The 94422-nt window shown below is 62.8% G+C and carries 85 protein-coding genes, 4 tRNA genes, 1 other RNA gene and 1 pseudogene; 57 read left to right on the plus strand and 34 right to left on the minus strand.

Annotated features, from left to right (window positions below):
- The 3 genes from QKD99_RS06640 to QKD99_RS06650 form a co-directional block, all read left to right on the plus strand.
- On the plus strand, nucleotides 1-206 hold a 206-nt coding region (locus QKD99_RS06640), incomplete at its 5' end, for a hypothetical protein (RefSeq protein WP_347951053.1).
- Nucleotides 207-374: 168 nt separating this feature from the next.
- Entirely contained in the window at nucleotides 375-1298 is a 924-nt protein-coding gene (locus tag QKD99_RS06645; RefSeq protein WP_347951054.1) for a DUF418 domain-containing protein, read from the plus strand.
- 2 nt (nucleotides 1299-1300) lie between these two features.
- Nucleotides 1301-2323, plus strand: a complete 1023-nt coding sequence (locus QKD99_RS06650) for a trypsin-like serine protease (protein WP_347951055.1) — start codon at nucleotides 1301-1303, stop codon at nucleotides 2321-2323.
- On the opposite strand, the gene QKD99_RS06655 is transcribed toward QKD99_RS06650, so the two are convergent.
- Nucleotides 2320-3348 carry a prephenate dehydrogenase gene (locus QKD99_RS06655; RefSeq protein ID WP_347951056.1) on the minus strand — a complete coding sequence of 343 codons (1029 nt, stop codon included), beginning with the start codon at nucleotides 3346-3348 and terminating at the stop codon, nucleotides 2320-2322. The two genes, QKD99_RS06650 and QKD99_RS06655, sit on opposite strands and share 4 nt — an antisense overlap.
- 39 nt (nucleotides 3349-3387) lie before the next feature.
- Here QKD99_RS06655 and QKD99_RS06660 point away from each other — a divergent pair, with 39 nt between their 5' ends.
- The 6 genes from QKD99_RS06660 (at nucleotide 3388) to tgt (ending at nucleotide 8806) form a co-directional block, all read left to right on the plus strand.
- Nucleotides 3388-3867 (plus strand): tRNA adenosine deaminase-associated protein, encoded by a 480-nt coding sequence (locus QKD99_RS06660; RefSeq protein ID WP_225746105.1) that lies wholly within the window; start codon nucleotides 3388-3390, stop codon nucleotides 3865-3867.
- Nucleotides 3868-3892: 25 nt separating this feature from the next.
- Nucleotides 3893-4324: a nucleoside deaminase gene (locus tag QKD99_RS06665; RefSeq protein ID WP_284766170.1), complete on the plus strand. Its 432-nt coding sequence runs from the start codon at nucleotides 3893-3895 to the stop codon at nucleotides 4322-4324.
- Between the two features lie 51 nt (nucleotides 4325-4375).
- Nucleotides 4376-4576 carry a CsbD family protein gene (locus QKD99_RS06670; protein ID WP_005323174.1) on the plus strand — a complete coding sequence of 67 codons (201 nt, stop codon included), beginning with the start codon at nucleotides 4376-4378 and terminating at the stop codon, nucleotides 4574-4576.
- Between the two features lie 89 nt (nucleotides 4577-4665).
- Nucleotides 4666-4753, plus strand: a tRNA-Ser gene (locus QKD99_RS06675).
- Nucleotides 4754-4955: 202 nt separating this feature from the next.
- Nucleotides 4956-7559 carry an MMPL family transporter gene (locus QKD99_RS06680; RefSeq protein WP_347951057.1) on the plus strand — a complete coding sequence of 868 codons (2604 nt, stop codon included), beginning with the start codon at nucleotides 4956-4958 and terminating at the stop codon, nucleotides 7557-7559.
- A 2-nt stretch (nucleotides 7560-7561) separates the two neighbouring features.
- Nucleotides 7562-8806, plus strand: a complete 1245-nt coding sequence (gene tgt, locus QKD99_RS06685) for a tRNA guanosine(34) transglycosylase Tgt (protein ID WP_284816135.1) — start codon at nucleotides 7562-7564, stop codon at nucleotides 8804-8806.
- Here the strand turns inward: tgt and QKD99_RS06690 are convergent.
- Nucleotides 8791-9465, minus strand: coding sequence for a queuosine precursor transporter (locus QKD99_RS06690; RefSeq protein ID WP_179387271.1), 675 nt, complete (start codon nucleotides 9463-9465; stop codon nucleotides 8791-8793). The two genes, tgt and QKD99_RS06690, sit on opposite strands and share 16 nt — an antisense overlap.
- 33 nt (nucleotides 9466-9498) lie before the next feature.
- Between QKD99_RS06690 and gluQRS the strand changes: the two genes are divergently transcribed.
- The 3 genes from gluQRS to QKD99_RS06705 are packed head-to-tail and all read left to right on the plus strand — an operon-like array spanning nucleotide 9499 to nucleotide 12330.
- On the plus strand, nucleotides 9499-10392 hold the full coding sequence (gene gluQRS, locus QKD99_RS06695; protein ID WP_297553494.1) for a tRNA glutamyl-Q(34) synthetase GluQRS: 894 nt from the start codon (nucleotides 9499-9501) through the stop codon (nucleotides 10390-10392).
- An 11-nt stretch (nucleotides 10393-10403) separates the two neighbouring features.
- On the plus strand, nucleotides 10404-11984 hold the full coding sequence (locus QKD99_RS06700) for a sodium:proton antiporter (RefSeq protein WP_347951058.1): 1581 nt from the start codon (nucleotides 10404-10406) through the stop codon (nucleotides 11982-11984).
- Between the two features lie 10 nt (nucleotides 11985-11994).
- On the plus strand, nucleotides 11995-12330 hold the full coding sequence (locus tag QKD99_RS06705; protein ID WP_005323168.1) for a hypothetical protein: 336 nt from the start codon (nucleotides 11995-11997) through the stop codon (nucleotides 12328-12330).
- 88 nt (nucleotides 12331-12418) lie between these two features.
- On the opposite strand, the gene QKD99_RS06710 is transcribed toward QKD99_RS06705, so the two are convergent.
- Nucleotides 12419-12507 (minus strand) — tRNA-Ser (locus QKD99_RS06710).
- Nucleotides 12508-12685: 178 nt separating this feature from the next.
- On the opposite strand from QKD99_RS06710, the gene ffs reads away from it, so the two are divergent.
- The 6 genes from ffs to recR all read left to right on the plus strand — a co-directional run bounded on the left by ffs (nucleotide 12686) and on the right by recR (nucleotide 18219).
- An RNA gene (gene ffs, locus QKD99_RS06715) (signal recognition particle sRNA small type) lies at nucleotides 12686-12784 on the plus strand.
- 60 nt (nucleotides 12785-12844) lie between these two features.
- Nucleotides 12845-14116 carry an aminotransferase class I/II-fold pyridoxal phosphate-dependent enzyme gene (locus tag QKD99_RS06720; RefSeq protein ID WP_347951059.1) on the plus strand — a complete coding sequence of 424 codons (1272 nt, stop codon included), beginning with the start codon at nucleotides 12845-12847 and terminating at the stop codon, nucleotides 14114-14116.
- Nucleotides 14001-14660: a hypothetical protein gene (locus QKD99_RS06725; protein WP_347951060.1), complete on the plus strand. Its 660-nt coding sequence runs from the start codon at nucleotides 14001-14003 to the stop codon at nucleotides 14658-14660. Before QKD99_RS06720 ends, QKD99_RS06725 begins: the two co-directional genes overlap by 116 nt.
- Before the next feature lie 18 nt (nucleotides 14661-14678).
- A complete protein-coding gene (locus tag QKD99_RS06730) occupies nucleotides 14679-17060 on the plus strand; it encodes a DNA polymerase III subunit gamma and tau (RefSeq protein WP_347951061.1) in 2382 nt (793 codons plus the stop codon).
- A gap of 63 nt (nucleotides 17061-17123) precedes the next feature.
- Nucleotides 17124-17492: a YbaB/EbfC family nucleoid-associated protein gene (locus tag QKD99_RS06735; RefSeq protein WP_005327377.1), complete on the plus strand. Its 369-nt coding sequence runs from the start codon at nucleotides 17124-17126 to the stop codon at nucleotides 17490-17492.
- A gap of 70 nt (nucleotides 17493-17562) precedes the next feature.
- On the plus strand, nucleotides 17563-18219 hold the full coding sequence (recR, locus tag QKD99_RS06740) for a recombination mediator RecR (RefSeq protein WP_005323161.1): 657 nt from the start codon (nucleotides 17563-17565) through the stop codon (nucleotides 18217-18219).
- Nucleotides 18220-18242: 23 nt separating this feature from the next.
- On the opposite strand, the gene QKD99_RS06745 is transcribed toward recR, so the two are convergent.
- The 7 genes from QKD99_RS06745 to leuA all read right to left on the minus strand — a co-directional run bounded on the left by QKD99_RS06745 (nucleotide 18243) and on the right by leuA (nucleotide 27948).
- Nucleotides 18243-19346, minus strand: a complete 1104-nt coding sequence (locus QKD99_RS06745) for an HNH endonuclease signature motif containing protein (protein ID WP_347951062.1) — start codon at nucleotides 19344-19346, stop codon at nucleotides 18243-18245.
- 109 nt (nucleotides 19347-19455) lie between these two features.
- Entirely contained in the window at nucleotides 19456-20229 is a 774-nt protein-coding gene (locus QKD99_RS06750) for a glutamine amidotransferase (RefSeq protein ID WP_347951063.1), read from the minus strand.
- Entirely contained in the window at nucleotides 20222-21499 is a 1278-nt protein-coding gene (locus QKD99_RS06755) for a MurT ligase domain-containing protein (protein WP_150851661.1), read from the minus strand. The genes QKD99_RS06750 and QKD99_RS06755 overlap by 8 nt, the downstream gene beginning before the upstream one ends.
- A 27-nt stretch (nucleotides 21500-21526) precedes the next feature.
- Nucleotides 21527-22825 (minus strand): DNA polymerase III subunit epsilon, encoded by a 1299-nt coding sequence (locus QKD99_RS06760; RefSeq protein ID WP_347951093.1) that lies wholly within the window; start codon nucleotides 22823-22825, stop codon nucleotides 21527-21529.
- A gap of 198 nt (nucleotides 22826-23023) precedes the next feature.
- Entirely contained in the window at nucleotides 23024-25183 is a 2160-nt protein-coding gene (locus QKD99_RS06765) for a hypothetical protein (RefSeq protein ID WP_347951064.1), read from the minus strand.
- Nucleotides 25184-25293: 110 nt separating this feature from the next.
- Nucleotides 25294-26073, minus strand: coding sequence for a hypothetical protein (locus tag QKD99_RS06770; protein ID WP_347951065.1), 780 nt, complete (start codon nucleotides 26071-26073; stop codon nucleotides 25294-25296).
- Nucleotides 26074-26130: 57 nt separating this feature from the next.
- Nucleotides 26131-27948 (minus strand): 2-isopropylmalate synthase, encoded by a 1818-nt coding sequence (gene leuA, locus QKD99_RS06775; RefSeq protein WP_284766143.1) that lies wholly within the window; start codon nucleotides 27946-27948, stop codon nucleotides 26131-26133.
- 217 nt (nucleotides 27949-28165) lie between these two features.
- Between leuA and QKD99_RS06780 the strand changes: the two genes are divergently transcribed.
- Nucleotides 28166-29293 (plus strand): mannosyltransferase family protein, encoded by a 1128-nt coding sequence (locus QKD99_RS06780; RefSeq protein ID WP_347951066.1) that lies wholly within the window; start codon nucleotides 28166-28168, stop codon nucleotides 29291-29293.
- Here the strand turns inward: QKD99_RS06780 and QKD99_RS06785 are convergent.
- The gene (locus QKD99_RS06785; RefSeq protein WP_284766141.1) at nucleotides 29290-30168 is read right to left on the minus strand and encodes a DMT family transporter; all 879 of its coding nucleotides are present in this window, start codon (nucleotides 30166-30168) and stop codon (nucleotides 29290-29292) included. The genes QKD99_RS06780 and QKD99_RS06785 overlap by 4 nt on opposite strands.
- Before the next feature lie 230 nt (nucleotides 30169-30398).
- Between QKD99_RS06785 and QKD99_RS06790 the strand changes: the two genes are divergently transcribed.
- A complete protein-coding gene (locus QKD99_RS06790; RefSeq protein WP_179387282.1) occupies nucleotides 30399-31664 on the plus strand; it encodes an aspartate kinase in 1266 nt (421 codons plus the stop codon).
- 34 nt (nucleotides 31665-31698) lie between these two features.
- Nucleotides 31699-32730: an aspartate-semialdehyde dehydrogenase gene (locus QKD99_RS06795; protein ID WP_284816012.1), complete on the plus strand. Its 1032-nt coding sequence runs from the start codon at nucleotides 31699-31701 to the stop codon at nucleotides 32728-32730.
- A gap of 99 nt (nucleotides 32731-32829) precedes the next feature.
- Here QKD99_RS06795 and QKD99_RS06800 read toward each other — a convergent pair whose 3' ends face one another.
- Both QKD99_RS06800 and QKD99_RS06805 read right to left on the minus strand, forming a co-directional pair.
- Complete coding sequence (locus QKD99_RS06800; RefSeq protein ID WP_347951067.1) at nucleotides 32830-34242, minus strand: hypothetical protein; 1413 nt, start codon at nucleotides 34240-34242, stop codon at nucleotides 32830-32832.
- A gap of 284 nt (nucleotides 34243-34526) precedes the next feature.
- Nucleotides 34527-35069, minus strand: a complete 543-nt coding sequence (locus QKD99_RS06805; protein WP_284766139.1) for an RNA polymerase sigma factor — start codon at nucleotides 35067-35069, stop codon at nucleotides 34527-34529.
- 106 nt (nucleotides 35070-35175) lie between these two features.
- Between QKD99_RS06805 and QKD99_RS06810 the strand changes: the two genes are divergently transcribed.
- On the plus strand, nucleotides 35176-36726 hold the full coding sequence (locus QKD99_RS06810) for a catalase (RefSeq protein WP_347951068.1): 1551 nt from the start codon (nucleotides 35176-35178) through the stop codon (nucleotides 36724-36726).
- 91 nt (nucleotides 36727-36817) lie between these two features.
- Here the strand turns inward: QKD99_RS06810 and QKD99_RS06815 are convergent, their stop codons facing one another.
- The gene (locus tag QKD99_RS06815) at nucleotides 36818-37414 is read right to left on the minus strand and encodes a hypothetical protein (protein ID WP_347951069.1); all 597 of its coding nucleotides are present in this window, start codon (nucleotides 37412-37414) and stop codon (nucleotides 36818-36820) included.
- An 86-nt stretch (nucleotides 37415-37500) separates the two neighbouring features.
- On the opposite strand from QKD99_RS06815, the gene QKD99_RS06820 reads away from it, so the two are divergent.
- Both QKD99_RS06820 and QKD99_RS06825 read left to right on the plus strand, forming a co-directional pair.
- The gene (locus QKD99_RS06820) at nucleotides 37501-38949 is read left to right on the plus strand and encodes a hypothetical protein (protein WP_347951070.1); all 1449 of its coding nucleotides are present in this window, start codon (nucleotides 37501-37503) and stop codon (nucleotides 38947-38949) included.
- Between the two features lie 456 nt (nucleotides 38950-39405).
- Entirely contained in the window at nucleotides 39406-40770 is a 1365-nt protein-coding gene (locus QKD99_RS06825; RefSeq protein WP_347951071.1) for a citrate:proton symporter, read from the plus strand.
- A gap of 35 nt (nucleotides 40771-40805) precedes the next feature.
- On the opposite strand, the gene QKD99_RS06830 is transcribed toward QKD99_RS06825, so the two are convergent.
- Together QKD99_RS06830 and QKD99_RS06835 are read right to left on the minus strand one after the other, a co-directional pair.
- Nucleotides 40806-40882: transfer RNA gene (locus tag QKD99_RS06830), tRNA-Pro, on the minus strand.
- A gap of 78 nt (nucleotides 40883-40960) precedes the next feature.
- Nucleotides 40961-41851, minus strand: coding sequence for a metallophosphoesterase (locus QKD99_RS06835; RefSeq protein ID WP_284769178.1), 891 nt, complete (start codon nucleotides 41849-41851; stop codon nucleotides 40961-40963).
- Nucleotides 41852-41884: 33 nt separating this feature from the next.
- Here QKD99_RS06835 and QKD99_RS06840 point away from each other — a divergent pair, with 33 nt between their 5' ends.
- Nucleotides 41885-42349 (plus strand): GatB/YqeY domain-containing protein, encoded by a 465-nt coding sequence (locus QKD99_RS06840; protein WP_347951072.1) that lies wholly within the window; start codon nucleotides 41885-41887, stop codon nucleotides 42347-42349.
- A 27-nt stretch (nucleotides 42350-42376) separates the two neighbouring features.
- Here QKD99_RS06840 and QKD99_RS06845 read toward each other — a convergent pair whose 3' ends face one another.
- Nucleotides 42377-44884 carry a transglycosylase domain-containing protein gene (locus tag QKD99_RS06845; protein WP_347951073.1) on the minus strand — a complete coding sequence of 836 codons (2508 nt, stop codon included), beginning with the start codon at nucleotides 44882-44884 and terminating at the stop codon, nucleotides 42377-42379.
- A gap of 144 nt (nucleotides 44885-45028) precedes the next feature.
- Between QKD99_RS06845 and QKD99_RS06850 the strand changes: the two genes are divergently transcribed.
- From QKD99_RS06850 to QKD99_RS06865, 4 genes are read left to right on the plus strand one after another with little or no spacing between them, the layout of a single operon-like run.
- Nucleotides 45029-45352 carry a WhiB family transcriptional regulator gene (locus QKD99_RS06850; RefSeq protein WP_005323132.1) on the plus strand — a complete coding sequence of 108 codons (324 nt, stop codon included), beginning with the start codon at nucleotides 45029-45031 and terminating at the stop codon, nucleotides 45350-45352.
- A 45-nt stretch (nucleotides 45353-45397) separates the two neighbouring features.
- Nucleotides 45398-45556: a DUF4177 domain-containing protein gene (locus QKD99_RS06855; RefSeq protein ID WP_005323131.1), complete on the plus strand. Its 159-nt coding sequence runs from the start codon at nucleotides 45398-45400 to the stop codon at nucleotides 45554-45556.
- Nucleotides 45557-46015 (plus strand): RidA family protein, encoded by a 459-nt coding sequence (locus QKD99_RS06860; protein WP_198492395.1) that lies wholly within the window; start codon nucleotides 45557-45559, stop codon nucleotides 46013-46015. It begins immediately after the preceding gene.
- Nucleotides 46016-46033: 18 nt separating this feature from the next.
- Nucleotides 46034-46849: an MBL fold metallo-hydrolase gene (locus QKD99_RS06865; protein ID WP_284815682.1), complete on the plus strand. Its 816-nt coding sequence runs from the start codon at nucleotides 46034-46036 to the stop codon at nucleotides 46847-46849.
- Nucleotides 46850-47067: 218 nt separating this feature from the next.
- On the opposite strand, the gene glxR is transcribed toward QKD99_RS06865, so the two are convergent.
- A complete protein-coding gene (gene glxR / locus QKD99_RS06870) occupies nucleotides 47068-47751 on the minus strand; it encodes a CRP-like cAMP-activated global transcriptional regulator GlxR (protein ID WP_005323128.1) in 684 nt (227 codons plus the stop codon).
- Between the two features lie 340 nt (nucleotides 47752-48091).
- Between glxR and nth the strand changes: the two genes are divergently transcribed.
- Genes nth through QKD99_RS06890 form a run of 4 tightly spaced genes read left to right on the plus strand, consistent with a single transcriptional unit; the run spans nucleotide 48092 to nucleotide 51273 of the window.
- Nucleotides 48092-48748, plus strand: coding sequence for an endonuclease III (nth, locus tag QKD99_RS06875; RefSeq protein ID WP_347951074.1), 657 nt, complete (start codon nucleotides 48092-48094; stop codon nucleotides 48746-48748).
- 9 nt (nucleotides 48749-48757) lie between these two features.
- Complete coding sequence (locus tag QKD99_RS06880; protein WP_347951075.1) at nucleotides 48758-49321, plus strand: TlpA disulfide reductase family protein; 564 nt, start codon at nucleotides 48758-48760, stop codon at nucleotides 49319-49321.
- A complete protein-coding gene (locus QKD99_RS06885; RefSeq protein ID WP_347951076.1) occupies nucleotides 49318-50019 on the plus strand; it encodes a CoA pyrophosphatase in 702 nt (233 codons plus the stop codon). The genes QKD99_RS06880 and QKD99_RS06885 overlap by 4 nt, the downstream gene beginning before the upstream one ends.
- 57 nt (nucleotides 50020-50076) lie before the next feature.
- The gene (locus QKD99_RS06890) at nucleotides 50077-51273 is read left to right on the plus strand and encodes a MarP family serine protease (protein ID WP_347951077.1); all 1197 of its coding nucleotides are present in this window, start codon (nucleotides 50077-50079) and stop codon (nucleotides 51271-51273) included.
- On the opposite strand, the gene QKD99_RS06895 is transcribed toward QKD99_RS06890, so the two are convergent.
- Nucleotides 51270-52184, minus strand: coding sequence for an alpha/beta hydrolase (locus tag QKD99_RS06895; protein ID WP_239278481.1), 915 nt, complete (start codon nucleotides 52182-52184; stop codon nucleotides 51270-51272). The two genes, QKD99_RS06890 and QKD99_RS06895, sit on opposite strands and share 4 nt — an antisense overlap.
- 121 nt (nucleotides 52185-52305) lie before the next feature.
- Nucleotides 52306-52812, minus strand: a complete 507-nt coding sequence (locus tag QKD99_RS06900; protein ID WP_239278546.1) for a phage holin family protein — start codon at nucleotides 52810-52812, stop codon at nucleotides 52306-52308.
- A 105-nt stretch (nucleotides 52813-52917) separates the two neighbouring features.
- On the opposite strand from QKD99_RS06900, the gene QKD99_RS06905 reads away from it, so the two are divergent.
- Nucleotides 52918-53634 (plus strand): oxidoreductase, encoded by a 717-nt coding sequence (locus QKD99_RS06905; RefSeq protein ID WP_239278483.1) that lies wholly within the window; start codon nucleotides 52918-52920, stop codon nucleotides 53632-53634.
- Here QKD99_RS06905 and QKD99_RS06910 read toward each other — a convergent pair.
- Nucleotides 53631-54509 (minus strand): HAD family hydrolase, encoded by an 879-nt coding sequence (locus QKD99_RS06910; protein ID WP_347951078.1) that lies wholly within the window; start codon nucleotides 54507-54509, stop codon nucleotides 53631-53633. The genes QKD99_RS06905 and QKD99_RS06910 overlap by 4 nt on opposite strands.
- Before the next feature lie 1016 nt (nucleotides 54510-55525).
- On the opposite strand from QKD99_RS06910, the gene ssd reads away from it, so the two are divergent.
- The 8 genes from ssd (at nucleotide 55526) to QKD99_RS06950 (ending at nucleotide 60484) form a co-directional block, all read left to right on the plus strand.
- Nucleotides 55526-56593: a septum site-determining protein Ssd gene (gene ssd, locus QKD99_RS06915; RefSeq protein ID WP_347951079.1), complete on the plus strand. Its 1068-nt coding sequence runs from the start codon at nucleotides 55526-55528 to the stop codon at nucleotides 56591-56593.
- Nucleotides 56590-57768 carry a TadA family conjugal transfer-associated ATPase gene (locus QKD99_RS06920; RefSeq protein WP_347951080.1) on the plus strand — a complete coding sequence of 393 codons (1179 nt, stop codon included), beginning with the start codon at nucleotides 56590-56592 and terminating at the stop codon, nucleotides 57766-57768. The genes ssd and QKD99_RS06920 overlap by 4 nt, the downstream gene beginning before the upstream one ends.
- Nucleotides 57761-58549: a type II secretion protein F gene (locus tag QKD99_RS06925; protein WP_284820801.1), complete on the plus strand. Its 789-nt coding sequence runs from the start codon at nucleotides 57761-57763 to the stop codon at nucleotides 58547-58549. Before QKD99_RS06920 ends, QKD99_RS06925 begins: the two co-directional genes overlap by 8 nt.
- Nucleotides 58546-59142 (plus strand): type II secretion system F family protein, encoded by a 597-nt coding sequence (locus tag QKD99_RS06930; RefSeq protein WP_284820802.1) that lies wholly within the window; start codon nucleotides 58546-58548, stop codon nucleotides 59140-59142. Before QKD99_RS06925 ends, QKD99_RS06930 begins: the two co-directional genes overlap by 4 nt.
- A 24-nt stretch (nucleotides 59143-59166) precedes the next feature.
- Nucleotides 59167-59355: a DUF4244 domain-containing protein gene (locus QKD99_RS06935; RefSeq protein WP_005327144.1), complete on the plus strand. Its 189-nt coding sequence runs from the start codon at nucleotides 59167-59169 to the stop codon at nucleotides 59353-59355.
- Nucleotides 59356-59410: 55 nt separating this feature from the next.
- Entirely contained in the window at nucleotides 59411-59725 is a 315-nt protein-coding gene (locus QKD99_RS06940) for a hypothetical protein (protein ID WP_005323101.1), read from the plus strand.
- A complete protein-coding gene (locus tag QKD99_RS06945) occupies nucleotides 59718-60044 on the plus strand; it encodes an Rv3654c family TadE-like protein (RefSeq protein ID WP_284820803.1) in 327 nt (108 codons plus the stop codon). Before QKD99_RS06940 ends, QKD99_RS06945 begins: the two co-directional genes overlap by 8 nt.
- 242 nt (nucleotides 60045-60286) lie before the next feature.
- Nucleotides 60287-60484 carry a hypothetical protein gene (locus tag QKD99_RS06950; protein WP_005327148.1) on the plus strand — a complete coding sequence of 66 codons (198 nt, stop codon included), beginning with the start codon at nucleotides 60287-60289 and terminating at the stop codon, nucleotides 60482-60484.
- Between the two features lie 7 nt (nucleotides 60485-60491).
- Here QKD99_RS06950 and QKD99_RS06955 read toward each other — a convergent pair whose 3' ends face one another.
- Nucleotides 60492-62855: a DEAD/DEAH box helicase gene (locus tag QKD99_RS06955; protein WP_347951081.1), complete on the minus strand. Its 2364-nt coding sequence runs from the start codon at nucleotides 62853-62855 to the stop codon at nucleotides 60492-60494.
- A gap of 176 nt (nucleotides 62856-63031) precedes the next feature.
- On the opposite strand from QKD99_RS06955, the gene QKD99_RS06960 reads away from it, so the two are divergent.
- The gene (locus QKD99_RS06960; RefSeq protein WP_204610420.1) at nucleotides 63032-63235 is read left to right on the plus strand and encodes a cold-shock protein; all 204 of its coding nucleotides are present in this window, start codon (nucleotides 63032-63034) and stop codon (nucleotides 63233-63235) included.
- A gap of 44 nt (nucleotides 63236-63279) precedes the next feature.
- Here QKD99_RS06960 and QKD99_RS06965 read toward each other — a convergent pair whose 3' ends face one another.
- Nucleotides 63280-63909: a DedA family protein gene (locus tag QKD99_RS06965; protein ID WP_200435935.1), complete on the minus strand. Its 630-nt coding sequence runs from the start codon at nucleotides 63907-63909 to the stop codon at nucleotides 63280-63282.
- 248 nt (nucleotides 63910-64157) lie between these two features.
- Between QKD99_RS06965 and topA the strand changes: the two genes are divergently transcribed.
- Together topA and QKD99_RS06975 are read left to right on the plus strand one after the other, a co-directional pair.
- Entirely contained in the window at nucleotides 64158-67133 is a 2976-nt protein-coding gene (gene topA, locus QKD99_RS06970) for a type I DNA topoisomerase (RefSeq protein WP_347951082.1), read from the plus strand.
- A gap of 18 nt (nucleotides 67134-67151) precedes the next feature.
- A complete protein-coding gene (locus QKD99_RS06975) occupies nucleotides 67152-67748 on the plus strand; it encodes a hypothetical protein (RefSeq protein WP_347951083.1) in 597 nt (198 codons plus the stop codon).
- Here QKD99_RS06975 and QKD99_RS06980 read toward each other — a convergent pair.
- Together QKD99_RS06980 and QKD99_RS06985 are read right to left on the minus strand one after the other, a co-directional pair.
- Entirely contained in the window at nucleotides 67698-68936 is a 1239-nt protein-coding gene (locus tag QKD99_RS06980) for a DUF418 domain-containing protein (protein WP_347951084.1), read from the minus strand. The genes QKD99_RS06975 and QKD99_RS06980 overlap by 51 nt on opposite strands.
- An 11-nt stretch (nucleotides 68937-68947) precedes the next feature.
- Nucleotides 68948-70480, minus strand: coding sequence for an adenylate/guanylate cyclase domain-containing protein (locus tag QKD99_RS06985; RefSeq protein ID WP_284844304.1), 1533 nt, complete (start codon nucleotides 70478-70480; stop codon nucleotides 68948-68950).
- On the opposite strand from QKD99_RS06985, the gene QKD99_RS06990 reads away from it, so the two are divergent.
- Both QKD99_RS06990 and QKD99_RS06995 read left to right on the plus strand, forming a co-directional pair.
- Nucleotides 70479-71717 carry a DNA polymerase III subunit delta' gene (locus QKD99_RS06990; RefSeq protein ID WP_239278500.1) on the plus strand — a complete coding sequence of 413 codons (1239 nt, stop codon included), beginning with the start codon at nucleotides 70479-70481 and terminating at the stop codon, nucleotides 71715-71717. The two genes, QKD99_RS06985 and QKD99_RS06990, sit on opposite strands and share 2 nt — an antisense overlap.
- 76 nt (nucleotides 71718-71793) lie before the next feature.
- Nucleotides 71794-71869: transfer RNA gene (locus tag QKD99_RS06995), tRNA-Thr, on the plus strand.
- 69 nt (nucleotides 71870-71938) lie between these two features.
- On the opposite strand, the gene QKD99_RS07000 is transcribed toward QKD99_RS06995, so the two are convergent.
- Nucleotides 71939-73561, minus strand: a complete 1623-nt coding sequence (locus QKD99_RS07000; protein ID WP_284844306.1) for an AMP-binding protein — start codon at nucleotides 73559-73561, stop codon at nucleotides 71939-71941.
- A gap of 151 nt (nucleotides 73562-73712) precedes the next feature.
- Between QKD99_RS07000 and QKD99_RS07005 the strand changes: the two genes are divergently transcribed.
- The 3 genes from QKD99_RS07005 to QKD99_RS07015 are packed head-to-tail and all read left to right on the plus strand — an operon-like array spanning nucleotide 73713 to nucleotide 76280.
- Nucleotides 73713-74528 (plus strand): GDSL-type esterase/lipase family protein, encoded by an 816-nt coding sequence (locus QKD99_RS07005; protein ID WP_347951085.1) that lies wholly within the window; start codon nucleotides 73713-73715, stop codon nucleotides 74526-74528.
- Nucleotides 74529-74580: 52 nt separating this feature from the next.
- The gene (locus QKD99_RS07010) at nucleotides 74581-75666 is read left to right on the plus strand and encodes an S-(hydroxymethyl)mycothiol dehydrogenase (RefSeq protein ID WP_200435940.1); all 1086 of its coding nucleotides are present in this window, start codon (nucleotides 74581-74583) and stop codon (nucleotides 75664-75666) included.
- Nucleotides 75666-76280, plus strand: coding sequence for an MBL fold metallo-hydrolase (locus QKD99_RS07015; RefSeq protein WP_005323087.1), 615 nt, complete (start codon nucleotides 75666-75668; stop codon nucleotides 76278-76280). Before QKD99_RS07010 ends, QKD99_RS07015 begins: the two co-directional genes overlap by 1 nt.
- Nucleotides 76281-76283: 3 nt before the next feature.
- Here QKD99_RS07015 and rfbA read toward each other — a convergent pair whose 3' ends face one another.
- The 7 genes from rfbA to QKD99_RS07050 form a co-directional block, all read right to left on the minus strand.
- The gene (gene rfbA, locus QKD99_RS07020) at nucleotides 76284-77132 is read right to left on the minus strand and encodes a glucose-1-phosphate thymidylyltransferase RfbA (RefSeq protein WP_284815646.1); all 849 of its coding nucleotides are present in this window, start codon (nucleotides 77130-77132) and stop codon (nucleotides 76284-76286) included.
- Entirely contained in the window at nucleotides 77133-78488 is a 1356-nt protein-coding gene (gene rfbD / locus QKD99_RS07025; RefSeq protein ID WP_347951086.1) for a dTDP-4-dehydrorhamnose reductase, read from the minus strand.
- Nucleotides 78489-78490: 2 nt separating this feature from the next.
- Complete coding sequence (rfbB, locus tag QKD99_RS07030; protein ID WP_347951094.1) at nucleotides 78491-79486, minus strand: dTDP-glucose 4,6-dehydratase; 996 nt, start codon at nucleotides 79484-79486, stop codon at nucleotides 78491-78493.
- Nucleotides 79487-79550: 64 nt separating this feature from the next.
- The gene (locus tag QKD99_RS07035) at nucleotides 79551-81029 is read right to left on the minus strand and encodes a DUF222 domain-containing protein (RefSeq protein ID WP_347951087.1); all 1479 of its coding nucleotides are present in this window, start codon (nucleotides 81027-81029) and stop codon (nucleotides 79551-79553) included.
- Nucleotides 81030-81169: 140 nt separating this feature from the next.
- Nucleotides 81170-82495 (minus strand): M1 family metallopeptidase, encoded by a 1326-nt coding sequence (locus QKD99_RS07040; protein WP_347951088.1) that lies wholly within the window; start codon nucleotides 82493-82495, stop codon nucleotides 81170-81172.
- A gap of 45 nt (nucleotides 82496-82540) precedes the next feature.
- Nucleotides 82541-83620: an alpha/beta hydrolase family protein gene (locus tag QKD99_RS07045; protein ID WP_347951089.1), complete on the minus strand. Its 1080-nt coding sequence runs from the start codon at nucleotides 83618-83620 to the stop codon at nucleotides 82541-82543.
- A gap of 51 nt (nucleotides 83621-83671) precedes the next feature.
- The gene (locus tag QKD99_RS07050; RefSeq protein WP_347951090.1) at nucleotides 83672-85048 is read right to left on the minus strand and encodes an alpha/beta hydrolase family protein; all 1377 of its coding nucleotides are present in this window, start codon (nucleotides 85046-85048) and stop codon (nucleotides 83672-83674) included.
- Nucleotides 85049-85582: 534 nt separating this feature from the next.
- Here QKD99_RS07050 and lpdA point away from each other — a divergent pair.
- Complete coding sequence (gene lpdA / locus QKD99_RS07055; RefSeq protein ID WP_005327177.1) at nucleotides 85583-86995, plus strand: dihydrolipoyl dehydrogenase; 1413 nt, start codon at nucleotides 85583-85585, stop codon at nucleotides 86993-86995.
- A 126-nt stretch (nucleotides 86996-87121) separates the two neighbouring features.
- On the opposite strand, the gene ramB is transcribed toward lpdA, so the two are convergent.
- The gene (gene ramB / locus QKD99_RS07060) at nucleotides 87122-88531 is read right to left on the minus strand and encodes an acetate metabolism transcriptional regulator RamB (protein WP_347951091.1); all 1410 of its coding nucleotides are present in this window, start codon (nucleotides 88529-88531) and stop codon (nucleotides 87122-87124) included.
- Nucleotides 88532-88900: 369 nt separating this feature from the next.
- Here ramB and QKD99_RS07065 point away from each other — a divergent pair, with 369 nt between their 5' ends.
- The 6 genes and pseudogenes from QKD99_RS07065 to QKD99_RS07090 all read left to right on the plus strand — a co-directional run.
- Nucleotides 88901-89656: a succinate dehydrogenase cytochrome b subunit gene (locus tag QKD99_RS07065; RefSeq protein WP_239278512.1), complete on the plus strand. Its 756-nt coding sequence runs from the start codon at nucleotides 88901-88903 to the stop codon at nucleotides 89654-89656.
- A 15-nt stretch (nucleotides 89657-89671) separates the two neighbouring features.
- Nucleotides 89672-91687, plus strand: a complete 2016-nt coding sequence (locus tag QKD99_RS07070) for a fumarate reductase/succinate dehydrogenase flavoprotein subunit (RefSeq protein WP_284769392.1) — start codon at nucleotides 89672-89674, stop codon at nucleotides 91685-91687.
- Nucleotides 91687-92436 carry a succinate dehydrogenase/fumarate reductase iron-sulfur subunit gene (locus tag QKD99_RS07075; protein WP_005323073.1) on the plus strand — a complete coding sequence of 250 codons (750 nt, stop codon included), beginning with the start codon at nucleotides 91687-91689 and terminating at the stop codon, nucleotides 92434-92436. The genes QKD99_RS07070 and QKD99_RS07075 overlap by 1 nt, the downstream gene beginning before the upstream one ends.
- 56 nt (nucleotides 92437-92492) lie before the next feature.
- Nucleotides 92493-92867 (plus strand): hypothetical protein, encoded by a 375-nt coding sequence (locus QKD99_RS07080; protein ID WP_049377823.1) that lies wholly within the window; start codon nucleotides 92493-92495, stop codon nucleotides 92865-92867.
- A gap of 284 nt (nucleotides 92868-93151) precedes the next feature.
- A pseudogene (locus QKD99_RS07085) lies at nucleotides 93152-93674 on the plus strand (IS6 family transposase); the annotation flags it as partial.
- Between the two features lie 428 nt (nucleotides 93675-94102).
- The coding region (locus QKD99_RS07090) for a pentapeptide repeat-containing protein (protein ID WP_347951092.1) at nucleotides 94103-94422 on the plus strand (320 nt) is incomplete at its 3' end.

Below are 94422 nucleotides of genomic sequence, written 5' to 3' on the forward strand. Positions count from 1 at the left end.
TAAGTTCCGCTTCTATGAAGACCTCCTCGCTTGTTTCCGGCCTCATCGCCGGCGTCATCCTCGGCCTTATGCTGTGGCTGGGCTCTGGCATGTTCTGGCTCTTTTTGGCCGGCTTGGCTATCGGCATCGCCGCAGCCCCGCTTCTAAAGCTGGTCGCCGATCCTTCCCGTTCGCGCAAGCGCCGCGATAGTTCCTTCCGCGACTAGGTCCGCCGACTAGGTCCGCACAAGTCTCATGCAATCCACTTATAAAATGCAGGACACGTATAAAATATTTGCAGCAACCTTCCAGACAGGCTTAGTAGAAAAAGAAAGTCTTTATTAACAAGGGGAGCGCGGCGACGCGTTCCCCTCCGTCTTGAAGGAGAACGCTAGGTGTTAGCACCCTCGCGCATTGTAGGGCTCGATATAGCCCGCTCACTTGCGATTATCGGCATGATAGTTCTGCATATGGCCTCCTTGGTGTGGCATACCAAGGTCATTTTAAATGGCTTGCCCGCAGCACTATTCGCCGTTCTGGCCGGCGTCACGTTGATGCTTATTTCCCGCGATTTCACGGCGACCACGTTCCTGCGCATCGTCGCCCGCGGCTGCATAATCACACTTATCGGCCTCGCCCTGCTGCCCTTGGGTGGCGAGATCCAAATCGTCCTCGTGGTCATCGGCATCACGATGATCCTGGTGTCCTGGGTCCCGCCGCTGCGCTGGTGGTGGAAGCTCCTGCTTCTCGCCGCTGCTACCGCCGCCGCGACCATAAAATATGCGCCGCTGACCCTTCCGCAGGTCTATCCGCTGCTGGCCTATTGTGCCTATTTCCTTGCTGGCATGCTGCTCTATGAGATCTATATCCGCAGCGCCCGTGCCGCTGCCCAGTGGGTGTCCACCGCCATCGCCGCGGCCGTTGCGGCAGCCGGCTTTTACTTCCGCTTCACCCCGGATATGCCTGGCTGGTTGCGCTTTACCGGCCACACCGGCGTGCTGGGAGAGATCGTCCTATCCATCGCCGTCGCCGCCATCGTCCTCCATCTATGCCTGCTTATCGGTCGAGCGGTGCCTAAGCTGGCGTATCCCTTTGCTGCGCTGGGGGCGATGTCGCTGAGCATCTACATCCTGCATGTGCTCACCGCTTATTACTGGCAAAGTCACGTCTCCCTCCACAACACCGGGTGGGCCTGCGCGTTTATCGCCCTCTTCCTTGTCCTCGCGAGCCTATGGCGCCGCCTGATAGGGAAGGGGCCGGCCGAATGGGCCGTCGCTAAGATCATCGCCATCGCCGTTCCTGCCGGAAAGAAGGACTAATCATGCAGCACAAAATCTTCCCCGCCCTGCTTACCGCCGGCATCGTGGCATTAACCGCCGCCCCTGCCAGCGCCCTCGAACACGGCGAGCCGGCCCAAGACTCAGCGGAGTCTCGCACCGTGGCGCAGTTGAAAATCGGGCGCGTGGGCAGCTTCGGCGATTGCACCGGCACCCTCGTAGCCGCCCAGTGGGTGCTTACCGCGCGCCATTGCCTCGAGTCCGTCAACAATGAGGGCACGCAGGCCCGCATCAATGGCACCACTTACGACGCCGATTCGTGGGCGCTATCCCCGCTTTCCGACGCCGCCCTTCTCCACCTCACCACCCCCGTCACCGACACCACCCCGGCCGAGATTTCCACTCAGGTGCCAGAACCTGGCCAGCGCGGCACGCTTTATGGCTGGAGCAGCAGTTCCTCCATGGCGCGCCGCGGCCAGCTGCCGCAGGCGGAGATGGAAGTGGCTGAGCTCCTCGGCGCCGGCCCTGCTGGCCCCGCCAGCTCCACCGAACCAGGTGCTGCAGACGCCTCCGAGGTTGCCGCCGAGGACGCCGCTGGCGGAGAAAGCATTCCCGCGGCCGAGGCCATGCCGGGGCTCAGCGCACCAGAGGGGACAGAAAGCGTACCGGCCGGCGAAGCGATGCCGCTGATTGAAAGCGCGATCCTCGATGTGCACTCCACCGGCCGCGCAGGCATGCAGGGCGGCGACTCCGGCGGGCCTTTCTTCGTAGACGGAAAGCTTGCCGGCTTGGCCACCGCGGGAACGGCGAATGGGGATCCGGACTTGCCCTCGCCAAGCGCGGCAATCACCACGCTGGCCGGCACCAAGGACTGGATAGAAGGCGTGGTGAGCGGCCGCGATAAGGAAGCAATCCTTACCGCAGAGACCACCCCTGAACCGCCGAAAACCCCGCAGACCAGTGCAGATCGTGCGGGGATTTATGGGGGCATAGCCGCCCTCGGCCTGATCGCCGCCGCGGTGCTGGCGCGGATTCCCCGCCTGCGCAACCGCGGCCGCAAAGGCTAGAAAATCTCGATGCGTCCGCCCAGGGACTCGGATTGGCGCAGCTGTGCCACCCACTTCGGGCCGCCTGGGTGCAGGCGCAGCACCGGGCGGGAAGAAATCTTGACCGGGGAGACCGATTCCTTGCGCGCGCCGGAGCGGGCATCGATGCGGGTGCGGGCGCGGTAGCCGGCGTCGGTAAGCTCAGCGATGGAAGGCTCAGGGGAGTCGAGCTTCTCGCGGGCGTCGTGCAGCAAGTCCAAGGCCTCGTCCAATGCCTCCACCAACGCCGGCGCATTGGTCTCGCACATCTGCTGCACCAGCTCCGGGTGCGTACCGGCCACGCGCGTGGCGTCCTTGAAAGAACCGGCAGACAGGGACTGCGCCAGGATTCCGCCGTTATCGCCCACCACGGCGAGGATCTCCGCAAAGACGTGTGGCAGGTGGGAAATGCGCGCCACCGCGGCATCGTGATTAGCCACGCGGATAGGCACCGCCTCTGCGTGCACCATCTGGGTCATGCGCACGACCTCGGTAAAGGTCTCAATCCACTGCTTCGGAATCTTTTCCCCGCGCGCCTCACACTCGGCGGCATAGTCATAGGTAATGCCCCACGCCGCGCGGCGGAACAGGTCCTTCTGCGAGTTATCCCAACCGGACTTGGAGGTGCCCGCCATCGGGTGCCCGCCCACGTAGCGCGATTCCATGCCGCGTTCGAGGACCTGCTGGCGTACCGCAGTCTTTACGGAAACCACATCTGTAATGCCGCAGTTAGGCGCGTGCTCCTGGATGGCATCGAGGACCTCGCCCACCGCGGTCATGGGAACAGCGATGACGATGAGCGCATCTTCGGCTTCCGCGCGGGTCAAAATAGCGGGTAGATCATCGGTGACGTCAAAGCCCTGCTTTACTGCAGTGCGGGCGCCGGATGTGGAGTGGTTATATCCAAAAACGGGGTGTTTATATCCGGCTAGATCGCGCAGCAAAGAGCCGCCGATGAGGCCGAGACCGATTATGCAGATAGGGCGTTGAACATCTTGAGAACTCACGGTGACAATTGTGGCACAACACGACTAATCTCACGAGGTATGAGCAACGAAAATTACTCCTTCGCGGTAACCGTCGCCCGCAACGCAGGCCAATGGCTGGTGCGCAGCTTCAACGATGACTTTGAGGATCCGCAGACCTCCATCAATGCGGTGCGCAGCCTGCGTTCCGAGGGTGCTGCGTTCGCGCTGCTGTGCGTGGAGGATGCCTATTTTATTGCCGTGCGCCCAGTGCCGGGCGGGGTGAAGATGCTCATCTCGGATGCTACCTATGGCGTAGACGATGACTTCGCCGCCGATTTCATGGATATCAACGACCATGAAATCCCGGATGTGGACCCCGAAGAGGCCGATCCTTATGGCGAGGGCGATTTCGATATCTTCGCCGACCTTGGCCTGTCCGAGGACCAGGTGGGCTACATCATCGACAATGATGAGGACTGGCCTTCCGATATGTTGCTGCGCATCGCCGGCGAGCTCGGCTTTGGTGATGAGTTGGAAGACGTCATTGTTAACGCCTGAGCTCTTGCTGCGCGCTGAGGCTCGGATGCGCCGCGCCCTCGACGTCGCCAAGCGTACGCCGGCCGGCGACGTCCCCGTGGGTGCGGTGCTTTACGACGCCACCGGAACCGAACTTGCCACCGGCGTCAACCGCCGCGAAGAGCTTGCGGACCCGACCGCCCACGCCGAGGTCGAGGCCATTCGCCAGGCCGTTCGCGTGCACGGCGATGGCTGGCGGCTTTCCGGCTGCGAACTCGTCGTCACCCTAGAACCCTGCGCCATGTGCGCCGGCGCCTTGCAAGCTGCCCGTGTTTCTTCCGTGGTCTTTGGCGCCTTCGAGCCCAAGACCGGCGCGTGCGGCTCGCTTATCGATGTCCTGCGTGCCCCCACCGCCCCCTTTACCCCGCAGGTCCGCGGCGGCGTGCTCGAAGACGAATGCGCTGGGTTGCTCCGAAACTTCTTCGACGGCCTGCGCTAAACGTGCGTACACTGGTTGTCATACAACAACCGTCTACTCAAAGGAGTGAACATGGGCGATTTGGAAAACAAGAAGGATGGCCTTGTAGGCAAGGCAAAGGAAGCCTACGGCGAAGCTACCGACAACAAGGACGTAGCTAACGAGGGCAAGGCCGACCAGGTCACCTCCGAGGCTAAGGACAAGCTGTCTGACGCTGCCGAAGGCATCAAGGACAAGGCCAACGAGGTTATCGGTGGCCTGAAGGACGACTAATCCTCGTCCCCGTTTCTCATATCGCTGCGCTGGCACCCCGCCGGCGCAGCGATTTTGTCGCTCGGGCCCACTCCCGTAATCTGGAACGCGGTGGCGTGTCCGAGCGGCCGAAGGTGATCGCCTCGAAAGCGATTGTTGGGTAACCCCCAACCGCGGGTTCAAATCCCGCCGCCACCGCACCGGGATCCCGGCCTGTTTGCGCAGGTCGGGATTTTGTTTTGCCCATTTTTCCGGCAGGCGCGGGGAATCCGGCTGGCTGGCCGCCAGCTGTGAAAACTGGGACGCAGGTGGCTTCGTGATAGGGGATTGTGGGGTAAGGCCACTACACTAGGGCAAAGTTCAACCCGTCCCCCACGCGAATGCGAAGGTACATCTACCCGTGGCTAAACTGCTTTATCGTCTTGGGCGCTGGTCTTTCCTCCATAAGTGGAAGGTCATCGTGGCATGGCTGCTGCTGCTCGCCGCCGTCGGCGGTGCCGCCGCCTTGCTGATGAAACCGATGACGAGCGAGTTCTCCATCAAGGGAACCCCGTCCATCGACGCCACCTACAAGACCATGGACCTCTTCCCAGAGGGCGGCAATCCTGCCAACTCGCCCTCGGTCAACGTGGTCTTCAAGGCCCCAGACGGCCAGAAGCTTTCTGATCCCGCAAACCGCGAGGCCATCGACGCCACCATCTCCTACCTCGAGGACAACCTAGAGATGGGCGATACCACGCGCTTTGGCAACCCGCTTGAGGTCTCGCCTCGATTGCAGGATCAGGTCATCCACCAGTTCACGGACATGGGGCTGCCGGAAGCATCCGCCCGCGCGGACGCGGACAACCTCGCCATGGTCAATGATGAGGAGACCATTGCCTATACCACCTTCAATTTCGACGCCGAGTCGCCCTATAGCGTGGAGCAGGCCGATAAAGACACCGTTACCGAGGCAATGAATATTGCCCGCGACCGCGGCCTCACGGTAGAAGGCAATGGTGCCGGCTTCGGCGATGAAATCGCGGTCAATTCCACCTCTGAGATCATCGGCCTCGGCGTTGCCTTTATCGTGCTCATCTTTACCTTCGGCTCCCTGGTGGCCTCGGGTATGCCTTTGGTGTCCGCCGTCATCGGCGTGGGACTAGGCGCGCTGGGCATGTTCATTGCCACCCACTGGATTGAGCTCAATAATATGACCCCGGTCCTGGCCATCATGATTGGCCTTGCCGTGGGCATTGACTATGCGCTGTTTATCCTGTCGCGCTACCGCGCCGAGCGTCGCCGCATGGACGGGCCAGATGCCGCAGGCATGGCGGTGGGCACGGCTGGCTCCTCCGTGGTCTTTGCCGGCGCGACCGTCTTTACTGCGCTTTTTGCGCTTCTCATTGCGCGCATTGGCTTCCTGACGGCAATGGGCTTGGCCGCCGCCGGCACCGTCGCCATCGCCGTATTGGTGTCGCTTACGCTCATCCCCGCGATGCTGGGCGTGCTGGGGGATAAGGCCTTCAATGGCCGCATCCCCGGCGTGGCCGGCAACCCGACCCGCAAGGGCAAGCGCCGCCGTGGTCCCACCATGGGCAACCGCTGGGTGCGCCTGGTCCAGAAGGTCCCCGGCCTGGCCATGGCGCTGGTTGTCCTCTCCCTGGGCGCGATGACCGCGCCGGTGCTCGACATGGAACTCGCCCTTCCGGCCGATACCACCTCCAATCCCGATACCACCCAGCGCAAGGCCGCCGACCTCATGTCCGAGGGCTTCGGCCCCGGCGTCAACGGCCCCTTCCTCGCCGTGGTTGATGCCCACACGGTCAACGCGGAGGCCGGCGCCCTCGCCCCGCTTGTCGACGCCCAATCTCAGCCCGAACCAGCCCCCGCGCCCGCCCCCGCACCAGATGCGGAGGCCGCGCCCGAGGGCGCTGCACCAGAGGATGTTGCGCCGGAGGACGCAGCCCCTGAGCAGCCGCAGCCGGACCAGCCCGCGGCCGAGGCCGAGCCGGAGATTGCCCCGGCCGCCGAGGTAGTAGACACCTCCGCAGACGCTGCGGACAATTCCTCGCCGGAGGATAAGGCCGCGCTCGCGTCCTTCCTATACACCGCGGACCAGCTTAAGGGGCTGGGCGGCGTGAAGCACGCGCAGATTGTTGGCCTGAGTAAGGACCAGCGCGCCGCGCAGATCATGGTCACCCCAGAAACCGCGCCGACGGACGCCGCGACGGTCAACGTCGCGCACGCGCTGCGCTCGGCCACCAGCGAGATCGAAGACGCCACCGGCACCGACATCGGCCTGACCGGCTTAACCGCCGTGCAGCTCGATATCACCGAGCGCCTCGAGGAAGCCATGGCGCCGTACCTGGCCATCGTCGTGGGCCTGGCCATCGTGCTACTGCTGTTGGTCTTCCGCTCCATCCTGGTGCCGCTGGTTGCGGGCCTGGGCTTCCTGCTGTCCGTCGGCGGCGCCTTCGGCCTGACCGTGCTGGTCTGGCAGGAAGGCCTGTGGAACCTAGTTCCCGCGCCGGGCCCGCTGATTTCCTTTATGCCCATCTTCCTCATCGGCGTGACCTTCGGCCTAGCGATGGACTACCAGGTCTTCCTGGTCACCCGCATGCGCGAGCATATCTCGCGGCATCCGGAGGGCACCGGTGGGCGATATAGCGCCGTCGACGAGGCCACCATCACCGGCTTTACCCAAGGCGCCCGCGTGGTCACGGCCGCGGCCATCATTATGATTTCGGTCTTCGTGGCCTTTATTAACCAGCCCCTGCCCTTCATCCAGATTTTCGGCTTTGCCTTGGCCGCCGGCGTGCTTTTCGACGCCTTCTTTATCCGCATGACCCTCGTCCCCGCCACCATGTTCCTCATGGGCCGCGCGACGTGGTGGATGCCGAAGTGGTTGGCGAAGATTCTGCCCACCCTGGACATCGAAGGCACCGCCCTGGAAGAAGAATGGGAAGCTAAACACGCCACCACGGCCCCAACCCCTAGCCCTGCAGACAAGGAAGAAGAGTAAAGATGGACTTGAGCTTCGACGTCGGCAAGCGCCTGCCCGAAGGCCCCGGCAAGCACGGCCGCAGCGGTGTCATCCACACTCCGCACGGTGATATTCGCACCCCGGCCTTCATCCCAGTAGCCACCAAAGCCACGGTCAAGACGCTTACCCCGGAACAAATTCGCTCCACTGGTGCGCAGGCCATCTTGTCGAATGCGTACCACCTCTACCTGCAGCCGGGCCACGACATCGTGGACGAGGCCGGCGGCGTGGCCGAGTTTGAAAACTGGCATGGCCCGACCTATACCGACTCCGGCGGATTCCAGGTCATGTCCCTGGGCGTGGGCTTCAAAAAGGTCCTTGCGATGGACGTTGCGGATCTCAGCGATAAGGACATCCGCGCCGCCAAGAAGGAACGCATGGCGCAGGTGGACGAGGATGGCGTGGATTTTAAATCCGTCATCGACGGCTCCAAGCACCGCTTTACCCCCGAGAAGTCCATGCAGATCCAGCACGGGCTGGGCGCAGACATCATGTTTGCCTTCGACGAACTGACCACGCTGGTTGATACGCGCACCTACCAGGAGGAATCCGTCGCGCGCACGCACCGCTGGGCTAAACGCTGCCTGGATGAGCACGATCGCCTCACCCGCGAGCGCGCCCACCGCCCGAAGCAGTCGCTGTGGGGTGTTGTCCAAGGCGCGCAGTACGAGGACCTGCGCCGCCAGGCCACCCGCGGCCTGCTCGACCTCGACCGCGCCGCCCGCGAGGACGGCAAGCGTGGCTTCGGCGGCTTCGGCATCGGCGGCGCGCTGGAAAAGGAAAACCTGGGCACCATCGTCGGCTGGGTCTGCGATGAGCTACCCGAGGACAAGCCGCGCCACCTGCTCGGCATCTCCGAGCCGGACGATATCTTCACCGCCGTCGAGGCGGGCGCCGATACCTTCGACTGCGTGGCTCCCACCCGCCTGGCGCGCCGCGGCGGCGTCTACACCCTTGACGGCCGCATGAACCTTACCAATGCGCGCTTCAAGCGGGACTTTGCCGGCGTTGACGAGGAATTCGGCGGCTACGTATCCGAGAATTACTCCCGCGCCTACCTGCACCACCTGCTCAAGGCGAAGGAATTCCTCGCCGGCACGCTGTGCACCATCCACAACGTGGAGTTCATGATTCGCCTGGTGGATAATATCCGCGCCGCCATCGACGGCGGCTACTACGAGGCCTACCGCGATGAATTCCTCGGCCGGTACTACGCCGGCAAGTAGTCCTCGCGCTTCTTTACCCACTTAATGACCGCGGCCGTCACCGGCAGCATGACGGCCTCCATCAGGGTCTTCCATACGAAGCCCACGATGACGTAATTGATGAACCCGCCCACGGTGTCTACGCCGATAACCGGCGCGGCGATGGCGCAAAAGAGCAGCGTATCGCCGAACTCGCCCACCACTGTGGAGGCGATAAGGCGCGCAAAGAGGCCCTTTTCGCCGGAGCGCTTCTTCATCGCGGTTAGCGTCCAGGCATTCAGCAACTGGCCCACCAGGTAGCCGGCCAGCGAGGCGGCCAGGATCTGCGGCATCAGGCCGAGCGTGGCGGCGAAGGCCTCCTGGCCCTCGTAGAAATCGGCCGCCGGCAGCCAGATGGCGATATAGAAGCACACGGCCGCCAGAATTGCCATCGCGAAGCCGATATAGACCGCGCGCCGGGTGGACTTGAAGCCGTAGCACTCGGAGAGCACATCGCCGACAATATAGGCCAGCGGGAAGAGGAAGAAGGCGCCGTCGGTAACCAGCGGGCCGAGCTGCACGCCCTTAGTGGCGTTGATATTAGAAATCAGGAAGGTCACCACAAATACGGTGACCAGCCAGGGGTAGAGGGTGGAGCGGACGGGAATGAAGCGCACCTCAGCGCCGTTCGATTTTTCCATGCCCGCCATTGTGCCAGCCCGTAGACTGTGGGCATGAATTCCGCGACCACCGGCGCCGGCCGTTACGCTCCAAGCCCGTCGGGCGATCTGCACTTTGGCAACCTCCGCACGGCGTTTCTGGCGTGGCTTTTCGCCCGGTCGACGGGCAGGCGCTTTGTGGTGCGCGTGGAGGACATCGATAAGCAGCGCTCCTCCCAGGAGTCGGCCGAGCGCCAGCTGGCGGATCTGCGCGCGCTCGGGCTGGACTGGGACGGTGAGGTCATCTACCAGCACGACCGCGACGCCGCCTATGAACAGGCTCTGGCCCAGCTGCCCACCTACGAGTGCTATTGCTCCCGCAAGGATATCCGTGAGGCCTCCCGCGCCCCGCACGCCATTCCCGGCCAGTACCCGGGCACCTGCCGCAACCTCACCGAAGACCAGCGCGCGGTCAAGCGTGCCGAGCTTGCGGCCCAGAATCGCCAGCCTGCTCTTCGCCTGCTTGCCGACGCCCCCACATTCACCATCCACGACGCCCTCCACGGCACCTATACGGGCGACGTGGATGACTTCATCCTGCGCCGCGGCGGCCAAGACACCGGCTGGGCCTATAACTTGGCTGTCGTCGTCGACGATGCCTATCAAGGCATCGACCAAGTGGTCCGCGGCGATGATCTGCTCTCCTCCGCGCCGCGCCAGGCCTACCTCGCCTCGCTGCTCGGCATCGAACCGCCGGAGTATATCCACGTCCCGCTCGTGCTCAATGCATCCGGCGAGCGTTTGGCTAAGCGCGATGGGGCGGTGACCATGCGGGAGATGGGGGAGGAGGGGGACGTCGTCAAGCAGCTGGCGGCCTCGCTGGGGTACAAGGCTCACAGCGCCGCGGATCTGCTCGCGCAATTCGCGCCCGATCGACTCAGCCCTGAGCCTTATATCTGGCGCGGGTAAAATCTGAGCCCATGGAAGTTCTACTGGTGCTCATTGGGCTCATGCTGCTGACCGTGTTCGTCGTCGCCATCGGTGACAAGATTGGGCTGCCGTGGCCGGCCCTGCTGACGATCATCACCGCCTGCGCGGTCTTCGTGCCCAGCCTGCCCCAGTTCGAGCCGCCCACCGAGCTCATCCTGCCCATCTTCCTGCCGCCGCTGCTGTGGGCGCTGGCCCGGCGCACCTCGTGGGGTGTTATCCGCGAGCAATGGGTGACCATCTTGAGCCTGTCCGTGCTGCTGGTGGTCGCCACCACGCTGGCCGTAGGTTTTACGGCCTATGCCTTCCTGCCCGGCATCAGCCTGGCCGCAGCCATCCTCATCGGTGCGGCCATCGCCCCGCCGGACCCCGTCGCCGTTGACGCCGTGGCCGAGCCCGCCGGCATCCCGCGCCGCATCATTACCACCTTGCAGACCGAGGGCCTGTTTAATGACGCCGCCTCCATCGTCGCCTTCAACCTCGCGCTGACGGCCGTGACCCAAGGCGATGAGCTCTCCTTCGGTGGCGGCGTGCTCAACTTCTTCTACTCCGCATTCGTCGCGGGCGGCCTCGGCTGGGGCGTCGGCCGGCTGGTGGCGCTGTTTATCACCCACGTCCACGACGTCACCGCGCGCAACGCGTTGACTTGGGTGACGCCGTTTGCGGTCTACCTCATCTCGGAGGAACTCGGCGCCTCCGGCGTTATCGCCGTGGTCATAGCGGCCGTGGAGCTTAATTCCCGTGCCGATATCCAGGCCGAGGACCGCCTGTCCGGCCAGGCCTTCTGGGAGACCATCGAGCTGCTCTTTACCGGCGTGGCCTTCGGGCTCATTGGCCTGACGGTCAATACCGCCATCGGCGAAGTGGGCTCGGACCTGTGGCACTCCGTGGTGGTGGGCGTCATCTTGTCCCTTGTGGCCTTCGTCGTCCGCTTGGTGTGGATGTACATCTATTACCGCATCAACGTCTCCCGCGGCCGCCCGCGCGTGGCGCCGCTGCGCCTGCAGGAGGTGCTGCTGATGACGTGGTCCGGCATGCGCGGCCTCGTCACCCTGGCGCTGGTTTTGTCCATCCCGGCCGGCGTGTTCAGCTTCCACCACGAGCTTGCCGTCATCGCGCTGACCGTCTTGCTGGTCACGATGGTGGTGCCCGGCCTGCTGCTGCCATGGCTGATGGAGCGCCTCGACCTTACGGAAGCCTCCCAGATTGCCAGCGATAAGATGCGCGCCGCCGTGGTGAGTCGCGCGCGTGCGGCCAGCATCGAGGCCCTGTCGCACTTCCGGCCGGACGGCCACATTACTGCCGACGCCGAAAAGGTCGACCCCGAAATTTCCGCCAACGTTATCAAGTGGTTCGAGGACCGGCTGGGCGATGGCGAGGATGTCTCCGATGATTCCCGCGTACAGCGCGCCTGGCAGGCCCGCCACGTGGCGTTGGAGGCCCGCCGGACTGCCCTGGCGGCCGCACAGGAGGAGCTGCTGCGCATGCGCGGCTACCGGGCCTATAATCCGGCCATCGTGGATGAGGTGCTCGAGGAAATTGACCGCATGGTCTTGGGCACCAAGCGCCACTAGGCTGGGCGGCATGGATCCCTTCGATTATGCGCAGCTTGAGGACGCGCTGGATTACCTCTACGACTTCCTTGACCAGGACCTAGCGGACCGCGTGCGCGCCGAGCGCGAATATGTTCCGGCCGGGCTGGAGGGCCTGCTTGCCGACGACTCCCTCGACGACTATGTCTGGCTCTGGATCAAGGACCCAGGCCCGAATGGCTTCCGGCAATACCTGCGCGATGGGGGCTATTCCGAGGCCGAGGTCTCCCAGGCTTTCCTCTGGGCGCGCACCGAGTGGGGGATGAATACGCCGCCGCACGTCGCGTGGCTGAAGGCGGATGGCTACGAGCCGCCGGTCATCGATTAGGGGTAGCGGCGTCGGCAAGCGCGGTCGCGCGCCCGTATACAACAAAAATCCCGGCTCCGTGCGGTGAAGCAGGAGCCGGGATTTCCTTTGGCGGAGGATGTGGGATTTGAACCCACGAGGGGCGTGAACCCCGCACGCGTTCCAGGCGTGTGACATAGGCCGCTAGTCGAATCCTCCGAGAAGAAACATTAGCAGCCGTGGCAATTATTTTACCAATCGCCAGGTCAGGGCCTATTTCTGGCGATCTAATGCCGTTTGTGTCGGATGGTCCTTGGGTTGCGCGCCGGTGGGCGGTGGTAGCCCGTGCGGCCGGAGGCCCATTTGGCTAAACCGGCGCGCGGGCGTTAAAGTATGGGGCAGGATTCCGCGTGGCGTCCATCCTCTGAACTCCCCCAGGGCAGGAATGCAGCAAGGGTCAGGAGGCTCTGGCGGGTGCGCGGGGTCCCCTTTTTGTATGGCGTGCGTTACTATTGGGGGCTAAAAGTCGCCCTATACATGGAAGGTAGACATACGCATGTCGCTTCTTACTTTGGAATCGTCCGAACTCGCGGAGCTCGCCGCCCAGGTCCGTAAAGACTACGAGGACCTTAAGGCTAAGGGCCTGAAATTAGATCTGACCCGCGGAAAGCCGGCCAAGGCACAGCTGGACCTCTCCAATGATTTGCTGGCGCTGCCCGGCCTAGGCCATTACACCGACGCGGCCGGAAACGACCTGCGTAACTACGGCAACCAAAAGGGCATCAAAGAACTGCGCGATATCTGGGGCAAGCTGACCAACATGGACCCAGAGCTGCTGGTTGCCGCAGACTCGTCCTCGCTGAACATCATGTTCGACCTGATTTCTTGGGCGTTTCTCTTCGGCACCAATGATTCCGCACGGCCGTGGAGCAAAGAAGAAAAGCTTAAGTGGATCTGCCCGGTGCCGGGCTACGACCGTCACTTTGCCATCACGGAGCAATTCGGCTTCGAGCTGGTCACGGTGCCAATGGAGGAGGACGGGCCGGATGTAGAGGCCGTCGAAAAGCTGGTGGCGGATCCGGCAGTCAAGGGCATGTGGGTAGTGCCGATGTTCGCTAACCCCACCGGCGCCGTGATTTCTGAAGACAAGGCCCGCCGCCTCGCCCGCATGGAGGCCGGCGCGCCGGACTTCCGCATCGTGTGGGATAACGCCTACGCCGTGCACACCCTGACCGAGGACTTCCCGGAAATCCTGCCGATTCTGGATATCGCTGCGGAAGAAGGCAACCCGAATCGCTTTTGGGCCATGTCTTCTACCTCGAAGATCACCTTCGCGGGCGCGGGCGTGGGCTTCTTCGGCACCTCGGAGGACAACCTCGAGTGGTACCTAGAGCACGCTGGCATCCGCGGCATCGGCCCCAATAAGATTAACCAGCTGGCGCACCACGAGTTCTTCGGCTCCGCCGAGGGCGTGCGCGCGGTGATGCGCCGCCACGCAGCGCTGATTAAGCCCAAGTTCGATGCCGTGCTGCGCATCCTGGACAAGCGCCTCGGCGAGTACGAGGTGGCGCAGTGGACCAACCCGAAGGGCGGCTACTTCATCTCCCTCGACGTCGTCGACGGCACCGCCAACCGCGTCTGGGAGCTCGCGCGCGATGCCGGCATCCTGCTCACCCAGGCCGGATCCGCCTACCCTTATGGCCAGGACGACAATGACCGCAATATCCGCCTCGCCCCAACCCTGCCGCCGCAGGAAGAGGTCGAGGCCGCGATGGACGGCGTCGCCACCTGCGTCCTGCTCGCCGCCGTGGAGAAGCTGGGAGCCTAAAATCAACGCCGACGAGTCTGCCCTGTGGCTGAGCGAGATTATCCCGGCGCCGCTGGAGTTCCGCTACGTCGATAAGCGCCGGCTGGGCCTTGCCTCGCTTGCCGACGCCCAATCGCTCGCCCTCACCACCACCTTCAACACCACCGACACCGGCCTGCAAAACCAGGACGACGGCACCGATGTGCGCTGCGAGCTGCTCACGGTGGCGCGCACCGGGCAGCCCGAGGTGGCCGCCGCCATCAACGCCGCGGCTGACACCTTCGAAAAGGCCGACGGCCTGCTGCCGGCGCAGCCGGGCGTGATGCTGCCGTCCATCCTCGATGTCCCAGATATCACCGTGCACCACGGCCTGTTCATTGCGCCGTACCTGTGGGGCGGGCAGACCCCGCAGTTTCGCGAAGAGGGCCGCCTGACCCTCATCTTGCAGTTGGTCATGCTGACGGATTCGGAATATGCGTTTGGGGTAGAAGAGGGCGTCGGCAAGCTGCAGGCGGCGGTGGCCGAGCAGGGCATTGACCTGCTGGACTGGTCGCGCGAGGGTTAGCCGGTAAACTGGCTAACCGTGGCTTTATACCGGAAATATCGTCCAGCAACGTTCGCGGAGGTCGTGGGCCAAGAGCAGGTCACCACGCCGCTATCCGCCGCCCTTGATGCAGGGCGCATCAACCACGCCTACCTCTTTTCCGGCCCGCGCGGCTGCGGCAAGACCTCCTCGGCGCGGATTATGGCCCGCTCGCTCAACTGCGAGCACGGGCCGACCTCGACGCCGTGCGGCAAATGCGATTCCTGCGTCTCCCTCGCCCCCGGCGGGCCCGGCAACCTGGACGTGACGGAGCTCGACGCCGCCTCGCACAACGGCGTGGAGGACATGCGCGAGCTGCGCGACCGCGCCTACTACGCGCCGGCCGAATCGCGCTACCGCATCTTCATCATTGACGAGGCGCATATGATCTCGCCCTCCGGTGCGAACGCGCTGCTCAAGGTGGTGGAGGAGCCGCCCGAGCACGTCATTTTCATCTTCGCGACCACGGAGCCGGAGAAGATCATCGGCACCATTCGCTCGCGTACCCACCACTATCCCTTCCGCCTGCTGACCCCGCCGGCCATGAAGGGCCTGCTGCAGCGCACCGTTGCGGCCGAAGGCGTGCATGTCGAAGACGCCGTGTACCCCATGGTCATTGAGGCGGGCGGCGGTTCCCCGCGCGATACTTTGTCTCTGCTGGACCAGCTGCTGGCCGGCGCCGGGCCCGATGGCCTGACCTATGACCTTGCCCGGCCGCTTTTGGGTGTCACCGATGTCTCGCTGCTTGACGACGCCATCGAAACCCTCGCCAACCAAGACAAACCCGGCCTCTTCGCGATGGTCGACCACGTCATCGAGGCCGGCCACGACCCGCGCCGCTTCGCCGTCGATTTGCTTGACCGTTTGCGCGATTTGATGATCCTGCAGGCCGTGCCCGGCGCCATCGAGGCCGGACTCGTCTCCGCGCCTACCGACCGCGCCTCCGTGCTCACCGCCCAGGCGCAGCGCTTTTCCGGCCCGCAGCTGACTTACCTGGCCTCCACGGTCAACGACCGCATCAGCGACCTCACCGGTGCGACTTCGCCGCGCCTGCTGCTAGAAATCATGTGCGCGCATCTGCTTATCGGGTCCACCGGTCCGGCTGCTTCCGCGCCAGCACCCGCAGCGGCTACCGCCCCCGCTGCCAACGCTTCCGCGGTCTCGCCCGCGCCAGCTGGCCCAGCGACCCCGGGCGGTGCTCCCGCAGCCAACTCTGCCGTCGCCGGTGCTCAAGACCCCCAGTCCGCCGCGGCCGCCATCATCGCTCGCCGCCGCGCCAAGTCCCAGGAGCAGCAGACCTCTGCCCCTTCTTCTGCTCCAACCTCTGCACCGGCCGCTCAGCCGCAGGCCCCGTCCCAACCGGAATCCCAACCGGAATCGCAACCGGATGCGCAGCCGAAGGCGCAACCCGAGCAGCCGGCAGCCGCCGAGGCGCACAGCACGCAGAAGCCTCAGAACCAAGAGCCGCAGCCGAAACCGCAGCAGCAAGAGGCTGGGGACCCGTGGCAGCGTGAGCGGAAAATCCCGCAGGCAGAGGTGCCCGAGCAGCAATCGGCGCAGTCGGCGCAGAGCGAGGCGCCGCACTCAGCGCCGACTCAGGAGAAGCATCGCGAGCCACTAGAGAAGCCCGTACCGTCCCGCGCGGAGGAATCTGCCCAGGAAACCAAGCCGGAGTCTGGGGCGGAGTCTGGCGCAGAGAAGGCGTCGGAAATGGCGCAGCCGCAGGCGGCGGAGGAGCCGGCGGGCGACTTCGCAGAGGCCGTGAGGGAGAAATGGGTGGCGTTGAGGGGGAGCGTCGGAAAGCGGAATAAGGTGGCCGAAATTATGCTGGCCGAAGCCCGCGTGCTTGGCTTCCGCGATGGCACCCTGACGCTGGGACACACCACCGGCGCGCTGGCCGAGCGCATCAACGCGCCCGCCAATAACGCCGTCATCGTGGAGGTGCTCAAGGAGGAGTTCCAGCGCGATGTGGCCGTGACCTGTGTGGTGGGCACCGACCCGAAGACCGCCGGTTTCGATGCCCCGCGGCCGCCGCAGCGCAAAGAAGCGTGGAAGCCTAATCCGCCGGCGCGCGAGCCTGCCGACGACCAGGAGGCGGAGAGTAAACCGGAAAGCGCGCCCGGGTGGCGCTCGCGCATCGCACGGGCGACGCAGGCTGCCAAGCAGCGCGATGAATCACAGTTCAGCAACGGCGTGCCGCTGCCGCCCGAGCCTGAGCCGGACTTTGCCGCTCCGCCCGAGGAGCCGCCGGCCTACACCCGCGACGACGAAGAGCGCGACATGATGGAGGCCGCGCAGTCGACCGGCGAGATGGATCATCGCAGCGCTACCGAGGTAGCTATGGAGCTGCTGGAGCGCGAGCTGGGCGCCCGGCGTGCCTAACCCAGCGAGCACGGTACACTCGGGCGGTAGCGAAATTTACAGTTGAATTAGAAAGGAAACAACATGGCTGACCAAGACCCAATGCAGCAGGCAAATGACATGAACGACCTCATCGCGCAGGCCGCGCAGGTGCAGGCAGACCTGCAGAAGGCGCAGGAAGAAATCCTCGCCACCAACGTCGAGGGCCAGGCAGGCAATGGCCTGGTTAAGGTGACCATGACCGGCGGCGCCGAGCTCGTGGACCTGCAGATCGATAAGTCCGTCGTGGACCCAGAGGACGTCGATACCCTGCAGGATCTGGTCATGGGCGCGTTCAAGGAGGCCCACGCTGCGGCCGGCCGCCTGGCACAGGAAAAGATTGGCCCGCTGTCCCAGGGCATGGGCGGCCAGGGTGGTCCGTCTTTTGAGGATGTCTTCGGCGGCAACCAGTAGCCCGCGCGATACGATAAAAGGCCGTTGCCCCGGGTGGGGCCGCGGCCTTTTGCTGATTTGGGAGTAATTGATGTTTGAAGGACCTCTGCAAGACCTCATCGACGAGTTTTCGCGCCTGCCGGGCATCGGCCCGAAGTCGGCGCAGCGCATCGCGTTTCACGTTTTGCACATGGAACCCGAGGACATCGAGCGGCTGCAGAACGCATTGGGCGCGGTGCGCGATGGCGTGACCTTCTGCCGCATCTGCTGCAATATTTCCCGCGAGGATGTCTGCCGCATCTGCATTAATTCGCAGCGCGACGCCTCGACCATATGCGTGGTGGAGGAGCCGAAGGATATCCAGGTCATCGAGCGCACCGGCGAGTATGAGGGCCGTTACCACGTCTTGGGTGGCGCGCTGGATCCGCTGGCGAATGTGGGCCCGCGCGATTTGAATATTTCCACGCTGCTGCAGCGCCTGGGCGGCGTGCTGCCGGATCGCGAGCTGGCGGATTCCACCCCTGAAGCCCCGCTTTACGACGCCACCCCCACCATCCACGAAGTTATTCTCGCCACCGACCCCAATACCGAGGGCGAGGCCACCGCCGCATACCTGGTGCGGTTGCTGCGTGACTTCCCTGATTTGAAGATCACCAGATTGGCCTCCGGCATGCCGCTCGGAGGCGATCTGGAGTTCGTGGACGAGCTCACCTTGTCCCGCGCGCTCTCTGGCCGCCTGACCATTTAACGCGGGGAATCCGCAAGCGCGGGCTAGGGGACGGCGGCCGTGGGCCCGGTTCGCGCGCGGCCGGTGAACACCGGCGGGCCGTGCGCTCTGCTGGCCGTCCCGTTATCTGCGCTGCTGTGTATACCGCTGTGGCCGCTATGCATGCTGCTATGCGGGCTGCTAGGCGTAGCGTTGTGCCGGCTGGCGGGCGGGAGCCAAGCGATTCGACCGTTGACGCGGGCCATGCGGCCGCGGCCCGGCAGGCCGTTGATGGAGTTGTGATACGGGCAGAGCAGCGTCATGTTTTCGGGGTGGGTGAGGCCGCCGCGGGAGTATTCGATGAGGTGGTGGGCTTGGCATTCGGAGGCGGGGCGTCGGCAAGCGGGCCAGGCGCAGCGGGCGCCTTCGGCCTCGAGCATGCGACGCTGCTTAGGGGAGGCATGCCGGGTGCGGTAGAGATTGACGGGGCCGCGCTCGGGATGGATGAGCGTGAAAAGGCCGGCGCCGGCTAGGGTGCGGCGGACGAGTTCGGCGCCGGTGATGGTCGCGCCATTGGTCATCGCGAGGCGGATGTCGTCGCCGTCGCCTGTCAGGATTTTCAGGTAATCCGGCAGCTCCATGATGACATTTGTGGTCACGGTCGCGGGCGCGGCGGCGCGGGAACCGGTGAGCCAGGCCAGCGGGTCGGACTTGGCGGCGGCCCAGATATCGGCCATCTGCGCGGCGGGGCCGGTGAAACTCAGGGTAGTTTTCTCGCCGTGCATGATACGGCGGCCGCCGTCCTCGCGCTCGGGCGGCGGGTTGATTTCGCGCAGCAGCCGAGTCGCCGCGCGCGAGACCTGCGCGGTGGTGCCGGCGGTGGCGCACAGCTTCTCGCGAAATTGCCAGCGTTTGGTGGGGTCAGAAATGCCGCGCGAGCGGCGGGCGATGAGCGCGAGGGTCTCCAGGCTGTGCTGGTTGCGGCGCGCGGCGGCCAGGGCGCGGGATTGGTAGCGCGAGTGGCTGGTGGGCGAGAGGAAGGCCGCGGCGGTGCGGCGCAGGGTGCGCGCTTGGTCCGCGGGCAAGGGCAGGCTGGAGGCGGCGTGGGCCTCTTCGAGAAGTTCCACGCCGCGCTTAGCGATGTCGCCCAGCTGCTCCAATAACGTCATGCCCCGCAGCCTATGGGTGGGGGCAAGCCGCTACAAGGGGTGGCGGCCGAGCCTGTGGATAACTCGGGGGTTTCGCGGCCGCCGGGCGAAGTTATCCACAGGTGTGGGCTTATCTTTGGGAGCGCGGGGGCTCGGAGGCGTTGAAACGTTCGATGCGCAGGCGGTCGACGGCCGGGATCTCAATCGGCTCGAGGTCCGCGAGGGCCACGCCCATGGCTTGGGCGAGGAGGAGATCCGCCAACTGCGGGTTTCGGGCCAGTGCTGGGCCGTGCATATAAGTGGCGATGACGCTGCCTTGGACGGCGCCTTCGTAGGTGCGCTGGGCGGAGCCGTCGCTGAGGTCGGCGGTGGCGGCCTGGTCGGCATTGCCATTGCCGCGGGTGAGCGTGCCAAGCGGCTGCGCGGACGGGCCGAGGATGGTGGCACCCAGGTGGTTTTCAAAGCCGGTCAGCGGCTCGGTGAGGTCCGCGGTGACACCGGCGCGGGTGGGCTCGGAGGCTACCTCGCCGATGGCGCGGTCCTGCATGCCGGCCGTGGTGGCGTCGAGCAGCCCGACGCCGTCGACGATGCGGCCGGAGGCGCGGAAGGATTCGCCCAGGACCTGCAGGCCGGCGCAAATGGCAAAAATGGGGCGGCCTGCGTTAGCGGCGCGGGTAAGGCCACCATCGGAAATCAGGTGGTCCGCGGCCAGGATCTGCGCGGTATCTTCGCCGCCGCCGAGGGTGTAGATATCCAGCGTCTCGGGCACGGGCTCGCCCAAGCGGATGGGGTGAATCTCCGCCTCGAAGCCGCGCATGCGGGCGCGTTGGCGCAGGACGAGGGCGTTGCCGTCGTCGCCGTAGGTACCGAGGACGTCGGGAAGCACTAGGCCGATATTAAGCATTGGTGGCCTCCTTGGAAAGCGCCTTCTTCAAATCGCGGAAGGCGGTGTAGTTGGCGAGGACCTCGATGCGGCCCTCCGGGCAGGCGGCGAGCGCGTCCATAGGGTCTGGGATGAGCTCGTGGGAGATATCCGCGTAGACCAGGCGCACGGCGAGGTCGGTGCCGCGCTCGCCGGCGGCCTTGACGCTTAAGCCATTGAAGCCTTCGAATTTCACGTCCCAGAGCCAGGACATGTCGATGCCATCGGCCACCTGGCCGTTGGTGGCGATGACCAGGCCATCGGCGCTGCGGTCCACCATGGACAGGGCTTCTTGCCAGCCAGCTGGGTTCTTGGCCAGCAGCAGGCGAATTTCGCGGCCCTTCCAGTGGATGGTGGAGTAGCGGCCGGCGACGTCGTCGATTCCCTCGGCGGCCGCAATGGCCTTGTCGAGGTCCACACCGAAGCCCTGCACGGCCGCAGCAATGGCTTGGGCGGCGTTGCCCCGGTTCGCGCGGCCGGGCAGCGCCAGGTTCAGCGGACGCTTGGCGGTCGGGGTGATGATGCCCCGCTTATCGACGCCCCAGGTAGGCTGCGGCCGGCGGAATTCGCGGCCGTCGGCAAGCGGCTTAACGGCGTACCAGTCATCCTCGGTGCGCACGACGTGCCCGCCGGTGCGCGGGCAGGTGACGGAATCGCCGAGCCAGCCGGCGCCGGCCGAGACCCAAATGACATTCTTGGCGTCATAGGCCACGGAGGTCATGAGCACGTCGTCGCAATTGGCGATGACGAGCATGTCTGGGTGAGCCTCCACGGCGCCGCGCAGTGCGCGCTCAATCTTGTTGATTTCACCCACGCGGTCCAGCTGGTCGCGGGTGAGGTTGAGCAGGACCAGGGCCTGCGGGTTGAGGTTATCGGCCACGTGGGGCACGTGGAGCTCGTCCACCTCGAGGACCAGGTGCGAGGCGTCCTTGCCGGCCATGAGGGCGGAGATGATGCCGGCGTCCATGTTGTCGCCGCCGTCGTTGGTGGCTACGGTGTGCTCGGCGCGGACCGCGGCGGCCAACATGCGGGTGGTGGTGGACTTGCCGTTGGTGCCGGTAACCAGCACGGCCGGGCGTCCACCGCCCAGGTTGGTCATGATGGAAGGGTCAATGGCATTGGCGATTAGGCCACCGATCATTCCGCCGGCGCCACGGCCGGTGGCGCGAGAAGCGGTGGTGGCCAGCTTCGCGGCGGTAGTGGCGGTGGTGGTGCGCAACTTTTTCAGCGCACCCGGGACTCTAAAACTCATGTCCCCTAGGGTAGTCGGGCGGGCGGCTTAGTCGTTCTTTTTCGCCGCCGAGCCGCCAGAATTTCGTCGGCCCCTGCCGCGACCACCGCGGCCGCCGCGGCGCCGGCGCCGCTTGTTGTTCTTCCCGCCGCCCTTTTTGTTGTGCTGCGGCGAGCATTGGGCGCGCGGCGCAGGCTTAGCGGATTCGGGTTCGGGCTCGGCGTCTTCGATGCGCGTGAGGGCGTCAAGAAACGCCGCGTCCGACATCAGCGGAATGCCCTTGCGGTGGGCGTGCATGGGCTTTCCCACCAGGTCCGTGGTGACATTGCAGATAACCAGCGAGGACTCGCGGGTAAGCTTTTCCGAATAATTGAGCTCCTCGCGCATGAGCGCGGCGATGATGGTGTCCGGATCCTCGAGGATTTCCGGTGCGACCACGATTTCCATTCCGCGGCGCAGCTCCTTGCCCGGTTCGTATTTGCCGGGATTGTGGTGCTGGACGGGGGCCTCGGCGGCGTCGACGCGCACGTGGGAGCGTTGCAGGCCGAAGCGATCGGCGCGCACGTCCTCGGGCGCATAGCTGCGCACAGTGCTGCCTTCTTGCTGGCGGTAGAGCGCGATGAGCAGCTCGGTGTCCTCGCGTGAGGTTTCCGGCTCGGGCCGGCCGGCGCGCTCCACCGAAGCTTTCGGCGTGGCGTCCAGGCCGCTCTGCTTGGCGACGCCCCCCAACCGCACATCATTCGACCGCACCTGCTGCGCATAGGAGGTGGCCAAGGTATCGATAATGCGCACCGGCGTGGGGACGTGACCGACCTTTTGGCGGCGCCGGCGGCCCTTGTTGCGGCCGCGGTTGCGCGCACGGTTTTGGCGCGCGGCGGCCATCATCGCGCGGCGGGCCTCGGCAACGATAAAGCCCCAGGTATAGGGGAGATCGTGGACGATGAGCGTGCGGCCGTCGATAAGCTTGTCCAGCGATTTAAGGATCTTGCCAAAAGCTGGTGCCTGCTCAATATCGGTGGTGCTCAGCCCGTGGAGGTGGCGCGGTCCGGCATCGATATCGGGCTTGAGGACGGCATGGAAGAGCTGGCCTTGTTCGCCGGCGTCGTTGAATGCGATGGCGTCGATAGTCACGATGCGCCCCGTGCTGGGGTGGATGCCGGTGGTCTGTAGGGTCAGCGCCACGTAGGGGTAGTCGGCCGCATCGGTGGATGAGCCGGCTTGCTGCTGCTGTGGCTTTTGGTTAGCCGCATCCGGCGCGGCAGGTCGCTCATGACGGGCAGGTGGGTGCGGCTTCGGCTTCGGTTTTGGCTTGGGCTTTGCGGCGTCCGGTTCGCCGGACGGTCGCACCGCGCGGCGCGGCCGGGCGCGTCGCTGTTCTGTGCCCGGTTTGGGCGCTGTGGACCTGGCCGCGTGGCGCGAAGCCACCGTCGCGGGCGACGGCGCTGGGGCCGACGCCGGCGTGTGCTGCGGGGAGGGGCCAGGTGTGTTGTTCATTAAACTCAGTGTAGTATCCCGCAATTCGCGCAGGGGGACAGGGCGCGCCGCTTAATTCTCCACGACGATGACAATGACCTTCGGCGGGGTTGTTGGCTCTTCGGGCTCCTCAGGTCGCCCCGGTTCCTCCGGCTGCTGCGGTTCTTCCGGCTCGAGCGGTACCAGGGGCACCTCCGGTCCATCCGTTGCGCCGCGGTATGTAGTCGGCAGTGCCGGTTCAGGTTCTACGGTGATCTCTGGTTCTGGCTCCGGGGTGGGCTCGAGCTCAGGGCCAGGAATTGTCGTCGTAGGTGCAGTGGTCTCCGGCTCTGGCGTTGGTTCGAGCTCGGGACCTGAGATAGTGGTATCCGGCGCCGGCTCGGGCTCGGACTCCGAGGTCGGCAACGGAGACGTCGTCGTAGGCGCGGTCGACTCCGAGGGCTTTGGTTCCGAAGACTCAGGCGCTGAGGTGGGCGTAGACGGGTCTGCAGCCTGGGTCGGCTCAGACGTTGGCTCGCTCGTGGCAGAACTGGTGGCGGAGCTGGAAGGCTCTGCGGTCTGCTTTTCCGTCGAGGCTGCGGTGGTAGTTTCAGTCGTCGTTTCCTCGGAAGTTGTCTTTTCCGAGGTAGACGCGCTTGAGGTCGGCAGATCGGACGGCTCGGCAGGCGAGGATGCCGCAGAGGACGGCTCCGCAGATGTCGTGCTCTTCGTGGACTCCGTGGTCTGGGAAAGCTCGGCAGACTGGGAGGACGAGGAGGTTGCGGTCGGTCCCTTGGCTGCTACCTCGGGTGCGGGTTCCGAGCTGGAGGATGGCGTCGAGGCAGGCGTGGTCCGAGACGGTGCCGGTGCCGGGGCTGGGGCCGAGGCGACGTCATTGGCTGCGGCCATGGCGGCAGCGGTCGCGGCGGAGGCGGCGCGGGAAATTGCCTGGGAATCCTCGCCGTGGTGGCCGCCGCGGGGTTCGCTGTGGTGGCCACGTCGGTTGTCGGCGGCAGGGGCTTGGGCGCGGTCAGCGTGAGGAGAATGCGTCGCGCTGGGCTTCTTCGTGGTTTGCGAAGTGGAGGGGGCGTCGGCAAGCGGGGGCTGAGCTGAGGTACCGCTGGTGGGGCCGGCATCGTGGATGCGCGGCGTGGCGGGGTGCGCGGGGCGCTTGGGGCCATTGCCGTCGAAGTGGGAAGAATCGAGGGAGGAATGGTTGTCTTCCGGAGCGGGCGCGGTGGAATGCGTGTTGGTGTCTGAAAGGGCTTCGTCCTCGCTCAGCAGGTTGGTGGCTACGGTGGCACCGCCACCAACGAGCACGGCGACGCCGGCTGCGGCCAGCAGGTTCGAGGTCACGGCACCGGATGCGCCGGCAGCACCGGCGGCAGAGGTGACGCTGAAACCGCTGGCTGCGGAGGTACCGGCGGTAGAGACGCCGGTAGCGGGGCCGCCGGGGACAGCGGATGCAGCCTGAGCGCGAGCTGCGGTAGCAGCGGACATGATGGCGGTGCCACCGGCGACGACGCCCAAAATTAGGCCCGCGTGGTGCTTGTTGGCGGCGTTATGCGCATAAATGGTGAGCGCGGGGCGGTCATCGGCGTTGTAGTGGAAGTAACCGTGGGCAATGGCGAGGCGGCCGGTCTTGGTGCAGTCGAGGACGGCGGGGGCGATCTCGCGGGCGGCTTCCCGGGGAAGGGAGCCTAAGAAGGTGCTATTGATATAGACGTCGACGGTATTGCGGCGCAGGAAACCGCGGGTGCGCAAAGAAACGAGGTAGTGCTCGTCGGTGTGCGGAAAGGCGGTGACGTCCTTGGAAAACTCCGTCAGCGTGGCGGTGGTCTCGCCGGGCAGCATGGTCCAGCGCTGCGCCGGCGGGTTATTGGCGGGAATGCACAGGTGCGGCGCCGGCAGGAGCAGGTTCAGTGTGGGCCAGTCTTCCCCAGAGGCATCCGTCATGCTCACATGGGCGGTGGCGCGTGGGTGCAGGCCGGCGCTGAGAATCCAGTCAAAGAGGGCATAGGCCTGGGAATCGGCAGCACTGAGGTGGCCCACAAGAGAGTCACCGATCCGAATCGCGAAGCCTTCCTCGGCGGTGCGGGGGCCGAGCTCCGCGGAAAGGTAACCGTTTTCCGCGGCTGTGGATTCGAGCAAATCGCTGAAAATCTCTGGCGACACATCCGCAATAGGCAGGTTATGGATCACGCCAAAACCGTGGTCAGGGACCACGTAGGTGGCGGAATCCAGCGAAGTCATTGGGGCCTTTCCATGCGAAACAATAGTAACTTTGCATTTTAAGCACCGCTAGGGGCGTTTTCCAATTTCCCAACCCGGCGAGAAAGGGATGTTATCCTGCCCAAAAGTTCCTACAGAATAAAAATAAGTACGGCGATAAGCACCGCAATTACCAGAAGGGCAATGAGGGTAGGCCACCACTGCTGGCGGCGCGGTGTGGAGTCATCGACGTTGACGGCGCGAAAGCTTGTGGTTTCGAAGGTTTCGGTGGCGGCGGGGGAGGTAGGGGTGGCGTCGGCAAGCGAGGCTTCCTTTGAATCCGGCAGCGGCGCACCCGCATAAATACTGAGCACCCGGCCGGCGCTGCGCGGCGCATGGTAGGCATGGGCCAGGGTTGTGCCCTGCTTGGCGACGTCCACCCCATCCAGCCGCCCCACCCACTGCGGGCCCAAATAAGCATCGGCGCCGGATCCGGTGGTGCTGGGTGAGAGCGTCACCAACACGTGCATGCGCGCGTGGGCAGGAATATCTAAATCCGCGGGCAGGTCGGTGATGTTGATGGGTGGGGCATAGCCCAGCATCGTCCACGGACCGGCCGGCGGGTTATTGGCCGGCAGGCAGAGGCCCGGCCGAGGCAACAGCAGGGATAGGGAACCATCGGGCTGCGGCGCGGCCGTAGCTGCAGGAGTGAGCCCAGCGCGAAAAAGCAGATCTATCTCGGGGTATTCGGCGCGGTCTGCGCTGGTGATGTGCCCGATGGGGGAGTCGGTGCGCACCTCCAGGCCACCGTCCTCGCGGGGCGCCAAGGTGACGGTGAACTCCTGGTTTTCCTTCGTCTGCGCACCATAGACGGGCAGGGCCTGCACGGCGCCCAAGCCGCGGTGCGGAATGAGGTAGGTAGAAGAAGGCATACCCACCCTTCTACCACGCCAGGGTGCGGCACTGGTGTGCAGCACCGGCGACCGGGCTTAGGCCAGGGCGCGATTGACGGCGGAGTTAATTGCGTTAATGGAAGCCCGCGTGGTGGATCCGGCGATGCCGGCGCCCCACACCTTGTTCTGGTTAACGTCGGCTGCGATATAGCAGGCGGCCTCGGCGTCGTCGCCGGCGGAGCGGGACTGCTGGGAGTATTCCATGACCTCGAAGTCGATGCCCAGGGATTCCAGCGCGTTGGCATACGCCGCGATGGGGCCGTTGCCGGTGCCGGAGACGGTGGACTTTTCCCCGCGGAAGGTCACGGTGGCGGTCACGGCAGCGTCCTCCTCGTCCGTTGGGGCATTGTCCATATGGAAGGACGCTAGGGCCAGTGGAGTCTCGCGGTCCAAGAACTCGGTGGCAAAGATGTCCCACATGTTCTTGGAATTGACCTCGCCGCCCTCGGAGTCGGTGATTTCTTGTACCACGGTGGAAAATTCCGCTTGCATGGCGCGCGGCATATTGATGCCGTGGTCGGTCTTCATGATGTAGGCAACGCCGCCCTTGCCGGACTGGGAGTTGACGCGGATGACCGCCTGGTAGTCGCGGCCCACGTCCTTCGGATCGATGGGCAGGTAGGGAACCTCCCAGATGGCCTCGCGCAGTTCTTCCCACGAGACCTCGGTATTGTTCGCACCGGGGCGGATGGTAGCCGCCAGTGCATCGAGGCCCTTGTTGATGGCGTCTTGGTGGGAACCGGAAAAGGCGGTAAAGACCAACTCGCCGCCATAGGGGTGGCGCTCCGGCACGCGCAGCTGGTTGCAGTATTCGACGGTTTCGCGGATCTGCGGCAGATCGGAGAAGTCAATCTGTGGGTCCACGCCTTGGGTGAGCATGTTCAGCCCCAGGGTGATGAGATCGACGTTGCCGGTGCGCTCGCCGTTGCCAAATAGGCAGCCCTCGATGCGGTCTGCGCCGGCCATAAAGCCCAGCTCGGCGGCGGCAATTCCCTCGCCGCGGTCATTGTGCGGGTGCAGCGAGAGTAAAATGTCCTCGCGGCGGGCCAAATTGCGGTGCATCCACTCGATGGAATCGGCGTAGACATTGGGCGAGATCATCTCCACGGTGGAGGGCAGGTTGATGATCATCGGATTATCCGGGGAGGGATCCATGATTTCTACTACCTCATCGCAGACCTCGCGGGCGAAGTCCAGCTCGGTGCCGGTGAAGGATTCGGGGGAGTACTCCCAGCGCCACGTGGTATCCGGGTAGTCCGCAGCGATGGACTTGATGAGTGCGGCGGCGTCGGTAGCCAGCTTCTTAATGGCGGGCTTGTCCTTGCGGAAGACCACTTGGCGCTGCAGCTTCGAGGTGGAGTTATAGAAGTGCACGATGACGTTTTTGGCGCCCTCGCAGGCCTCAAAGGTGCGGCGGATCAGGTGTTCGCGGGCCTGGACTAGTACCTGGATGGTGACGTCATCGGGAATCTTATTGCCCTCGATGATTTCGCGGACGAAGTTGAAATCCGTTTGGGAGGCGGACGGGAAGCCGACCTCGATTTCCTTGTAGCCCATTTTGACCAGCAGGTCGAACATGCGGTGTTTGCGCTCTGGGCTCATGGGATCAATGAGCGCTTGGTTGCCATCGCGCAGATCCACCGCGCACCACTGCGGGGCGTGCGTGATTTTCTTGCTGGGCCACGTGCGGTCCGGCAGATCGATGTCTTCCACCTCGATGGCGAAGGGCTGGTAACGCTCGTGGGGCATGGCGGAGCCGCGCTGCTTATTCCACGCGGGCTGTCCCTCGCGGCGTGGGCCGTTGGGGGTGGTGATATCGCGAGGGGCGCTGATAAAAGAGTCAGTGGGGGACATGGTGCGGTTTCCTTGTCTGTGGTGTCTGTGGGGAGACGGCCAGCTGGGCTTGGGTAGCCGGACTCCGCGACGGGGCGCTGGCCAGTGCTTAGGCCGAAATCCCGCCGCGGCAGATAAGGAGTAGGTCAATCCGCTGTGTCATATCGGTCACACTACAGGCTCTCTCACTATGTGGCAAGAGATTTCATTCAATGAGACGCGACGGCGGTACGGTACTATGCCTTTCGTGTCTACTGCCCGCCATTCCGCATCCAACTCGTCGTCCATACTGCGCTCCTTGTGGGCGCCTGCCGCGCTCGTTGCGCTCATCGGAGCCGCAGTGCGCGTGGGCGTGCTCGCGGCGGTGGCCGCCGTGCAGGACGATAAGCTCTGGGGACTGCTCAATAAGTGGGACGCCAAGCACTACGTAGAAATTGCCCGCGGCGGGTACTTCGGTGCGGATATCTCTACGGATGGGCCGGTCCATGAGACAACCATGGCCTTCTTTCCAGGCTTTCCCTTCCTGGTGCGTGCGGTAAGCGGCATCTTGGGAACCGGTGAGGCTGGCACTGCCATCGCGCTCAACGTGCTCTTTAGCATCGCGCTGGCCGCCGGGGTGATGGCCCTAGCCGCGCAGATGGGCATGGGAAAGTGGGCCCAAGTGCTCAGCGCCGTAGTGGTAACCAGCGCGCCGATGTCCATCGTGTTTTCTATGCCGTATACCGAGGCGCTTTTCGGGGCACTGGCTATCTGGGCGGTAGTGGCGCTGGTGGGCGAGCGCTGGTGGGCCGCCGCGGCGTATATCTTTGTGGCCGGGCTCGTGCGCCTTACCGCGGTGGACCTCGTTGCGGTCTTTGGGCTTATGGTGCTGGTGCGGGCCCGAAAGGACTGGCGAGCCTGGGCCGCGGTGGCGTTTTCCGTCGTGCCGCTGGTGGGCTATTTGTGGTGGTCGAGCAGCCACTTGAAAGATGTCGGCGGTTATTTTGGTATCCAGAAAGAACATTGGAATTCCGGCTTTGATGGCGGCAAAGCCACGGCTATGTGGTTGTGGGAGACGCTGACTGGGGCCACCAATGGCGGCTACCTGCTCAGTGCCGGCGTCATGATCGCTGCCCCGGTATGCCTGGTGCTGGCATGGCGTCGCCTGCCGTTGGCGGCCTGGCTATTTTCCGCCGTCCTCATGGCCAATGTGCTGCTTTCTGATGGCATCATGCACTCGCGGCCCCGGCTGCTCCTGCCGGCGGTGATCGTGTTGTTGCCGTGGGTGAAAAAGGGGGCGTCGGCAAGCGTGGCGGTTATTGCCTGGGCCCTGTTTGGCGCGTGGTTTTCGGCCTATATGCTCGGCGTATTTGAGTGGGCCATCTAACCGCGCTGGCTCACCGGGCTGCGGGAGAGCACGATGGTGGACAGCACCATGACGGTTAGGGCGATGAGCATAATTGCCCAACCGACGGCCGTATCGATGAGGAATTTCTCTCCCAGGACCATGTATCCCAAGCCGAAGGCCACGATGGGCTCAAAGATGGTCATGGCCGGCAGGGAATGGGCCAGGGGGCCGGCGTTGAAGGAATATTGCTGTACCACCGTGCCGGTGAGCGCGAGGCCGATGAGGCCGTAGAACTGCCAGCTCGCCAATAGGGTGGCGAGGCCTTCATGAGTGAAAATATCCACCACGGCCTTAGAAAGCAGGGCGACGAAGCCATAAATAACGCCGCAGGCCGTGCCCAATGCCAAGGGGCGCTGATCCGGTAGCTTTGCGGCCGCCGCGCCGAGGATTGCGAGGGTGGCTAACCCTATGAGGAGCGCCGGCCACCAATCGCTCCATTCTGGGCGGGGATTGCCGGCAACCGGCCGGCCGTAGATGACCATGATGCCCACCGCAATGGTCAGCGCAATGGACCAGAAAACCTCGTGGAAGGGCATCTTACGGCCGGAGTACCATGCCGAGAGCGGCAGGGTAAACATCAAGGACAGCACCAAGATGGGCTGGACGACCAGCAAGGTGCCGAAGCCGAGCGCGATAACCTGCAGGCCGTAGGCGCCAATCGCGGCCGCGGTGCCCACCCACCACAAGGGGTTAGACATGGCGGCACGCATGACCGAATCATCGGCGTCGAGGGCAATGCGGTGGCGGACGACCGTGCCCCAAGCAACCGTCAGCGCGGATGCGAGCGCGAAAAAGATGGCGAGGAGGTTGCTTAACACCCGCTCAACGGTAGTAAAGATTCCTGTTATATGCATATTCTGCGCTGCATGGCGCGCGTTTTTCTCTATAGGGGGACGGCCGGCGCATGGCGCGCTTTACGCTCGGGGTGTGTGAATAAAAAGCAAGCATTGTCTAGGAATTATGATGAGGACTAGGCCCCTGCGGGGTAGCATGGGTATTTGACTAATGACCGACAGGTATTTCTGGCGGTGTGCGGACGCACGCGCCAGGGGTGCCTTGAAAGACGAAAGGCGGCATCCTTACCGTGGCCCTGATCGTGCAAAAATATGGCGGTTCATCCCTCGAATCCGCAGACCGCATTCGCGCCGTTGCGGAACGCATCGTGGCCACCAAGAAGCAGGGCAATGACGTCGTCGTGGTGTGCTCCGCCATGGGCGATACCACCGATGAGCTGCTCGACCTTGCCGCCCAGGTCAACCCCGTGCCACCACGGCGCGAAATGGACATGCTGCTGACCGCGGGCGAGCGCATCTCCAATGCGCTGGTGGCCATGGCCGTGGAATCCTTGGGTGCTCATGCCCAGTCCTTTACCGGCTCCCAGGCCGGCGTGCTCACCACCGAGCGCCACGGCAATGCCCGCATCGTGGACGTTACCCCAGGCCGCCTGACCGAAGCTCTCGATGAGGGCAAGATCTGCATCGTCGCCGGCTTCCAGGGAGTTAATAAGGAATCGCGCGATGTCACCACGCTGGGCCGCGGCGGTTCCGATACCACCGCGGTGGCGCTAGCAGCCGCGCTGAATGCGGACGTGTGCGAGATCTATTCCGATGTCGATGGCGTGTATACCGCAGACCCGCGCATCGTCCCAGACGCGCAGAAGCTAGAGAAGCTCTCCTTCGAGGAGATGCTGGAGATGGCCGCGGTAGGTTCCAAGATTTTGGTTCTGCGCAGCGTGGAATATGCCCGCGCGTTCAATGTACCCTTGCGAGTTCGCTCGTCTTATTCAAATGACCCCGGCACCCTAGTGACCGGATCAATGGAGGATATCCCTGTGGAAGAAGCAGTACTAACTGGTGTAGCAACCGATAAGTCCGAGGCAAAGGTCACCGTCCTGGGCATCCCGGACCGCCCCGGGGAGGCAGCGAAGGTTTTCCGTGTCATTGCCGATGCAGAGATCAATATTGACATGGTCTTGCAAAACGTCTCCTCCCTGGAGGATGGCACCACCGACATCACCTTCACCTGCCCGCGTGCTGACGGTCCACGCGCCATGGAGCTGTTGACCAAGCTGAAGTCCGAGGGCGGCTGGGCCAATGTGCTTTACGACGACCAAGTGGGCAAGGTCTCCCTCGTCGGTGCCGGCATGAAGTCCCACCCGGGCGTTACCGCCGAGTTTACCGAGGCCCTGCGCGACGTTGACGTCAATATGGAGCTCATCTCCACCTCCGAAATCCGCATCTCCGTGCTTACCCGCGAGGCTGACCTGGATAAGGCAGCTCGTGCGCTGCACGATAAGTTCCAGCTTGGTGGCGAAGAAGAAGCCACGGTTTATGCTGGAACCGGACGTTAAATACCTAAAAGCAACTACAGAGGATTTTTAAGTCATGACCACTGTTGCAGTCGTAGGCGCTACCGGCCAGGTCGGCCGCGTTATGCGCTCCATCTTGGAAGAACGCAATTTCCCGGCGGATAAGGTGCGCTTTTTCGCCTCGTCTCGCTCCGCCGGCACCGAGCTGGAATTTCGCGGCGAGCAGATTACCGTAGAAGACCTTGCTGAGGTCACCGAGCAATCCGTTGCTGATGTCGATATTGCCTTGTTCTCCGCCGGTGGCTCCACCTCTCAGCAGTGGGCCCCGGTATTCGCCGCGGCCGGCGCGACCGTGGTGGATAATTCCTCGGCTTACCGCAAGGACCCAGAGGTTCCCCTCATCGTTTCCGAGGTCAACCCCGAGGCAGTCAAGAACACCCCGAAGGGCATCATTGCTAATCCGAACTGCACCACCATGGCGGCCATGCCGGTGCTGAAGGTCCTCCACGACGCCGCTGGTCTGAATAAGCTCCACGTGTCCTCCTACCAGGCTGTGTCTGGCTCCGGTCTGGCAGGCGTGCAAGCGCTGGCCGCGCAGGTCTATTCCGTTGGTGAGCACAATGTGGGCTTGGTCCACGATGGCTCCGCGCTCAATGACGAAGACTTTGGCCCGTACGTGGCACCTATCGCCTATAACGCCCTGCCGATGGCTGGCAACCTCGTTGATGATGGCTCTCTGGAGACCGATGAGGAACAAAAGCTGCGCAACGAATCCCGCAAGATCCTGGACATTCCGGAGCTGAAGGTAGCGGGCACCTGCGTGCGCATCCCGGTCTTCACCGGCCACACTTTGACCATTCACGCCGAGTTCGATAAGCCCATCACCCCAGAGCAGGCCACCGAGCTTTTGGGTGGCGCTCCGGGCGTTACGCTTGCCGACGTCCCCACTCCGCTCGCCGCCACCGGCATCGACGAGTCCTTGGTCGGCCGCATCCGCCAAGACCAGACGGTGGACGATAACAAGGGCCTCGTGCTCGTCGTCGCCGGCGATAACCTGCGCAAGGGTGCTGCTCTTAACACCATCCAGATTGCAGAGCTGCTCGTCTAAGCCCACACCAGTGCGCCGCAAGGCACAATAAAAAGCTCGGCGCCTCCTTCCTAGCTACGGGAAAGGGGGCGCCGAGCTTTTGCGCTGCAGGCGGAGGAGTTAGTTCTCAGAGACCGGCTTAGCAGTTCCGGTGCCGGTGCCCTTGGCGCTACCCGCCGCGGAATCCTTCTTGCCAAAGTCGAGGTCGCTAGTGGACGACGGAACCTCCGGCTTGGTGTGCTGCACGTAGGTCACGGACGGCTCCGGATCTTCGCGGTCATACTCAATATCATCATCATTTTCGAGCTCCTCGTGGATCTCTTCTGCGATATTGGTGACGAACTCGGTGGTTTCCATATTGGATGCTGCAGCCAGCTTGCGCAGCTCGCGCTCGTTCTTCTTGGTAAAGCGCTTGCGCGGGTCCAGGCGGCGGGACACCAGCTCGTGGGCGCGCATGCGGCGGTCGGACTCGTCCGCGAGCTTGCTGCCGTTCTTGATGCGGTTAAAGACCATTACCACGATCATCAGCAGTCCGAGGTAGCCCAGGATTGGGTAGACGTTGCTGACCAAGGCCTGGAAGCCCACGAAGGACAAGATGAAGCCGATGATGCAGGCGCCGGCATAAACCGGGTAGAAGCGCTTGGGGTTATTGCGGGTCAAGCGCTTGCCCAGCGCGTAGAACATGCCGATGGCGGTATTAAAGACCATGCCGTAAATGACAAAGGTCATCAGCACGCCCAAGACTGGGTGGATGCTGGTAATCAGGCTCAGTACCGGCATGTCCTGGCCGTTGACGGTCTCTGCCTCGAAGAAGAGGGCGAATACCAACAGTGCCAACAGGATGAGATAGAGCAGGCCGCCAATGAGGCCACCGACGCCAACTGCACGGTTATCCAGGAAGTTACCGCCAATAACGATGGACATGGATACTGCCGTCATCACGTTCAGGCCGGTGTAGTTCAGTGCGGCTAGCCACCAATTAGGCAGCGAGGTATCAACATTATTGACCGCCCAGTCATTCATGGCAGAGAAATCAACGTCCGCATTCAAGATGGTGTAGCCGGTGGCAATCACCACGAAGATAATGATGAATGGGGTGATGGTACCGATGACCGCAGTTACTCGGTCGACATCCATCAGGCCGACGATCAGCACCAAAATCAGCATGGCGGTGGCGCCCACCCATACTGGGATGGACGGGAACTGCTGATTGATATTCGCACCGCCGCCGGCGAACATGACGAAGCCGATGGCGAACAGGGTCACCAGGGTGGACCAGTCCAAAATCTTGGCGGTAAACGGCGATGCGACCTTGTCGTAGACAGCGGTATGCTCCTCGGCTTGGAAGTACGAGCCGAGCTGCAGGATGGATACGCCGGTGATCATCATCAAACCAGCGGCCAGGGCGATGCCCCACAGGCCCCAGTTACCAAAGGCCACGAAGTACTGCATGGCCTCTTGGCCGGAGGCAAAGCCTGCGCCCACGACGACGCCGATAAACGCCATGGAAATTCCGATTGCGCGTTTTAACATGAAAGGGAGAAACTCTCTTACTCACACGCGCCGGGCCCGGCATTGGTATCGCGCGGGCCCGGATCGACGGTCGATTTATCACGTGTGTACACGTCTAATAAACCACACATCGGACAGATATTTCGGGCAAGAATCGCCCCAACTGTGGCCTCATTTACCCCGGCCGTGGCGCGTAAAGCGCAGCTAAGTGCCAAAATTTGGGGCCCGTGGGGCACAAGGTAACCAGAGCGTAACAATTTGGGAGTGAAATTAACTCCGCAAGCCCAGGGGACTATTTGGGGGTATTACCCTGTCCCCGCGATGAGATCCTTGCGGGCGCGCGCCACGCGGGAGCGGATGGTGCCCACGCGCACGCCAGCAATCTTGGCCGCCTCCTCATAGGTATAGCCCAGCACTTGGGTAAGGATGAGGGCTTCGCGGCGGTCGGCCGGGAGGGCGTCGATAAGCGTACGGGCATCGATCCAGTCGCTCCACGCCGCGGAGTCTTCCGGCGCCGCACCCATCGCGTCCTCATACTCCGTGGCAGACTTTCGCGGCCGGGCCATATCGTGGCGAATATTATCCACCCACACGCGCCGGGCCAAGGAGAGCAGCCACGTGCGCGCGGAGGACCGCGCCGCAAACCGCGGCAAGGCGCTGATGACGCGCAGATAGGTCTCCTGGGTGAGATCGTCAGCCCCCTCGGGCCCGCCCAAGTGCGCCAGCAAACGCCACACATCATCCTGGGTGGCCTTGATAAACTCCGTCAGTGCCGCGCGGTCGCCGCGACCGGCCCGAAGGGCAAGGTCGGTGACGCGGGCGTCGTCTGCTGCGGAGTGGTGGGTCACCTGAATGAATCTACCAGCACCCCTTACTCTCTTTGTCGAGCCCTGACAACCGTGCAAAGTTTTGCCACACTGGAGCGAACTGACCGCGAATTGCCAGGAGGCAAGAATGAGTGAATTTACCGCTGATGACATCCTGAACAAGGGCCAGCGCGCCGCTGGCAAGGGAAATACCACCCGCCCCTCGGGCCAGCCGGTGCCGTCCGAAAACACCTCGGTGACCGCCGGCCAGCAGGGCCCGGTGGCGCTGAATGATATCCACCTCATTGAAAAGCTCGCGCACTTCAACCGCGAGCGCGTGCCGGAGCGCACGCCGCACGCTAAGGGCCACGGCGCCTTCGGCGAGCTGCACATCACGGAAGATGTCTCTGCCTATACCAAGGCCAAGGTCTTCCAGAAGGGCACCGTTACCCCGATGATGGGCCGCTTTTCCACCGTGGCTGGCGAGCAAGGCTCCCCGGATACCTGGCGCGATGTGCACGGCTTTGCCCTGCGTTTCTACACCGAAGAAGGCAATCTCGACATCGTGGGCAATAACACCCCGGTCTTCTTCATCCGCGATGGCATTAAGTTCCCAGACTTCATCCACTCCCAGAAGCGCCTGGGCACCAATGGCCTGCGCGATGCCGATATGCAGTGGGACTTCTGGACCCGCAACCCGGAATCTGCACACCAGGTCACCTATCTGATGGGTGACCGCGGCACCCCGAAGTCCACCCGCCACCAGAATGGCTACGGCTCCCATACCTTCCAGTGGGTCAATGAGAAAGGCGAGGCTTTCTGGGTCAAGTACCACTTCAAGTCCCGCCAGGGCGTGGAGAACTTCACCGATGAAGAGGCCACTACCACCGCCGGCCAGAACCCGGATTGCCACCGCGAGGATCTCTACAATGCCATCGAGGAAGGCAACTACCCGATCTGGGACGTGAAGGTGCAGATCATGCCGCTGGATGAGGCGGAGAATTACCGCTTTAACCCCTTCGACCTGACCAAGGTCTGGTCTAAGAAGGACTACCCGCTGCATGATGTGGGCTACTTTGTGCTCAACCGCAATCCACGCAACTTCTTTGCCCAGATTGAGCAGGTGGCGCTCGATCCTTCCAATATTGTGCCGGGCGTTGGCCTATCCCCAGACAAGATGCTGCAGGCTCGCGTCTTCGCTTATGCTGACCAGCAGCGCTACCGCATCGGACCGAACTATAAGCACCTGCCGGTCAACCAGCCGCAGAACGTGGACCAGGTCAATACATATGAGCATGAGGGGCCGATGCAGTACCTCTTCAACGCTCCGGAGGACCCGGTTTATTCGCCCAACCGCCATGAGAAGGGCACGGGCGTGCTTGACGACGCCGCTGTAAACGACCGCTCCCAGCTGGAGACCACCACCGCGGCGGAGCTCTACATCAATCCGGAGTCTCACGGCAGCGACCTAGTGCGTGCACCGTACGTTCGCCACGCCGAGGACGATGACTTTGTCCAGGCTCGCGACCTGTACGAGAACGTCTATGACGATGCCGCCAAGGAGCGCCTGGTCACCAATATCACCAACGCGATGGCCGGTGTATCCGAGGAGACCGAGCAGCGCGTCTACGAATACTGGACCAACGTGCACCCAGCCCTTGGCCAGCGCGTGCGCGAAGTCTACGCCGAAAAGAAGTAAGCTTTCCCCGGCAGCGCCTCTGCGCTAACGACACCGCCCCCGTACCGAGTTGCTTTACTGCACGGTATGGGGGCGGTTTCTTGCTGTGCGGCTAGTCGCAGCGGCGCATCTTTTCCGTAACAAAGGCGGGAGCGCCCTCGGCGGCCCACTTATCCACGTCGTAGCACGGGGCGGCCATGCCGGAGGTTGCCGTGCCAATGGATTCAATGGCTACCCACTGGCCGCCCTCATAGCGCGCCCAGGCAGTCCAGTCCGTGCTGTCTTTGCCAAAGTGGGCCCACTGGCCATCGCAATTACTAACTCGGATATTGGTCATGGTGGGAGCTGCGGGCTGTAGCGCTTCTGGGGAGCAGTCGCCGCGGCCGGTGTCGGCGGGTACGGCGGCTGGGGCTTCGCTTTCCGCGTTGCCGGAATCCGCGGTCTCCTCAGCGGGAGCTGCCTCCGCAGAAGTAGGCTCGGCCTCCACAGTCTCGGTGGCGGTGTCTTCGGCTTCCGAGGTTGCGGGCTCGCTCGTGGTTTCTTCGGACGAGGTCTCCGTGGCCGAGGAGCTTGTGGCGGTGGCGTCGGAGAACTCCGGTTCTGCGGACGTATCGGCATCGTTGGAGCAGGCAACAAGGCTGAAACACAGCGGTGCGATGACCGCAGCGGCGAGGTAGCGGGAAGGGGCTAGGGAATAAATGTGGGACATGCCATATATCGTAGAGGAACTGCCATTGCGGGGGTGCTCGGCGCGCCTGCAACAGGGGAGTGACCTGCAAGGATAGGTTCAGTACTATGACCTCACGCCTTGCCTCCCCAGACGCTGCGTCCCCCTCCCGGTGGCGCAGCGTCCTCTTGATCCTCCTGCTCGCCCTGCCGCTCATTATCGGCGCTGCGGTGGCGGGCCTTGCGCAGTGGGAACCCGCCCACACCTGGTCTAGCGCCGCGCAGCCGTTTGGAGCGCCGCGGGAAAATTCCGCCTCGCCAGAGGTGAAGGAAGCCGCCGAGGCGGCCAGCCGCGCGCAGGCACAGGCGAGCATGCTTAAATCGGGTGCCACGCAGCTTGATGACGGCACGGGAGAGCTGAATAAGGGGGCGGATGAGCTCGGAGGGGGCGTCGACAAGCTGGCGACGGGCTCCCAAGAATTGGTAGCCGGCCTCAATCAGCTGCAGTCCGGAACTAATACGCTCGGTGGCGGTGCAACGGAGCTGGCCAATGGTGTCGGCGGTGCCGTGGACCAGGTGGTGGGCCTCGGTGTCGTCCAGGGGCAGATTCTGCAGGCCATCGATGGCACGATGCGCGACCTGGAAGGAAATAAGTCCAAGGAAGCGAAGGAAATTCGCTCGCAGCTGGGCGATCTCCGTGCGCAGGTGAATAATTTCCGCCTGGATAATTCGGTGACCGATCAGCTCAAGAAGCTCAAGGATGGATCGCGCGATCTGTCGAATCAGTTGGCGGTCAACGGCTATGCCTATCACGATGGCGTGAATCAGGCTGTCTCTGGCGCACAGGAGCTCAATGAGGGAATTGCGGAGCTGAACAAGCGCGTTGGTGAGGCGCAGGAGGGCGTGGACAAGCTTGATGACGGCGCAGGCAAGCTCTCCACCATGGCGGCCCAAAACCAGACCAATGTGGGTGAAATTCAGCGTGCCCTGCCGCCGGCGCATACCGCGACCGACGGCCCGGCACATCTGCTCAGCCCTATCGTGGCGATGCTGGTCTCCGCCCTGGTCTTGCTCGCAGGCGCCGCGGCCGGTGTGGCCTGGCAGGTGGGATTCCGCCCATGGCTGACGGTCCTCGGCGGCACGCTGGCCGCGGTCGCCATTGGGGAAATCCTCCTCTTTGTGCTTGCCACCGGATTTACCCCTGTGGCGGCGGTGTGGGCCGGCGCGGCGCTCCTTCTAGGCGCGCTGTCCATGGCGGCCATCACCCGCGGCCTACTCGGGCTATGCGGCATTACTGCCGGCAGCATCCTCGCGGCGCTGTTTGGCATCGGCCAGACCGCGCTGGTGGGATGGCTGTGGAAATCCGCGGCAATTGCCGGTGTTTCTAAGGTTTGGCAGATTGTTTCTAATCTTTTGCCGCTGAATTGGACTACCGCGGCCGTTACAACGGCGGGCAACGAAGGCGAGCCGGCCATCCTGTGGACCGGCGTTGCGGTATTGCTCGCCATCACTCTCATTGGGCTGAGTGCAAAGTGGTGGGCTCCATCCACAGGAAAAACCAAACCGACGGTTCATTAAGTCTGAAAAAACACACCTAAGAATAGAAAATATTGGTGGAAGCTGGGAACTTTGATTCGCGCTACCGTTTGCATTGCGCAAGTGCTACAGTTGGTCTTGCTCACAAAGCCTACTTAGGGGGTAGGCGAACGGTTTCTCCAATCCGTTGTGAGTGATAGGGAATAGGGACGACGCGGCGCTGTAGGGGCACCGCGTCGTTTCCCATATGTGGGGGTCTAGCTGCAATTTTTGCGGAAAAATCCGTGTAATTCCCAGAATGCTTTTGCTGCAGTGGGACTTTTTCAGGCATTGCGAACTGCTTCGTGGTGGCGATTATCTATAGGTAATTCAATTTAAATCGGTGTGGACTTTGGGGGTAGTAGTAGCGTTGTCGATAGCCGGGGGTTTAATCTGAGTCACACTCGCTTGTATTCGTAGCGTAGGACATGGTGAGTTGTCGACTTTTGAAGGAGCACTATGCAGACCCCGCTCGGGCTCACAGCCATGGGCCTCATCATCATTTTCGTGACGGTGGGAATTTTGATCCGCGGCCGAGTAAATCCCATCATCCCCATGACGCTGGTACCCGTAGTTGGCGCCTTAATATGTGGATTTGGTCTAGGTGAAATATCTGACTTTTTCAGCGAGGGCTTAAATTCCGTCATCAACGTCGTGGTGATGTTTATCTTCGCCATTATCTTCTTCGGCATTTTGCAAGACGTCGGCCTGTTTACCCCAGTCATTCGCGCGCTCATCAAGGCCACCCGGGGAAGGATCATGGCCGTAACGCTGGGCACTGCGGCGATTGGTGTAGTGGCGCACCTTGATGGATCGGGTTCAACTACCTTCCTTATCACCATCCCGGCCCTGTTGCCGCTCTACCGTGCGCTGAACATGTCGCGCTACGTGCTCATTACCATTGTGGCGATGGCCGCCTCGGTCATGAACATGGTTCCTTGGGGCGGCCCGCTGGGCCGCGCCGGTGCTGTGGTCGATCAGGAGCCCAATGCCATCTGGGTGCAACTCCTGCCTATTCAAGGCGTGGCGATTGTGCTGGTATTCCTCTTGGCTGCGCTTTTGGGGTGGTGGGAACAGCGCCGCGTTGCGGGGCTACGCGAAAGCGGCGAATGTGCAGGCGGTACTGCAGTGGACGTTAACGCATTGGCCGATGAATTCGCTGCTGCACAGGTGCGTGAACAACATAAATTGGGCTACCACATCCGCACAGGGCGCTGGGTAACCGTGGTCAATATCGTCGTTGCACTTGCCGTTTTGGTGGCCTTGCTCTCGGGCGTAGTCCCGCCCGCCCCAGCCTTTCTCATTGCCACGACCATCACTCTGGCTATCAACTTCAGCGGTCCCATGGAGCAGGGTGAGGCCCTGCGACGGCACGCGCCCAATGCCTTGGCCATGGCAGGCGTTATCCTTGCAGCCGCGATGTTCTTGGGTGTCCTCAATGAAACCAAGATGCTTGAGGAAATCGCACTGACATTAGTGAACGTTCTACCAGAGGGCGTCGCACCACACCTGCACGTGATTGTGGGATTCTTTGGTGTGCCACTTGATTTGTTGACCTCGACGGATGCTTATTACTTCTCAGTGCTTCCAATTGTTCAAGGCACCGTTGAGAGCTTTGGAGTCAGCGGTATGGGTGCGGCCTGCGCGCTCATTATCGGCAATGTGGTGGGTACCTTCGTCTCACCCTTCTCGCCTGCACTTTGGCTGGCGCTGGGTCTTGCGGAAGGTCAGATGGGAAAATATCTCAAGCTGGCTTTCCCGATTGCGTGGATTTTCTCCGCCATCTTGGTTGCCGTGGCGCTATTTACGGGAATGCTGGCGTAATAACGAAAAAGGCCCGCAGCAAAGCTGCGGGCTATTGGTCGGGATAACAGGATTTGAACCTGCGACCTCTTCGTCCCGAACGAAGCGCGCTACCAACCTGCGCCATATCCCGGCGTTCCGCCTTGAAAAGCGGTACCTGGATACTTTAACGCAAGCTGAGCGCAATCAACAAAACGGCAGGTGGCTGGGTTTAGTCCACCTCGGTGATTTTCAGCAGAGTGGCGGAAGGGCGGCAGAAGAGGCGTACCGGGGCGAATTTGGAGGTGCCCAGGCCATTGGAGACATGCATCTTCATCGGGCCGAAGTCGTGGAGGCCCTGCACGCGGTCGCGATCGATGCCGCAATTGGTAACCAACGCCCGGGAGCCGGGCAGGCAGATCTGGCCGCCGTGGGTGTGGCCGGACAGGGAAAGTTGGTAGCCATCGCCCGCAAACTTCTCCAGCACGCGGGGTTCGGGGGCATGGAGGAGCGCTAGGGACAAGTCGGCGTCCTCGTTGGGCGGGCCGGCGATTTCGGAATAGTCATCCAGATCGTGGTGCGGATCGTCCACGCCGGCGGCGGCAAGGCGGACGTTGCCTACCTTGAATTCATGGCGGGCCTGATTGGCATCGCGCCAACCGTGCTCCAAGAAGGCGGCGCGCATGCCGCGCCACGGCAAGTCCACATAGGAGGGCTCGCGCTTTTTGCCCAGCAGGTACTTGAAGGGGTTAACCGGCTGCGGCGCCCAGTAGTCATTGGTGCCAAAAACAAAGAGGCCGGGACGGGCCAGCAAAGGGCCGAGCGCGCGCAACGTATCGGGAACGGCCTGCTGATCGGAGAGATTATCGCCAGTGTTGACCACGAGGTCCGGCTCCAGGGCGTCGAGGGCAGACACCCAGGCAATCTTGGTCTCCTGGCCGGGGATCATATGCAGATCGGACAGATGCAGCAGCCGAAATTCCGGCTTACCGCGCAGCGTGCCCTTGGGCAGGAGGGGGAGCGTATATTCCTTGAGCTCGAATTTGGTCAGTTCGCTATAGCCCCATGCCGCGGCGCCCAGGCCGGCAGCGGTGAGGCCGCCAAGAATACGTAAAAGTTTCACGGCTACCACACTACCTGGCGTACATTGATAGGCATGAGCGAGCTAAAGCAAACCATCCGTGCAGATCTGAAAACCGCAATGAAGGCGAAGGAGAAGCAACGCACCAGCGCCATCCGCGCCTTGCTGGCCGCCATCCAGGCCGAGGAGACCAATGGATCCCGGCATGAGCTGGAGGACGCCGATATCCTCAAGGTGATTGCGCGCGAAATCAAAAAGCGCCGCGAGTCCGCCGAGGTCTATGAGGACAACGGCCGTCCGGAGCTGGCGGAAGCCGAGCTTGCCGACGTCCCCTTCTTCGAGGCCTACCAACCCCGCCAGCTGGACGAGTCCGAGCTACAAGCTTTGGTGAAGGAATCTATCGCGGAGGTTGAGGCCGAAAACGGCGAAGCACCCACCATGAAGCAGATGGGTGTAGTAATGAAGGTGGCCAATGCCAAGGCCGACGGCCAGGCGGATGGCAAGCGCCTGTCCGCTGAGGTCAAGTCCCAGCTGAGCTAAAACGGGCGAGACCGCAACGGGCGAGGCTTAGCGGCCAAGGAGGCTGCGGACATCGTTGGCAAAGCTATCGATATCCTCTTGGCGGATGCCAAAGTCTTCCGGCGAGAACCCGCCGCCGGTACCGCCACCGCCGTTGCCCCTTCTGCCGCCTGTGCCGCCAGTCGAGCGGCCCGGGCTCGTAGCACCGTCGGCATTACCGCCGCCGGTGCTATTTTGTGCGCCGGTGGAGTTGGCGTCGGCCACGCCGGAGGAAGGGGATTGGGAGGCCCCGGCGCCGTCGGAAAGCTGCAGTGTAATCTCCGCGCCCTTCTTCTTGCCGTCCTTGCCGGTAATCGCGCGAACCACGCGGCCATAAGGAACATTGCCGCCGATGACCCGGGAGGTCTTGACTACGTAGCCCTTGGACTCCAAGGTCTGGCGGGCCTCGGCCTCGGATTTGCCGCGCAGGCTATCAAGGGTCTTATCGGCCGTGGTGCCGTTGTCGTACTTCTTGTTGTAGTTCGGCAGTCCGGCCTTGGTCGCTATCGGCAGCTGCGTAGCCATGCTGAAGAAGGTCTGCGCCGGCTCCAAGCCGCCGTAGAGGTTGCCCCAACCCGCGCACTGGCGCACCGGCCCGGTACATAGCGGGACGGTGGAGGTGCCATCGTTATAGATATACGGCGCGGCGGAAATACCCTCGTTGAATCCCAAAAATGCGGAGGATTGGTTGGACTCGGTGGTACCGGTCTTGGCCGCGATTGGGCTGGAATAACCGGCCGCTTGGGCGGCATCCTTGGCGGTGCCCTGCTTGGCGTCCTCGGACAGGGCATTGCTCATCGCGCGGGCTACGTCTTTATCAACGGCCTGCTCACACGGGGTTTCCTTGAGATAGACCTCGTTGCCTTCCTTATCCGTGACCTGGGAGATGGGGTTAGGCTCACACCACCTGCCATCCGCGGCCAGCGTGGCGCCGACATTGGAAAGCTCCAGCGGGTTGACCTGGTCCGGGCCCAAGGTGAAGGAGCCGGAGTTGGCGTCCTTGGTGTGCTGAGCAATCGAGGTGTCTTTATCAAAGCTGCCCTTGTCATCGTAGGAGCGCAGGCCCAAACGCACGGCCATATCGACGATGGGTGCCACGCCTACCTGTTCCGTGAGCTTGATAAACGGAGTATTGGGAGAGTGCGCCAGCGCTTCCTGCAGCGTCATCGTGGCCTTATAGGTACCAGCGTTTTCCACGCAGTATCGGTCCGCCGGGCAGCCGGCAGCGCCACCATGGCCTAGGCCCTCCGCCTCGTAGCGGGTGGGCACATCCACGGTGTTTTTGATGCCATAGCCCGCTTCGAGCGCGGCCGCGGCGGTAAAGACCTTAAAGACGGAACCTGCACCGTTGCCCACTAAGGAGTAGGGCTGCGGCAGGATGGTCTCATTTTTATCCAGGTCCAGGCCGTAATCGCGCGAGGAGACCATGGCCAGCACCTTGCGGTCCGACCTGCCGGGCTTGATGACGTTCATGACTTCAGCCACGCCCTGGGCATCCGGATTGGTGTGGTTTTGTACTGACTCGAGGGCCTTGTCTTGCACCGTTGGGTCCAGCGTGGTTTTGATGGTGTAGCCGCCGCGCGCTAGCTGCTCCTCGCTAATTCCCTTCTTATCCAGGTATTTCAGCACATAATCACAAAAGAAACCGCGGTCGCCGGCGCCGATGCAGCCATTGGCTAGCGTTTTGGGCTTCTTGCCGACGCCCAGCTTCTCCTCCTTATACTTATCCGCTTCCTGTTGCTTGATATGGCCATTATCCGCCATGGATTGCAGGACTAGGTTGCGTCGGTCGGTTACTTCCTCGGCGTTGGTATAGGGATTGAGGCGCTCAGAGGATTGGACCATGCCGGCCAGCATTGCTGCCTGCGGCACCGTGAGCTCGGAAGCATGCGTGCCAAAGTAGGTGCGGGCCGCCGCCTCGACGCCATAGGCGTGGTTACCAAAAGACACCAGGTTGAGATAGTTGGTGAGGATGTCCTCCTTATCCAATTCCGCATCCATCTTGGTGGCCATACGCATCTCGCGCAGCTTGCGGGCCACGGATTGCTCGGTGGCCGCGGCGCGCTCTTCATCGGTGGTGGCAGAGACCAGCAAGAGGTAGTTCTTGACGTACTGCTGATCGATGGTGGAAGCGCCCTGGGAGACGCCGCCTGACGTCAGGTTTGTCCATAGCGCGCGGAAATTTCCCTGGAAGTCCACGCCTTCGTGATCATAAAAGCGCTCGTCCTCAATGGAGACGATGGCGTTTTTCATGGCCTTAGAGATCTTCTTGCTCTCCACCGGGTGGCGGCGTTGGCTGAAGACATAAGCCATGTCCTTGCCCTTGGCGTCTTTGATCGTGGTGACGCCTGGGATATTGCCGGCAGTCAGATCTTGCAGGTCAGATTGCATGGTTTCGTTAGTGCGGGCAATCGCTACACCGGAAATGCCCGCGAAGGGGGCAAGAGCCAGGGCGATGAGCGCACCTACCAAGACCGTAGACAGGGCTATCTTGGCCAAAGATTTGATGACAGTCACGCCCCATACACTACGTGGTTGCCCTTGGTAGGTGGAAGATCACTCGCACCCCCTAAAGTGTGACGTGTTAGACAATCTTCTACCTGGATGAATAGACTCAGATGCGTTACATAGTATTCCGTCTGGGAAGGAGCACACTCACCCATGACCGTTCGTGTGAAGACTGCTGGAATGTCTAATACAGCCCGAAATCCCGAGCGTGGTGAGTGGGTCACCCAGGCCAAATGCCGCAAGGGCGACCCGGATGCCCTATTTGTTCGCGGTGCGGAACAGCGCAAGGCGGCCGTCATTTGCCGCCACTGCCCGGTGTTGACCGAATGCCGCGCCGACGCCCTGGATAATCGCGTCGAGTTCGGTGTGTGGGGCGGGCTGACCGAGCGCCAGCGCCGAGCTCTGCTGCGCAAGAACCCCCACATCACGGACTGGGCCCACTACTTGGCCCAAGGCGGCGAGCTCGTCGGCATTTAAGAATTTAGACGGCATAGTGCGTATTTAATAGTTAGAATGGACTCCATGACTAAATGGGAATACGCAACCGCACCTGTCCTTACCCACGCCACCAAGCAGATCCTCGATTCTTGGGGTGAAGATGGCTGGGAACTGGTCACCGTCACCCCGGGTCCTAACCCGGAAAACGTCGTGGCCTACTTCAAGCGCGAGGTGGCAGAGTAAATGGGCTTTCATGCTCGCTTGCGGGAGCTGGGGTATGAGCTACCGGGCGTCGCCAAGCCACTAGCTTCCTATGTGCCGGCCGTGCGCGTGGGTGATCAGGTCTGGACCTCTGGCCAGCTTCCCCTCGTGGAGGGCGCCCTGCCGCTCACCGGCAAGGTTGGCGCCGAAGTCACCACGGAACAAGCCCAGGAACAGGCACGCATCGCGGCGCTGAATGCTCTTGCCGCTATCGATGCCGAAGTTGGCCTGGACAATGTCTCCCGCGTGGTAAAAATCGTGGGGTTTGTGGCCTCCGATCCGGCCTATGCAGACCAACCGGTAGTTATCAATGGTGCCTCCGATTTCATCGGTGAGGTCTTTGGGGATGCTGGAAAGCATGCTCGCTCCGCAGTGGGCGTAGCTGCGTTGCCTAAAAACGCCCCGGTAGAGATCGAACTAATCGTAGAAATTGCTGCTTGATCGGATAGGCTAGTAACTATGGAGCACCCCGCATATAGTCAATTGCGTCCCGTCAGCCAGTCCGTTGGCGTAGTCCTTTGTGATAACCCCAGCTACACCGCCCTTGAGGGGACGAATACGTGGATTATTCGCGCCGCTGAAGACTCTCGGGCGATCGTCGTGGATCCGGGTCCCGAGGATGAAGGCCATCTCAACGTTGTGCACCGCAACGCAGGTGAGGTGGCTTTGATTTTGATTACCCACCGCCATGATGACCACGCTTCGGGCGCACAACGCTTGCGGCAGATGACCGGCGCCCCCATCCGCGCCTTCGATCCGAGCTACTGCAATGGTGCCGAGGCCCTCCAAGACGGCGAGCACATCTCCCTCGATGGCATCACCCCAAGTCTCGAGGTCGTTCACACCCCAGGCCATACCGCGGATTCCACCTGCTTCTTTGTGTGGAGCGGCGAGGTAGCAAATTCCCGCCTCGAAGGCATTATCTCCGGTGACACCATCGCCGGCCGCCACACCGTTCTCCTTTCGGAGACGGACGGTAACTTGGCCGATTACCTGCAGACCCTCGACACCTTGGAAGAGCGCGGGAAGGATATTGCGCTGTTCCCGGGACACGGACCAGACTTGGATGACACCTCTCAGGTGGCCCGCAAGTACATTGACCGCCGCCACTACCGCCTTGACCAGATTAAGGAGATCCGCTCCCGCCTAGGCGATGATGTAGATCTGAATACCCTGGTCAACGAGATGTATGACGATGTGGACCCGGTGCTGCGCCACGCTGCGGAGCAGTCCACGCGCACCGCGCTGAAGTACTTGGACGGCGAGGCTAAATAAGCCTATCTCCATTCGCCCCTCTTCCTTTTTGGTGGGAAGAGGGGCTTAATTGTTCTGTGGGCTGAGGCAGGAGGCGCGCAGGGTCAACGTGTGGCCGCGGTATGGTCCGCAGGCAGTGCGGTGTGGAGCGTACCGTGGCCGCAAGTGCGGTGTGGAACTGGTTAAGGGGGTAAAACCAGCGAAACCCCGCCGAAGCGGGGTAGCGGGCTGGCGCGGTCTTAGCGAGCGCGGCGGGCGAGGTGCTCGGTATCGACGATGAGCACGGACTTGCCCTCGAGGCGGATCCAACCGCGGTGCGCGAAGGTGGCCAGCGCCTTGTTGACGGTCTCACGGGAAGCGCCCACCAGCTGGGCAATCTCTTCCTGGGTGAGGTCGTGGTTCACGCGCAGGGCGCTGCCTTCCTGGACGCCGAAGCGGTTAGCCAGCTGCAGCAAGGTCTTTGCCACGCGGCCCGGAACGTCGGTGAAGATGAGGTCGGCCAGGTTAGCGTTGGTGCGGCGCAGGCGGCGAGCCAGCACGCGCAGCAGCTGCTGGGCGATTTCGGGGTGGTCACCTACCCACTTCTTGAGCAGCTCGGAGTTCATGGTGGCTGCCTGAACCTCGGTCACGCACACTGCGGAAGAGGTGCGCGGGCCCGGATCGAAGATGGACAGCTCGCCAAACATATCGGATGGGCCCATGACGGTCAGGAGGTTTTCGCGGCCATCCGGGGCGTGGCGGGCGAGCTTAATCTTGCCCGAGGTGATGATGTACAAGCGATCGCCAGGCTCGCCTTCGTCGAAGATGGTGGTTCCGCGCGGGTAGCGCACGGTCTCCATCTGCTCGATTAGGTGCTGCACTGCAACGGGATCAACGCCTTGGAAGATTCCGGCGCGGGAGAGGATGTCCTGTACGCCTTCCACGTTTTACTCCTTGGATGTCGACTACGAAAGTCCATAGATGAGCCTGTGCCACATCTGGGTGCGGTCTTTCGTGCACTCGACAATGCGGAACAAGCGGGGTCACTGTGTAACGCGTTTCATCTTACAGTGTAATTGGTCACTTTTGGTACTTCAGTGAAAATTTGTCACACTATAGAAACTCTACTCGTGCTAGGGCACGGTTCAGGCCAGCAGTTTTCCGGCCTAGTCAGCAAAAACGACTGCCTCAAGCTTTTCCATCAGGAGGGCGAAAAGGGCGATGGCAAGTGGTACCAGAATCACGAGTGAAATCATGTTTTCCTAGTCTACTAAGCTAAACCCCATGAATTCAGCACTGTCAGCGGCCAGCGCGCCGGAGCTGCGCGCACCGGAGATAAATCGGCGTTTGGCGCAGGAGTACCCGGATGCACGGTGTGCCTTGGATTATGACTCCCCGCTACAGCTGCTCGTTGCCACCGTTCTTTCTGCGCAATGTACGGATGAACGCGTGAATTCGGTGACCCCTGAACTCTTTGCTCGCTACCCCGAGGCGGCGGATTATGCTTCCGCGCAGCGCTCGGACTTGGAGAGCATCCTGCGGCCGTTGGGCTTTCAGCGCGCCAAGGCGGGGCACCTTTTGGGCATTGGGGAGAAGCTGGTGGCAGATTTTCAAGGCGAGGTCCCGCGCACGGTCAAGGAACTGACCAGCTTGCCCGGGGTCGGGCGCAAGACCGCGCTGGTGGTGCTCGGAAATGCCTTCGGGATCCCCGGGCTGACCGTGGATACGCATTTCGGCCGCCTCATGCAGCGGCTCGGGCTGACGGGGGAGAAGACGCCGGTCAAGATTGAGAGGGACATCGCTCAGCTCGTGCCGGAAGAAGAGTGGACGATGTTTTCACACCGCGTCATCTTCCACGGGCGCCAGGTCTGCCATGCGCGCACGCCGGAGTGCGATGCATGCGTTCTGCGGGATATGTGTCCAGCCGCCCGTGGGCGCTAGGCTAACGGTATGAAGAACTACGTCCTTGGCACGGTGATTGCCGCGATCCTCATTGCCGTCATTGCGGTAGCTGGGGTCTCGCAGTTGCGGGGCGGGGACGGATCCGAGGAGGCGTCGCCAAGCGAGGCTTCCCCGCAAGAAGTCCCGCAGCGCCCAGACTGCCCGGCCGGCGCCGTGGCTGGGGTAGAGCTGGAGTGCCTAGGCGGTGCGGCCGCCGGAAAGCCCGCCGATGAAGGCGTCAGCGTGGTTAACGTGTGGGCATGGTGGTGCGAGCCGTGCCGCGCGGAACTTCCCTATCTGCAGGATGTGGCGGAAGCGCACCCAGACTGGCAGGTTGTGGGCGTGCACGCGGATAAGAATGCGGGAAATGGTGCAGCTTTCTTGAATGACCTGGGCGTGGAGCTGCCGAGCTTCCAGGATTCGGATAATAAATTTGCCGGTGAGCTGGGCCTGCCGGGCGTGGTGCCGGTGACCGTGGTGTTAAAGGACGGTGAGGTGCGCAAGCAATTTGCGCAACCGTTTAGCTCCGCAGCGGAGATTGAAAAGGCCGTGGAGGAGGCGATTGCGGCATGAGTCAACTCCTTCCCGAGCGCACGCCAGAATGGCTCAAGCCGGCGCTGGGGGTAGACCCCAGCCAGGTGCAAGAGCTCATTGGCAACCGGCAGGCTTCGTCCCTCAACGGCACCAATGTGCAGGTGCCGGTCAAGCGGGAAGCGGCCGTGCTCATGCTGCTGAGCGGTGAGAGCGCGGAGGAGGCCAGCATTTTGCTCACGCATCGCTCGCCGTCCATGCGCTCGCACTCGGGCCAGATAGCCTTTCCCGGCGGCCGCCGGGATCCCGCCGATACCTCCCTGGTGGATACCGCGCTGCGGGAAGCCTGGGAGGAAACGGATCTGCAGCGCAACTCCGTGACCCCGCTGGAGCAGTGGGATCAGCTGCATATCCGCGCCACCGGCAATCCGGTGAGCCCCATTCTGGCGCATTGGACCCAGCCGGGGGAGGTCTATCCCGCCAGCCCCGATGAAACCGATGACGTGTTTCTCGTGCCTATCCGGGAGTTGGCCGATCCGCGTAACCGCTTCATGGTGGGCTTTAGAAAGTGGCAAGGACCAGCATTTCACGCCAATGGCTACGTCATTTGGGGCTTTACCGCCGGTGTGCTCTCGGCACTATTGCAGCACGCCGGGTGGAGCGTTCCATGGGATAACAATTCAGTCATGGACCTGCGTGACTCCCTCACAAACTCCCGCAATAATGAGAAGATGTCCTAACCGCTTGTGCCGCGGTACGTATTCGTTTTAACTCCCAGATAGAAAGAACCCATAGCCATGACTCCTGCGCTCATCGTTGACGGCCTGATTGTGGTCGCCGTCCTCATAGCGCTCCTGAGTGGGTGGCGCAATGGTGCCCTCGCGGCGGTATTGGCCTCCATTGGTGTGGGCGCTGGGGTAGTGCTAGGCATTGCCGTGGCCCCGGCCGCCCTGCGTTTGGTGGATCAACCCTCGCTGCGCTTGCTGCTATTGGTGGGAATCCTGGTGCTTTTTGTGGGCGTCGGGCAGCTTATCGGATCCTCGTTAGGTGGCAGCGTGCGCGATCGTATGAAGGCGCGCAAGACGCAGCGCCTCGATTCCGCCGTGGGTGCGGTTTTTCAAGCCTTTGCCGCCTTGGTGGTTATTTGGCTCATTTCTATCCCCGTGGCCACCAATTTAGGCGGTGCGGCCGGTCAGGGCCTGCGCGATTCCCGCATCTTGGGCAACCTCAACTCGGCCGCGCCGGCGCAGGTAGCGTCGCTGCCCAATGGGGTGGCGGCGATGCTCAACGAGTCCGGCCTGCCGCCGTTGGTCTCGCCGTGGCAAAACTCGATTAGCACTGAGGAAGTAGAAGAGCCGGACCCAGACGTGCAGGATCCGGAGATGGTGCGGCGCATGCGGCCGTCTGTCATTCACGTGCTTGGCGACGCCGAAGAGTGCTCCCGCCGCCTCATGGGTTCCGGCTTCGTGGCGGCCGATGACTACGTGATCACCAATGCTCACGTAGTGGCCGGTACGCAGACCGTGCGCTTGGATACCAAGGTGGGCCTCAAGGACGCGACCGTGGTCTACTACAACCCGGATGTGGATGTGGCGGTGCTGCACTCGCGCGACCTGGGCATCGATCCACTGCCATGGGCCCAGGCCCCGGCCCAGACGGGCGATGATGCCATGGTCATGGGCTTCCCGCACTCTGGGCCTTTCGACGCCGAGATGGCGCGCGTGCGCGATCGCATCACCATTTCCGGCCCGGATATCTACTCGCATGGTCGCGTGGAACGCGATTCCTACACCGTGCGCGGCAAGATCCAACAAGGAAATTCCGGCGGGCCGCTGGTCAACACGGCCGGCGAGGTCCTCGGCGTGGTCTTCGGTGCCTCGGTGGATGATTCCGAGACGGGCTATGCCCTAACCGCCGATGAGGTCAACGCCCAGATCGGAGACATCACGCGGCTTACCCACCCGGTTGATACCGGGGAGTGCGTGGCGCACTAGCGATGTTCTTGTAGCCAGGCCGCTAGCGTGGAAACGAAATCCGCCGGTGCTTCCAGGTGCGGAAGGTTCTTCGCGCCGGGGACGGTCGTGGCGGTAAATCCGCGGCGGGCGCGCGAGGCGGCGCGGCGGACCACGGGGTTCCACAGTCGCTGCTGGGCGTGGATGAAGAGCACGGGACGCTCTACTGTCAGTTCTACCCAGGTCAAGGGGACCACGGCGGTGCGCATGCGGTGGTTCCACAAGATTCCACGGCGGACGCTGCCGATGCGGGAGGCGCGCAGGCGGAGATCGAGGATGCGGTCTAGGGTGGCGTCGGCAAGCGAAGGCCCCGTATCCAGCTCCAACTCCTTGCGGTAGGCGCGCGGGCTAAGCAGCAGGTTTTGGGCGCGGGTAACGCGCGGCAGGCGGCACAGCAACGAGCGCAGGTTAATCCACCCAAAGTCCCACGGCCGGGCAGCAATCGCGCGGCGCAGATCCACCGGGTGGGCGGCGGAAATGGAGGCCAGGCCGCGCACCCGCTCAGGGCGCTCTGCCGCCAAGCACCATGCCACGGCGCCACCCGTATCGGCGCCCACCACAAAGGCATCGTCATGGCCCAAGGCCTGAATGAGCCCGCTAATATCGCCCACTAAAGTGCGGATATCCTGCCCCGCATCAATGGGCGGCTTATCGGACATACCAAAGCCCCGCATATCCACGGCCGCGACGTGGAAGCCGCGTTGTGCAATCGGCGCTATGACCTCCTGGTAATCGAACCATCCGCCGAAGGCGCCGTGGATGAGCACCACGAGTGGCTGCGTGCTATCGCCCGCCGTGGCGACGTGCAGGCGAATGCCGCGGGTGTGGACGAACTCATGTGCATAAGGTCCATCCAGCTCCACCGTTGAGGGGGGCAGGGGTGCGAAGGCCATGGTGCCGCCTTTCTATAGTTGGGGCAGAAACGGTAGAGAAGAGGGGGCGGAAGTACACAAAATCCGCCCCAGGCTAGCTAGGGCGGATAGAGGGGTGCACGTACGCGTGGCGCCTGCCGGTTTAGGTGTAGAGGCCGTTGGTGTTCTTACGGTCCAGGGACTTCTGCGCCTTGCCCGGAACCAAGTTCTTGAGTTCCTTGGTGGAGTCAATGGTCTTCTGCGGGGCCTTGACCTGCTTGACGTTCTTCAGGCCAACGAAGGCCAGGATGCCGGCGAGGACGATCATGATCAAGAAGACGATCAGGAACGCTGCCCAGCGGTCCAGCCAGACGGCGAGGAGCTCGGCCAAGAAGAAGAAAAAGAAGAAGGAGCTATACAGTGCGATGGTGCCTGCGCCGCCGAAGAGGCCTGCACCGATGCCGCCCTTCTTAGCGGACTCTGCCAGCTCGGTCTTGGCTAGCTCCACCTCGGAGCGTACGAGCTGGGACATCTGCTCGGTGGCGTTGGAGACCAGCTGGCCTACCGAGGTCTCGGACGAGGATGTATCCACGTCACTCAAAGGGATCGAGTTCACCTTCGGTGCAAATTGATCAGTACCGTCGGTAAAAAGTCCATCGTTGCTCACGATTAATTCTCCTCGCGTTTATCTAAACCTTGTAATGTCCCCAACAATAATGGAATCACTATTATCCCATGGTGCCACGCATACTTAGGGACTTCCACGGCTATCCTAATGGATATGTCAGAAAATGACGCGTTATCCCCGCTGTTTCGCCTGCCGGGGGTAAAAGAAAGTGCAGAAAAGGCCGCCGCTGCCATTGCCCGTGCACACCGCCGACCTGCAGGATTGCGCAAGTTTAAGGTTATCTCTGCGGAGTCCCTCATGCGCGGCGCCCGTGTCAGCGTGGCGCTGGACGGCCACGCCATCCCCCCACATCCGGGACCGGAAGATATGGAAGAAGGGCCGCTGGCCAGCGCTGTCAGTGCCTATTCCGTGGCCGCCCCGGAACTCTTAGATGCCACGGTGCGATCCTTTGCGCGGGCACCGCTGCAGGTGCTGGCGCGCATCGACGTCGCGGCCGGAGGCACCGGCATTCCGGCCGGCGAGAGTGCGCGCTTGCAAGGGTTGGGCCGGCTCATCGCGCAGGGTGGCGGTCCCGCTTTCGATCTCTTGCTGCCGAGCGTGGTCCATGCCGAGATTGCCGCCGGCGAGTTCTTTGGCCCTCGCAGTGGCCTCGTCGCGCGCGTTGCCTCCCGCCTCGCCGCGGTGCATACGGGCTTTGACCCGCGCGGTTTTGCCGTGCCCGAGGTCTACTACACCCGCCACCGCGCCGAGTATGCCGCCGCGGTGGACAATTACCGCACCGCGCTTGCCGACGCCCTCTTAACCCACCTCACCGCCTGGACTGCCGGTGGCAAAGAAGCCGACGCGATTGCTCGCGCGGCCTAAGAGGCGCGCCGTGGGCCCCGCTTGGGCGGGCCAGGGCGGCCCGGATGCTGCGTTAGCCACAGGCCAGCGCCGATAACTGCCGCGGTACCCGCCAGAACGGAAGCGCCGATTCCAATTTCCTTGGCGGTCGGTGCAGGAAGGAGCGGCACCGGGTCCTTAAACGAGCGGATCTCCCATTGGTGGGCGAGGGCGTGGCGCTTTAGTTGCTTGTCCGGGTTGACGGCGACGGGGTGGCCTACCTTTTCCAGCATCGGGATATCGGTAGCGGAATCCGAGTAGGCATAGCTGGCATTAAGGTCGAGGTTTTCTGCCGCTGCGGTCTGATCCAGTGCCTCTGCTTTAGTGGGGCCCTTGCAATAAAAGAGCACCTCCCCGGTAAAACGGCCGTTTTCCTCTGCCAATTCGGTGGCAATGACGTGTTCGACGCCGAGTTCTTCTGCGATGATGTCCACCAGCACGGCCGCGGAGGCAGAGACAATGACCACGTGGTGGCCAGCGGCGCGGTGGGCGCGGATAAGTTCGCGGGCCTCAGCATAAATGGAGGGCGTGACCACGTGATGCATGGTGTCGCGGGCGATGGCGCGCACCTCGTCCACGGACCACCCAGTGACCATTGCGGTGAGTTGGTCGCGGGTGGAATCCATGCCTTCGCTGGTCAAACCGGAGAACATATAGCTGGCCTTAGCAAGTGATAGCTGCAGTGCTTCGGCCGGCGAGATGAGCCCGTTGTGGAGGAACTCGCGGCCAAACGCATAGGCCGAGGAGGTGGCGATGATGGTCTTATCGAGATCGAAAAACGCCGCGGTGCGTGCGGGGTCGCCGCCAGCGCGGGTGGTGGCGCGGCGGGGATGACGGGGCTCGCGGGAAGTAGTCATGATGTGCTGCCGAGTGTAGCCGCACTTAACGCTTGCTGGTGTAGAAGTGGCTGATGTTAGCGGTGATTTGTATGTCACTAATGTGGGATTGGGAGTCCGCGTGGGGGTGGCGCTGGGTGAACATGCATTCGGTGCAGGTCAGCGCCGTGACCGTGGAAATCTGCTGTTAGCTGTTGTGATTGGGTGGCGAACATGTCATAATAAGCCGTGCAAGGCCCCGATATACCGTGCGGCCTGCCCCGGCTCACCCCCCGAGGCCGGGTTACTGACGGCCCGCGCGCACACCCCCCCCGATGCGCGGGCCGTCACCTATATCTACCGCCGTGCGGCGCCGGTTAGGGTTAAGGGTCAAAATGTGTGTCTGGTTCGGCGTGTCGGTGGGGGTTAGATTTGCCAGCTTCCAGGCCGGCTGACTGGGCGTAGACGGTGTAAGTGAAGTCCTAGTCGTTGGGACAATCAGTACGGCCGACGGTGCGCTAGGAAACACCGGCTAGGTAGCTTCTACTACGCAACCGTCCCAACGTGCGCGGCACTAGAGCCAATTCTTTGAGCTAGTTCCGTTCAGGTTGTCGGCGCAGCGCAGCAGGCGATGGGCTGGGCAAATACTGCTGCATTGGGGGCATCGGGAGTGAATCTTGATGGCGGAGAGCCACCTGGTTAAAACCGCCATCGGTCGAAGCTTCGGCTGTCCGATTTGTTGCATTTTGTATCTTCACCGCAGTAGCAGTGTGGTCGAACGACCGTCTTCTACCACAGATTGGCAGCGACACCGGGGTTTTAGCGTCCCAAGGCCAGATATATGCTCCCGAAGCGTATATTTGACGTTAACTCAAAGGTCAGAGCCTAAAAATCCCCGTTTCCAGACACACTTTCTGACCCTTAACCCGCCGGTTATCCACAGATTTTTGGTTGAAACGACAACCAAACTAGGTCCACATGGTGACTTCGGGCGGGTTATCCACAGCGCTGCTGCCAGAGCCTCGCTGCGGTTGCGCGACTGTTTCAGGCTATGAGGCATGAACGCACTACACCCTGATTCCACCGTCATCGTCGTCGCCATTGGTGACGAAGCGCTGCGCGCCGAGGCCGTTCACGCCGCGGCTGCGACCAGCCACGATGTGCTGACCGTAACCGATCCCCGCGATATCCCACGCAGCCTGCCCGGCGCCTATGCGGTACTAGTTGATTCCTTGATGGCCCGCGTGGTGGCAGCAGCGCAGCGCACCCACACCGCGCCTGCGCCCGTGCTTTTCCTCGCTGCGGATCCCGGACCGATTGACTACGAGGCGGCGCTCGCCTGCCACGCGGAGAGCGCCTTTATCATCCCCGCCCAGGTGAAGGAGTTGCTGGCGAGCATCGCCGCGGCGGGCGCGCCGCAGGAAGCGCGGCCGGGCAGCGCGACCATCGCTGTGGTGGGCGCGAGCGGTGGGGTGGGTACTTCTACCTTCGCGGCCGCGCTGGCCCGCACCCAGTGCGCAGCCGACGGTCGCGCCCTGCTTATCGACGCCCACCCATACTCCGGCGGCCTCGACCTCCTGCTCGGCGTAGAAGCGGAACCGGGGGCGCGCTGGCCGGAGCTTACCGTGGGCGATGGCAGCATCGATGCCGCCGATCTCTACCGCGCGCTGCCTTCCACGCCTGATGGAGTAGCGGTGCTCTCGGCCGCGCGCAGCACCGTCGCGGATCCCTTCCGCTTGGAAAAAGACCTGCTTGCCCGGGTGGTAGGGGCGGCCCATGCGGGCGAAGGGGTATGCGTGGTGGATTGCACCCCGGAGACTATCCCGGATGCCTGTACTCACGTGGTCATCGTGGTGGCCGCGGAGGTGCGATCGGCAGCGTCGGCCGCGCAACTCCTGGTGCGTCTCGATGCCGCGCGGCGCAGGTGCGTGGTGGTGCTGCGGCAACGCCAGTGGGCGTCGTTAAGCGCGGCGGAAGTAGAACGCATCGTCCACAGCACGGTGCTGGCAGAATTGCCGACGCTCCGGGGCCTCACGCGCGCGGTAGAAATCGGTGGCCTGCCGCAGCGCCTCCCCGCACCCTTGCGTAAGGCCGCCCGCGCGGTCCTCGAGGAGGTCGGCGTATGAGCGAGCATAAAGCAGCACAAGAAACGCTAGAAAAGATGCAGCGCATCATTGCCGCCGAGCCCGAATTGGTGCATGATGCGGCAGCCCTGGCCCGGCGCATTCGCGCAGAGGCCGGCGTGATTAGTGACGTCGCGGTGCTCGACCTGCTGCGCCGCCTGCGCCAAGACGCCACCGGCATGGGCCCGCTCGATGCGGTGCTGGGGCGCGAGGGCGTTACAGACGTCGTAGTCAACGGGCCACACGCGGTATTCATGGACCGCGGCGAAGGCCTTGAGCGCACCGATATCACCTTCCGCGATGATGCCGAGGTCCGCCAGCTGGCCAGCCGGCTTGCGGCAGCTTCAGGCACGCGCCTCGATGATGCGCAGCCCTTTGCCGATGGCCGCGTTACTCGCCCCGATGGTGTCGTGCTGCGCGTCCACGCCTTGCTAAGCCCGCCCGCGGTGGCCGGGACTTGCCTGAGCCTGCGCGTATTGCGCCAAGCGCAGACCACCCTGCCCCAGCTTGTAGACAATGGCACGCTGCCTGAAGACATCGCGGCACTGCTGCGCGCCGTGGTGGACAAGCGGATTTCCTTCCTCGTCATCGGCGGCACCGGTTCCGGCAAAACTACCCTGCTCTCCGCGCTTTTGGGAACCGTCTCCGAGCGCGAACGCATCCTCGTTATCGAGGACACCGCCGAGCTCTCCCCGCACCACCCGCACTGCGTCAGCGTGGTCTCGCGCCGGGCCAACGCGGAGGGAAGCGGCGAGGTCACGATGTCACAACTGCTGCGCCAAGCGCTGCGCATGCGGCCGGACCGCATCGTGGTGGGCGAGATCCGCGGCCGCGAGGTGGTGGACCTCCTCGCCGCGCTCAACACCGGCCACGACGGCGGCGCCGGCACGCTGCACGCCAATTCCCTCTTTGAAGTACCAGCCCGCATGGAGGCGCTCGCCGCCCTCGGCGGCTTGGACCGCGCGGCGCTGCATTCGCAATTGGCGGCGGCTGTGCACATGGTGCTGACCATGGAGCGCACCCCGCAGGGCCGCCGCCTCGCCCATATCGGTTTGCTCGAGGGAAACCCAGTGACCCCACGCATCATCTGGAGCGCCGAAGATGGCCCGGCAGACGGCTTCGCGGAATTCTCCGCGCAGCTTCTGGGCGAGCCTGCCGGGGAGGCCAGCCATGCTTAGTTACCTCATCCTTGCCGCTGCGCTGCTTATACCCGCGCCCTCGAGTGCCGGCCGCTTGGCCTCAGCCACGCGCCGGGCACAGACCAGCTCGGTGGTGATCTTAGGCGCAGTCTTTTGCGGCAGCCTCGTCTTCTACTCGGTGGGACGCATCAGCATCGCCATCGCTGCCGCCATTATCGCGTGGTGCGTGTCCTGGTACGCGAAGGATATTGTGGCCGCGCGGGCGGAGCGGCGTGGCCGCGAGGGGCTGGCCGCTTACCTGGGCGTGGTCACCGCAGACCTGCGCGCAGGGGCGACCTTGGCTGGGGCGCTCGCCCGCGGCGTGGAGTCCCTGCCAGCCACCACCCCGCGCGAGGTATCCACAGCACTAGAGTCCACGGCCGCCCTTGCCGCGCGCGGTGCGCCGCCGCACATGGCGCTGACAGAAGCGCAGGGCGGCAAGGCCCTGTCAGAGCTTCACCGCTTAGGTCACTTATTAGAGCTTTCCACCTACCACGGCATTGCGGTGGCCAGCTTGCTCGACCAAGCCCAAAGCCGCCTCGACGCTTCCCGACGCCACCAGCAATCCACCTCCGCTAGCCTGCAAGGCCCCCAAGCCACCGCCACGGTGCTCGCGTGCCTGCCCATAGCCGGCATCGCCATGGGCGGGGCCATGGGCGCCAACTCGCTCGGCTTCCTTTTAGGCGGCGGTTTAGGCGGCATCCTCCTCGTGGTGGGCGTGGCGCTGGCCTGCGGCGGATTCGCCTGGTCGCGCGTCATTATCCGGAAGGCGGCCGCATGACCCCGCTCATCTTTATCGCCCTCGCCGCCCTTGTCGGCCTGCCATCGCACACCGCCCGCTTGGCACCTGCCAGCGCAACCGAGACCACCGCCAAGACCCCGCGCGATGGCCCGACCGCGCGCGGGGGACTGATAAGCAAGCTCAAGCCCGCCGTACCGCTGGATCCACTGGCAGTAGCTGGCGACGTCGAGCTCTTCGCAGCGTGCCTGGCCGCAGGGCTATCCGTACATGGCGCCACCACCGCGGTGGCCCGCACCGCGGATGCCCAGACCAAGGAACTGTGGGAGACCGTCGCCGCGCTGCTCGGCGTGGGCGTTCCCGCGCACTCCGCGTGGGGCCACATGAAGGGCCATGCGGGGCTGGAGGACTTAGCGCAGCTTGTCATCATGTCGGGCCAATCCGGCGCCACCATCGCGGCCGGGTGCCATCGAATCTGTACTTCTTTGCGCGCGGAAGCATCCGCCCACGCCACGGCGCAGGCGGAGCGCGCAGGAGTATTTATCGCCCTCCCGCTGGCGGTGTGCTTCCTGCCAGCATTCATCGTTCTAGGACTTGCGCCCGTAGTTATCAGTTTGGGCGCACAACTTCTCTAAACCTCACATGAAAGGACACTAATCATGCACGCACTAAATAAGTATTCCCAGCTCATCCGTAATGACGAGGGGATGAGCACCATCGAATATGCCATGGGATCTTTAGCGGCCGCCGCGCTTGCCGGGGTGCTCTACATGGTCATCAACGGCGGCGGGGTGGTCGATGCCATCGAGGGCATCATTACCGACGCCCTCTCGAATACCCCGAGCTAGCGACGCTCTTTAACCGCGGCCGGCGGGCCCAACCCGCCGGCAGAAAGGAGGAATGATGCACAGGGTATTTGATGACGATGGCTCCGTGACCATCGAGGCCGCCTTGGCTTTAAGCTCCCTGGTCTTGGTCGCGGCGGGAATCGTGGGTGCCATTGCCACGCTGGCATCCTATATCGCCGCGGTGGACATGGCGGGCGCGGCCGCGCGTTCGCACGCCATCGGCGTCGAATACCATCCCCCGCGCGAGGATGCCCAGGTCAGCGTGGAGGAAAGCGGTGGGTTGGTGAGGGCGTCGGTAAGCGTCGATGCCCCCGTCGGCACCATGCGCTCCGAGGCGGTATTTCCGGCCGAGGTGGGCGGAAATGAGTAGGCCGAGGCGCTGCGGCGAGGAAGGCTATGCCACCATTGCCGCGGCCGGCATCATCGTCGCCATCGTGAGCCTCCTGCTAATCGTGGCGGCAGTGGGCTCGCGCGTGGCCGCGCGCCACGAGGCCCAAGTGGCGGCCGACCTCGCGGCGGTTGCCGGTGCCTGGGCCCTCGCTACGGGTGAAGATGCTTGTGCCGCCGCGCGCGATACCGCCGCGCTCAACAACGCCACCTTAGAAACCTGCTCCGAATCCGGCCGCGATGTCATTGTCACCGCCACAGTCCGTGGCCGGTCCACTCAAGCGAAGGCCGGGCCGGTATGACCTGGCAGGAAGCAGTAGTGCGCCTTATCCCCACCGCGGTGGCAGCCGTAGCAGGCTTCATCGCTTGGCGGGAATACCGCCGAATGAATTACTGGATGGTATTTTCTCCCCACAATTCTGGGATTATTATCGGACGTTGAAGGAGATTCCCCTTTTATCAACACGCTGTGGGATTTTGCCCAAGAGTTTAAAGAGGGTGAGCTCGACAAATCTGCCCCGAAAGAAGAAAGAGGCGATGCTCCATGAGGCATCCGCAAGGCTCGCCTTTTTACGAGCCGAATCCTGAAGTGCGGCGCACTCGCGCACGTGCAGCGGCGGAAATTCAGCGCATAATATTGGAGCGGTTTCCTCATCGGCGTGAGGAGCTATTGCAGCGCAGCGCCGACTATGAATACGCGCGGGCGCAACGAGTAAATGAAGAAGAAGGCAAAACCGCTTAAGTTGAGGCTAGCCCTGCGTCATGGTGACCAGCGCACCCAGTAGCTTGATGGCACCGTCCTTGCTCAGCGGATTGTTTCCGTTTCCGCACTTGGGCGACTGGACGCACGACGGGCAACCGGCTTCGCACGGACAAGAGCGCACCGCCTCGAAGGTGGCCGCGATCCATTCGGGGAAGCGGCGGAAGCCTTCTTCCGCAAAACCGGCGCCGCCGGGGTGGCCGTCGTAGACAAAGACGGTGGGCAGCTGGGTATCGGGGTGCAGCGCGGTGGACACGCCGCCGATGTCCCAGCGGTCGCAGGTGGCGATAAGCGGTAATAGGCCAATGGCGGCGTGCTCGGCCGCGTGTAGGGTGCCGGGCGTATCGGAGGCCGTCACACCCATGGCGGAAAGCGCCATCGGATCGATGGTGTAGGCCACCGCCCGGGTGACCAGGCGCTGTTCGGGGAGATCGAGGGGGATATCGTCGCCAATGGTGCCATCGGCAAGCCGCACCTGGTAGCCGGTGACGCGGTCGGTGACCTCCACCTCCACGTCCGCCACCCACAGCCCTGGGGAGTAATTGACCAGGTTATCGGCCTCGCGCAGGATGCGGATATCCGTGGTGGAGCGCGGAGTCGTGGAATAGTCCGGGGCCTCGGGCCGGGCCAGCGCCAGGTAATCGCTGAGGATGAGCTCCTCGATGACAAAACTTTCGCCCTGGTGCAGGTACACCGCGCCGGGGTGGACCTGGCTGGTAGCGCGGGCGGCGTCGATGGTGCCGAGCAGGCGGCCGTCGGAGGAATCTACGATCATGACTTCCTCGCCTGCCCCGCCGCGCAGCGACACCGCGGTATGCGCCGTTTCGGGCGAGAGTTCCTCCGGTGAATGGGCAGGGACGGGCACGGCGAACCAGCCGCGCTCGCGGCGGCGCAGCAGGCCAGATTCGGCCAGCTGGTGAACCACATCCTGCGCGCCCCAAGCGGCAATCGTGGCATCATCCAGTGGCGTTTCCACCGCGGCGCAATAGACGTGGCCGAAGAGGATATACGGATTGGCCGGGTTGAATACGCTGGCCTCCACCGGCCGGCCCAGCAGTGCCTCCGGATGATGGACCAGGTAGGTATCCATCGGCTCGTCGCGGGCGATGAGCACCACGAGCGAGCCCTGTCCGCGGCGGCCGGCGCGCCCTGCCTGTTGCCAAAAACTTGCGACGGTCCCCGGGAAACCGGCCGTGACCACTGCATCGAGCCCACCGACATCGATGCCCAGCTCGAGGGCGGAGGTGGTGGCGACGCCGAGCAAGGAGGCGTCATCAAGCGCGCGCTCCAACTTGCGGCGGTCCTCGGCCAGGTAACCTGCGCGATAGGCGGCGATGCGCTGGGCAAAATCGGGCCGGCCGAGGCTACCGGAGAGCACCTCGGCCGCGCGCATGGCCACCACCTCGGTCGAGCGGCGCGAACGCACAAAGGTCATGGTGCGCGCGCCCTCAGCGATGAAGGAGGCCATCATCTCGGCCGCCTCGGTGGTGGCGGCGCGGCGCACCGGCGCCCCGTGCTCGCCCTCGGCCCCCTCGATAAAGCCCGGCTCCCATAGCGCCACGGTGCGCGCGCCGGTGGGGGCGGTGTCCTCCGTAATCGCGCGGGCAGGCCGGCCGGTAAGGCGCTGCGCATGCCGGCCCGGGTCCTTCATAGTGGCCGAGGCATAAATAACCGTCGGCCGCGAGCCATAGTGCGCGCACAGGCGCAACAGGCGCCGCAGCACCAGCGCCACGTTCGCGCCAAATACGCCCCGGTAGGAATGGCATTCATCGATGACAATGAACTCCAGGTGCCGCAGCAGCCGCGCCCACCGCGCGTGCGCCGCCAGCAGCGACATATGCACCATATCCGGGTTGGAGAAAACGAACCGCGAATGATCACGCACGCCCGCGCGGGATTCCTGCGGCGTATCGCCGTCATAAGGCGAGGGCACCACGCCTTTGAGCGCCGGAATGCCCCGGCACAGCTCGAGCACCGCCTGCAGCTGGTCCGATCCCAGTGCCTTGGTGGGGGTGAGATACAGCGCGCAGGCGGTCGGCTCCTGCGCCAGCCGGCTCAGGATGGGCAGCTGGTAGCCCAGGGACTTTCCCGAGGATGTGCCGGTAGAAATTACCGTATCCTCGCCGGCCCAGGCCGCCTGCGCCAGCTCGGCTTGGTGGCTATACAGCTTGCCGACGCCCCCTTCGACCAGCTTCTCCTTCAACTCCGGCAGCACCCATTCGGGCCACTCGGCATACTGCGCGCGCTGCGGCGGCAGGGTGGTGTGAAATGTGAGAGTGGACTCATCGAGGCGGCGCTGGATGAACTCGAGGAGCTCTTCTCCCAGGGGATTATCCGTTTCCGGGTGAGCCAATTTCTACCCCCTCATGAGTTAGGCCTATCGCTTTGGCGTGGAACGTGTCACACTTATATGAGGCCAATGATGTCTTGGTGCGGTGTTTACACTTTAAGGTACTGCTAAAGGACGCATTTACCGAACCCCTCGGCGCGGAATCGCCGCACCGCCAATCAAGAAAAGGACTGCACACCATGGCACAAGGAACCGTTAAGTGGTTTAACTCTGAAAAGGGCTACGGCTTCATCGAGCGCGCGGACGGCGAAGGCGATATCTTCGTCCACTACTCCGAGATCCAGGGCAGCGGCTTTCGCACCCTAGAGGAAAACCAGCAGGTCACCTTCGAGGTAGGCTCCGGTCCGAAGGGCGAGCAGGCCCAGTCCGTGTCCGTAGTTTAGGCGGCCGGCTCCCCTGCTCAGGCCTTTCTGCTCAGGCCTTCCTGCTACGGCGTTTCGGCGTAGCCGCGGCGGGTATCCCACCACTCGGTGAACTTATTCTGCAGTTTCTGCAGGCCCACGCCGATGATGACGGCGGCGATGATGCTGACCACCACAGCCAGCACCGGCGAATTGGAAAAGGCCATGCCGCCCAAGTAGCCAATGGCGAGTGCCTGGGCCGCCCAGAGCGCAACACCAATGGTGTCGAAGAAAACAAAGACGATCCACGGGAAGCGCATGGACCCCAGCAGGATGGTCATAAACAGGCGCGCTGAAGGAATGAAGCGGGCAATAATAATGGCCGCACCGCCGCCGCGGCGCATATTGCGCTTGACCCAGTTGAGTCCCTCGTAGGCCTTAGAACCTTTAGGCACGCGCTGGAGCAGGGGCATGAAGCGCGTGCCCAGCAGGAAACAGAGATTATCGCCCATCATGGCGGCAATGAGCGCTACAAAAAACATGGTGGGCAGGTGTGGAAAGCCCTGGGAGCCGGACCAGGCGCCGGCCATATTGAGCGGGATTTCAGAAGGCAGCACGGGGAAGAAGCAGTCACCGAAGATCAGCACGCCGACCAGCGGGTAGATCCACTCTGTGGACATGACGGTTTCAATCCACATAGTGATGGTGTCAACCATGAATCCTCCCCGGGCGTCGTCTTGGGTGTGCTATTGTGCCCCACAATGCTTTCACAGCTACTGGGCGTTCTAAGTAGGCCAGTATAGACCCGTTCCGTGGGGGTACATAGTGCCCCTGAAAACGGCCTTTTGGCAGTACCGCGTATATGGTGCGAGAAAGGAAATGCAGATCAACTGTGTACGCTAGGGGCGATTGCTGAAAGCGTGCATACCTTATTGTTCGCATCATCGAAAGGGATGAAGTCGAAGTGGCAGAAGCAGCCGGGCCGGGAAAGACCTTGGTGATCGTCGAGTCGGCGACGAAGGCGAAGAAGATTCAGCCTTACCTCGGAGATAACTACATCGTGGAGGCCTCCGTGGGCCATATCCGCGATCTTCCCCGCGGCGCTGCGGACGTGCCGGCTAAGTATAAGAAGGAATCCTGGGCGCGCCTCGGCGTGAACCCGGAGGATGACTTCGCCCCGCTGTATGTGGTGAGCCCCGATAAGAAGAAAAAGGTCGCGGACCTCAAGTCCAAGCTGAAGCAGTGCGATCAGCTCTACCTCGCAACAGACCCCGACCGCGAGGGCGAGGCCATCGCCTGGCACCTGCTGGAGGTCCTCAAGCCTAAGGTGCCGGTGCGCCGCATGGTTTTTAACGAGATCACTAAGTCCGCGATCCTGGAGGCCGCGGATAATACCCGCGATCTGGATTACAACCTTATCGACGCCCAGGAAACCCGCCGCATCCTCGACCGACTCTACGGCTATGAGGTCTCCCCGGTGCTGTGGAAGAAGGTCATGCCGCGGCTTTCTGCCGGCCGCGTGCAGTCGGTGGCCACCCGCGTCATCGTCGAGCGCGAGCGCGAGCGCATGGCGTTCATCCCGGCCGACTACTGGGACCTGGCAGCCACGCTAGATACCGGCGCTGCGGACGCGGACAACCCCGCTACTTTCGACGCCCGCCTCACGGCCGTCAATAGCAAGCGCGTGGCCTTGGGCCGCGACTTTGATGACCGCGGAAACGTCAAGAGCAAAGACGTCATCGTCATCACCGAGCCGCAGGCCAAGGCGCTAGAAACCGCGCTGCGCGGTGCGGATATGCAGGTCGCTGGGGTCGAACACAAGCCCTATACGCGCAAGCCCTATGCGCCGTTTATGACCTCGACGTTGCAGCAGGAGGCTGGCCGCCGCCTGCACTTTACCTCTGAGCGCACCATGCGCATTGCGCAGCGCCTGTACGAAAACGGCCACATTACTTATATGCGTACGGATTCGACCTCGCTGTCCAAGCAGGGCCTGTCCGCTGCGCGCAATTCCGCTACCAGCATCTATGGCGCAGAGTACGTCTCTGATTCCCCGCGCGTGTATGACCGCAAGGTGAAAAACTCCCAGGAGGCTCACGAGGCTATCCGCCCGGCTGGCGAGTCCTTCGCCACCCCGGGCCAGCTCTCCGGCCAATTGGATGCGGAGGAGTTTAAGCTTTATGACCTGATTTGGAAGCGCACCGTCGCCTCCCAGATGGCCGATGCCAAGGGAACCTCCATGAAGGTCACCGTAGCCGGCACCGCCGCCACCGATAAGGGCAGCTACGACGTGGAATTTTCCGCCACCGGCCGCACCATTACCTTCCCCGGCTTCTTGAAGGCCTACGGCGCGGACGACGCCAAGGGTGATAAGAAGGGCGAGACCCGCCTGCCGCATTTGGAGAAGGGCCGTGCCCTGACCGCCAAGGAGGTTTCCGCCGAGGGCCATTCCACCAACCCGCCGGCGCGCTATACCGAAGCCAGCCTGGTCAAGAAGATGGAGGATCTGGGCATCGGTCGCCCGTCCACCTACGCGTCCATCATCAAGACCATCCAGGACCGCGGCTATGTGGTTTCGCGCGGCAATGCGTTGGTGCCCTCCTGGGTTGCCTTCGCCGTCGTGGGCCTGTTGGAGGAAAACTTCACCGAGCTGGTGGACTATGACTTCACCTCTTCCATGGAAGACGAGCTAGACCAGATTGCCACCGGCATCGAGGACGGCACCGCCTGGCTAAACGGCTTCTACTTTGGCAACGCCGAGGCCAACGAGCAGAAGGCGGCCTCCATCGCCCGTCACGGCGGCTTGAAGTCGCTTATCGACGTCAACCTGGAAGCCATCGACGCCCGCAAGGTCAACTCCCTGCGCCTCTACACTGACACCGAGGGCCGCGACGTCTTCGTCCGCGTGGGCCGCTACGGCCCGTATATCGAGCGTGCCGTTGGCACTAACGACGACGGCAGCATCGAGTATCAGCGCGCCAACCTTTCCGAAACCGTCACCCCGGATGGCCTGAATGAGGAGCTGGCGGAAAAGCTCTTCGCCACTCCGCAGGGCGGCCGCGAGCTGGGCGAGAACCCGGAAAACGGCCGCATGATTGTGGCCAAGGAGGGCCGCTTCGGACCGTACGTTACCGAGGTCGTCCGCGAGGATGAGCGGGAGAAGGCCGAGGGTGAGGCCGAGGAGGTCGTCGCCAAGGAGCGTGCCGAGGAAGACAAGCAGCGCGCCGAGGAAGGCAAGCGCGCCAAGAATTGGGAAACCAAGACGGCCGCAAAGCAGAAGGAAAAGCGCGTCAAGGAGTACATCGAAAACAAACTCAAGCCGGGTACGGCCTCGCTGTTTAGCTCGATGGAGCCTTCTACGGTCACCCTCGAAGAGGCACTTAAGCTGCTTTCCCTGCCGCGCGAGGTGGGCGAGGACGACGGCGTGATGATCACCGCGCAGAACGGCCGCTATGGCCCATATCTGAAGAAGGGAAATGACTCGCGTTCCTTGGCCAAGGAAGAGCAGATCTTCACCGTCACCTTGGACGAGGCCCGCCGCATCTATGCCGAACCGAAGCGTCGCGGCCGCGCTGCGGCCCAGCCGCCGATCAAGCAACTGGGCGATAACGACGTCTCCGGCAAGCCCATGACCGTCAAGGACGGCCGCTTCGGCCCCTATGTCACCGACGGCACCACCAATGCCTCCCTGCGCCGCGGCGATGACCCGGAGCAGCTTACCGACGCCCGCGCGAACGAACTCCTTTCCGAGCGCCGCGCCAAGGAAGCTTCCGGCGAGACCAAGAAGAAGTCCACCAAGAAGTCCTCTAAGAAGACGACGAAGAAGAAGGCAACCAAGAAGGCCACCAAAAAGTCCACGAAGAAGGCTGGCAAGAAGGCAACTAAGAAGCCTTCGCCCGGCACGAAGAACGTGGTGAAGGCCGGCTCGCGCAAGAAGTAACCGCGTAAGGTGGCGGGCATGAACGATTTTCTTGCCCGCACCCAAGAAGGCGCCGCGGCCCTGTGGCGCGCCGTCACCGACATCAGCGCGCGGCCGGAGGTTTTGGCCGCGGTTCGCGAAGAACCCGCCGTAGGCGCCGGAGTTGTAGCCGGAGCCATTGGCCAAGTGGAAAAGGCCCGCCGGCTGACTCGGCCTTCGGCGCTCGGCGTGGCGGCCGTAACGGCGAACCATGCCGCCTATGCGTGGAGCCTCTATCGCCGCGGCGCGCGCAATGATGCCCTGGGCTGGGGCCTGCGCGCGGCCGCATGGGGCGCGGGCGTTGCCGCCACTCGCACACAGCCGACGGCCGCTGCGGTCGCGGTGGGCGGCGCGGCGGTGCTCACGACCTCGGCTTTGGCGGGAGACCCAGCGCTGCGCACCGATGCTGGCAAGGGCATCAGCCACGGCGCCAACCTGCTCGTTGTGGCCGAGGGGCTGACGGCCCTGCGCGCGGGGCTCGCGCAGCGATATCGCGGTAAGCGGAAGCAAGGGGCGCGCCTAGTGGGCGCGGCCGAGGCGGGTGCCCTAGTTGTCGGCCACCTGCTGCTTATTGATGGCCTGTGCCGCACGCGGTAGCTGCGGCTGCATCGTCGGACCGTAGGACAGCCGGCGGTGCACCGCCTCGAACGGCCCGCGAAGGTCGAAGATTTCCAGCACGCAGGCCCCGATAAGCGTGGCCAACCACACCGCGAAGGCCAGCGCGGCCTGGCCGAAGGCACCCAGATCGTGGCCGAAGTTCAGCGTGAACGGGTGCACGAGGCAGAAAAAGAGAATGGACTGCCCTACGTAGCCGCTCATGGAGCGCTTGCCCAGCGCCGCAAAGGGCCACAGCACCGCGGGCAGCGGCGCGCCGGCTGAAAGTCGCTCCTGCACCGGCTGCAGCATCAGCGCGAGCCCGGCCAGGATGCCAGGCCCGGTAAAGACTCCGATGAAAGCGTTGGCATTATTGGCCGCATTGGCCCAGCGCTGCTCGATGACCCCCAGCGTGCTCAAAGACCACAAGCTACCGATTACGACGGTAATGGCCACCGCAATGGCGACCCAGCGCAGGAGGGTGGGGCGGTGAGAGGGGACGTCGGCAAGCACGCCCTGGCGCGCCCACACAAAGCCCACCAGCATGACGGGCAGGTACATCAGCACAATGATTGGCGTGGCAATGGCCTGGCTGCCGAGGGTAATAAGCTGGCTAAGCAGCAGATCGGGGTAGGACTCGATGGTGCCAATGCCCTCCGTGGCCACCACGCCGCTGGGATCCGCAGCACCGGAAATGAAGGCTACCACCCCGCCCAGTGCGCACAGTGCGAACAAAATATAAGCAACGAGCATGAGGGTAGAATCCCGCTTGCGCAGCAGGAAGGCGATGATAATTCCGGCCACGCCATAGAAGAACATAATGTCGCCCCAAAACAGCAGCACCAAGTGCACTGCGCCCATCGCGGCCAAGAAGGCATAGCGCTTGGCGATGACCCCGCGTGCCGCCCGCACCGGAAACCCGCGCCGCCACAGACTCATCGCAATGAGTCCCACGCCAAAGCCGAGCAGGGTAGAGAACATGGGCAGTCCGCGGTTGTGGACAAAGAAGGCGCCAAAGACGACGGCCGCCTTATCCCACGCGCTGCCATCGATGATGCCGCCGAAATAGCTGCCCGGCCGGTCGGTGGTGATGATCCATGCCGTGGTCATATTGGCCATGGCGATGCCTAGAAGGGCCATGCCGCGCGCCACATCGGGCACGATCATGCGGGGCCGGGAAGCTGAGCTCACTGAAAACCTCGTTATACCTCGGAACGTTCTGCCAGGGTAGCGCGGATAGGGCGAGCCAGCTGGGTCATGCGGTGACGCCCGCGCAGCTCAATGGATTTCATCATAGTCCAGCGGGCCTGCTCGGCCTCATTGGCGGTCTTGAGCGTGGCGGCGTTGGTAAGCACCTGGCCCGGGGTGTCCTTGGCCAGCTCGGTTAGGCGCGCAGCCTCGTTCACGGCGTCACCGATGACGGTGTATTCGAAGCGATCCGCGCCGCCGATGTGCCCGGCGACGACGTGCCCCGCCGCCACGCCGATGCCCGCCTGCAGCTCCAGCCCGCGCAACTCGCCGCGCAGCTCGCGGGCGGCCTGCAGGGCCATGGAAGCGGAATCATAAACGTTGAGCGGCGCGCCGAAGACAGCCAGCGCGGCATCACCCTGGAACTTATTAATGATGCCCTTGTTGCGGTGCACCACCTCGACGACGTGCTCGAAGAACTTATTGAGCTCCTCCACTACCTCCTCGGGGGAGTGGTTGACGGCGAAGGTAGTAGAACCGATGACGTCAATGAAGAGCACCGCGACCTTGCGGTCCTCGCCGCCCAACTCGGGGCGCTCCTCTAGGGCGCGCTGCGCCACCTCGGCGCCGACGTAGCGGCCGAAGATATCGCGCACGCGCTGGCGCTCGCGCAGGCCACGCATCATCTCGTTGAAACCGGCCTGCAGTACGCCCAGCTCGGACCCGTCATAGATATCGACCTCGGCATTGTTCTCGCCGCGGCGCACCCGGTTAATGGCGTCCTGCAGCTCCACAATCGGGTCCACCACGCTCATCACCGCGAAGCTAGTACCGATAAACCCGGTGGCCAGGGCGGTAAGTGCCAGGGCCGTGATGGCGGGAACCAGGTCTCCTGCGGTGCCGGAGAAGAGCCCGGTGCTCTGGGCGATGAGCACCAGCAAGATGCCGACCAGCGGCACGCCGGAGGTCATCAGCCAGGCCGAAATGAGGCGGTACTTGATGGGCGGCTCCAGGGTGGCATCCTCGAAGCGGCGTGCCACCGCCTGGGCGGCCACCGGGCGCACGAGGCGTTCTGCCTGCAGGTAGGTCAAGATGACCACTACGAGGCCGGCCAGGGTGGCGGACACGCCTACGACGAGCCCGAGGCTGCCGGATTCCCGGCCGGAAATCACCACGGCCAGGATGATGCCGATGAGCCACACCGCGGCCGCCACCACGGATTGGTAGACGGGGATGCGCATGACCAAGTTGCGCACCATATTCGGATCGTGCTCGTCCGGGTTGCGCTGCCAGTCCAGCACCGGGCGGAAAAGCAGCAGGGTGACGGCGATGCCGATGACTACGGCAAAGATGAGGTACACCGCGGCGACGCCCATCAGGCTGGGCAGCTCGGCGGCAAAATCCTTAATCTCCGGCATCGGTAGGAAATAAAGGACAAAGGTCATGATGGCGATGGCACCGATGAGGTTCGCACCAAGGACTAAGGCGGCGTAGACCGGCCATTGGGTACCCATGAGCCATCGAGCGCCGCGCAGTAGTCTGTTCATGCCTTCATACTTTAGTAAGACCAGTAGGCTAGGGCGAGTGAATACCGGAAGCGTTGCGCAAAGATTGGCAGATACCCCAGGTGTGGCCCGTACCATCCTGGGCGCCGCTCGGGCGGCCAGGGGGATGCCGGGGGCAGACCCGCGGGCGATGAGCCATTCCTGGCTATTTACCGGGCCGCCGGGCTCCGGCCGTTCCCTGGCCGCCATCGATTTTGCGGCCGCGCTCATGTGCACGGACCCAGAGGAGCCGGGCTGCGGCCGATGCGAGGCCTGCCGCGCGGTGCTGGAGACCAAGCAGCACACCGATCTGGTCCTCGTGGATCCACAGGAGGTCATCATTCCCGTGGATACGGTGCGCGAGGTCATCGGCCGCGCGGCGAGCCTGCCCACGGTGGCCCCTTGGCGCGTGGTGATCTTCAATAACGCTGACCGCCTGAACAATAACGGCGCGAATGCCCTGCTCAAGACGGTGGAGGAGCCGCCAGCGCGCACCGTGATCATCATGTGCGCGCCTTCCGACGCCCCCGAGGACTTCTCCCAGACCCTCCGCTCGCGCTGCCGCCACCTCTACATTCCCTCCCCGTCGGTGGAGAGCATTACCGCCCAGCTGGTCAGCGAGGGCGCCTCGGATCATGACGCCCACTTGGCCGCCCTCACCTCCCTCCGCCACGTCGGCCGGGCGCGGCGCCTGGTCAACGATCCGGCGGTGCAAAAACGCCGCGCGGTGGCCATCAACCTGGCAGAAGAGGTCTTCCACGGCTCTCAGGGCTTCCAAGCGGTGACCTCGCTGCTGAAGATGGTGGACGCGGAGGCGAAGGACTCGCACAAGGAACAAGAAGAGGCCGAGCTGGCGAAGTTGGAACAAACCCTCGGCGTGGGCGCGAAGGGCAAGGGCGCGGCCAAGGCACAGCGCGACGCCCGCTCCGCCATCAAGGACCTGCAGGACCAGCACAAGAAGCGGGCGAAGCGCCGGGTGATCGACAACCTGGACCTTGTGCTTGTTGATCTCTCCGGCGTCTACCGCGATGCACTCATGCAGAAGGTGGGCGCGCAGGTGGATCTCACCCACCCGGACTTCGCTGGACTTTCTGGCGAGATCGCGCAGCGCGTGAGCGAGGAAGGCCTGCTGGACTGCCAGGCGGCCATTACGCTGTGCCGCGAGCAGCTGACCCAAAACGTCGGCACGCAGATTGCCTTCGACGGGTTGGTGGGCCGCCTGCGCCGTGCGTGCCTGTAGGCGGGGCCCGATTTCTATTCCGCGGCGCCCCTAGGTTAAACTCTCTCTTGCTGCACTGGCGCATGCCAAGCAGCGCGCCGCCTTAGCTCAGTCGGTAGAGCATTTCACTCGTAATGAAAAGGTCGCGAGTTCGATTCTCGCAGGCGGCTCCACAGAGGCCGCAGGTGTATAGCCTGCGGCCTTTCGCGGTTTTGGGGAAAGCGCGTTGTGGCGGCGGCGCGCTAAGCCCCGCCGTGGTTATTAAGCAGGCGCGGGACCACCTTGCCGGTAGCGTTGCGCGGGAGCTTGGCCAGGAAGTGCACGTCGCGCGGAACGGAGTGATCGGCAAGCTTGGTGCGGACCCAGTCGCGGATGGCGTCGGCGGTGAGGGCCTTTCCAGCGGCGTCGGCAGTAGGCACCGCCCACACGGCGATGCGCTGGAAAGTCTCGCTATCCTTTACGCCACCGGCGTGGACCTCGTGGATGCCGGGCATGGCCTCGAGGACCTCGGTGACGGACTGCGGGTGGACGTTTTCGCCGCCGACGATGATCATGTCATCGGCGCGGCCGACCACGTGCAGGAAGTCGTGCTCGTCAATGTAGCCCAAATCGCCGATGGAAATGAGCCCGTCCACCTTATTGAGCCGCAAATTCGGGTTGGTATAGCCGGTCATTGCGGTGGAGTTGGTCAGGTAAATCTCTCCCACCTCACCGCGCGGAACCGGGTGGCCCTCCTTATCGAGGATGCGCAGCTTCGTGCCGGAGGCCACGCGCCCGGCGATGGTGGGGTTGGCGGCCACCTGATCCATGGTGGCGGTCGTCGCCAGCGCGAGCTCGGTGGATCCGTACACGTTGCACAGGATGGCGCCGAAGCGCTCATTGGTCTCCTTGACCACCTCCGGGGTCAGCGCATTGCCGGCCGAGGCAATGAATTTCAGGCTCGAGGTATCGAACTCGCCGGCCGGGTCCCGCTCCACCAAGCGCTTAAAGAAGATGGGGGAGGAAATCATGCCATCGAGGCGGTAGCGCTGGACATCGTCAAGCACCTGCTCCGCATCGAATACCCGGCGGGTGACGATGGTATTGCGCAGGCCAAGGGCAATATTGATGCAGGCCCAGCCCCAGGTATGAAAAATGGAGGCGGTGAGCTGCAGGCGCTGGTCGGCGCGCCACGGAATCGTATCCACGATGGAGGCCAGCACCACGGGCAGGGTCGGTTCCGGCCGCACAATGCCCTTCGGAATGCCGGTGGTGCCGGAGGACATGAGCACGATTGGGCCGTGCTTGGGGAAGCGCGGCAGCTCCACGGCCGGTGGGTTCTTCACAATCTTGTCCAGCTTCGGCAGATCGCTTGCGCCCGTATCGTGCGCGATAATGACCGGGATATCGGTGTCCACGCGGTCGATGAACTCATCATCCACCACGAGCACGTTGATGCCGTTTTCTTCGATGCAGCCGGCCAGCTGTTCCGGGGAAGAACCCACGTTGAGCAGGTAAATAGAAGCGCCCACATAGCCCTTGGCGCCGAGTGGAATGATGATGCCGCGGCCGTTGCGTGCCATGACGCCGAGGCGAATCTCGGGCAGGTCCAGCGAGCGGAGGTAGCGGGCGAAGCCCTGCGTGTGGGTGCGCAGCTGGCGGTAGGTGAGGGTGCCGTCGTCGTCGATAAGCGCCAAGCGTTCCGGGCAGGCGAGGTAGCCTTGTTCGATCTCGCGCGCGGTGGTGAAGCGGTAGCGGGCCAGGTTCGGCAGCAGATTGAGCTGGGCCTTCGCGCCGCCTTGGTGGCTGACAAGTCCGGCGTTAAGAAGCGCCGGCACGAACCGGCCGAGGGCTGCAGCGTGGAATGTGAAATCAGAAAAATTCACGATCGGGAAAGCTCCAAATTAGCGAAGATAACGAAAAGATAACCATGGACGATATCGTGAGAGAGGCGGGCGGTGTTGCCGCCAACTCGAAATATGTTACAGAAGTAACTACAGTTACCTGAAGTTACTGGTGTTTCTAGAAAAGGATCTCATGAAATCTCTGCAGCTGAAAGTACTCTCCGTGGTGGCTTCCGCGCTGACCGTGCTGGGTGTGGTGGCCGCGCCGCAGGCCACCGCCGCGGAGCGCAACCTAGTAGCCTTCGGCGATTCCGTCTTGGCGGATCCAGATGCCGGCGCCTACTTCGCCCACCGCTACGATCCCTCTAAAGGTGTGGGCGTAGATTGCCCGACCTCCAATAACTACGCCAAGCGCGCCGGCGCCAAGCTGCGCCTTCCGGTGCGGGATTTCTCCTGCTCCGGTGCCGTGTCCATGTCTCGCGGTCCGCAGGTTTCCCAGCAGGTGGATGCGGCCATCCGCAGCGGTGCGCTGACTCCGGCTACCAACCGCGTAGTTATTACTACCGGTTTCAATGACACCTATAACCACCGCGAGCTCAACCTGCCGCAGATTCGTAAGCAATTCGCGGACCGCACCGCTCCGCAGATCGAGCGCATCAAGCGCGCGGCCCCGAACGCCCGCGTCCAGATCGTTGGCTACCCCACCATCGGTTCCGGCCCGTACTACTGCCTCTTCCACTTCGGTCCGCGCCCGGCCGATTCCACCTTCCTGCCGCCAATCCAGGACTTTGAGAATAAGGCCCAGTGGATGCAGGTGGACTTGGCGGCGCGCACCGGCGTGCAGTTCCTGGATATGAAGCCCTCTACCCGCAATAACGGCATGTGCGCCGATGCAAACCAGCGCATGTGGGCTGGTCTGGTGGACTTTACTGGCGGCGACGGCAACCTGCCCATCCATATGAACCAGCGCGGCCACGAGCATGCGGCCAACGTCATTGCCCGCTCTTAAAAAGAATTTTCAATAATGTGCCGATTTTGAAAATATCGGTACGCTTGGGCGCATGACTGTAAAAGCTGTTATTGCCCGCTCCAAGGGCGCGGAAGTCGAAACTGTCAACATTGTCGTTCCTGATCCCGGCCCTAACGACGTCATCGTGCGCGTCCAGGCCTGCGGTGTGTGCCACACCGACCTTGCTTACCGCGATGGCGATATTGAAGACGCTTTCCCCTTCCTGCTCGGCCACGAGGCCGCAGGCGTGGTGGAAACCGTAGGTTCTGCGGTTACCCACGTGGAGGAAGGCGACTTCGTCATTTTGAACTGGCGCGCCGTGTGCGGCGAGTGCCGCGCCTGCAAGAAGGGCGAGCCAAAGTACTGCTTCAATACCCACAACGCCTCCAAGAAGATGACCCTCGAGGATGGCACCGAGCTCACCCCTGCGCTGGGCATCGGTTCCTTCGCTGAGAAGACCCTGGTCCACGAGGGCCAGTGCACCAAGGTGGAAGACACCGACCCAGCCGCCGCCGGCCTACTGGGCTGCGGCATCATGGCGGGCCTCGGCGCAGCCGTGAACACCGGCGATATCCAGCTCGGCGAGTCCGTTGCCGTCTTCGGCTGCGGCGGCGTGGGTATGGCTGCCATTGCGGGCGCCAAGCTGGCGAGCGCGGCCAAGATCATTGCTGTGGACATCGACGAGTCCAAGCTGGAGACCGCCCGCGAGTTCGGCGCGACCGACACCATCTGCTCCAAGGATCTGTCGGAGCAGGAGGTTATTGACGCCGTCCGCGAGCTCACCGGCGGCTTCGGCACCGACGTCTCTATCGACGCCGTGGGCATTCAGCCCACCTGGCGCCAGGCCTTCTACTCCCGCGACCACGCCGGCCGCATGGTCATGGTGGGCGTGCCGAACCTCACCGACCACGTGGATATCCCGGCCATCGACCTCTACGGCCGCGGCGGTTCCATTAAGCCCGCGTGGTACGGCGATTGCCTCCCAGAGCGTGATTTCCCCGCTTATGTGGCGCTGTCTAAGGCCGGCAACTTCCCGCTGGATAAGTTCGTCTCCGAGCGCATTGCGCTTGACGACGTCGAGCAGGCCTTTACCACCATGAAGTCCGGCAAGGTTCTACGTTCGGTGGTGGAGTTCTAATGCGTATCGATAGCACGGTTACTTCTGGCAAGTTCCGCCTCGATGGCGGCGAGTGGGACGTGGACAATAACGTCTACGTCGTGGGCGATGACTCCAGCGTGTACGTGGTGGACCCCTCCCACGATCTCGATGCGGTAGCAGAGCTCGTTGGCGACCGTCGCGTGGAAGGCATCTTGCTCACCCACGCGCACAATGACCACTGCGAGCTCGCCCCCGAGGCCGCCAAGCGCTTCGATACCGAGGTCTACCTGCACCCGGACGATGACATGCTGTGGCAGGAGTCCAATGGTGATGCTCCGTACACGCCATTGGCGGACCGCGGCCAATTCGATATTGGCGGCGAGAAGATTACGGTCTACCACACCCCGGGCCACTCCCCGGGCTGCGTGGTGCTGCACGTGGGCGAGACGCTGCTGTCGGGCGATACGCTCTTCAACGGTGGCCCTGGTGCCACCGGCCGCAAGTACTCCGACTTCGATGTGATCATCGAGTCGCTGAAGAACGTCGTCTTCACCCTGCCCGAGGACACCAAGGTCCTGCCAGGGCATGGCGACGCTACGACGGTGGGCGCGGAGGCCGCGCGCATCGACGAATACATCGAGCGCGGCTACTAGCCTCTAGTACGCCCGCAGGTACTCGCCGTAGCCGGACTTGAGTAACGGCTCGGCGAGTTTTTCTAGCTGGGCGCGGTCGATGAAGCCCGCCTCGTATGCGGCGACCTCGGGCGATCCGATAACGATGCCGGTGCGTTTTTGCATCACCTCGACGTAGGCGGAGGCCTCGCTCATCGAGTCCACCGTTCCCGTATCGAGCCACACGCTCCCGCGGTGCAGGCGCTGGACATTGAGCTCGCCGCGGCGCAGGTACTCTTCGTTCACGGCCGTGATTTCCAGTTCGCCGCGGCCGCTGGGCTCGATGCCCTTGGCTATCTCCACCACGGAGTTGTCATAAAAGTACAAGCCCACCACCGCGTGGTTCGACCGCGGCACTTCCGGCTTTTCCTCGATGCTCAGCGCATGGCCGGCGGCGTCGAATTCCACGACACCATAGCGCTGCGGATCCGAGACCTCGTAGGCGAAGATGATGCCGCCCTCCGGATCTTGGCAGTGGGCGAGCTCGCCGCCGAAGCCGTGGAAGATATTATCGCCGAGTACCAGCGCGACGCTGTCGTCTCCAATAAACTCCTCGCCAATCAAAAAGGCCTGCGCGAGCCCCTCCGGCCGCGGTTGGACCGCGTAATCGATCATGAGTCCGAGCTGCGATCCATCGCCAAAGAGGCGCTGGAAGGCCCCCGCATCCTCCGGGGTGGTAATGATGAGGATTTCCCGAATACCCGCCTGAATGAGCGTGGTTAGCGGGTAATAAATCATCGGCTTGTCATAAATGGGCATGAGCTGCTTCGAGATGCCCTTGGTAATCGGGTAGAGCCGCGTGCCGGAACCGCCGGCCAGGATGATGCCTTTCATTTAATCCTCCGGGTACAGCGCCAAGTACAGGGCTAGGGCCGCGCGCCAATTCTGCGGCTTGAAGCCGGTAGCCTCGATTTTATCTAGCGCAAGCGTCGACTCCTTGGGGCGCGGTGCCTCGGGGCCCGCGATCTCGCGGTACTGCTCGGTGCTTACCGGAGTGACCTCGGCCGGGTCGTGGCCGAGACCGATGAACACGGCCATGGCAATCTCATCGCGGCCCACGGTATCGCCCGAGTTGGAGAGGTTATACACGCCGTAGTCCGCACCGGAGTTGAGCAGGTGCACGATGCCTTTGGCCAGGTCCTCGGCAAACGTGGGTCGCCCGCGCTGGTCGTGGATGACCTTCGGTTCCACTCCCTTTGCGGCCAGCCGGCGCATGGTGGACATGAAGTTCTCACCATCACCAAAGACCCAGGAAGTACGGATGACGTAGTGCTGCGGCGCGGTCTGCGCGGCGGTATCGCCCGCGGCTTTCGACGCCCCGTACGCACTCAGGGGCGACGGCAGTTCCTCCTCGGTGTGGACCTCGTTGGTGCCGTCGAAGATATAGTCGCTCGAGACATGCACCAGCGTGAGTTGGTTCTCCGCGGCGATGCGCGCCAGCCGTGCGGGCGCTTCCGCATTGACGGCCCAGGCGGCGGCGCGGTCGTTTTCGGCACCGTTGACGTCGTTATACGCCGCGCAATTGATGATGGCGGAGTACTGCTTCCAATTCCGTTCTGGTGGGTCGGTGATGTCGAAGTCGGCGTGGGTGCAAAACTCGGCGTCGGCAAGCAGGCGTTTGAGTGCCCGCCCCAACTGCCCGTTCCCACCCGTGACAAGAATGCGTCGGGCGGGCATCGGGCTCACGTCTGTGAGAGTGGGGTGCTGCTTGTCTTTCTCTGAAATCTCGGTGGGCTCCAGCGGCCAGTCCACGATGTTGAGGTTCACCGCGGCGTAGCGAGCTTCGGCCGACCAGTGCTCATTCACCAGGTAACAGTAGGAGGTTTCCTCCAGCGCCTGAAAGCCATTGGCGACGCCCCGCGGCACAAACACCGCAGTCTCCGGACCCACCTCGTGGGTGACGACCTTGCCAAAGCTTTCCGACCCCTCGCGCAAGTCGCACCATGCGCCGAAAATCCTGCCCTGTGCCACCGAGACGAGCTTGTCCCACGGCTCGGCGTGCAGGCCGCGCGTAGCACCGGCGTGGTTGAAAGAGATATTGTTCTGCACCGGCTGGAAGCTCGCGAGCTCGGGTGCGAGTCCGGTGAACTTCTCGCGTTGCCAATTCTCCTTGAACCAGCCGCGGTTATCGCCGTGCACGTCGAGGTCGATGATGAGCAGCCCCGGGATGGCGGTTTCGGTAATACGCATATCTACTGTCCTTGCTGCTTGTAGCGGGCTTCCACGTCTTCTTTCTCAGGCTTCCACCAGTCTTCGTTATCGCGGTACCACGCGATAGTGTCTTCGAGACCGGCGCGGATATCCGTGAACCGCGGAGTCCATCCCAGTTCGCGGCGCAGCTTGGTGGCGTCCATGGCATAGCGCTGGTCATGGCCGGGGCGGTCCGCCACGTGCTCATAGAGTGCGCGCCCATTGCGGGTGTGGCCCATGATTTCGCAGATCAGCTCAATGACCTGCTTATTATTAATATCTTCCTGGTCTGCGCCGATATTGTAGGTCTCGCCGATGCGGCCCCGCTCGAGGATGGCGAGCACCGCTTCGTTGTGGTCATCGACGTGGATCCAATCGCGCACCTGCTCGCCGGTGCCATAGAGCTTTGGCGTGTGACCGGAGAGGATATTGGTGATTTGGCGGGGGATGAACTTCTCGATGTGTTGGTACGGCCCGTAATTATTGGAGCAGTTTGAGATGGTGGCGCGCAGCCCGAAGGAGCGAACCCATGCCCGCACGAGGTGGTCAGAACCCGCCTTGGTGGCCGAGTAGGGGCTGGAGGGAGCGTAGGCGGTGTGCTCAGTAAACTTGGTGTCTGCCCCGATTTCCAGGTCACCGAAAACCTCGTCAGTGGAGACATGGTGGAAGCGGGTATCGTGCTTGCGGCAGGCTTCCAGAAGGTTGAAGGTGCCTACGAGGTTCGTGTGGATGAAGGGCGAGGGGTCGCGCAAAGAATTGTCGTTATGGGACTCGGCGGCAAAATGAACCACTACATCGGCAGCGGCGACGCGCGGTTCTACGGTGGCGGGATCGGCGATATCGCCTTCCACGAGGTCAATATCGAGGCCGGCGAGGTTAGCGCGGTTTCCGGCGTAGGTGAGTTTATCGAGCACCGTAACGCGGGTATCGGGACGCGCCTGGCATATAAGGCGCACGAAATTGGCGCCGATAAAACCGGCGCCGCCAGTGACGAGCATCGTTTGCATGGTTATCCAGTGTAGGGCAGTCGGGCGCGCGGCTGTGGCAGGCTGCGGGCCCCGGTCAGGCCGCGCCCGGGGGTGGCGGCGGTGGCGAAGGCGGATCGGTGAGCCTGCGGGCCGGGGCTTGTTCCGCGGCGGGGTGCTCGTTGACCTTCACGGTGGGCGATAGGCCGTCGGGGTGGGCGGCTCGGTATCCTACCCGGCCCGTGTCGAGGTCTCGTTCGGCGTGTCCCATTCCGTTGCGGCCATCGCGGTAATCGTTATTGTCCACGTGGTGCCGGCGGCATAACAGAGTGAGGTTCTTGAGGTCGGTGGCACCACCGTGGGACCAGGCTTGGAGGTGGTGGACGTCGCAGTCCTGCCACGGGCGGTGGCACTCTGGGTGCGTGCAGACGAGCTCGGAGGCTGCGAGAGCGAGCTTCTGCCACAGAGAAGCGGTGCGCTTGGTGCGGCCAAGCTCGAGGGGGAAGCCCTTGTCGTCCACAGCACAGAAGAAATCGTGCTGCGCGCCGCCCAGGCGGAGGAAGTCGAGCGGAGTGAGCTCGATGCCGGTGCTGGTGGCGAAGCGGGTATCTCCGCCCATTGCCTCCAGTTCTTCCAATGTGGTGGCGACGAAGAAGGAGCCGAGACCGTCGGAGTTCTTTTGGGTGGCGGAAAGGTAGCTCGACAGGGCGGCGGTTAGTTGGTCCGCCATGCGTTGGGCATAGGTGCGGGTATCGTCCTCGGGGCTGAGGTCCGCGCTGCCCTTATTCTTTGCGGGCGCGAAGGCGCTGGCGAGGATGGCGGCTGCGGAGGCATCGAGGTAGCCGGAGATGTGCACGCCGCCGTCAGCATCTTGGCGGGAGATACTAAAGCGGCGCTTGCGGGTAGCGGCGTGCGGATCGGGCTCGCCGGCTGGGTTGAGAGCGTGCTTATTCGCTTTGCGGATGGCCTTGCGCAGCCACTCTCGTAGAGAGTCGAAGGAACGACGCTTGGCCTGCCCGAGAGCTTGATTGCGCAGTTCGCTCGGGCCAGGGATGGCGTACTTGCTGAGGCTGCGCAACTCGTTTTCGATGAGGTTGAGGATGCGCTCGGGGATAGGCTCTTCCTCAAAGAGCTTCTTGCGGCGCTTCTCCTCCTCGCGCCGCTCGCGGTCGGCGCGGCGGCGGGATTCCTCCTCGGCTCGGGCGCGTGCGGCCTCGTCAGCATCGGGGTCCGCAGGGGGAGCCGGCTCCGGATCGGGGATGGGTGCGAAGAGATTGCGTCCATTGCGGAGGCGGGCGGCGGCCTCGGCATCGGTAAGACCTAGGCGCGTGGTCAGGTAGTCCTTGGCCTTGGAGGAACCAACGCGGCGGCCGGCGTCATCCCGCTCCGCGATGAAAGCGAAGGCGGCGTCGATAGTGGACTTATTTCCTAGCGCCCGCTCCAAGTGCTCGAAATGAGGATGAAGAAGCTCGAAAGACAGATCGGAGGGATCTTGCATGAGGCTGCGCAGCTGGGTGAGCCCAGTGGCAACCTGCGCGATGGCGGAGTCTATCTCCGCGTGCTTGGTGGTCTGCATGCTCCCTCCCTTCCTTTTCGTTTACATGTTCTATCTTACCCAGATAAAACACCCCGTCAACAGGAAAGAAGGGACTGGTCAATAGATTAGACATTCCCCAAACAAACGCAGGAAAACCCCACAAAACGGGGCCAAAACCACTAACTCGGGAAGGGAGGAAGGGCCTTCTGGTTAAGCCAGGTGTCTACGGTGGCGTCGAAAAGCGCGGCGTCAGGAGCGGCGGCGCGGAAGGAATCCAGCAGCATGGAAGGCTCTACCACCGAATGCTGGTGCTCGGTGAGGTAGCTGCGGAGGGTGGTAAAGAAGGCGTCGCCAAGCAGGCGGTGGATGGCGTGCACGGTCAAGGCGCCGCGCTTATACACGCGGTCATCGAACATGTCGCGCGCACCCGGATCGGAAACGGTGAGGTTCTGCGCCTTGCGTCCCAGGACGTTGTAGTGGGAACGTGCCGCCTCGCGCGCGGTGGTCTCGCCCTTGTGCTCGCCCCATAGCCACTCGCTGTAGCAGGCAAAGCCCTCGTTGAGCCAGATATCCTTCCACTCGCCCAGGCCGACGGAATTGCCAAACCACTGGTGGGAAAGCTCATGGGCAATAAGACGCTCAAAGGCATGATCGCCCTTAATATGATTAGAGCCAAAGATGGACAGGCCCTGCGCCTCCAGCGGTATTTCCAGCTCATCTTCCGTGATGACCACCTGGTAATCCGTAAACGGGTAAGGGCCGTAAATGGAGGAGAAGAAGTCCACCATTTCCTGCTGCTGGGCAAACTCATCGAGCACGCGCTCGCGCAGCGCGGCCGGCGCCCAGGCGCGCGTGGAAGGCCCTAAATCAAAATTAGAGAACTCGCCTACCTGGACTGTCGCCAGGTAGGTGGCCATGGGCTCGCGGGTGCGGTAGTGCCACCGCGTGGTGGAGCCGCCCGCCCGGCGGGAGACGAGGTCACCATTGGATACCACGATGAAGGGATCATCGGCCGTAATGATGATGTCATAGTGCGCCTTTTCAGACGGCGTATCGTCACAAGGCAACCAACTCGGCGCGCCGTTGGGCTGGCTGGCCACCAGCGAGCCGGATTCGGTTTCTTCCCAGCCAATCTCGCCCCAGGTGGTGCGGATCGGCCGCGGGCTGCCGCCATAGCGAATAATCAGCTCAAATTCCGTACCAGCGGCAATCTCCTCAGCAAAACGCAGGCGCAGCTTGCCGGAAGACTGACGGAACTTAGCCACCCGCGGCGCACCCTTTGCGGTCACGCGCCGAGCCACCATCGCCCCGCCTAGGTCTAGGGTCAGCGACGTTAAATCCTCGTCGGCCCGGATGGCCAAAGTAGCCTCGCCTTGAAGTAGGTTGGGCTCCACGCGGTAGGTCAGATCCAGCGTGTAGTGGGAAACCTCGAAACCGAGGTTAAAATCCACGCCGGTATAAGGATCAGTGTGGGCACGCGAAAGGGCGGTAGGAAGCAACTTCATAATGCTGCAAGCCTACCGCCCTTTTAGTCGCGGAAAGAAACGAGCTTATTTATTGAAAGCGCGCTCGAAGACCGGCCAAGAATCCTTGAGGTCCGCAATCCAGTGCGGCCAGGAGTGGGTGCCGGTATTGCGGAAGTTGTAGGTCGCTGGGATGCCAGCCTGGTCCAGCTTGGCCTTAAAGTTGTGGGTGCAGTAGTTCACGCCAGCCTCGATGGCGCCGCCTTCCACCTGCAGCTGAGCGGAGCCCAAAGCAGCGGTAGCAGGGTTGTAGCCCTTAGCCACGTTATAGGAGAAGGTATCTTCCTTGCCTGCCAGCCCAGAACCGGAAGAGATGTACAGCTCCGTGCCGCGCAGCTTCTCGTGGTTCATCATCGCGTCGTTGTAGCGGTTGGTGGGGGAGCCGAACGGGCCCCACATCTGCTCCGTGGTCGCACCGCCGCGGTTGACGGTGAGCTCAACGGCCTTGTGCTCTACCGGGTAAGCGGTGGCCGCGCAGCCGGCGTAGGAACCCACGGCGTCGTAGAAGCCCTGGTTGTGCTCTGCCAGTAGCAGGGAGGAGGTGGCGGACATGGACATGCCCGCGATGGCACGGTGGTTATCGGCCTTGATATGGCCCTCGATGGCGCCCGGCAGTTCCTTGGTGAGGAAGGTCTCCCACTTCTGCGGCCCCTTGAGGTACTTGGAGTTCGGCTCGGAGACCCAGTCGGTGTAGTAGGAGAAAGCACCGGCCTGTGGGACGACCACGTTGACGTTCTTGGAGTGGTAGAAATCAACGGCGTCAGAAAGCTTCAGCCAGTCCATGTCCTGCTCCGCGCCACCTGCGCCATTGAGCAGGTAGATGGTCGGGCGGTTCTCATCCGTTGCGCGAATGACGGCCAGCGGAATCTTGCGGCCGTTCATGGCTGGGGAGGTGGCCTGCAGCTTTTCGACGCGCGGATCGTCCTTGTACTTCTGGTACCAGGTCTGCTGCTCCAGCTCTGGGGTGACCTCCAGCGGGGCCAGGGTGGACTGGGCGGCGGTGCCCGCTACCTGTTGCGGGGTGAGCTGTGCGGCCCCCGCCATCGGGGCGCAAGCCAAGCCTGCGCACACTGCGGTGCCGGCAAGGATGGAGCTAAGGCGCTTCATAGTGCTTCTTTCCTGTAGTTTATGAACTCGCTGATTATACTGCTGCGTTGCTTATTCCGCAGTACCGGCGGTCTCTGGGGCGTCAGCGGTCAGATCTTCGACGTAGTCCTTATCCGGGGACTGGTCAGCGGCGCTCGGGGCGTCCTTAACCTGCGCATCTTCCTCGGCCTGCGGTGCCTCGATAGAAAGCTCGTTGGGCTTTACCTCCGGCTCGGCCGGTGCCTCTGCAGCATCCTTGGCAAAGCCGCGCTCGAAGGTCTTCCACGAGGAGAAAATGTCATCGCGCCAGCCCGGCCAGGAGTGGGTGCCGGTATTGCGGAAGTTCCAGTCCGCGTCCATGCCCTGGGAATCCATCTTGGCCTTGAGGTCATGGGTGCAGGAATTCATCGCGGCCTCGATGACGCCGCCCTCAACGATGAGGGTGGAAGACCCCGGAACACCCCAGTCATTGGCGCCGCCCAGGCCGGAGTTGACCGAGACATAGGTCTCGGACTTGCCCAGGTTCTTCGGGTTAGCGTTCACCAGGGCATCGTTGTACACGTTGTACTCGCTGCCCATAGCGCCCCACATCTGGTCGGCCGAGCCACCGCCGCGGTTGACGGTCAGCTGGGTGTACAGGCGTGGCAGCGGGCGAGAGGTGGCAGCGCAGCCAGAGAAGGAGCCCACGGCGTTGTAGAAGCCCGGGTTGTGCTCTGCCAGCAGCAGGGAAGAGGTAGCGGACATGGACATGCCGGCGATACCGCGCTTGCCATTGCCGCCGATGTGCTTTTCCAGTGCGTCCGGTAGCTCCTTGGTGAGGAAGGTTTCCCACTTCTGCGGGCCCTTGAGGTAGCCATTATTCGGGGAAGATACCCAGTCGGTGTAGTAAGAGAAGGCGCCGGCCTGCGGGATGACCACATTGACGTCCTTGGACGTGTAGAAGTCCACCATGTCCTGCACGCCCTCAGTCTCAGGGTCGACGTCATGGTTGGCGGTGGCGGTCAGCCAGTCCATGCCCTGCTCAGCGCCGCCCGCGCCATTGAGCAGGTACAGGGTGGGGCGCTTCTTATCAAAGTTGCCGTCCGGGGTGATGACTGCCAGCGGAACCTCGCGGCCGTCCATGGCGGCGGAGGTGGCGGTCAGGGCCTTTACGTGGTTGCCGTAGTGCTTGCCAGCCTTGCTCTTATGGCCAAAGGCATAGCCCTTCCACTTGTCCTTGTCCTTCAGCTTGGCAATATCCACCACGCGGTTTTCGCCTTCGGTGGTGATCGCGTAGTTGATGTTTTCCGGATCTGCCGGGTCGGTGAGGTTGACCTCGCGGATGGTGGACGGGGTGGCGTCACCCTGGATCTCGGCCGGCTCGACGGCGGAGGCGATAGGGGCGGAGAGGACTCCTGCCGCGATGGCGATGCCTGCGACGCTGGAGCCGATAGAGCGCAAAGTATGCATATTTTTAGCTTCCTCGAGTTAAGAGAATCTTCTCAGTAGGTATCGTTCCGCAAAGCGGGAGTGTTAGCAAGACTCTATGCCTTAATAGCCCTTTTAATGTAGCAAAACCTGTGGCGCATGTGGTTTGTGTGTCATAATTCTGAACGCAGCGCGTATGTAACGGTGGCGCTACAATCTCCGCTAGTACTAAACGTGTGAATAATGTGGTCCCCATCCGCGGGCCCATCCCTCGCTCTAGGCAAGTAAAAACACAGAAAGAAGAATAATGAACGTTTTCGATTCCATCCTCGTGGCCATCAACGAAGTTCTGGGCCAGTTCCTGCACGCCGGCTCCTCCATGTCCTCCACCGCTGCACTGGCTCTCGGCCTGTTCTAAAACTCCGAGCCCATAGCCCTGCGTGGGGGCGTCGCGCGCTTGCCGACGCCACCGTGCAGGGCCTTTGTGCGTTTTACCCCCCGAAGCGTGGGGTACTCGGGCATAAGAGTGTGGCCCAATGCGCGACATGGAGGGGAAAGTTACGTATCCTAAAGGGCGTGACTAATGAACATTATGACGTAGTAGTACTCGGCGCGGGCCCTGGCGGCTACGTGGCCGCCATCCGTGCAGCTCAGCTTGGTAAGAAAGTTGCCGTAATCGAGAAGCAGTACTGGGGCGGTGTCTGCCTCAACGTAGGCTGCATCCCCTCTAAGGCGCTGCTGAAGAACGCTGAGGTTGCCCACACCTTCAACCACGAGGCCAAGGACTTCGGCATTTCCGGCGATGTCTCCTTCGACTTCGGTGTTGCCCACAAGCGTTCCCGCAAGGTTTCCGCGGGCATCGTCAAGGGTGTCCATTACCTGATGAAGAAGAACAAGATCACCGAAATCAACGGCCTTGGCTCCTTCAAGGACGATAAGACCATCGAAATCACCGATGGTGATGACAAGGGCAAGACCGTCACCTTCGATGACTGCATCATCGCAACCGGCTCCGTGGTCAAGTCCCTGCCGGGCGTTGAGCTCGGCGGCAACATCGTGTCCTACGAGGAGCAGATCCTCAACGATGAGGCCCCGAAGTCCATGGTCATCGTCGGCGCCGGCGCCATCGGCATGGAATTTGCTTATGTTCTGTCCAACTATGGCGTGGACGTCACCATCGTGGAGTTCATGGACCGCGTCCTGCCGAACGAGGACAAGGACGTCTCCAAGGCTATTGCCAAGGAGTACAAGAAGCTCGGCGTCAAGCTGCTGACCGGCTACAAGACCACCTCCGTGAAGGACAACGGCGATAATGTCACCGTTGAGGTGGAGTCTAAGGACGGCTCCAAGCAGGACACCCTCACCGTGGACCGCGCCATGATCTCCATTGGCTTCGCCCCGCGCACCGAGGGCTTCGGCCTGGAGAACACCGGCGTTGAGCTCACCGAGCGCGGCGCCATTGCCATCGATGACACCATGCGCACCAACGTTGACCACATCTACGCCATCGGTGACGTCACCGCGAAGCTGCAGCTCGCGCACGTTGCTGAGGCCCAGGGCGTTGTGGCCGCAGAGACCATCGCCGGCGTGGAGACCCAGCTTTTGGGCGACTACATGAATATGCCGCGCGCTACCTTCTGCAACCCGCAGGTCGCTTCCTTCGGCTACACCGAAGAGGCTGCCAAGGAGAAGTTCGCGGACCGCGACATTAAGGTTGCTACCTTCCCGTTCTCCGCTAACGGCAAGGCCGCTGGCCTCAATGAGACCGCCGGCTTTGTCAAGCTCATCGCGGACGGCGAGTACGGCGAGCTCATCGGCGGCCACATGGTGGGCTCCAACGTTTCCGAGCTGCTGCCGGAGCTGACCCTGGCGCAGCGCTTCGACCTCACCGCTGAGGAAATCGGCCGCAACGTTCACACCCACCCGACCCTCTCTGAGGCCATGAAGGAAGCAGCCGAGGGCATCGGCGGCCACATGATTAACCTCTAAGCAGGGCTACTTGCCGACGTCGCCTTTGAACGCGACGCCAGCGGCACCGCACCGTTCGCTCCCCTCGTTAGAGGGAGGCGGACCGCGGTGCCGCTTTTTTATGTGCAGTCCACCTGGGTGGCAGAATTAGTACGGTGCCACGGCGGAGCGGTGGGCATCGACGCTAATGACCTCATTGATGGGCGGGAAGGCGCGCTGCGCGCAGTTCTCGCGCGGGCACGTGCGGCAGCCGGAGCCGATGGGGGTGGCGGTGGAGAGGTCGGTGAGATCGAGCCCCTCGGCGTAGACAGTGCGGTCGGCGTGGCGGGCTTCGCAGCCTAGCCCGATGGCGAAGAGCTTATCGGTATCGCCAAAGCGCCCCTGGTGATGCTGGACGGCGCGCGAAATCCACAGGTAGTTACGGCCATCGGGCATCTGGGCCAGCTGGCGGGAGATAATGCCGGGCTGGGTGAAGGTCTCGTAGACATTCCACAGCGGGCAGGTGCCGCCGTTATTGGAAAAGTGCACGCCGGTGGCGGATTGGCGCTTGGACATATTGCCGGCGCGGTCGACGCGAACAAAAGTAAAAGGAATGCCGCGGAGGTTATCGCGCTGCAGGGTGGACAGGCGGGAGGCCACGGATTCATAGCCCACGCCGAAGACCTGGCAGAGGTATTCCACGTCGTAGCCGGAGCGCTCGGCTTCGGAATGCATCAGTGCATAGGGCATCACGGTGGCGGCGGCAAAGTAGCTGGCCAAGCCGCGCCGCGCGAGGTTGCGCGAAGCATCCGAGGTAAACGGCTCCTCCTCCACTAGGGAAGCGATGTCTTCCCCGGCCTCGAGGAAGCTCAGCTCCGCGGCCATGCGGAAGGCGCGCTGGCCTTCGCTCAGGCGCGACGCGAGCTGGAACTCGCCGGTTTCGCGGTCAAAGCTGTGTAGCGTGCCATCCATCTGGGAAGTGATGCGGATATCTACGTTGTGGCGATCGCGCAGGCGCTGGGCCAGGGCGTGTTCGGTGTCGCGAATGCCGAAGTGGGTGACCGAGAGGGCGTCGGCAAGTTGCTCTGCATGGTGGTCCAGGTTGTCCAAGTAGTTTTGGCGAGCGTAGAAGAAGTCGCGCACCTCGTCGTGCGGCATGGATAGGGCCTGGGTGGCCTCGGTGGTGCGGCGGGCATCAGTGGCCAGCGAGAGCTTATCGCGCACATTGCGGTAGCGGCGGTGGACGTCTACCAGCGTGCGAGCCACGGTGGGGTGGTTATAGACCAGCTCGGAGAGCTCCTGCAGCTCGACGGGGGAGGGGCAGAGCTCCTTGTCTTGGATGACGTCCTGGATCTCGGCGAGCAGGCGGGAGTCATCGTCGCGGGAGAAGAAGGTGGCATCGACGCCGAAGACCTCGGTGATGCGCAGGAGCACTGGGACTGTGAGCGGCCGGACGTCGTGCTCGATCTGGTTGACGTAGCTGGCGGAGAGACCCAGCGTCGCGGCAAGGGAAGCCTGACTGAGATCGCGCTCACGGCGAAGCTGGCGAAGGCGGGATCCCACATACGTCTTACTCATGCCGGCAAGGTTACTGGCTGGCCTGCGGGTGTGCACCCTAATCGCAAAGATCTTGCGAAGAATGTTCACCCGCCTGTGGGCTGCATGTGGGTTTCATGCGAAAGTTTGACACATAAAGGGGTAAGGCGGTCACTCTGGCAACACTGGGTGACCAAGTTCACAAATCTGGGGCGAATTACGCAACGCCAATATTGCGGAATTCCGAGCCGCCAAGGTAGTGACGTTTTGCCCGGAGGCTTTTAAGGTAACCCTTACCTAAGAGAATTCTGACTTTAACCGTACCGCTGTACCGTTAGCTGAAACGCTGCAGGAATTGACTAGTAACCAGCGGTTAAGCCCAGTTAAAGTGAGGGCGACAATGGAGGTGTCATGACTTTAAGAAATCCGGACCGTGAGGCAGTAGCTCACGGCCACATCACTAACGAACCAATCCGTCAGAAGCCGGGAGTGCCCTCCTGGGTTCTGAAGCTCATTATGGCCGTCACTGGCCTGCTTTTTGCCCTTTTTGTTGTTGGCCACATGGCCGGCAACCTGAAGTTGTACTTGCCGGCGCACGGCGGCGAAGAGGCGCTGGATGAATACGGCGCATTCCTGCGCTCCATGGGCGAGCCGTTGTTCCCGCACGAGGGCGCATTGTGGATTATCCGCGCCGTCCTGCTGGTTGCCATCCTCGCCCACATCTATGGTGCATTTGCCCTGACCGCACGCTCTAAGGCGTCCCGCGGCAAGTTCCGCCGCAGCAACCTGATGGGCGGCCTTGATTCCTTCGCTACCAAGTCCATGCTGGTCACCGGCATCGTCTTGCTGCTGTTCATCATCTTCCACCTGCTGGACCTGACCCTGGGCGTGCAACCTTTCGCCCCCGGCGACTTTGCAGAGGGCGCGGTGAAGGCCAACATGATCGCCACCTTCAGCCGCTGGCCGGTCACCATCGTGTACGTGATCGCTATGTGCTTCCTGTTCCTGCACCTCACCCACGGCATTCGCCTTGCCGCCTCTGACCTGGGTATCACCGGTGCGAAGTGGCGTCAGACCTTCCTGATCCTGGCGTACGTCATCCCGGCCGTTGTCTGCATCGGCAACATCGTTATGCCTTTGTCCGTTGCCCTGGGCTTGGTCAGCTAAAGGAGTTAGAAACCCATGACTAATACTGAACTCAAGCGCGAGCACCCTAAGTTCTCGCACCCACAGTCCATCGTTCCGGGCGTATCTGCCGGCAACATTCTGGAATCCCACGAGCCGCACGGCGTGCCGATGAAGGATATGTGGTCCCACCAAAAGGACCACATGCAGCTGGTCTCCCCGCTGAACCGCCGCAAGTTTGAGGTTCTCGTAGTTGGCACCGGCCTGTCCGCTGGTTCCGCTGCGGCCGCACTGGGCGAGCTGGGCTACAAGGTAAAGGTATTCACCTACCACGATTCCCCGCGCCGCGCGCACTCCATTGCCGCGCAGGGTGGCGTCAACGCCTCCCGTGCCAAGAAGGTGGACAACGACTCCGCCTACCGCCACACCAAGGACACCGTTAAGGGCGGCGACTACCGCTGCCGCGAGTCCGACTGCTGGCGCCTGGCAAACGAGTCCGTCCGCGTCATTGACCACATGAACGCCATCGGCGCCCCATTCGCTCGCGAGTACGGCGGCACCCTGGCTACCCGTTCCTTCGGTGGCGTGCAGGTCTCCCGTACCTACTACACCCGTGGCCAAACAGGTCAGCAGCTGCAGCTGTCCACCACCTCGGCGCTCTACCGCCAGATTGGCTTGGGCAACGTGGAGCTTTTCGCTCACAACGACCTGCAGGACATCATCGTCTACAACGACAATGGTAAGAAGCGCGCCGGCGGCATCGTTACCCGCAACCTGATTACCGGTGAGCTCAAGGCCTTCACCGGCCACGCAGTTGTGCTGGGTACCGGCGGCTACGGCAACGTCTACCACATGTCCACCCTGGCAAAGAACTCCAATGCCAGCGCCATGATGCGTGCGTATGACAGTGGTGCCTACCTGGCCTCCCCAGCCTTCGTGCAGTTCCACCCGACGGGCTTGCCGGTCAACTCCGATTGGCAGTCCAAGACCATCCTGATGTCGGAGTCCCTGCGTAACGACGGCCGCATTTGGTCCCCGAAGAAGGAGGGCGACGACCGCGACCCGAATACCATTCCGGAAGAAGAGCGCGACTACTTCTTGGAGCGCCGCTACCCGGCATTCGGCAACCTGGTTCCGCGCGACGTTGCCTCCCGTGCCATCTCTCAGCAGATCAACGCCGGCCTGGGTGTTGGCCCGCTGCACAACTCGGTGTACCTGGACTTCCGTGACGCCATCGAGCGCCTGGGCAAGGACAAGATCCGCGAGCGTTACTCCAACCTCATCGAGATGTACGAAGAGGCTATCGGCGAGTCCGCCTATGAGACCCCGATGCGCATCGCCCCGACCTGCCACTTCACCATGGGTGGCCTGTGGACGGACTTCAACGAGATGACCTCCATCGACGGCCTCTTTGCCGCCGGTGAGTGCTCCTGGACCTACCACGGTGCTAACCGCCTGGGTGCAAATTCCCTGCTTTCGGCTTCCGTCGATGGCTGGTTCACCCTGCCGTTTACCATCCCGAACTACCTGGCTGATCACCTCAACGAGGAGAAGCTGGCGGAGGATTCCCCAGAGGCACAGGCAACCCTGGCACAGTCCCAGGAGCGCATCGACCGCCTCATGGGCGTGCGCGGAGAGAACCCGCATGGTCCGTCCTACTACCACCGCCAGCTGGGCGATATCCTCTACCACGGCTGCGGTGTGTCCCGTAACGTCGAAGACCTCAAGGCCGCCATCACCAAGATCCGCGAGCTGCGCGAGGACTTCTGGGCTAATGTCCGCATCCCGGGCGAGGCCAATGACATGAACCAGGTCCTGGAATACGGCCTGCGCGTTGCCGACTACCTGGACTTGGGCGAGCTCATGTGTGTTGACGCTTTGGACCGCGATGAGTCCTGTGGTGCTCACTTCCGCGAGGACCACCTCACCGAGGACGGCGAGGCAGAACGCGACGATGAGAACTGGTGCTTTGTTTCCGCATGGGAGCCGGGCGCTAATAAGGGCGAGTTCATTCGCCACGCCGAGCCGCTGTACTTTGATTCGATCCCGCTGATGACAAGGAACTACAAGTAATGAAACTGACACTTGAGATCTGGCGTCAAGCCGGACCGACCCAAGAAGGCCACTTCGAGACCGTCCAGGTGGATGACGCCTCTGAGCAGATGTCCATCCTGGAACTGCTGGACCACGTCAACGAGGGCTACATTGAGCGCGGCGAAGAGCCCTTCGCTTTCGCTTCCGACTGCCGTGAGGGCATCTGCGGTACCTGTGGTTTGACCGTCAATGGTCGCCCGCACGGCCCAGGCCAGAACACCCCTGCCTGCCAGCAGCGCCTGTTTAACTTCACCGATGGCCAGACCGTCAAGCTGGAGCCATTCCGTTCTGCTGCCTACCCGGTCATCAAGGACATGGTCGTGGACCGCGCGGCACTGGATCACGTCATGGAGCAGGGCGGTTACGTCTCCATGGACGCTGGTACTGCTCCGGATGCGGATACCATGCACCTCAACCACGAGACTGCCGAGTACTCGCTGGACCACGCTGCCTGCATTGGCTGCGGTGCCTGCGTCGCTGCCTGCCCGAACGGTGCGGCTCACCTGTTTACCGGCGCGAAGCTGGTGCACCTTTCCCTCATGCCGCTGGGCAAGGAAGAGCGTGGCCGCCGTGCCCGCAACATGGTCGACGACCTGGAAGCCAACTTTGGTCACTGCTCCCTCTACGGTGAGTGCGCCGATGTCTGCCCGGCCGGCGTTCCGCTGACCGCAGTTTCTGCGGTTACCCGCGAACGTGCACGTGCTGCTTTCCGTGGCAAGGACGACTAAGCTAAGGTTATTCCGTAGGAATACTAGGAACGAGAGAAAGACAGAAAGACTCCGCCATGAGCGATAACACCCATGCAGTCGCTGACTACGCCAGCGAGACCTACCCAGAGTTCTCCGGCAAGATTCAGGACACCTACATTGAGGGCTACGATCCAGTATCCTTCGGTGCTCCTCACTCTTCCCTGCTTCGCACCTCCACCTGGGTGGGCATGGGTCTGATCCTGTCTTGCCTCCCGGCTGCCGGCATCATCATTTGGGGCCTTGGCGTGTGGGACACCCCGCTGGGCACCGCAGGCGAGGGTGACTACACCCTGACCATGATCATCGGTATCATCGCCCTAGTCATTGTGGCCATTGCTGCAGTAGGCACCGTCCACTACGGCCGCCGCTACTACCGCAAGTACCGCAAGGAAACCGGCCGCGTTAACTAGTATTCGCTTTTAAGCCAAGCACCAACAACCCCCGCTCCTCACAGCATGCACGCCATGCAGGGAGGCGGGGGGTGTTGCATATCTTGAGTCAAAGGCCCAAGAAGACGCCAACATAGCGTTGCTTTAAGCTGCGCTTGCCGACGCCTCCCTCCTTACCGTTGCTTCAACGCCCCCAGATTGCGATCGAGAGGTGCTCCCCGCGTTCGTAGTTGAACGAAGGCGGATCAGTGGGTGCTGTTGCAAAGTTGGGGCAGTAGGAAGAGCGACGTGAAATAATCACAGCCATGGGTATCTTCTCCGGTCGTCATTTCCCCTCGTGACATCATTTTGTGGGCAGTGCGGTGGTACTGCCGCTACGGGGTGAGCTACCGCGATCTGGAGGAAATGATGACCGAGCGGGGCGTGCCGGTCGATCACACCACGATCTACCGCTGGGTCCAGAAATACGCCCCTGAGCTGGACAAGCAAACACGGTGGTACCGACAGGTACCTTACTGGCAGGCCAGTTCCTGGCGGGTGGATGAGACCTATATCCGGGTCGGCGGCAGGTGGTGCTACCTCTATCGGGCGATCACCGCCGGTGGCCAGACCCTGGACTTTTACCTCTCTCCGAAGCGGAACGTGGCCGCAGCGAAGCGTTTCCTGGCCAAGGCCCTCAGATCCAATGCGTCAGCCGGGTATCCCAGAGTGATCAACACCGATAAAGCACCCTCACTAGCCAGGGCAATCGCCGAGTTGAAGTCAGAGGGAATCTGCCCGCCAACAGTGGAACACCGGCAGGTGAAATACCTCAACAACATCTTCCAGAATATCTAAGCAGGCTGGGCCATAATGCTGGCCAGGCGACGAAGAAAGGAGTGTTCGCGGTTCTCCACCCAACTTTGCAACAGCACCCCCGTATGCAACTCGATGCTAGAGACAAGAAATACAGTTTCGCTTTTCACTGTGAGTAGACATGGAAAATAGCAAAGTTCTTGTTTTAATTGGAATCACCCTAATTATTTGGTGCGCGTTATACAGGTACAGAACAACCACCGCTAAATGGGTTTTTATTGCAGCCTCTTTAAGCACCTGTCTAGCGTTTGTCCTAGGTCTATCAGGATTTCTAGGGTTAGGTCATGGTTACATCGATTTGTTGTCTCTAGTAAACGTATTTTTAAACGCATTTATATTGTTGGCCATAGGCCAGTTCCACAATCGAAACAGATCGGACCACGTAAAAGATGTATAGAGCAATGCCCCAAACGTGGGTCACGGGACTCGCTGGTAAAGACATTTCCGGAAAAGATATGTCCAACTATGACCTGACGGATATCAATCTCGAAGGAAGCATATGCAAAGGATGCTCTTTCCGCGGCTCCATGGTGGCATGGGCTAACTTGAAATCGGCAGATTTCACCGACGCAGATTTTACGAACGCAATTCTTAGCGAGTCAGACCTTCGTGGAGCGACGTTAACGCGCGCTAATTTTACGAACGCATATCTAGTACCTGTTACCGCCAATCCAAGGCAATTCTCTGAATGTACAGGTTTGGATGCAAGGAATGCGATATT

Source organism: Corynebacterium sp. c3Ub_189 (assembly GCF_039907195.1).
Taxonomy (GTDB): Bacteria; Actinomycetota; Actinomycetes; order Mycobacteriales; family Mycobacteriaceae; genus Corynebacterium.

Excerpts from the sequence above, each read along its gene's own strand:
- QKD99_RS06705 (WP_005323168.1), top strand. The coding sequence starts at position 11,995 with ATGGATCCCTTCGATTATGCGCAGCTTGAGGACGCGCTGGATTACCTC.
- QKD99_RS07075 (WP_005323073.1), top strand. The coding sequence starts at position 91,687 with ATGAAACTGACACTTGAGATCTGGCGTCAAGCCGGACCGACCCAAGAA.
- QKD99_RS06795 (WP_284816012.1), top strand. The coding sequence starts at position 31,699 with ATGACCACTGTTGCAGTCGTAGGCGCTACCGGCCAGGTCGGCCGCGTT.
- QKD99_RS07015 (WP_005323087.1), top strand. The coding sequence starts at position 75,666 with ATGCGTATCGATAGCACGGTTACTTCTGGCAAGTTCCGCCTCGATGGC.
- QKD99_RS06935 (WP_005327144.1), top strand. The coding sequence starts at position 59,167 with ATGCACGCACTAAATAAGTATTCCCAGCTCATCCGTAATGACGAGGGG.
- QKD99_RS06885 (WP_347951076.1), top strand. The coding sequence starts at position 49,318 with ATGAGTCAACTCCTTCCCGAGCGCACGCCAGAATGGCTCAAGCCGGCG.
- QKD99_RS07035 (WP_347951087.1), bottom strand. The coding sequence starts at position 81,029 with ATGCAGACCACCAAGCACGCGGAGATAGACTCCGCCATCGCGCAGGTT.
- QKD99_RS07045 (WP_347951089.1), bottom strand. The coding sequence starts at position 83,620 with ATGAAGCGCCTTAGCTCCATCCTTGCCGGCACCGCAGTGTGCGCAGGC.
- QKD99_RS07065 (WP_239278512.1), top strand. The coding sequence starts at position 88,901 with ATGACTTTAAGAAATCCGGACCGTGAGGCAGTAGCTCACGGCCACATC.
- QKD99_RS07070 (WP_284769392.1), top strand. The coding sequence starts at position 89,672 with ATGACTAATACTGAACTCAAGCGCGAGCACCCTAAGTTCTCGCACCCA.
- QKD99_RS06770 (WP_347951065.1), bottom strand. The coding sequence starts at position 26,073 with ATGCCTTCTTCTACCTACCTCATTCCGCACCGCGGCTTGGGCGCCGTG.
- QKD99_RS06990 (WP_239278500.1), top strand. The coding sequence starts at position 70,479 with ATGCCTTCATACTTTAGTAAGACCAGTAGGCTAGGGCGAGTGAATACC.
- QKD99_RS06905 (WP_239278483.1), top strand. The coding sequence starts at position 52,918 with ATGGATATGTCAGAAAATGACGCGTTATCCCCGCTGTTTCGCCTGCCG.
- QKD99_RS06660 (WP_225746105.1), top strand. The coding sequence starts at position 3,388 with ATGAGCAACGAAAATTACTCCTTCGCGGTAACCGTCGCCCGCAACGCA.
- rfbD (WP_347951086.1), bottom strand. The coding sequence starts at position 78,488 with ATGCGTATTACCGAAACCGCCATCCCGGGGCTGCTCATCATCGACCTC.
- QKD99_RS06945 (WP_284820803.1), top strand. The coding sequence starts at position 59,718 with ATGAGTAGGCCGAGGCGCTGCGGCGAGGAAGGCTATGCCACCATTGCC.
- rfbA (WP_284815646.1), bottom strand. The coding sequence starts at position 77,132 with ATGAAAGGCATCATCCTGGCCGGCGGTTCCGGCACGCGGCTCTACCCG.
- gluQRS (WP_297553494.1), top strand. The coding sequence starts at position 9,499 with ATGAATTCCGCGACCACCGGCGCCGGCCGTTACGCTCCAAGCCCGTCG.
- QKD99_RS07080 (WP_049377823.1), top strand. The coding sequence starts at position 92,493 with ATGAGCGATAACACCCATGCAGTCGCTGACTACGCCAGCGAGACCTAC.
- nth (WP_347951074.1), top strand. The coding sequence starts at position 48,092 with ATGAATTCAGCACTGTCAGCGGCCAGCGCGCCGGAGCTGCGCGCACCG.
- QKD99_RS06700 (WP_347951058.1), top strand. The coding sequence starts at position 10,404 with ATGGAAGTTCTACTGGTGCTCATTGGGCTCATGCTGCTGACCGTGTTC.
- QKD99_RS07040 (WP_347951088.1), bottom strand. The coding sequence starts at position 82,495 with ATGAAGTTGCTTCCTACCGCCCTTTCGCGTGCCCACACTGATCCTTAT.
- QKD99_RS06725 (WP_347951060.1), top strand. The coding sequence starts at position 14,001 with ATGACCGCAATATCCGCCTCGCCCCAACCCTGCCGCCGCAGGAAGAGG.
- QKD99_RS06890 (WP_347951077.1), top strand. The coding sequence starts at position 50,077 with ATGACTCCTGCGCTCATCGTTGACGGCCTGATTGTGGTCGCCGTCCTC.
- QKD99_RS06820 (WP_347951070.1), top strand. The coding sequence starts at position 37,501 with ATGACCTCACGCCTTGCCTCCCCAGACGCTGCGTCCCCCTCCCGGTGG.
- QKD99_RS06950 (WP_005327148.1), top strand. The coding sequence starts at position 60,287 with ATGAGGCATCCGCAAGGCTCGCCTTTTTACGAGCCGAATCCTGAAGTG.
- QKD99_RS06975 (WP_347951083.1), top strand. The coding sequence starts at position 67,152 with ATGAACGATTTTCTTGCCCGCACCCAAGAAGGCGCCGCGGCCCTGTGG.
- QKD99_RS06860 (WP_198492395.1), top strand. The coding sequence starts at position 45,557 with ATGGGCTTTCATGCTCGCTTGCGGGAGCTGGGGTATGAGCTACCGGGC.
- QKD99_RS06720 (WP_347951059.1), top strand. The coding sequence starts at position 12,845 with ATGTCGCTTCTTACTTTGGAATCGTCCGAACTCGCGGAGCTCGCCGCC.
- QKD99_RS06965 (WP_200435935.1), bottom strand. The coding sequence starts at position 63,909 with ATGGTTGACACCATCACTATGTGGATTGAAACCGTCATGTCCACAGAG.
- QKD99_RS06940 (WP_005323101.1), top strand. The coding sequence starts at position 59,411 with ATGCACAGGGTATTTGATGACGATGGCTCCGTGACCATCGAGGCCGCC.
- ramB (WP_347951091.1), bottom strand. The coding sequence starts at position 88,531 with ATGAGTAAGACGTATGTGGGATCCCGCCTTCGCCAGCTTCGCCGTGAG.
- QKD99_RS06750 (WP_347951063.1), bottom strand. The coding sequence starts at position 20,229 with ATGCTTAATATCGGCCTAGTGCTTCCCGACGTCCTCGGTACCTACGGC.
- QKD99_RS06745 (WP_347951062.1), bottom strand. The coding sequence starts at position 19,346 with ATGACGTTATTGGAGCAGCTGGGCGACATCGCTAAGCGCGGCGTGGAA.
- QKD99_RS06910 (WP_347951078.1), bottom strand. The coding sequence starts at position 54,509 with ATGACTACTTCCCGCGAGCCCCGTCATCCCCGCCGCGCCACCACCCGC.
- QKD99_RS06880 (WP_347951075.1), top strand. The coding sequence starts at position 48,758 with ATGAAGAACTACGTCCTTGGCACGGTGATTGCCGCGATCCTCATTGCC.
- QKD99_RS06690 (WP_179387271.1), bottom strand. The coding sequence starts at position 9,465 with ATGGAAAAATCGAACGGCGCTGAGGTGCGCTTCATTCCCGTCCGCTCC.
- QKD99_RS06665 (WP_284766170.1), top strand. The coding sequence starts at position 3,893 with ATGCGCCGCGCCCTCGACGTCGCCAAGCGTACGCCGGCCGGCGACGTC.
- QKD99_RS06810 (WP_347951068.1), top strand. The coding sequence starts at position 35,176 with ATGAGTGAATTTACCGCTGATGACATCCTGAACAAGGGCCAGCGCGCC.
- QKD99_RS06650 (WP_347951055.1), top strand. The coding sequence starts at position 1,301 with ATGCAGCACAAAATCTTCCCCGCCCTGCTTACCGCCGGCATCGTGGCA.
- QKD99_RS06800 (WP_347951067.1), bottom strand. The coding sequence starts at position 34,242 with ATGTTAAAACGCGCAATCGGAATTTCCATGGCGTTTATCGGCGTCGTC.
- QKD99_RS07005 (WP_347951085.1), top strand. The coding sequence starts at position 73,713 with ATGAAATCTCTGCAGCTGAAAGTACTCTCCGTGGTGGCTTCCGCGCTG.
- QKD99_RS06930 (WP_284820802.1), top strand. The coding sequence starts at position 58,546 with ATGACCCCGCTCATCTTTATCGCCCTCGCCGCCCTTGTCGGCCTGCCA.
- QKD99_RS06780 (WP_347951066.1), top strand. The coding sequence starts at position 28,166 with ATGCCTTTCGTGTCTACTGCCCGCCATTCCGCATCCAACTCGTCGTCC.
- tgt (WP_284816135.1), top strand. The coding sequence starts at position 7,562 with ATGGACTTGAGCTTCGACGTCGGCAAGCGCCTGCCCGAAGGCCCCGGC.
- rfbB (WP_347951094.1), bottom strand. The coding sequence starts at position 79,486 with ATGCTCGTCACTGGCGGCGCCGGTTTTATCGGCGCCAATTTCGTGCGC.
- QKD99_RS06865 (WP_284815682.1), top strand. The coding sequence starts at position 46,034 with ATGGAGCACCCCGCATATAGTCAATTGCGTCCCGTCAGCCAGTCCGTT.
- QKD99_RS07010 (WP_200435940.1), top strand. The coding sequence starts at position 74,581 with ATGACTGTAAAAGCTGTTATTGCCCGCTCCAAGGGCGCGGAAGTCGAA.
- ssd (WP_347951079.1), top strand. The coding sequence starts at position 55,526 with ATGAACGCACTACACCCTGATTCCACCGTCATCGTCGTCGCCATTGGT.
- leuA (WP_284766143.1), bottom strand. The coding sequence starts at position 27,948 with ATGTCCCCCACTGACTCTTTTATCAGCGCCCCTCGCGATATCACCACC.
- QKD99_RS06985 (WP_284844304.1), bottom strand. The coding sequence starts at position 70,480 with ATGAACAGACTACTGCGCGGCGCTCGATGGCTCATGGGTACCCAATGG.
- QKD99_RS06735 (WP_005327377.1), top strand. The coding sequence starts at position 17,124 with ATGGCTGACCAAGACCCAATGCAGCAGGCAAATGACATGAACGACCTC.
- QKD99_RS06785 (WP_284766141.1), bottom strand. The coding sequence starts at position 30,168 with ATGCATATAACAGGAATCTTTACTACCGTTGAGCGGGTGTTAAGCAAC.
- QKD99_RS06895 (WP_239278481.1), bottom strand. The coding sequence starts at position 52,184 with ATGGCCTTCGCACCCCTGCCCCCCTCAACGGTGGAGCTGGATGGACCT.
- QKD99_RS06925 (WP_284820801.1), top strand. The coding sequence starts at position 57,761 with ATGCTTAGTTACCTCATCCTTGCCGCTGCGCTGCTTATACCCGCGCCC.
- recR (WP_005323161.1), top strand. The coding sequence starts at position 17,563 with ATGTTTGAAGGACCTCTGCAAGACCTCATCGACGAGTTTTCGCGCCTG.
- QKD99_RS06850 (WP_005323132.1), top strand. The coding sequence starts at position 45,029 with ATGACCGTTCGTGTGAAGACTGCTGGAATGTCTAATACAGCCCGAAAT.
- QKD99_RS06855 (WP_005323131.1), top strand. The coding sequence starts at position 45,398 with ATGACTAAATGGGAATACGCAACCGCACCTGTCCTTACCCACGCCACC.
- QKD99_RS06670 (WP_005323174.1), top strand. The coding sequence starts at position 4,376 with ATGGGCGATTTGGAAAACAAGAAGGATGGCCTTGTAGGCAAGGCAAAG.
- QKD99_RS07050 (WP_347951090.1), bottom strand. The coding sequence starts at position 85,048 with ATGCATACTTTGCGCTCTATCGGCTCCAGCGTCGCAGGCATCGCCATC.
- QKD99_RS06755 (WP_150851661.1), bottom strand. The coding sequence starts at position 21,499 with ATGAGTTTTAGAGTCCCGGGTGCGCTGAAAAAGTTGCGCACCACCACC.
- QKD99_RS06825 (WP_347951071.1), top strand. The coding sequence starts at position 39,406 with ATGCAGACCCCGCTCGGGCTCACAGCCATGGGCCTCATCATCATTTTC.
- QKD99_RS06960 (WP_204610420.1), top strand. The coding sequence starts at position 63,032 with ATGGCACAAGGAACCGTTAAGTGGTTTAACTCTGAAAAGGGCTACGGC.
- QKD99_RS06815 (WP_347951069.1), bottom strand. The coding sequence starts at position 37,414 with ATGTCCCACATTTATTCCCTAGCCCCTTCCCGCTACCTCGCCGCTGCG.
- QKD99_RS06920 (WP_347951080.1), top strand. The coding sequence starts at position 56,590 with ATGAGCGAGCATAAAGCAGCACAAGAAACGCTAGAAAAGATGCAGCGC.
- QKD99_RS06840 (WP_347951072.1), top strand. The coding sequence starts at position 41,885 with ATGAGCGAGCTAAAGCAAACCATCCGTGCAGATCTGAAAACCGCAATG.
- QKD99_RS06765 (WP_347951064.1), bottom strand. The coding sequence starts at position 25,183 with ATGACTTCGCTGGATTCCGCCACCTACGTGGTCCCTGACCACGGTTTT.